Genomic DNA, 82,115 nt, shown 5'->3' with positions numbered 1-82,115 from the left:
TTGTGGTAGTCGACGCCGATATGGTAATCATAAGAGGCAGTCATGCTTCCAACTCCCTTGTTGAGATCTTCGAAACCCCAATAAGGTAAGCCGAAAGGCCGGAAGCGTGACTGTCCCTCGATCATCACCTGCATCTCAATGGTCCGTTCTCTCCTGGGACGCGGCTGCTTTCATGCCACCTCCTTGGTGTTGAGATGTTTGTCTGGTGGCAACGATCGGGGCTCACGGCCGATGGGTAGAGTTTCGCCGTCCGGAGAGCAGCCGCAGCCACGGCCCGGAATGGAAGGCGCTCATCAGCCCGTACATCGCCACCATTCCCGTCAGCGGGGACGCGGCTGAGGTCGTGCAGAGCATGTCCGGCTCGCCGATGCTCAGAACGCCGGTCAAAAGCGCCATGAACGCAAAGGTCGGACTGGCGAGGAGAGGGAGCCGATCGGCCGCGCCACGAGCTATCGCCCTTCGCGACCCTTCAATCGTTCCGGTTCTGTGCGTCGACATTTTCGGCTATCCATTTGTTCGGCGGTTGCGCAGGTCGTTGCGGGTCTGCGAATACAGTTAGCGTCCGAAGCTGAGAGTGCGGGAGTTACAAGTTTGACGGGATTGCGATGGACTCGCTGATCACGGCTGCGGCGCGGGCGCTGGCGGCGGGCGATCCGCTCGGCGCGCTGAAACGGCGTCGCACTGCGCGACGACGCGCCGGCGCGGCGCTGCGCGGGATCGCGAGGCGCAGCTCGGCGACTTCCCACGCGCAAAAGCCCTGCTGAAAAGTGCCGCGCGTGCATTCGGCCCAAGGGAAGCGGTGGCACGGGCGCGATGTGTCGTGGCTGACGCCGAGATTGCGCTGGTTTCACGCGACCTTGGCTGGCCGGAGAAGGCGCTTGAGACGGCGCGGGCTGTGCTCGAGGCCCATGGCGACCGCGTCAACGCCGCCCATGCGCGCAATCTCCAGGTCCGACGTCTCGTCCTGATCGGCCGCCTCGATGAAGCCGAGCAGGCGCTTGACGGCTTCGACCCGATGCCGCTGCCGCCCGCATCACGCGCCGCCAACGCTCTCATCGTCGCCGGCATCGCCGTCAGGCGCCTGCAGACGAAGACGGCGCGCGCTCAGCTGGGCGCTGGCGCGCGAGGCGGCGCGTGAAGCCGGTATCCCGGCATTGACCGCCGAAGTCGACGGCGCCTTTTTAGCGCTCTCCAAGCCGGCTGCGCGCCTGATCGCCCGTGGCGAGGAGAGGGCGTTGCTGCTCGAAGAGGTCGCGGCGCTGCTGGCATCCGGCGCGCTGGTCATCGATGCATGCCGGCATGTCGTGCGGGCAGGTGATAGGTTAGCATCACTCTCGACGCGCCCGGTTCTCTTTGCGCTTGCCAGGACGCTGGCTGAAGCCTGGCCGGGGGATGCTTCGAGGAGCGCGCTTCTCGCCCGCGCCTTCCGGGCGAGGCACGCAGACGAATCGCACCGGGCGCGACTGCGCGTCGAAATCGGACGGCTTCGCGCTGAGCTACGGGATGTGGCCGAGGTAAGCGCGACAGCGCGCGGCTTTGTGCTGGTGCCGCGGCACGCTCGCGAGGTCGCCGTGCTGGCGCCGCCCGTCGAGGGACAGCACGGCGCGGTGCTTGCCTTGCTCGCTGATGGCGAGGCGTGGGCGAGTTCGGCGCTGGCGATTGCGCTTGGGGCGAGCCCGCGCACGGTGCAGCGGGCGCTTGACGCGCTTTGCGCGGCTGGCAAGGTGCAGCCGATCGGGCGGGGACGTGCACGCCGATGGATGACGCCGCCGGTGCCGGGTTTCCCGACAGTGTTGTTACTCCCCGGGCCGCTGCCGAGCGATTAGGATGAAACCATGAAAAAAGCCTCAGCCGAAATTCTCCGCGAATATGGTCCCTTTCCCGGTGCCGAGCAGGTGCATGGCGTGACGTTCGACGGCCATCACGTCTGGTTTGCCACCGGCGACAAATTGAATGCGCTCGACCCCGAGAGCGGTGAGACGGTGCGTTCCATCGATGTCGCCGCCCATGCGGGCACGGCCTTCGACGGGGAGCACCTGTTCCAGATCGCCGAGGATTGCATCCAGAAGATCGATCCGAAGACCGGCCGCGTACTTTCGACGATCCCGGCGCCGGGCAACGGTGGCGACTCCGGCCTTGCATGGGCGGAAGGTACGCTGTGGGTGGGCCAGCATCGGGGGCGAAAAATCCATCAGATCGATCCCGAGACGGGGGCCATCCTGCGCACGATCGAGTCAAACCGTGTCGTTACCGGCGTCACCTGGGTCGATGGCGACCTGTGGCACGGCACCTGGGAAGGCGACGACAGCGATGTCAGGCGCATCGATCCGCAAACGGGCGAGGTGCTGGAGCGGCTCGACATGCCGGCCGGCATGGGCGTGTCGGGGCTTGAGGCCGATGGCGGCGACCGTTTCTTCTGCGGCGGAGGCGCAAGCGGCAAGGTCAGAGCCATCCGCCGGCCGAAGCGGGCGGAGGCCGCCGACCGCAGCGCCAGAAGCAAATAATCCACGCTCTCTCTATGTCCCGCGCATCGTGAGGAATAGCAGAGCGCCTTGTCGCCTCGTCGCGGCGTCGCGTGCCTACGCTGACGCGACAAGGACGCCGTAACGTCTTGCATCAGTTGCCGAAGTCTCTTTTCAAATCGGTGCCGGCTCAACGAATTGTCAGGCCGGCTTCAGCGATGCAACGCTCACGCGCCGAACCTCTGGTCAAAGCGTGCAGGCGTACCTACCTACAATGCAGAGACGAAAATCGGCGCCCGCAAATCCGTCTCGTGGCCGCGACGTTCGTTTGCGCCAAGTAATAGGCGGCGCTTTGGAAGAGGCAAGAATGGCTAGGACGTTCCAGTCCTTCATTCACGGTGTTTGGGTCCTTGCCATCATCAGCGCGGCGACATCTGTAGGTATTGTCTATGGGTGGCAAAGCCACGGCTGGGTCGGGGCGAGCCTGTACGGGCTGATCGGTTACGGCAGCGGCGTTTTGTTCGCCTACTCGCCCTCGATGTTTTTCGATTTCCTGGAGTTGTTGGGATCCTGAGCGCGCGCTGAACGCGCTTGCCGACATCACGATCAAGGTATGGCGAAGATGCTGATCTCGTTGGTGATGCCGCGCAGCGTGACGTTGTGTGTCATCGGGTTGAGGCCGCGCTCGCTGAGCAGGTCGGCGGCGGCCGGATTGCGCAGCACCGTGCTGGTGGCGAAGATCTCCTGGGCGGTGGCGAGGTGCTGCACGCGCGAGGCGATGTTGACCGTCTGGCCGAAATAGTCCTGCCTCTCGTTGAGGCTGACGGCGATGCAGGGGCCTTCATGGATGCCGATCTTCAACAGCAGGTCCTCGCTGCTGCGCTCGTGATTGAGCTCGCGCATGGCGTCGCGCATCCGCATGGCCGCGGCGATCGCCCGATCGGGCGTCGGGAAGGTTGCCATGACGGCGTCGCCGATCGTCTTGACCACGGCGCCGGCTTCGGCGGCAACGATCTCGTTGAGCACGGTGAAATGGGTCTTGACCAGATCGAAGGCGGCGAGATCACCGACACGCTCGTAAAGCTCGGTCGAGCCGCGAAGGTCCGTGAACAGGAATGTCATGCTGGTGATCTTCAGGCGCTGGTCTACGTCGATCGTATCGGTGCGGTAGATGTCGCGGAATGTCTGGTTGGACAGCAGCCGCTTGGCCGTCAGGAAAGGACGACGGCGCCCGAGCAGCGCATGCAGCGCTTCGCCGGCGACGCAGACCGTGGGCAGCGTGCGCACCTCCGCATGGTTCTCCACCTGGATCCGCAGCGGACCCGGCTGCATGCTGATGGTCTCGTTATGCCGATGGGTGCGATCGAACACCAGGGATAGGTTGCGCCTTTCCTTCGTCGGTTCTCCCGACACGTCGATGAACTGCGCTGCGTGTGTCACCGGCTCGAAGATGATGATGAACTCGGCCGGAAGCTGCAGCGCGATGACGGCCTTTTCGCCGGGCGGCAGTTCGAGAGTCTCGAGAATGAACTCCTCGGCCTTCGCCTCGTAATCGTCTTCAGGCAGGTCGACACCGGAGCCCCAGTAGACCTGGCGGAAATATTCGGCGGCTGGAAGCTCGTGCGGATTGTGGGCCTCGATATGGCGGACGCGCGGGCTGACGGTAAACGTCACCTCGATCATCTCGTCCAGCGTCGGCTCGTAGCCGGCTGCGCAAAGCGCGCAGGTATAGGCCTCGCTCTGCACGGTTTTCAGCGAGGTGTTGGCGTCGAGCACCCCGCCGCAGCCGGGGCAGAGCACATTCCAGGACAGTTCGAACAGACCAAGCCGCGAGGCGTGCAGGAAACCGGCGATCGTCTTTTCTTCGTCCAGCCCGTGCTCGGCGGCAAAGGCGAGCGCATTGATGCGGCCGAGCTTGCGGTCCGGCGCGTCGCGCACGTGCCGCTCGATGGCATCGGCGAAGGCGGGTGCCGCCGACTGGCGCAGGACGTCGAAGAGGGCCTGGGTTTCGCTCATGGTGGTATCTTATACTGAAATGGGCGCGCGGTCAGCGCCTTGTCTTGGCGGGCTGAGAAACTGAGCCGGCTCTTCGACCAGCCGATGGGAGCCGGCGCCGCGTCGACGCTTTTGCCAAGGTCAACTCTGCTCCAGGGTCGTCTCGTTGGCCCCATTGCGCTTGGCCTGAAGCATCTTATGCTAAGAGGGTGGTAGGCCGCGGGAGCGTTGAATGTCGGCACGGCCGTTCTCGAAGATTTCTGCGCCGCTCGGCGGGCTGCTCGCCGTGGTTGGGCTCGTGGCGGTCGCTGCACTCACGACGCCGGACATGACCGGACGAACCAGGCTCAATTTGGAGGTCCTGCTTGCTCTCATCTGGGCCATCTATGTCCTGCAACTGATCGTGACGCTGATCGCCGCGCGCGAGAGAGACTTTTGGGACAGGCTGCCGGCGATTGCTATCGATGTGCTTGCTGTCTTGGTTCCTTTCGCCGCGGTGCTGTTTGTCGGCACGCGCGATCAGACCCTCTACTGTGCCATCTGGCTGCTGAAGCCTCTGCGCGGATCGCCCTTCTTCCGGCTTATGGGCAGCGTCCTGAGCAAACAGGCACGTAACCTGATCGGCATCACCTCGATCTTCGGCATCGTTCTTTTTGGTGCGGCGCTCACGGCCTATCTCATCGAGCGCGACGTCCAGCCTAACACGTTCGGCAGCATCCCCCAGGCGATGTGGTGGGCGGTGGTGACGCTGTCGACCACCGGCTATGGAGACGAGATTCCGCAAAGCTTCGCCGGCCGCGTCCTTGCCGGGCTGGTCATGATGTGCGGCATCGGCATCTTTGCGCTCTGGGCCGGCATCCTCGCCACCGGCTTCTACGAAGAGGTCCGTCGCCGGGACTTCGTGCGCAATTGGCAGTTGGTGGCGACCGTGCCACTGTTTCAGAGGCTTGGCTCGTCGGCGCTCGTCGAGATCGTGCGGGCGCTGAGGCCTCGCGTCGTGCCGGCGGGCGCTGTCATATGCCGCAAGGGCGAGGCCGGCGACCAGATGTTCTTCATCGTCGAGGGACGCGTCAGTATCGCGACACCGAACCCGGTGGAGCTAGACGCTGGCAGCTTCTTCGGCGAGATGGCGCTGATTACGGGCGAGCCCCGCTCGGCGACCGTCAGCGCGGCGACCGAGGTCTCGCTGTTGTCGCTGTATTCGGAGGATTTCCAGATGCTGTCCAGCAGCAACCCGGAGATCGCGGACATCATCCGCAAGACTGCGCTCGAGCGGCGCGGAGCGACGCCGAAGGCTTGACGGCCCCGCAGGGCTATTGGGTCGTATGCGCAGACCTGAATGCAAGCGCGCCAAGCAGCATTTCACGGCTACCTCATTAACAGCCGGGAAAGTCTTTCTCCTCTAGCATGGCTTCGGGGACACTCTTTCTTATAGGCGATCAATGTCATTTTTCGGCGTTTCCGGAATGTACTATTCCGGTGAATCTCTTGCTGAGCACCGCATCGTGCTTGCCGAGGACTCCAATCTGTTTTCGTCGATGGTCTCGAAGCGGCTGAAAGAGCTGTTCGACATCGACGTCATCGTCTGCCGCGATTATGACGATCTGCAGTTTGCCGTCGAAAATGCGACATTCCCGGCGTCGCTGGCCATTTCCAACATCAACCTGCCCGGTGCCGAGAATGGCGAGGCGCTGAATTATCTCATCGAGATGAGCGTGCCGACCGTGGTCTTCACCGGCTCCTTCCAGGAAAGTACGCGCGAGAAGATCCTGGCCAAGGAGATCGTCGACTATGTCATCAAGGACAGCGTCTTTGCCGTCGACATGCTGGCGGAATCGGTTTGCCGGTTTCTCACCAACCACAAGCACCATGTGCTCATCGTCGACGACAGCCCGACGGCGCGCGCGCTGCTGACGACGCAGCTGAAACGCTACAATTTCCGCACCAGCACGGCAGAAAACGGTGCGACGGCGCTCGAAATCCTCAAGAACCATCCGGATATCGGCCTCGTCATCACCGACTACAACATGCCCGACATCGACGGCTTCGAGCTGACGCGGCGCATTCGCGGCACCTATGGGCCGCACCAGTTGCGCATCATCGGCGTCTCGTCCTCGACCAACCGGCTCTTGTCGGCACGCTTCCTCAAGGCCGGCGGCAACGATTTCGTCGTGCGCCCCTTCGTCAACGAAGAGTTCTATTGCCGCGTCAACCAGAACCTCGACACGCTGATCAAGATCAAGACCTTGAGCGAAAAGGTGAAAGTTCCGGCCTAAAGCATGTCGCGCAAAAGTGTGCTGCGGTTTTGCGATAACGACATGCGTAAAAACAAGAACTTGAAGCGCGGCAAGCGAATCTGAAAGATCGCGACGCGCTTTAACGCGCCTGCGAACTCCGCGAACCTGGCTGCCGGATGCGCCGTTTGTCGGCGCCTTGATCCCGCCCGCCACCTCCGTTTCGAGGCGGTGGCGCTCATCCGTCGGCTACACACGCCGGCGCATCTGCCGCTTTCCTGCGCTTGCGACCCCTAAAATTGCCGGGGTCGCGAGAAAAGCCCTCTTACGGTTGCCGCATTAACGAAATTGCAATCCGGACCGTCTTCAATCGGCCGCAACAAAAGTGGGGAGCCCGGTAACGCCTGGTCATGCCAAGACAAAATGTCTGGCGCGATCCGTGCCGGGTATAATTGTATATTGGGAGCCAGCGTCGCCCTTTTTGGGACAGCACGCCTGCGGCTCGAAATCGGGATTTGCAGGGACGTGAGATTGCGCCGCACGCCAGGTCGGATCAATTCTGTGCAGAAGCACAGCGACAAGCGCATGTTGCTGATCGAAGATTCCCGCATGTTTGCCACCGCGCTGAAATACGGCCTGGAAACGGTGCATGGTATTCGTGTCACCCATTGCGCCTCGCTGGAGGCGCTGCGCCAGGAAATGACCGCAGCGCCGGATAGCTTCTCGCTCGCCGTGCTCGACCTCAATCTTCCCGACGCGCCCAATTGTGAGGCGCTCGACTTCATCCTCGCCAACAACGTTCCGGCCGTCGTCTTCACCGCGGCCTTCAACGACAACACGCGCGACCAGATCCTCGGTCGCGGCGCGCTCGATTGTGTCATCAAGAACCAGCCGGAATCGATCAATCTCCTGATCGGCGCCGTGGACCGGGCCTTGACCAATGGCAAGACGACGGTGCTGCTTGCCGATTCCGACACGCCGTCGCGGGTCGAGCTTGCGGGCATCCTGCGCCGGCAGCGGATTTCGGTGTGCGAGGTCGCTTGCGCCGCCGATGCGCTGCTGGTGCTCGATTCCGGCGAGGCGATCGATATCGTCGTCACCGATCTTGATTTGTCCGACATGACTGGGGCAGCGCTGCTTGCCGAGGTGCGCCGGCGCCAGGGCGATGAGGCGCTGCCGGTGATCGCGCTTTCCGACAGCGGCGACCGCCGGATCGGAGCGCGGTTCCTTGAGGCCGGCGGGACGGACTTCATCCAGAAGCCATTCCTTGAGGCAGAGTTCAACGGTCGCATCGCCTATGCCGCCGGCATCCAGAAACGGTTGCAGACGCTGCAGCGACAGGCAGCGAGCGACTATCTCACCGATATCTACAATCGCCGCCATTTCTTCCTGACCGGCCCGCGCCTCGTCGAGCAGTGCCTGCGCCGCGGCGAGACCACGGCCATCGCCATTCTCGACATCGACCACTTCAAACGCCTCAACGACACCTATGGCCACGAGATCGGCGACGTCGTGTTGAAGCATGTGGCCAAGCGGTTGACGACGCTGGTCGGCGACGAACACCTGCTTGCCCGCCTCGGCGGCGAGGAGTTCGGCATCCTGTTCAACGGCTTCGACGTCCAGCGCGCCTTCACGTTCTGCGAGAAGCTGCGCATCGAGCTTGCGAGATCGCGCATCGTTGCGGATGACGAGGAACTGTCGATTACAGTGTCGATCGGTCTTGCGACCATCGAGGCGCCGGAGTCCTTCGAGAACTACCTGCATGCGGCCGACCAGTTTCTCTACATGGCCAAGCACGCCGGGCGAAACCGGGTGATTTCGGAGCTCGCACTGCTCGACGCACTGGCGTCGTAGCGAGCCGCAATCCGCGACGCTGTCCGGCCAAGGACCTGTTCCTGCATGGTGGCGAGCTAGTGCCGCTAGCCGCGATGATTGCAATGAATCGCGAAGCATTGTCGGTTTCGGCATCGGCGAAACGTCTTCCAAGCAGCCGGACATGATCCGGGCCTGCGAAGAGGAGCCGCATATGACCAAAGTTGTCTCAAATCTCTGGTTCGAAAAGGACGCCCTCAGGGCCGTCGAACTCTACGTCTCGCTCGTGCCCAATTCGGCGATCGTCCGCACGACGGTGATGCCGGCGGATTCGCCGAGCGGGCCGGCGGGCAGCGTCAAGGTGATCGAGTTCACCCTGGGAAACCAGAACTTCACCGCGCTCGAAGCCGGACCGCTGGACCCGTTCAACCATTCCTTCTCGATCATGATCCAATGCGACAGTCAGGAGGAGATCGATCGCCTGTGGAATGCGCTGCTTGAAAACGGCGGGCAGGCCGAGCAATGCGGTTGGCTGCGGGACCGCTGGGGTCTTTGCTGGCAGATCGTGCCGAGAGCGCTCGGCGACATGGTTGCCCATACCGACCGCGAGCGCGCCCGGCGTGTGACCGAGGCCATGCTGGGCATGATCAAGCTCGATATCGCCGAACTGGAGCGCGCCTTCCACGCCCGGACCTGAGCCAGATCCGGCTGAACAGGTGCGCTCATGGACAAGGGTTGACGGTGTGGCCTGCGCTATTTCCGCGCCTGCGGGTAGATCGTCTCGCCGCGCTTCAGCATCTCGACGAAGGTCTCGATCTTTTTCCGGCGGCCGGCCTCGGTCTTCATATTGTGCGTGCGGAAGGCAAGCGCGAAGCGGTTCTGCGCGCTGAGTTTTGCCAGCATTTCTCGCGCCTGCGGCTCGGCGTCGATCGCTGCCTGCAGGTCGTCGGGGATCTTCATTTCCTTGCCGCTGCCATAGGCGCGATCCCAGCGGCCGTCGGCCTTGGCCTTGTCGACCTCTTTCAGCCCATACGGGGTCATCCGGCCTTCGGCGATCAGCCGGGCCACATTGTCGACGTTGATCTGGCTCCAGATGCTTTTCTTGCCGCGCGGGGTGTAGCGCTGCATGTAACTCTGGTCGTCGTGGCTCTTGCGCACGCCATCGATCCAGCCCCAGCACAGGATCACGTCGATCGCCTCCTTCGGCGTGATCGATTTGAGGCCGGAGCTTACCTTGTGGATCTTGATCCAGACCTCGGTTTCGCCGGCATGGTTGGCGCCGAGCCAGACATAGAAACGCTCTTTGTCTTCGAACTCGTGGACCTTGCTCGGATCGATGATCACGGGTGCCATGGGGTGAAATGCTCCTGATGTTCAAGCGGCGGAGGCGTGCCAGCACGTTCCGGCTGCGGCGCGGCCACGCGTTCTCCTTTTCCGTTCAAGCGAAAAATGCGGATCGACGCAAGCGCGAACGTGGGTGGAGCGGGTTCCAGAATGGCGGGAAATGAGGGGCGACAAAGCGGGCCAGGTGGTCTGTGGTATCGCTGCGGCGGCAAGCGCAACCGCAAATTGGGCGGACGGTTCCATCTGAAATTCGGACCGATACCGTCTTCAACGAGGTTTGCACCCCGTTCTCCTCATCCTCGCCCCTGTGGCAGGGATCCAGCGACCCGACGTCTGTCGGGTTAGGGGGCATTTCAGCCCAAGGACTTGGGCTGGCTGGATTCCTGTGACAGGCACAGGAATGAGGGAAGTTTTGGCGGCTGGCGGGCTCACATCGCCGGATAGGTTAAGAAGGGACGGCCTGTTGCCAACAAAAAGGGCGGATGACCCGCACTTTTTGTGTGTTCGCACCAGTTCCTATCGCGCCATCTGCAGCGTCAGCTTGCGGTCGGCGCGCTCCTGCTGCGGCGAGCGGTTGTAGAGTTCGCGATAACACTTGGAGAAGTGCGACGCCGAGACGAAGCCGCAGGCGACGGCGACTTCGACGACCGGCATCGACGACTGGATGAGGAGGTGTCGAGCGCGGTCGAGCCGGATCTCCAGATAGTAGCGGGCAGGGGACCGCCCCATCTCCTGGCGGAATAGTCGCTCGATCTGCCGGCGCGACAGGTCGGCGCCCTCGGCGATCTCCAGGAGCGACAGCGGTTCGGCAAGATTGCCTTCCATCAGCTCGATGATCGACAGCACCTTGGCGTTCTGGACGCCGAGACGGGCGCGCAGCGGCAGCCGCTGGCGGTCGTGAGGGCCGCGCACGCGGTCGGTCAGCGCCTGTTCGCAGACGCGGTTGACGAGGTTCTCGCCAAAATCCTGGTCGATCAGGTTCAGCATCATGTCGAGCGAGGCGGTGCCGCCGGCGCAGGTGTAGATGTTGCTGTCGATCTCATAGAGGTCGGCATAGACGTCGACCTGCGGGAAGTTCTCGGAGAAGCCGGGCAGGTTTTCCCAGTGGATGGCGCAGCGCTTGCCCGTCAACAGGCCGGCCGAGGCCAGCACATGGGCGCCCGTACAGAGGCTGCCGACGGCGACGCCGCGGTTGTAGACTTCGCGCAGCCAGGCATTGACCGACTTGTTGTTGAAATCCTCGACATAGATGCCGGAACAGACCAGCACCATCGACGGACGGTTTTCCCCGCCCAGGAACTTGCGTTCGTCGGCGAGAGACGAGTTGACCTCAAGCGCGATGCCGCTTGAGGAGAGAACCTTTTCGCCGTCGGTCGATGTGAGGCGCCATGTATAGGCCTCGTAGCCGAGCATGCGGTTGGCGATGCGGAGCGTTTCGATGGCGGCCGAAAACGGCAGCATGGAAAAGTTCGGTACCAGGAAGAAGACGAGAGAACGCTTTTTGGTCAAGGGCTTGTTCATGAGGCTTCCCGTGCTTGGCGATGCCGTATATTCGTCGCTTGGAAGATACCATCCGGCTTGTCTGTTTGCGACATTGACATGGAAAGCAGCGACCGCAAAGACATTTCGCATTGCGACATGGGGCGGGAAAGCCGCTGTCGAGCCGGCTTTGCGGCTTTTGTAAGGAATGCGACAGATTTACCGGCGTCGTTGACGTAATCTGACAAGAAACGCCAGAGATGCGCAATTTTCAGAAAGAACGCCTTTGGGTTGTGTTTGCCGATTGCGACGCGCCGGCGGTGAAAGGGCCAGGTGTCGGTATCGGACAAGTTCGCGCAAGGGCCGGTTTGGGGCGTTTCGACGCCCGACGGCATCTGGCGAAACCACAAAAGAAGAAGGGCATCGCCTTCTCGACGATGCCCTTCAGCGGTTCGCGCTCGGGGTCTTGGGTCCCCGAGAACAGGTCAGGCGGTCATTCATTGTTCGGTCTTGTGCACCGCGTCGTCGACGGATGGGAAGCCGATGTCCTTCATCGTGTCGTAGGACAGGTTTTCAAGTGCGCGCTCGTTGGCATAGCGCTTCCAGGCAGCCCAGGCGCGTGCACGCAGATTGAAGAGACCCGGGATGGACGAGAGGGAGGGTGCCCGCTCCGAGGTCTGTGATAGATGGATAGTAGACATTTCATGGCTCCTTCTGAGTGCCTCAGAGGTCGCGACCACGATCTATATATGTCGCAACCCTAATCATCATTCAAACGAATATGTTTGATGTTTTCCATCAAACATGGTGATCAATCAGCGTCTCGGCGAAGATGAGGTCGTTGCGGACCCGCTTGGGTAGTTTCGCCAATTCGCGGTGGGCTTCCACCCGATTCCGGGCGATGCGTTTTGCCTGTCGTTTTCGTGCAATGCCGTCGATCAGCGTTTGCACGCGGGAGAGGAACGACAGGACGAGATCGCCGTCGGCATTGACCTGTCTCACAGGCAGGGCCTTTGCCATTTGCACGGCATGATCCGGAGTGCGGTTCATCTTGGGCTTCACCTTGCTCACGTGCCGGATGTCCTGCGGGGCAGAGAAGGCCATTGTTGTCGCGGACATGACTGGTTTCCTTCCTTTGGCGTCCTTGCAACTTGACTATCGGTCTTTGCTGATGTTCAATCAAACGAAATGAAGTGAACCATTCTGTCAGTTTTATTGAACAAGGATGCCGCCATGAACATGATGCTGCGCCATGCGCTTCCGCTCCTGGAAATGGATGTGTTGAAAACCTTCGTCGCCATCGCCGAAACGGGCAACTTCACCACCGCGGCCGAAACGGTCTATCGCACGCCGTCGGCGGTCTCGATGCAGATCAAGAAGCTGGAAGAGCAGCTCGGCTGCACGCTGTTCCTGCGCGATGCGCGTTCGGTGTCGCTGACGCCCAAGGGCGAGATGCTCTTGGGCTTTGCCCGCCGCCTGCTGGCGCTCAACAACGAGACGGTGTCTCGCTTCCTGCTGCCCGACATGAACGGCGTCGTGCGTGTCGGCGCGCCCGAGGATGTCGGCGAGCGCATTCTGCCGGAAGTGTTGAAGCGCTTTGCCGAATCCTATCCGAACGTCACGGTCGACGTCTCGATCGGCATGAGCGGCGCCATGCGCAAGCGCGTCGACGAGCACCGTCTCGACATCGCGATCTTCAACAGCCTGACCGACGTCGCGCCGAAGAACGGCGAGATCCTGATGCAGGAGAAGCTGGTCTGGGCCGGCGTCAAATGCGGCAATGCGCATCTTAAGGATCCGCTGCCGGTGTCGATGTGGGAGGACGGTTGCGTCTGGCGGGCCGATGCGGTGGAAAAGCTGTCGCGCGCCGGCCGCCGGTTCCGCATTGCCTTTCTCAGCGCCTATACCACGGGCCAGCGTGCCGCCGTGCTCGCGGGCCTCGCGATTGCCCCGCTGCCGCGCTACCTCGTCCAGGGTGAGATGGTGCAGCTCGGCGAGCGTGACGGCCTACCGGATCTCGGCCATTACGACATCGGCTTGCAGGTGATCGACGATGCGCCGGCGCCGGTGCTGGCTGTCGCAGATCATGTTCGCGACGCATTCGCGGAACTGAGGATCCAGTCGGGAGAGGCGCGGCTTGCAACAGCGGTTGCCTGACAAACCGGCCGAAAGCGACCCGATCGTCATGCGTTGATCTCGGCGCAAGGGGAAGGCGTGCCATGGCGCGAGATGACCAGTCGCGACGCATTTTGGATCCGATCGATCGCCTCTCGGAGATCATTTTCGGGCTGCTGATGGCGCTGTCCTTCACCGGTACGATGAGTGCGGCCGTCGGTGGCGGCGAGAAAGTGAATGCGGTGCTTGTCGCCGCTTTCGGCTGCAATCTGGCCTGGGGCATCGTCGATGGCGTCATGCATGTGGTAACGACCGCGGTCGAGCGGGTGCGACGTCGCGGCCTGGTCGACGCTCTGCAGCGCGAACCTCTCGATCGCGCCCGCCAGATCTTTCTCGACAACCTCCCTGATGATATCAGGTTGGTGTCAGCGCAAAGCGAAATCGAGGCGCTGCTTCTGCGCGTACGGGCCTTGCCGTCCAACGGTCAGCATTCCGTGGTCACAGGCGGAGACCTCAAGGCCGCGCTTGCCATCTTCGCGCTCGTCGTCATCTCGACGCTGCCGCCGAGCATTCCCTTCCTGTTCATCGAGCAGATCGACGTCGCCATGCGCGTTTCGAACGCCATCGCGCTCATCATGCTTTTTATCGTCGGAGCACGGCTCGGCAGCTATATGGGGCGAAGCCCCTGGCCGATGGCCTTCGCCATGGCAGCGATCGGTGCCGTACTTGTCGCAGTGACGATCGCGCTTGGTGGGTAGAGGGCGCAGCACGTTCGGTCCGATGGTGAAGCGCGCCGACCCGCTGCTGATATTTTGAATCACGTTCGCAGCTTATCGCCATGAAACAGCATGACTTTGTGCCGTTCCATTGTGCCAATCCCGCTGTCTTGCCGCCGGGCTCAAGCGGTGCTTGCCCTTCCATAAGCGTAGGCTTATAATAAGTAATGACTTATGAAGGCAGAGTGCTTGCGGCGTTGGCAGACCCGACGCGGCGCCAGATTTTCGAGAGGCTGGGTACCGGTCGTTGCTCGGTTGCCGATCTCGCACGGTCGTTGCCGGTGTCGCAGCCGGCAATATCGCAGCACCTGAAAGTGTTGAAAGAGGCGGGCCTTGTTCACGACACGCCTTCAGGCGCGCGCCGTATCTATTCGATCGACCCCGCTGGCCTTGGTCCGCTGCGGCAATGGCTCGATCGCTTCTGGGGTGATCAACTCGCCGCCTTCAAGGCAGTGGCGGACCGCGACGAAGCCATCTGACATATCGGCATGGTTTGTGGTGCGGTCCATGAGGCAAACGGGAGTTTGTGAAATGCATCACATCGAGCCTGCCCCTGTGCGCAAAACCGTGACAGTCCGCGCGACGCCGGAGCGCGCCTTCGACATCTTCGTCGCCGGCATGGGCGAATGGTGGCTGAAGAGCCATAGCCTGACGGCAAGCGGACAGAGGACCGTCGTGGTCGAGCCGTTTGCGGGCGGCCGCTGGTACGAAATCGGCAATGGCGGCGAGGAGAAGGAATGGGGGCGGGTGCTTGCCTGCGAGCGGCCGAGGCGCATCCTCCTTGCATGGCAACTGAATGCCGACTGGGTGTTCGATCCGGAGTTTGAGACCGCGGTGGAGGTCATCTTCGAGCCCGCAGTCGATGGCGGCACCACCGTACTGCTCGAACATCGCGATCTCGCCAATTATGGTGCGAAGGCGAATGAAGCCCGCGTGGCGCTTGATTCAGAAGATGGATGGACGGGACTGCTGGGGGCATTTGCGGCGAGGGCCGCGTGAGATTCTAAGCGTCACCGCCTTTCTCGAACGCGCTCCCTGGTGCGTTGTTGCAGCCCTCATCCGCTTGCCGGCACCTTCCCCCGCAGGCGGGGGGAGGGATGCTTGGCACTGTCACCGCCCTCACTTGCCGTTGGGCCAAAACATTTGACTATGCAGTGACTTGAACGCAAGCATGCCATGACGTTCAACCGAAGCAACGCGCGATCAATTATGCAGGTATCAACGCCATTGGAGGCTTTTCCCGAATTGGGATCAGTCGCAAACCCCGTAGTGTTCTATGACGGCATTGACGCCCTGGTTTGCTACGAGACCTCGCCCCCGGTTGGCGGTGGCAACGTGGTCCTGAGGTTCGGTGACGTTATCGATTTCCGAGTCACGCCGATGAATGTCGATGGCCTGCCAGGATGCAGATACCCGGTCCTTCCGTGGGCGTTCAATGAAGTCTCTGGTGGCGAGGAAACAGCCCGGTGGGAAGTCCTCAGTCCACGATTTTGGATCATATCCTTCCACGACGTCACGATCGACGTTCTGTTCGAGACGGTCTCCCTCGTGGTTCATGACGAACGCGGCGGGCCGCTGCGCAGGACGCTGATGGACGTCATACGTTGATGCGCTGAAGACCATTCTAAAGGGCGCAGTGTGTCCGCTTGCTTCTTTTCGGCCCTACTCCCGGCTACGCCTCCGCCGTCTGCCGCCGCCCTCGCCATCATCTGCCGCCACCTTGCGCTCCGGCAGGGTGACGACTGCAGACAGTTTCGGGAAGGCGTCGACCTTGTTCGGCATTGCCATCGCGTTGATGAAATGCTCCTGAAATTTTGATTCAAGAGCGGTCTCTATCTTCTCGATTTTGCTGACGGTTTGCTCGATCTCGCGACGGTGGCCGCGGTTCAGGAGCGCCATCAGCGCGCCGGTGCCGGCGGCGTTGCCGACGGCCTTCACCTCGTCGAGGTCGCAGTCCGGGATCAGGCCCAGCACCATGGCGTATTTCGGATCGATGAAGGAACCGAAGGCCCCGGCAAAGCGGATGGTGTCGACATGGTCGATATCCAGCTTTTCCATCAGCAGCTTGATGCCGGCATAGAGCGCCGCCTTGGCGAGCTGGATGGCGCGGATATCGTTCTGCGTCACGGTGATGCGCTGCTGGCCCTCGTGCAGCAGGTAGGAGAAGGTGCGGCCGTTCGGGATGATGCGCGGGCTTTTCGCCGCCATCGCGCCATCGACGACGCCATCCTGCGAGATGATGCCTGAGAGATACATCTCCGCGACGATTTCGATGATCGCCGAGCCGCAGATGCCGGTGACGCCAACGGCGGCGGCCGCCTCGGCAAAGCCGTCCTCATCAGACCATTTGTCGACGCCGATGACGCGGAACCGCGGCTCGAGCGTCTCGGGATCAATGCGCACGCGCTCGATCGCGCCCGGTGCGGCACGCTGGCCGGAGGAGATTTCAGCCCCTTCGAAGGCCGGGCCGGTGGGCGAGGAGGCGGCAACGACGCGATCCTTGTTGCCGAGCACGATCTCGGCATTGGTGCCGACATCGACGAGCAGCATCATCTTGTCCTGCCGGTAAGGGCCTTCCGACAGCGTGGCGCCGGCGGCATCGGCGCCGACATGGCCGGCGATGCAGGGCAGCATGTAGAGCCGGGCGCCGCGGTTGACGTCGATGTCGATCTCGTGCGCCCAATATTGCAGCGCGCCGGAGACAGCGAGCGCAAACGGCGCCTGGCCGAGCTCGGTCGGGTCGATGCCAAGGAACAGGTGGTGCATGATCGGGTTGCCGACGAAGACCATGTCGAGGATGTCGTGGCGGTCGACCTCACCTTCGGCGCAGACCTTGCCGATCAGGCCGTTGACCGCCTCGCGCACCGCCTTGGTCATCGCCTCGCGGCCATCGGGATTCATCATCACATAGGAGACGCGGCTCATCAGATCCTCGCCGAAGCGGATCTGCGGGTTCGAGGTGCCCGAGGAGCCGACGATACGGCCGGAGAGCAGCGAGACGAGATGCATGGCGATCGTCGTCGAGCCGATGTCGCAGGCAACGCCATAGGCCTCGTTCTTGAGGCCCGGCCACAGGCCGACGATGAAGGGGCGTGAACTGTCCATGTCGCGGTGGATGGCGGCGGTCACGGCCCAATTGCCCTTGCGCAGGATGCCCTGGACCTGCGGAATCAGGTGCGGCGCGATCAGCAGGTCCTTCCAGCCCCAGTCCTTCTCCAGCATCACCTTCAGCCGGTCGAGATCGCCGAGCGGCTTGTGCATGTCGGGCTCATCGACCTCGACATAGCAAAGCTGGATGGCGGCGTTGCGCTCGATCACCCGGTCGCTTGCGGCCTTGCGCACCACCTGGGCGTTGATGACGGTATCCTGCGGCACGTCGATGACGAGATCGCCGAGAATCTGGGCGGAACAGGAAAGCCGGCGACCGTCAGGCAGTTCGCGCACGGAGGCGTAGCGCTGTTCCTTCGGGCCAACAGGCGAAATATGGTCGTTGGAGGAGACGATCTTGTGCTTGGCGAAGTTGCCTTCCTGCACCTCGATCTGACAGCGCCCGCAGGTGGCGCGGCCGCCGCAAACACTTTCGACATAGACCCCGAGCGAGCGGGCGGCATCGAGAACCGGCGTGCCGACCGGGAAGCGGCCGCGCTTGCCCGATGGCATGAACAGAACGAGGGGATCCTTGTGCGCGGCTTCGGTCATGTTGGTCTCGATTTCGGAAGTGCCTTCGATGCGCATTCTGTTCTGTCTTTCCTAAAGCCTGCTTCTGCCCGATGGACCGAGGCATGGGTAAACGTCTTCAGACTGCACCGGAATGCTGCCTGATAGTTGTCAGATCCCGACATGGAAAGATCTGCGAGCATCATTTCGTCAGGGTTGCGCTCGCGGGGCGTATCCGTTCATGACGTCTTGCGCGACAGGCGCCGGGCATTGACGCGCACGCGCTTGCCGTAGGGTTTAAGGGCGGCGGCAGCGATCGCCGTTCCACCCAGGCCAAGCGATGCGCCGCCGCCGGTCATCAGCCGCACCGCATTATCGAAACCGGTGCGCCACAGCGCCATGTTCACGGCCATGGCACTTTCCGCGGTGGCCGCGATCTTCTCGGAGACCATGCGGCTAAGCTCGGTCGGATCCTGCGTTTTCCCGGTCAGTGCCGCCAGTTGCATTTCGTGCAGCCGCAGCGCCATGACGAAAGGGGCTTCGAACCAGAGCGTGAAAGTGTCGAGGTGAAGTCGGCGCGTTGTCATCGATGATCCCTACTCTTGTGCTGCGACAGCGACGGTCGGATGCTTGACTATGGAGCCGTGGTCAGTTTCCCAGCTGCTATTGCCCAGACAAACGCCGCCGCCAGTGTCGTCGAGCTACCCCAGAAACAGACGTTCATGACCCGTTCCTGGGAACCAAAGTTGATCCTCCTCGTGACAACCGCAACGAAAGTGACGGCAAGCACTGCGAGGTTTGCGAACAGGACCGGCAGGACTTAAAGCGCGTCGCGATCTCCAGGATTCGCTTGCTGCGCTTTAAGTTCTTGTTTTTGCCCATGTCGTTATCGCAAAACCGCTGCGCACTTTTGCGCGACATGCCTTAGGTCCTGAGCGCACCGTAGAGCCTTTTGAACTCGCCCGCATCCTCAAAGAGCGCATATCTGACAAGGAGAGCCAAAGGACAACCAGGGCAACTCATGACCTGGTTGTCCTTTCGATGTGCAGTACGGCGCCGAGCAAAAGCCTATTCGCTCGCCGCAGCTCCGCCGGTGCGCGCGGCGCGCCCGCCGCGACGACCGCCGGAGGCTGCCGGTGCTGCGGCCGCCGCCACGGCATGGCCGCCTTCTGCCGGCTTGTGGTCGCGGTAGGTCCTGATCCAGTTGGTGCAGTTGGCGTCGGTGCCGTTCAGAACGTTTGCAGCGCGAACGGCCTCCATCTCCTGCGGACGGCAGGGGTTCATGATCGCGGACGTCATACCGGCGCCGATGACCATGGGGATGAAGCCGGCATTGATGCCGTGGCGATGCGGCAGGCCGAAGGAGATGTTGGAGAGGCCGCAGGTGGTGTTGACCTTCAGCTCTTCGCGCAGACGGCGCAGAAGCGCAAACACCTGCCGGCCGGCGTCGCCCAGGGCGCCGATCGGCATGACCAGCGGATCGACGACGATGTCGTGTGGCTTGATGCCATGATCCATGGCGCGCTCGACGATCTTCTTGGCAACGGCGAAGCGCACGTCCGGATCCATCGAAATGCCGGTTTCGTCGTTGGAGATGGCGACAACCGGCACGTCGTATTTCTTGCAGAGCGGCAGGATCGCTTCCAGCTTTTCCTCTTCGCCGGTGACGGAATTGACGAGCGGCCGGCCCTTGGCGACCTTCAACGCCGCCTCGATTGCCGCCGACACGGAGCTGTCAATCGACAGCGGCACGTCGACAAGGCCCTGGACGATTTCCAGCGTCTTGACCAGCAACGGCGGTTCGGTCTCGTTCGGGTTGACGGCGGTGACGCCGGCGTTGACGTCGAGCATCGTCGCACCGGCGGCGACCTGCTCCAGCGCGTCCTTGATGACGGTGTCGAAATTGCCTTCGATCATTTCCGCGGCCAGCTTCTTGCGGCCGGTCGGATTGATGCGCTCGCCGATGACGCAGAAGGGCTGGTCGAAGCCGATGATGATTTCGCGGGTGGCGGAAGCGACGATGGTACGGGTCATGTAAGATCCTTTGATCCTGTGGCGTCGGGTTTCGTTATCTCACCCGTTAAGCGATGGAGGCGGCCGGACGGGCGGCGCCGGTTTTGTCTGCGATTGCCTCAGTGGGGATGGTGGGCCGCGGCCTCGGCCATCTCCTGCTGGTTTTCTTCCTTGCCTTCGCGAATGTGCTCCATGCGGGAGGCGACAAGCGCATCGGTCGGCAGCGTTTCGTGTTTCCAGGGCTTGCGACCCTTCAACACGCCCGATTCATGCACGATCTCTGCGACATATTCTTCCTGGCGATAGGCCATGACGTGGACGCCGGAGACGCCTTCGATCTCCTTGACCTCGTTGATGATGTCGATGCAGAGCTGCTTACCTTCCTTTTTCTGATCCTGCGCACCTTCCAGCCGCGTGATGATGCTGTCGGGAATGTGGATGCCCGGCACGTTGGAGCGGATCCAGCGGGCGGTTTTCGCCGACGCCATCGGTCCGACGCCGACGAGGATGAAGCATTTTTCGTGCAGGCCGAGATCGCGCACCTTCTTCATGTATTCGCGGAACATCGGCACGTCGAAGCAGTACTGGCTCTGGACGAACTGCGCGCCGGCCTCGATCTTCTTGGCCAGCCGATAGGGGCGGAAGTCGTAGGGAGGCGCAAAGGGGTTGATGGCGGCGCCGAGAAACACCTGTGGCGGCGTCGTCAGCTTGCGGCCGGAGAGGAACTTGGAATTGTCGCGCATGATGCGCACGGTCTCGAGCAGCGACATGCAGTCGAGGTCGAACACCGGCTTGGCGCCCGGCTGGTCGCCGGCCTGCACGCCGTCGCCGGTCAGGCACATGACGTTCTGCACGCCCATGGCGGACGCGCCGAGCACGTCGCCCTGGATGGCGATGCGGTTCTTGTCGCGGCAGGCGATCTGCATGATCGGGGCATAGCCCATGCGCGTCAGCAGTGCGCAGATGCCGACAGATGACATGTGGCAGTTGGCGCCGGAGGCATCGACCGCATTGATGCCGTCGACCCAGCCATCGAAGATTGCGGCGCGCTCGTAGACGTCCTGCGGGTTGGCGCTGTCGGGCGGGTTGAGTTCGGCGGTGACGGCAAATTCGCCGCGACGCAAAACGCGCTCGAGCCGTCCGCGCGAGGAGTGGCCGGGCAGAGGATCGAGCGGCGCGCCGGGGTCGTATGGATTGTAATCGGGGCTCATGCCTGGTTCTCTTTTGCCTGGGCTTCGCGGCGGGCGGCGGCTTCCGCCGTCACCCGCAGCCACGACGAGGTCTCGCGCAGCGACTGGTTGACCGGCTTCTGCACGTTCATGATCGCATCGCCCTTCGTCATGTTCTGCGAACCTTTCCACGCCTGCACCCAGACGCAGGGCATATCCGGCTCGACCTCGCAATTGCCGTTGGCCCTGACGCCGCCGCAGGGGCCGTTGCGCAGCTGCTTCGGACAGTTCATCGGGCAGGACATGCCGGTCGACGACAGCGCGCACTGGCCGCACATGCGACAGTCGAAAAGAAAGCCTTTGACGTGGCGTTCGACGAAGGTCACCGGCCGCTCGACGCGGCCGTAGCCAATTGCGTTCCACAGCGGGTGCAACAGCAGGAAGAGATCGGCAAAGCGGTTGTAGAACCATTCGAGGAAGCGCGAATGGCGCACGGCCCAGAGGCGGACGGTATATTTGTGGCGCGAGCGGCGGCTCGGCGAAACGCCGGCGGGGGTATAGGCGCCGGTCGCGGCCTTGGCGGCAGGCGCGGCATTGCCCTTGACGATCTTCGCCTCCGCTGCACCTGCGAGCTTCGGCTCAGCCATTGTCGCGGCCTCCTGCTTTGACGAGGGCAACCAGGCGCTCGCGGTCATAGGCGGCTTCGAGCTCGGCGGCCGCACGGTCTGCTTCCGCTTCCAGTTCGTCGGAGACGGGTTCTGGCTCGGCCTTGCGCCATTCGGCGAGATAATCGTCGGTTTCGGCAGCGCCGGTGCGCATGGCGCACATGTCGATCGCCTCGGTGAAGCGCAGCGAAAGCTCGCGCTTGGCGGTCGTGCGGCCCTTCTTGATGATGACCTGGGCCGGGATGTCGCGCCAGTAGACGATTATGCGATCTGCCATCGGGTGTCGTTCTCCTCTTCCTGCGACAATGCTTATGTCCGGGCGCTGTGGCTCACCTCGCCACGACGTTGGATGTGTCCAAAAACGACGCCGGCGCAGAACGTCGAAGACCCCCGGCACTCTACGCGTTGCCGCAATGCGGGCAAGTCCACACTTCGGGATATCCATCGGTTGAGGAGTGTCAGAAATTTCAGGGCCTTAGGGCCTTCTGACGGCCACAGGCGGCGTGTCCTCATCGGCGAATCTGCGCCCGGTTTTCCTACCAGATGCCGCGCCGAATTCCATTCCAGAGCCATGTCCAGATCGGCGGGTGGTACCACTGTTGCGACGGGCCTGCGACATCGAGCGGTTGCAGCTTGCCCTTGAGGGCATCGTCGACGGCGGCAATGGCGATGCCGGTGGAGGCCGCCGTCTGCAGCAGCGGATAGGTATGCATCGTATCGCGGCGGTCGGGCGTCTGGCGCGACTGGTAGAGAATGCCGCCGGTATCGACGCCTTCGTCGACGAGATGCACGGTCGCGCCGAAATTGATGACATCGTCGTTGACCTGCGCCCAGTAGCCGCCCATCAGCCCGCGATAGCCCGGATTGATGCCGGCATGGAAGTTGACGACCGGGCAGGGGATCTGCGCCAGGGTATGGGCCTTCAACAGGCGGCAACTGATGAGAAAGACGACTTTTGGCGCGAGCTGCCGGATCTGCGACACAGCCTCAGCGTCGTTCACGGACGTGATCTGGCAAACCGGTACGCTCGGATCCGGCGCGCCCGATACACCGTAGTGCCTAAGGATGCCTTCCGCTCTCTTCCGGGTAAAGCGCTTGCCGAAGCGCGAGGCGATCATTGTCGCCAATTGCCCGATCGCTGTCGGCCACCCGAGCTTTCGCGCCCGCCGGCGCAGGAAGAGGCTCTTGGATTCCGGCTGCTCCTGGAGAACGACGATATCGTCAAAGCGTGCGGCGAGCGCATTGATCATGATCCAGGGATTTTCTCCGCCCGCCGTCACCACGACGACGCGGCTCGGCTGCCTGGCCGCGGTGTTGGTCTCATTGTCTGCGTCCGCCATGCCGGCCCCTGAAGCGTTGGTCGCAACAGATATGGCGGCTGGCGCGTTACCGGCGACTTAATGGCGGGTATTTGGGAAGCAGATGCCAGAAGTGGCATCGGGAGACGGTTTGGCCGAGGCTGGGGCATCGGACCCCGAGCGCGTCGCGACGAGCGTGTTCGTTCGATGGTGGCAGATAAGGCGCCGGCTTGTCCGGTCTAACGGAAGTCCGCGGCGGTCAGGACATAGATCGTCTTGCGACCGTGGGCATATGCTGCCTTTGCGACTTCGTAGATCTTGTTGCGTGCAGCGTCGAATGCCAGAAGGCAGGCCGCTTCTGTCGTCCGGGTCGGCGCGCCACGCGAGAGCGCCTCCGCCTCGACATAGAAGGGCACTTCGAACATGCCATCGTGGCCAAGGAAGCGAACAGCGTTCCTGGTATCGTCGAAGCTTCGGCTTTGGTTGGGGAAGCTTAGTGGCATCGTGTGATCCTTTTTAGCGATAAGCCAGCTCGGCCAGCGGTCGGCCGGGCGGACGAGTGAGGATGGGCGTTTGGCTCCGTGCCGCGCCATCACAAGATCCGGCCGAAGAGGATCGTGGTGATGACCACAAAGACCGCGACCGAAAGAGCAATCCAGGCAAACAGACCGCGATAGTCGAAGAGATAGATCTGAGCCGGTATGTGGTATTTCATGTTCGCCTCCCGTGGCTGATCTGTTTGGCCGGTTTGGCATGGTCGTTATAGGATATGTGCCGTTCTGAAGGCTCGCTCGGCCAATGCCATCCCATCCTTGCCGGCACTGACAATCAATTCGAGATTGCCTTCATCCGTTACACGCTCATGGGTTTCGCGGCTGCTGCGGATGCGATACTGGAGCGCATTGTCGCGGATCGGCAGCGTCGCAACGATGCGATACGTTTCTCCAGATATTGACTCTCTCGTCAGCGCCCCCTTGGAGCGGACAAGTTGGCCAACATGGAAGCGGTGGATCGGTAACGTGTCGCGCGGGCCGCGGATGATGCGTTTCGTGAAAGATAGAGCGTTCATAGTGGTCTCAGTCCTCCTCAAGCGTTGGTAAGAGTAATTCGGCTGCAACAGCCGCTCCGCATTTCGCGCTGGCGTAGACGGATCAAATGCTCGTTGCGATGGGCCGGACAGACGGCTCGAGATCTGTTTCGAGACGCGTTGGCCGCAAGCACTGACGCCGAGCCTGCCTGTCTGTCGAGAATTTAGGGGATTGGGGCGGTTCGAAGTTCTGATACCGCGAAAGCCACATCGGCCAAATCAACTTGCCACAGCATAGCGCGTCGATTGAGTTTCAATTGAGGCGGGTTGTGTATGCTGCCAGATCCGAGCTCATCCTGTTGGCGAACTGAGCTTTCCCTCGGTCTTTTCTACCTGAGCTGGGCGCCACATACCTTCTGCGGGATCAGGCGCTCAGCAGTGATTTCGTCAGGTCGCCATAGCCGGTGAAGCGGTATTCGTATTCGAGGCCGAGGTAATCGGCGGCTTCTTTGGCCTTTGCCTGCAGCGCTTCGTCTTCCTGCTGCGAGAGGTAGACGAGCTTGCGGTAATGGCCAAAATACATATCCCGGAGTTCCGGATGGCGCTTGAGGCCGAGCGGCTCGATGACGAAGGACTCGAACTGGCGGGCGAGGAAGTCGGTGAGGAAAAAGGCGGTCAGATCGTCGTCCCAGCGGCTGGCAAAGGCATCGTTGCCGGCGAAGAAGGAATAGCAGTGCGGGCCGGGAATGCGCTCGACGCATTCTTCTTCGCAGAGCCGGTCGAGGTGGCCCCCGGTGCCGCAATCGGCATAGGCGACGAAGATGCGCTCGAAGCCGGCTGCACGTGCCTTGGCAATCGCCTCCTTGACCCCCGGCGTGATCTTTTCCGGCGTGTTGTGCCAGATGGCGGGCAGACAGGAGAGGTCGACATGGTCGAGCCTGTTGGCCTGGCAGATGGCCAGAATTTCGCGCGCGATTGCGCCGCAACCGATGACGTGAACTTTTTCCGGTTGTGCGCGTTCTATTGTGCGCGATACGTTTTCCATCTCGATTCCACCCAGTGATCAACGTGAAGGAAGCTGGCCATGAAAACACAAACTGTTGCGACCGTCGGAGCCGTGCTCATCGCGCTTATGACGTTGAGCGCCTGCGGCAACACAATCCGCGGCATCGGTCAGGATACCGCAAACACCGTCAACGCGACACAGTCGGCCGGCAAGAAGGTGGCCAACGCCGCCAACTGAGCCGTGACCTGAAGCGCCGCGCGTCGAATTCGGCTGTGCCAGAGACGCTTTGATCCCCTGGTGTCCAGCCTGGTGTTCCGCGGCGGTCGCGACGTGGAACATCAGCAGACGCCGCGGTTGCGCAGCCCTCCGTTTTCATGCCAGCAAATGAAAAGCCGGCCGCAAGCGTCATTGCTGCGGCCGGCTTTCGTGTTCGTGAAGCGGGCTCAGCCGGCAGCGAGCAGGTTGTGCTTGCGCTTCATGAAGTCCTTGGCGGTTTCGACCGCGACTGCCGCGTCGCGGCAATAGGCGTCGGCGCCGACGGCCTTGCCGAATTCCTCGTTGAGCGGCGCGCGCCGACGAGCACGACATAGTCGTCACGCAGTCCCTTTTCCTTCAGCGTGTCGATGACGACCTTCATGTAGGGCATGGTGGTGGTCAAAAGCGCCGACATGCCGAGGATGTCGGGCTGCTCGCGCTCGATCGCTTCCAGGTAGTTTTCGACCGGGTTGTTGATGCCGAGGTCGACGACATCGAAGCCGGCGCCTTCCATCATCATGCCGACGAGGTTCTTGCCGATGTCGTGAATGTCGCCCTTGACGGTGCCGATCACCATCTTGCCGAGCTTCGGCGCGCCGGTTTCGACGAGCAGCGGCCGCAGGATGAACATGCCTGCCTTCATCGCATTGGCCGACAGCAGAACTTCCGGCACGAACAGGATGCCGTCGCGGAAATCGACGCCGACGATCCGCATGCCTTCGACCAGTGCCTGGGTCAGGACGTCGTAGGGCGTCCAGCCACGCTTGAGCAGGATGTTGGTTCCGTCCTCGATCTCCTCCTTGAGGCCGTCATAGAGGTCGTCATGCATCTGCTGCACAAGTTCCTCGTCGGAAAGGTCCTCGAGAATGATTTCATCGTCTGCCATAGTAGGGTTCCTCGGTTCCTGGCACGGCCGGGCTAAAATCCGGACACGTTCAACAATCAATAGCGGTCGACGCGTAAAAATCTGTTTTCGAAAGCGACGTCGCATATGACAAAAAGCGACGGCAGGGCACCTTCTTTCGAGGCCTGTATATTCTTAACAAAAACAATATATTCGCGCCATGCGGTTTTTGGCCGGCGATGACGCAGGTCGCAGTGTTCGAGTTGCGCCACTTGTTGGCGCATTGAGACCCGTACAGTCCCTGCGGCTTGGTAGCATTAGGGCCAAATGGTGCTTGAAGGCGCACGAAATGCGCGGGAGAGGAATGAGTAAATGAGCGACGTGACAGAACAGGACGCGGTTGAGGGTGGCGGTCGCCGCTCGCGTGGCGAGGGACGGGGAGCAGCGGCGCGGCGTGCCTCGCGCACCGGCGGCGGCCCGGGGCCGTCTCTGCCCTATATCCAGCGCAAGATTCGCGAATACGAGGTTCTCGACGAGGAGGGTCTTGAGCTCATCGAGCGCAATGCCGATACGATCCTCGAGGAAATCGGCATCGAATTCCGCGACGACGCCGAAGCACTCGAACTGTGGAAACAGGCTGGTGCCGACGTGCGCGGCCAGCGCGTTCACTTTCCCAAGGGTCTTTGCCGCGAGCTTCTGAAAACGGCGCCGTCCGAATTTACCTGGCACGCCCGCAATCCCGCGCGCAGCGCCCAGGTCGGCGGCAAGGCGACGATCTTCGCACCGGTCTATGGCCCGCCCTTCGTGCGCGATCTCGAGGGTAACCGCCGTTACGCGACCATCGAGGATTTCCGCAACTTCGTGAAGCTCGCCTATATGGCGCCGTCGATGCATTCGTCCGGCGGCACGGTCTGCGAGCCGGTGGACATTCCGGTGAACAAGCGTCACCTCGACATGGTCTACAGCCACATCAAATATTCCGACAAGCCGTTCATGGGCTCGGTCACGGCACCCGAGCGCGCCGAAGACACGATCGCCATGGCGAAACTCGTTTTCGGCGACGAGTTCGTCGAGAACAATTGCGTCACGCTCAACCTGATCAACGCCAACTCGCCGATGGTCTTCGACGAGACCATGGTGGGCGCACTCAAGGTTTATGCCCGCCACAACCAGGCCTGTGTGCTTTCGCCGTTCATCCTGTCGGGCGCCATGAGCCCGGTCACTGTTGCCGGCACGCTGACGCAGATTCTCGCCGAAGTGCTGGCCGGTGCCTCGTTCACCCAGCTGATCCGCAAGGGCGCGCCGGTGCTGTTCGGCACCTTTGCCGCCTCGATCTCGATGCAGTCGGGCGCGCCGACCTTCGGCACGCCGGAGCCGTCGCTGGTTTCCTATGGCGCGGCACAGCTTGCCCGCCGCTTGAAGCTGCCGTTCCGCACCGGCGGTTCACTCTGCGGCTCGAAGGTTCCGGACGCTCAAGCCGCGCATGAATCGGCCAATACGCTGAACATGACGCTGCTTGCCGGCACCAACTTCGTGCTGCATGCGGCCGGCTGGCTCGAGGGGGGGTCTCGTCTCGTCCTACGAGAAGTTCATGATCGACCAGGACCAGCTCGGCATGATGCAGAAGATGGCCGAAGGCATCGACCTCTCGGAAGACGCGCAGGCGCTCGACGCCATCCGCGAAGTCGGTCCGGGCAGTCACTACCTCGGCTGCGCCCACACCCAGGCCAATTTCCAGACCGCCTTCTACCGTTCGCCGCTCGCCGACAACAATTCCTACGAACAGTGGGAAGTGGAAGGCGAAAAGCGCATCGAGCAGCGCGCCAATGCGCTGGCCCGCAGCTGGCTGGAGCACTACGAGGCGCCTTACCTCGATCCTGATATTGACGAGGCGCTCAAGGCCTTTATCGCCGAGCGCAAGGACTCGATGCCCGACGCTTTCACCTGAAAGGGTCCCGAGCGAGCCAGGGAGCAAGGCGGCGCGGCGCAGGTGGCTGACATGATCCAGAAGGAAGTCTGGCGCCCGCATTACGATCTACAGGGGCCGAAACCGAAATGACGGCGCCTTCCGCATCTGCGGAAACTCGACTTGAAACCGTCCGTGCGGCTCTTGAGCCGCACGGACTTTTTTTTGCGCGGCACGCTGAACTTTGCTTCCGGCGATGCCGCGCCGTTGCTTTCGGATGGTCGGCCGGCTGCAAGCGTCGCGCTGATCGGCAATGTCGGCGGCTCGCTGTGGCAGCCCTTCGTGCGCTGGCGCGAAAGTGCGCCGGACCATGGCGGCAACGATCCGCTCGATACGTGGTCGAAGTCGGTGATTGGGGAAATCGCTCGAGGCAGTGGGGCGACGGCCTACTTCCCGTCGGATCCACCCTGGCAGCCATTCCAGCAATGGGCGATGCGGGCGGAGGGGCTGAAGACTTCGCCGCTCGGCATTCTCATTCATCCGCGCTACGGGCTCTGGCACGGCTATCGTGGCGCGCTCGCCTTCGACGAACCCTTGGCTGCCGATAGCGAGCGGTTGGCCAGCCATCCCTGCGACACTTGCGTGGATAAACCATGCATTTCCGCCTGTCCGGCCGGCGCGCTCGAGCGCCTGCAATTCGATGTCGGCCGTTGTCGCAGCTATCTGAGGACGGAGGCGGGCAGGAGTGGCTGTCTCGAGCACGGATGCCTGGCCCGCGACGCCTGTCCCGTCGGGCAGGACTATCGCTATCCGCCGGCGCAGCTTCGCTTCCACATGTCCGCACTGGACCTTTGATCTGTCGCCGCTGCCGAAACTATGGCCTGATGGGCGGAGCCAGGGCTCAGCCTGGACCACGCGGTTCAAAGACTGGAAGAAGCGCAGATCGTAGGGAATGGTCGAATCGTAGACAACGTCGATGGCATCGACAAAAGTCGTCGGCGGATTTACGGCCTGCGACAATGGATAGAGCCTGATCCGTTTGGCGTAATCGACGCCTTGGCAACGTCGGCTTCGCTGCCGCTGTTCAGAATGGAGCGCAGCAGGGCGTAACCCTGATAGGTCGATGACGGCAGCACGATGTATCCGTCCGGGATCGCGCCGGAGTGGTCAGGTGGCAGGATGAGGTATTTTCCGCCCTTGCCCTTGTCGACCCCGGCCGGGCCGACATCCTCCAGGGGGAACTGCCATGCATGACGTCCGGATTGGGGGTGAGTGTCTGGTTCTTTCAGTCCGGCAGGCGAGACCAGTAGACGTTCTGATTGGGCTTGCCTTTGGCGCCCGTGATCATCGCCTGCAGCATCAGGTCGAAGTTGACGACAGGCATGCCCCAGTTGACGGCCTCGATCGCTCGGCTCTCGATTGTCCTTGCGTCAAGGTCTTTGACCAGCTTGTCGTCGGCGCTGGCCGGGGCCGCCGCGATCAACAGGCTCAGAATCGCCATGGCGAACCTGCGCATTTGAAGCCTCCGTCACATGCCGCCGTTGCGGGAAACATGCGGTTGAATTGCCCCGATTGTAACCTAGTGTGTGTAGGCTAATGCAGGGGGTCGCATGATTCGAAAGATGTGCGCCGGTTCGCTGGTGTTCGTGGTTGCGTTTGCCGCGTCACAGGCCAGCGCGGATGAATTTGGCGTCAGTTTCTGGCTGCCTGGCCTATACGGCAGTTTTGCTGCGGTGCCGGGTAAACCCGGCTGGTCCTTCGCTTCGATCTACTACCACTCCTCCATCAGCGCGGGTGCGAGCGAGGCTTTTCCACGCGGCGGGGCCGGGCAAGTCGATGTCGGCATGAGCGGGCGCGGCGACCTGGTTGCCTTCGGACCGACCTACACCTTCGATCAGCCCGTATGGGGTGGGCAGCTCGCCCTCAGCCTGTTGGGCGTTGCGGGACGAAGCCACGCCTGCGTAGACGCCACCTTGACTGGGCCGCTCGGCGGTTCGGTCTCCGGCGAAAGATGCGATTCTCTAACCGCGTTTGGCGATGTCCTTCCCCATGCGGCACTTAAATGGAACGACGACGTCGACAACTATCTCGTCTATATGACCGGCGGCATTCCCGTTGGTTCCTACGATCCTGATCGCCTGGCGAACCTGGGGCTCGGCCACGGTGCCATGGATGGCGGGGTCGGATACACCTATCTCAATCCGGACACGGGTCGCGAGTTTTCGATTGTCGGCGGCCTGACCTACAACTTCAAAAACCCCGATACGGACTATCGGAACGGCATTGATGGGCACGTCGACTGGGCCGCATCGCAATTCCTGAACGAGCATGTCCATGTCGGCGTCGTTGGATACGCCTATCAGCAGCTTACGGGGGACAGCGGCGAAGGCGCGACCCTTGGTGATTTCAAGTCCCGCGTGTTCGGGGTCGGTCCCCAGCTCGGTTGCAAGTTCGACGCCGGCGATGAAACGGCGGGCTATGTGAACCTCAAGGGATACTACGAGTTCGGGGCCAAAAACCGCCCGGAAGGCTGGAATGTGTGGCTGACGCTGGCGTTTTCACCTGCGCCGAAGCCTCCAATGAAATAGAGGACGGTAAAGCGTCGGCCGGGGCCGTGAATGACACGGCAAGGTCCAGCCTGCCCATCCACCGATGGCCGCTCGGGCATACTTTCCACAGCCGCATACACAGCAGGAAGTGACGTGCGTAACGCACAATCCCAAGGCACCGCCGGCACAGGCATCCACACGACCTGCGCCGTCACCTTCCGGCGCTGATTGACTGGTGCTGTCCCCGCAGCTGGGTGCGCATGGAAAACCGAGCGCCTGTTTCGCTGTTCCGCTCCGGCACGCAAAGATGGTGTAAATCTCCAAAATGACTAAAATTGCAGGTGTTCTGGAAACGTAAAATTTCCGAATTTATACCGATTTGGACGGTGTGGCATTGGAGACCATCTCATGACGCGCAGCCCAGTGGTATCCGTGAGCAACTTTCCCCCGCGCTTGTCGCGGGAGGAAGTCGACGCGCAGGTATCGCGTCTGGACAGTATTCATGCCGCCAATTCGCAGCTTCTCGACGAGGCGTACAAGCGCCTGCTGGCGATTGCCGCCGCCCATGCCGCGGTGGTTGCGGCCTGCATCGCCGGCTTCGACGGTCTGTTCGACAGCTCCATATTGGGCGCGAGCTTGCTGCCGGAGGCGATCGATTTTCTACGCAAGGCCGCCCTGGTCGTCGGCTGCATTGGCCTGCTGCTCACTTTCTTTGCCATCGCCAACAATTACGGCGAGGTGCAGCGGGTGGCGCGCCAGCACGCCAGCAACCTGCGCTTCACGCTGCAGGAAAAGCGATTGCTGACCAGGCTGTCGAGCGAGATCCTCACCGGTAATCCCAACTCTTACCTGCGCAGCGGCGTTGCCGGCCTTGCCTGTCTGGCGGCGATCTTCGGCCTTGCGGCGGCGGCCGGCTGTTTTGTGCTGGCCGGCATTGCCGGGATTATGGCTGGCGGCTGAGCGGAACTGTCGCGGCCGTAAGGCCCTGTACTTTCCTTACCTCATCCCTGTGCGCACAGAATTGCGACGGCGACCTACCTACACCGCGACGATGCCATGTTTGGCTGCGGCTACGGATGCCGATTTCTCCTCTCCCTCATCTCTGTGCTTGTCACAGAGATCCAGCCGCCCGCGTCGGCGGCGCGCAAAGACCGCGTCATGCAGCAGACAGCGAGGTTTTGGTTCCTTCACGGCGCAGACGCGCTGTGGCTGGACCCCTGTGACGAGCACAGGGGTGAGGGGGAGAGCACGGTTGGCCTGTCCGTCTACGGCGAGGCCGGGCCTGCCATCAGCATTTTCCTCGCTCCTGCGCCAGAACCGCCGCAATCTCGATGATGCTGGGCGACTGATTCCATTGGATGTTTTTCATGCCGCTTTTTCCAAAACCATTTCTCGTCGGTGCCGTTCTCTCGGCCGGCCTTGCCGGCCCGGCGCTCGGCGCCTGCCGTGACGTCAGCCATCTCGGGCAGGACTATATCGCCTGCACCGTCGACCCCGCCGATAACGACATCCGTCTTTACAACAAAGATCAGGCCGGCGTTCCCTTCCGCTCGTTCCGGGCGCTGTCGCTGGAACTGCGCCATCGCGACGAATACATGCTCTTTGCCATGAACGGCGGCATGTATCACGACGACCTGTCGCCGGTCGGCCTGCATATCGAGGAGGGGCGCGAGCAGGCGCCGCTCAACACCAATACCGGCTGGGGCAATTTCCACCTTCTTCCTAACGGCGTCTTCTATGTCGATGGCGGCAAGGCGGGGGTGATGTCGGCGGACGCCTATCGCGCCGCCAATATCCGGCCCCGGTTTGCCACGCAGTCCGGCCCGATGCTGGTGATCGATGGCGAGCTGCATCCGCGCTTCCTGCCCGACAGCACCAGCCTCAAGACCCGCAACGGCGTCGGCGTGACGGCTGCGGGCGAGGTGGTGTTCGTCGTCTCGAAAAGGCCGGTGCGGTTTCACGACTTCGCGACGCTTTTCCGCGACGAGCTCGATTGCCCCAACGCGCTTTTCCTCGACGGCACGATCTCCAGCCTCTATGCGCCTGATATCAACCGGCACGACCGGCTGTTCCCGATGGGGCCGATGATCGCCGTCGTCGGAAAATTCCCGCGCTAGTTTTTTCTTTGGGGCCGATGCGATTTTTTTTCGTCGCGGCCCCAAGGAATTGTCGTCGTGCAACGTCTAAGGTTCAAAACAGCTAGGAGCGGGCACGCCATTGGACGCTGAACTCGTCGAGAAAGCGGTGTCTGGAGACAGACGGGCGTTCGGCCAATTGGTCGAGCGGCACTATGATTTTGTCCATGCCGTCGCCTGGCGCTGGTCGGGCAATGCCGCGGATGCGGAAGACATCGCCCAGGACGTCTGCGTACGGCTGGGTACCGCCGTTCGCGGCTTTCGCGGCACCAGCCGGTTTCGCACCTGGCTCTACACCCTAACGCTCAACGCGGCGCGCGACCACAAGCGCCGACAGATGCGCGACACCAGCAGGATACAGGCCTATGCCAACGAGCAGGCCGTTCTTGGCGGCGGCGAGACGGCTGAAGACGATCGCCAGGAGGCGCTCTGGACGGCCGTCAGGGCGCTGCCGGAAAAACAATGCGACGCAGTGCTGCTCGTCTATGCCGAGGGGATGAGCCATGCCGCGGCCGCCGATGTGCTTGGATGTTCCGAGGCGACCGTGTCCTGGCACGTGCACGAGGCGCGCAAGCGGCTGAAGACATTGCTTGGCAAGGAGGCCGTGTGATCATGACCGACGATTTCGACAAGCTCTCCGGGCTGAACCCGCCAAAGGCTTCGAACGAGGCACGCGCGCGTGCGCTCGCGGCCGCCATGCAGGCTTTCGACATGGCAGAAGAAAATTCGACCATCACCCAAGGATCAATGCTGCCGGTTCGTCAAAGCTCCATCTTCAACCGGATATGGAGCCCCATCATGAACAGGAAACTGCTTGCCGGATCGGCACTCGCCACGCTGCTGGTCATCCCCGCCGCCACGTTCCTGACGCTGGAACTGACGCGCAACTCCGTGCTGCCCGGCGACACCGGGGCAGAGATCGCGGTGAAGGGAGAGCCGAAACAGAAGGCAGCGCCACGGCCGAAGTCAGCTCCGACTGCGTCGGCGGTGGACGAAAACCTAGCTGCTGCGAAGAGGCAGGAGACCTCCGGCTTTGCAGTCGGCGGGTCGGTTGCCGTTGATGCTGAGGGTCGGCCACCGGCCGATAAGCCAGCCGCCGAGGCGCTTGCCCGCGCCCGCGAACAGAAGACCGTCGAGGTTCAATCTGCGGCGCGAGCCGAGAACCCGGCGCCCACTGCCGAGGCCGAGGCGGATGCTTTGGGCAACCAGATGATGAGCGATAGCGCAGCACCGCTTTCTGCAGCTCCGGGCGCTGAGACACGGATGACCTTTATGCCGGCGCCCGTTGTTGCCGAGGAGATGGCTCCGGCTCCTCAGGAAAACCGCGAGCGCTTCAACAAGGCCGACAGCAATCCGGTCAAGAGCGTCGCCACCGACCCGGTCTCCACCTTCTCGGTCGATGTCGATACGGCTTCCTACGCCTTCGTGCGCCGCTCGCTAATGGAGGGTCAGATGCCGGAGCGCGATGCGGTGCGGGTCGAGGAGATGGTCAACTATTTTCCTTATGATTGGCCGCGCCCGGCGAGCGCCACTGAGCCGTTCAAGGCGACGGTGACGGTGACGCCGACGCCGTGGAATGGCGGCACACGGCTGATGCACGTGGCGATCAAGGGCTATGACGTCGTGCCGGCGCAGGCACCGAAGGCGAACCTGGTGTTCCTGATCGACGTTTCCGGCTCCATGGACGAGCCGGACAAGCTGCCGCTCTTGAAAGGCGCCTTCCGGCTGCTGGTCGAGAAACTGAAGCCCGAGGATACGGTTTCGATCGTCACCTATGCCGGCAATGCCGGCACGGTGCTGGAACCGACCGCGGTCAAGGACAAGGCGAAGATCCTGTCGGCGATCGACACGTTGCAGCCCGGCGGCTCGACCGCCGGTGCCGAGGGCATCGACGCTGCCTACCGGCTGGCGGAGAAGGCCTTCGTCAAGGGTGGCGTCAACCGCATCATGCTGGCGACCGACGGTGACTTCAATGTCGGTCCCGCCAGCGACGACGAGCTCAAGCAGATGATCGAGGCCAAGCGCAGGAGCGGCATCTTCCTGTCGGTGCTCGGCTTCGGCCGCGGCAACTACAACGATGCGCTGATGCAGACGATTGCCCAGAACGGCAACGGTACGGCCGCCTATATCGATACGCTGGCCGAGGCGCAGAAGACGCTGGTGGAAGAGGCGGGCTCATCGCTGTTCCCGATCGCCAAGGACGTCAAGCTGCAGGTGGAATTCAACCCGGATGCAATCGCCGAATACCGCCTGATCGGCTACGAGACCCGGGCCCTGAAGCGCGAGGACTTCAACAACGACAAGGTCGATGCCGGCGACATCGGCTCCGGCCACAGCGTCACGGCGATCTACGAGGTGACGCCGAAGGGCAGTCCGGCGGTGCTGAACGACGACCTGCGCTACGCGGCGGCGGAGAAGCCGGCAGCCGATGCGACGACGAAAACCGGCGAACTCGCTTTCCTCAAAATCCGCTACAAGAAACCGGATGGCGACCAAAGCGAACTGATCACAACGCCGGTTACCGAGGCGAACGCCGTGCCATCGCTCGCAGAGGCGCCCAATGACGTGCGCTTCTCGGTCGCCGTGGCCGCCTTCGGGCAGAAGCTTTCGGGTGTGACGGCGCTGTCGGACTATTCCTATGATGCCGTCGTCGATCTGGCGGCAGCGGCCAAGGGGGCGGACCCGTTCGGTTATCGCGGCGAATTCGTCAATCTGGTGCGGCTCGCCAAGGGGCTTTCGGGCGGCGGCTCGGCCAATTGAGGGTCGGGCGGGAGGATGAGGCTGCGCCGTTACCGCGGCGTGGCCCATCATCCGGCTGCCGCCACCTTCTCCCCGCTTGCGGGGAGAAGGGATATACGGCGCTGCCTTCGTCTGACGTAACCTGTTCTGCGCGTGGTCCGTTTGGTAGGCGTCGGGGAGTTCAAGGACCCCGTTGCCGAAAGGGATAGTCCGATGCCCGGCAACCATCGTCCTGACTAAAGGTGCCGTCTCCTTGTCCTCGGACGGTACCACTTCCCTCATTCCTGTGCTTGTCACAGGAATCCAGTAACGGCGCGTCTGCGCAGTTAAGGATCCTTCCAGTGGCCCTTCTTCCTCAAGCTCTTCCGCGCCGTAGACACGGCGCTGCTGGATTCCTGTGACAAGCACAGGAATGAGGGCGAGAAATCCCACTCGGGCAGCAAGGTGCAGCGGACCAACCAGCTAGGTCAAAGATTCATTGTGATCGCGCCGAGCCCCATGGCGCTCTTTAAACGCCTAACCTCAACCCTTCGGAAACGCGCGCTCCAGGCCGCCTGATTTCGTCAAACCCGTTCTGAACGCCTGGTAGGCCGGGTGCTGGCTGGAGCGGGCGGCTTCCATCAGGCGCATCTGCAGCCGCGCCGGGGCCTCGCTGCCGAGCCAATGGCCAAGCTTTTCGAGCTTCAACGTGTTGAGGAAGCGGGCTTCGGAGGCGATGTCGAGGCAGCGATGGAGGCCTTCCATCAGTTGCTCGTCCTGCTCGGGGTTTTCCGCCAGCAGGCGGATAAAGGCCTGATCCGCTTCGCCAAAAGCCGAAAGCTTGTCGGCAACGGTGTCCCTGTCGGGGAAGGAAGCGGGTCCGGCATTCATGTCAGTGTCTCCAGGCGAATCTCGTTTTCTTCGGGATAGGACAGGCCGGCAGGGCGCGCAAGCATCGGTGAATGATGCACTTAAACGAAACGTCTAGAATTGACAAAAAGTCCAGAATCGGTCATTCCAGTGACATGAACATAAAGCCCGCCATTGCCTTCGACATTGCCATGCACGCGCCAACGGCTGCGGCCATCAGCGCCTTGCTCTATCCGCATGCGGAGGTGGTGCTGCATGACCTTAAGCGCGGCACCGTCGTTGCCATCTGGAATGCCTCCTCCGGCCGGGCGGTCGGCGAGGATTCGCTGATCGAGGAAGAGTTCGGCGTGGTTTCGGGCGCGGAAAACGTGCTCGGGCCATACGAGAAGACTGGAGTCGACGGTCGGCGCATCAAGTCCATCTCGGCGGTGTTGCGCGACGCCAAGGGCGACGCGGCAGGCCTGCTCTGCATCAATCTCGATGTCTCGATGATCGACAATGCCGTGAAGCTGCTTTCCGCCTTTGCCGGTGCTGCGCAGCCGCGGCCGCAGGTGCTGTTTTCGCGTGACTGGCGCGAAGAGATCAACGCGTCGCTGCATGACTGGCTGAAGGAGCGGGGGCTCGCGCTTTCAGCGCTGAAACGGGCGGACCGGGTGGCGCTGGTGGCGGCGCTGGAGGAGCGCGGCCTGTTCAAGACCCGCAACGCCGTCGACCATCTTGCCAGCCTGATCGGCACCTCGCGCGCCTCGATCTACAACTATCTCACTGCCGCCCGCGGCGACGCTTCCTGATCACGACGAAGACAATGGTTTCGCCCGTCCGCCGGACGCAGCGATTGGAGGACCCGATATGACCACCTTGCCAGACTTCCGCCTCGAAACGCATTTCTCCCGCTGGGAGTTCAAGGCGCGCCACCACATGACCGCCAGCGACAGCGAAACCATCGGCATGGGCGAACTGCTGGCGCTGGCCGACGACGCGGACCGGGAAGCCTGGGACAAGCTGACGCTCGGCTACACCGAAACCTATGGCGCACCGGCCTTGCGCGCGGCCATTGCGTCGACCTATCAGGGGCTCTCGGCTGAAGACATTCTCTGCTTTGCCGGGGCGGAGGAGGGGCTTTACTGCGCCATGCTGGCGCTGCTCGGCCCTCAGGACCACGCCATCGTCACCGTGCCAAACTATCAGTCGATGGAAACGCTGCCGGTCACGATCGCCGCTTCGGTCACCGGCGTGCCGCTGCGCCCGGAAAACAACTGGCGCCTCGATATTGCCGACGTGCGTGCGGCGCTGAAGCCGAACACCAGGCTGATTGCAGTCAACTTCCCCAACAACCCTACCGGCTCGATCGCCGATCAGCAGACCTTCAAGGCGCTGGCCGAGCTCTGCGCCGAACGCGGCATCCATCTCTTCAGCGACGAGGTCTATCGTGGGCTCGAGCGCGACCCGGCGCTGAGGCTGTCGCAGGCGGCCGAGTTGTTCGAGCGCGGCATCTCGCTCAACGTCATGTCCAAGGCCTATGGCCTGCCGGGCTTGCGCATCGGCTGGATCGCCTGCCGCGATCATGCGCTGATCGAGCGCATGGAGAAGATGAAGCACTATCTGTCGATCTGCAATTCGCGTCCGTCCGAGGTTCTGGCAACGATCGCACTCAAGGCGCGCGAGCAACTGCTGACACGCAATCGGGCGCTTTGCGCCTCGAACCTCGAAAAGCTCGGAGCCTTCTTTGCCGAATTCCCCGCCCTCTATGAATGGCGGGAGCCGGATGGCGGCTGCGTCGGTTTTGCCCGCTATCTCGGAGCCGATGGGGTCGAGACCCATTGCCGCCGCCTGGTGGAAGAGGCGGGCGTGCTGCTGCTGCCATCCAGCCTGTTCGTGTCCGACCTGCTGCCGGTCGCTGAGGATCGCTTCCGTGTCGGCTTCGGTCGCAAGAACATCGAGATCGGGCTTGAGGCCTGGCGGCAGCATCTTCGGGCGGACAGTGCGATCAAGCGCAGCGCCTGATTTTCGGGGGCATTCCCGCTCGTTGCGAGAGCCATAGCGAACGCTACAAATGAAAACGCTCCGGGATCAGATGATGCCGGAGCGTTTCGTTATTTTGTCGATCTTGCGTGCTTTTCGCACTTCCCCTGGAAGTGCTTTTAGCCGCGGCGGCTGCGCCGTTCCCGGGCCGGGGCCGATGGAGCTTCATTGGCCGACTTGTTGCGCAGCGGGCCGATCCTTTCGATGATCACATCGAGCGTCGGGCGTTCGCGCGGCGAATGCTCGTCGAGGGCCACGCGCATGGCGGCGAGGTGCCCGCAGGTGGTGCCGCAGCAGCCGCCGATGATCTTGGCGCCGGCGTCGGCCGCGAGCCGAGCATATTCCGCCATCAGCGGCGGCGTGCCGGAGTAATGGATTTCCGAGCCGCGGAATTCCGGAATGCCGCAATTGCCCTTGACGATCACGGTCGCCTCGGGCTTTGCCGCGGTCATGTCGAGCAGCGAGGACAGGATGTCGGACGCGCCGACGCCGCAATTGGCCCCGACGGCGACCGGGCCATTGCCCAGATCCTTGGCGACATCGTGAATATCCTTGGGGTGCAGGCCCATCATGGTCTTGCCGGCGGTGTCGAAGGAGCCGGTATAGACATAGGGCATGCCGACCTTGGCGGCGGCCTCGGCGGCCGCGCGGATCTCGTCCGGCGACGACATGGTCTCGATCCAGGCGACTTCGGCGCGCGGCCTTCAGGCCTTCGATCTGTTCGACGAAGGCCGAGACCGCGTCCTCATAGGACAGCGCGCCAAGCGGGATCAGCAGTTCGCCGGTCGGGCCGACAGAACCGGCGGTGATGACCTTGCGCGGTGCCTGGTCGGCGACGGCGCGGGCGATTTCGGCCGCGCGCCTGTTGAGTTCGTGCACGCGATCCTGGGCGTGGTGCAGCTTCAGGCGGTGGCGGGTGCCGCCGAAGGAGTTGGTCAGGATGATGTCGGCGCCGGCGTCGACGAAGTCCTGGTGCAGCTTGGCGATGTTCTCGGGCCTGGTCTCGTTCCAGATTTCCGGCGCTTCGCCGGCTTCGAGGCCCATCGCGAACAGCGAGGTTCCGGTGGCGCCATCGGCAAGAAGAACGCCTTTTTCGGCGATAAGGTCGGAGAGAACGTTGGCTGCAGCGGTCATCGGCTTTTCCCGGCTAGAATGAATGCAATAAGATATAAAGATATCTTTATGTCTTTGCAAGCGTCGGCGTGGGTGGCCGGGACTATTGTTGGTGGCGCAGGCCCAAGCGCCCGGCAAGGCCGAGCCCGAAGATGGCCAGCGCCGTCAGCAGCCACATCGGGTCGGCGCGGTTGAGGAAGAAGCTTTCGAGCATGGCGTTGTAAGTCATGAAAATGACGACCATGACGCAGAAGTCGGCAAAGGCCCGACCCTCCGGCCGGCGCGAGGCGCGGATGTAGTCGAGGAGCGGTTTGACGAAGAGCAGCAGGCTTATGAGGATACCGCCGGGCAGGCCAAATGTCAGCGCCGCGTCGAGATAGCTGTTGTGGCCGGCAACGATGCCACGCACGTCCCAGTTCGCCTCGAAGTTGGCCTCAAGGCCCATGATGACGGGCGAGAGCCAGAAGCTGGAGTAACCCTGACCTAGCCATGGGTGCTCGGCGATGCTGGCGCTGGCGAACTTCCAGATGTCGTCGCGTCCGGTGAAGGTGGCATCGTCGATGATCGCCCTGGTGAACGAAAGCAGGGTGTCTGAATAGATCGTGCCGAGCGTCAGGCCGAAGACGACGACCGACATGACCAGATGCGCGACGATCATCAGGCCGGGGCTGCGAACGGCGCGACCGGCAAGCACCAGCGTTATGGCGATTGGCAGGAAGCCGATGGTGGTCTTCGAGCCGGTGTGCAGCACGAAGTTGACCGAGAGCAGGGTGATGGCCCAGCCGCGAAGCGTGGCGCCGGAGCGCAGGCAATAGATCCCGAACATGCACAGGATCGAAAACACCGGCGCCGAGACGTTCTTGTGTAGGAGATGGCCGCGCCAGAAGCCGGCATGCCAGGGCTCGCCGCCGGCGGCCGAGTGAATGGCCAGGTCCGGCGCCACGATGAGCGCGGCATAGTCGATCAGGATGAGGAGCAGTATGGCATTTGCCCCGGCATGAACGAAATCCTCCTCGCTGCGCGGCAGCACCAGCACGCCGGCCACCATGATCATCGCCACAAGGCTGAGCGTCAGACCACGGGCGGAGGCGGCCGGATCGTAGGACTGCAGGCAGGAGAAGTAGGCGATGGCGAAGATCGCCACCCAGGCCGGCGAGGCCAGCCGCGCCAGCACCCGCTTGTCGACCACGAGCAGCATCGCAAACAGATAGACCGCACCAAGCACGATGTAGCCGACCTGGTTGATGATGTTGCCATCGTTGGCGGCATTCGGGTCCGTCTCCATGGCGCCCTGAAAGGGCATCAGCGTGAAGACCATGAGGAAGAGCCCGAGGCCGGATAGCAGCGAAGCCAAATGGCGCGTCAGCTGTGCGAGCCCAACGTCGTAGCCTACCCGCGCCGGCACTGGATGCCGACGTGTGGGTAAGTCTGCCGTGGCGGGGGGTACTTGCATCAGGGCGCCGAGATTGCTGGGGCGTCGCCGACACGGCGCCACCTCCGGGTTTGCGGTTCCCGTCTGCAGTTGCCCCCAGAGGGCCGGGACCTGCCATCAAGCATGGCGCAATCGGGTTAAGGTCGAATGAAACGGCGGCTCGGTTCAATCGGGCATCTTTTGCCAAAGCGGGCAGTTTTGCCTTGCCCCGACAACAGAAGCCAAATGTCTTTGGCTCAACGCAGAATGCCCATTACCGGATTTTAAGGCTTCCCGGGCGAAGGTAGCTTCCAATCGTCCTTGCGGGACCTGTCTTCTCGAAGCAGACCGTCTAAACGACGGGCGCAACGTGACGAAATGGCGGCGCTTGCCGCCAGCGATGGAGCATTCTCCGCAATGGTGAAGAAACCCAAACTCCTGGCGCTCGAATCCTTGCGGGGTTTCGCGGCCCTTGCGGTTGTCCTGCACCATTTCCGTTACGGCAGCCTGCTGAGTGAGAATGCCTTCATCCGGCACGGCTACCTCATGGTCGACTTCTTCTTCGTGCTCAGCGGCTTCGTGATTGCTCTCAACTATGCCAACAGATTGTCGAGCCCCGCAGAGCTCGCAAGCTTCCAGCGCCGGCGGTTCTGGCGCCTCTATCCGCTTCATCTGTTCACGCTGCTGATCTTCCTCGGCATAGAGTGTCTCAAATACATCTTTGAACAGAAGACCGGCATCATCTCCAATAACCCCGCCTTTGTGGTGTCCGACGCAAAGGCGTTCCTTGCCAATCTTTTTCTGCTGCAGGGCGTGGTTCTGAGCGAACTCGGGTTCAATATTCCGAGCTGGTCCATTTCGGTCGAGTTCTGGACCTATCTGATCTTCGCTTTGACGGTGGGTCTCCTGCGGTTACCGGTGCGCTGGTGCCTTGTTCTGGCGGGTGGAGCGGCCATCATCCTGCTCGCTCTGGAGGGCGGACGGCTCGAAACCGATCCGATCTTTGCGATCATCCGCTGCGTATTCTCTTTTTTCCTGGGGGCGTGGGCCGCTTCGCTCCACGTCCGATTGCCCCGAAAGGCGGCGGCGCCGATGGCTGCAGCGGCGCTGACGCTCGTCGTTTTGGCAATCTGGGGCCTCGGCGGCGGCCGCGCGGAAATCCTTCTGCCGCCTCTTTTTGCGGTCACGGTTGTGGCCGTGGCGAACCTGCAGGAGGACACGAGTCTTCGCCGCTTTCTCGAGTGGCCGTCCTTCGTCTGGTTGGGCACCGTCAGCTACAGCGTCTACCTGACCCATTCCATTGTCGGCTGGGCGGTCACCCAGATTCTGCGCTTCGGCCTGAAGGTTCCGACCCACGTCGCTCCCGATGGGGACACGGTTCTGACGCTCGACCAGGGCTTCGCGACGCTGGTGACGCTCGCTGCGATAGGTGGGGTGCTGGTTGTCTCTACTCTGACCTTCCGTTTCATCGAAAAACCCTTTCTGTCAGGCTGGCCTTTTGGGGCGAGGGCTGTCGCGGCGCGTGAGGGTTAGGCAGGTTCGATCTGGCGCCGAAGCCAGGTTGTCCGTTGACGCCATTGTGGCGGAAGCGGGGCGATTGCTCACGACGAAAAGCCGCAGCCGATAGGCGATTGCGGCTCGCTTGTGATCGCTGTAAAAGGCGGCACTTATGTAGTTGCTAGCTTGCCCGCGGGTATCGCGCGCTGATCGATAGCCTCAAACGAGAAGAACATCATGCATTTCACTATCCGGACACTCGCGTCGGCGGCGGTTTCACTCGGTCTGTTGCTCGGCGGTGCGTCCTACGCGTTCGCCGGAAAAGCCCATCTGGTTCTGGACGCGCAGACCGGCACCGTTCTCGAAGCCGAGAATGCCGACGAGCTGAACTATCCCGCGTCCTTGACCAAGATGATGACGATCTATCTTGCGTTCGAAGCGCTTCGCGACGGCAAGCTGACGTGGGACCAGCGACTGACGATGTCGGAAAATGCCAATGGCAAGGAGCCCTTCAAGCTGGCCGTCGGCGTCGGGCGCACCGTCTCCGTCCGCGAAGCCGTGATGGGCATGATCGTGCTGTCGGCCAATGATGCTTCCGTTGCCATCGGCGAACAGCTGGCCGGCACTGAAACCGGGTTTGCCAAGGTGATGACCGAGAAGGCGCACCAGCTCGGCATGGCCAGCACCGTGTTCAAGAACGCCAACGGCCTGCCGGATCCGGAGCAGGTGACGACGGCGCGTGACATGGCGACGCTCGGCATTGCGCTGATGCGCGATTTCCCAGAAGAGTTTGCGCTGTTTTCGAACCGCAAGATCGAATTCAGGGGCATGAAGCTTCGCGGCCACAACGGCGTGATGAACCGCTATGCAGGCGCTGACGGCATCAAGACCGGCTACACCACGGCGTCTGGCTATAACGTGGTGACGTCGGCGACGCGCGACGGCAAGCGCCTCGTCGGCGTCGTCATGGGCGGCGAGACCGCCGAAAAGCGCGACACCCAGATGATGGGCCTGCTCGACAAGTATTTCCCGGCGACCAGCGATACGCTTTCGTCCGCAAGCACCGTCGAGCCGGCTGCAGCCGAAACGACGAAGACCAACTGAACAGCGCCGTAGAGCACTTGGTGCGAATGCGAGGCTGACATCGGCCTACAGCGCCGCGCGTCTTATTAGACGCGCAAAGGTCGCTGTAGCACTTTGAATTGCTGCATGAGCGCCGACAGCGTGCGTCTTCCGAGTTGCACCCCGCAGACGATACGACCCGCCTGACATGCGAAGGGCGCTGCGGCCTGTTCCCGCGATGGGAGGTGCCGAGCGCCCTTGCTGCCGATTGGCCTGTCTATGCGGCTCTCTTGTCCTCGTGACTGGTGGGCGTCACCATGGCCGAGATGATCGTCGGCAGATCGAGCGCGCCGATCGGGCGGCCGTTTTCGTCGACGACATGGGCCACGTTGAGATGAGCGCCGGTCATGGCGCGGGCCGCCGATTCCAGCACCGTGCCCATCGTCAGCGGCATGCCTTCCGGGTTGCCGGAAAGCGGCCGCATGATCGTCTCGACATTGATGACGCGTCCGCGGTTCACTTCCTTGACGAAGGCGCTGATGTAGTCGTCGGCGGGCGACAGCACGATTTCCTGGCCCGTTCCCTGCTGCACCACGCGGCCATCCCGCAGGATGGCGATCTTGTCGCCGAGCCTGAGCGCCTCGTCGAGATCGTGGGTGATGAAGACGACGGTCTTCTTCAGCTCTTTCTGTAGGTCGAGAAGCACGCTCTGCATATCGACGCGGATCAGCGGATCGAGTGCCGAATAGGCTTCGTCCATCAGCAGGATGTCGGCATCGTTGGTGAGCGCCCGGGCGAGGCCGACGCGTTGCTGCATGCCGCCGGAAAGCTGGTTGGGGTAGTGGTTCTCAAAGCCCTGGAGACCGACCCGGTCGATCCAGCCGCGCGCGCGCTTTTCGCTCTCGGCCTTGCCGACGCCCTGGATCTCCAGGCCGTAAACGGTGTTGTCGAGCACGGTCCGGTGCGGCAGCAGCGCGAATTTCTGGAACACCATCGCCGTCTTGTGGCGACGGAATTCGCGCAGGTCGTTGTCGTTCATCTTGCAGACGTCGACGCCGTCATAGAGCACTTCGCCTGCGGTCGGGTCGATCAGCCGGTTGATGTGGCGGATCAGCGTCGACTTGCCCGAGCCCGAAAGCCCCATGACCACCATGACGCCACCGGCCGGCATCGAGATGTTGATGTCCTGCAGACCGAGCACGTGGCCGTGCTTTTCGTTGAGTTCCGCCTTGCCCAGGCCCCGCTTGACGGCATCGACATAGTTGCCGCCATTGGGGCCGAAGATCTTGTAGAGGTTCTTCACCTCGATCGCGTGACTAGCCATGGATAACCTCCGAATGCTTCTGTAGCCGCCTGCCGAAGGCCTGGCTGGTACGGTCGAAAATGATGGCGATACCGACAAGGGCGAAGCCGTTGAGGAAACCGACGGTGAAGAACTGGTTGGCGATCGCCTGCAGCACGTTCTTGCCGAGGCCGCCCACGCCGATCATCGATGCGACGACGACCATCGCCAGCGACATCATGATGGTCTGGTTGATGCCGGCCATGATGGTGGGCAGCGCCAGCGGCATCTGCACGTTCTTGAGCTTCTGCCAGGCCGACGACCCGAAGGCGTCGGCGGCTTCGAGCACTTCCTTGTCGACGAGGCGGATGCCGAGATTGGTGAGCCGGATCATCGGCGGCACGGCATAGATGACGACGGCGATGAGGCCCGGAACCTTGCCGATGCCGAAGATCATCACGACCGGAATAAGATAGACGAAGCTCGGCATCGTCTGCATCACGTCGAGCGCCGGATTGACGACCGACTGCACCCGCTCGGAGCGCGCCATCAGAATGCCGATCGGAATGCCGATCAGGATCGAGATCAGCGTGCAGACGGTGACCATTGCGAGCGTGACCATCGTGTCGTTCCACAGGCCGACGAGGCCGATGGCGATCATCGACAGCGCCGTGCCGATGGTGATGTTGATGTTGCGGCTGCCGAAATAGACGATCGCCACCATGAGCGCGAGGATGACGATCCACGGCGAGCTGACGAACAGGCTTTCGAGATAGTTCAGAAACCATTGAAGCGGCTGGACGACCGTGTCGATGGCGTCGCCATAGGTGCGGACGAAACCCTTGAAACCATCGTCGATGGTCTTGCGAGCCAGGCGGATCGTTCCGTCGTCAATGGCAGGGAACTTGCAGAGCAACTCTGGCAAGACACTGCAGATGGATGCCATATTTTTCCCCTTCTTGGCCTGAAGTCTTATGACGCCGACTGCGTCTTCAGACCGGTCGTTGCCGATCCCTGCGCAGACTTTGCGGTGACCTCTTCGGGTCCCGGCGTGAGGAATGTGACAGCGGAACGTGACGCCCGCTTTACTGAATGCGACATGCGAAGCGAACTGAACCTGTTCGTCGTCGCCGGTATTGCTTGCCATGTCCGACAATTTTTTCCGGCTGGCGAAGACGCCGATGCAGGCGACCGCTTTTCACGCGGGCCGCCTGCATCGTCAGCGAAAATCAGAGTGCCGCCTTGACCTTCTCGGCCACATCAGGGCTTACCCATGTGGTCCACATGTCCGGGAACTCTTCGAGGAAGTGCTTTGCTGCATCCTCGTTGGTGCCCTGGTTCTCATCCATCCAGGCAAGGACCTTGTTGACGGTGCCATTGTCCCACTTGCGCGCCTTGACATAGTCCATGGCAACGCCGGCCTTGTCGGCAAACGACTTGGTCACGACAGTGAAGACGTCGGAGACCGGGTAGGAGTTGACCTTCGGGCTCGGGCAATCCGGAACGGCCGAGCAGGCGTCCCATTCCTTCTTGTCGTGATCAACGCCGAAGGAGAGGCGGGTCATTTCGTACTTGCCGAGGATGGCAGTCGGTGCCCAGTAGTAGCCGAGCCAGCCGGTCTTCTTGGCAAAGGCGTTGGCGATCGAGCCGTCGAGGCCGGCCGCAGAGCCGGTGTCGATCAGCTGGAAGCCGGCCTTCTCGGCATCGATCGCCTTGTAGAGATTGGCGGTCGAAACCTGGCAGTTCCAGCCAGACGGGCAATTGTGAATGGCGGCTTTGGACGGGTCTTCCGGTGCCGGGAAGAGATCGGGGTGTTTCAGCGCATCCTGCACCGTCTTGATATCGGGGTTGGCATCGGCGACGAATTTCGGGATCCACCAGCCTTCGACGCCGCCTTCGCTCAGGATCTTGGCGGCTTCGATCAGCCGGCCTTCCTTGATGGCCGCGTCGAGCGGCGTGCGAACGGCGTTGACCCAGAGTTCCGGCGCCATATCCGGCTGGGCCTTTTCGTTCATGGAGGCAAAGGTCGGCATGGTGTCGCCGGTGACCAGCGTCACGGTGCAACCGTAACCGTTTTCCAGAATGAACTTGTCCACGTGAGCGGCAACGCCCGCCGACGCCCAGTTCATCTCGGCAATGCTGACTTCACCGCATTCCGCGGCCTGCGCGGAACCCGCCAGCGCGTACAGACCCGCGGCGAGAATGGTGGAAGCGAGGAGTTTCTTCATGTTGCAAGACCTCCCAGTCTTTAACTGCAGCCTACGATCAAACGGGCGTCGTGGGGACGCCGTGCATCCCGGTCACCCGAGCCAAATGAGCAGCCTGGGGTTCGGCAAAAGACAAGCCAAGGGTAGCCCCTGCTGCGGCGGTGTGGGAGTTCGATCTGGTCCTGGCCGCGGAACCCTGTCGCCGGCCGGATCTCCTCTATACCGCTCCGCAAGCCTAAGTATTCTCGTTGGGAAATCAACCTCTTGAATCGGAAAACGGCCGCGCCGGGCTGCGGGCAGCGTCTGTCTGCGACATGATGGAAGGGGATTTTTTTGGCTTCCATCGGGCCAAATTTAAGCATTCGCGACAATTAGTGCCGTAAAATATAGCGGTCGCCGCAATGCTTGTTTTCGATCTGTTGCAATCAGGACCTTTCCTGTCGTGAATGCGCCACGCGCACATTTTGTAAATGTCGCGAAAAAAATTCAAAAAATGCCGCGATTCATCTTTCGTTAAATCCTCGATAACCATCCGGTAACGATGTCCGGCTAATTGTTGTTGCGCGGCGGGAAACGGCCGTCGACCCGGATCAAGGTATAGCGTCCCGGGTTTGAGCGAACCTCCGGTGTGTTTTTCCGGAGTGACCAGCGTTTTTTGGAAGCCGCATCCCTCGATAAGAGGTCGATGCGGTTTTCGCGTTTAAGGGCGTGTCGCACAAAAGTGCGTGGCGGTTCTGCGGCGACGACATGCGCAAACCCAGCGCCTCACATGCGCCGTATGGCCAAAAAAAACCGCCTCCACGAAGGGAGACGGCTGGAGGAGAAGGCGTCAGCTGCCGGAATGCGAAGCCGTGGCCGATAGGGGCCCGATCCTATGGGCCTGATGGGTCAGCCGACGTTGGACGTGCGGATGAAGCCGAGCGGGCCGAAGGGAGCGTCGAGAACGACGTTGCGAACGCGCGACTGGCTGACCGGTGCCTTGGAATTCCAGGCGATCTGAACGAAATTTGGTTTGCTGAATATGTACAGCATGGGCATGGACCTTGAGAGGCCGGACGTTTGTCGTCCGGTGTGTGTTTCGATGGCGCTGATATAGGCTCGCGCCTTATGGAATTGAATGCCAAACTCGTCACGGGATGTCGCATTTATGCTAGTTTCGGAGGGAAACTCGACAAGCTTGATGAGCGGCCGAAACAGTCCGTCATCGACGCGCCGCAAATGCGGCGAAAACGTGTCAATACAGCTCTTTGCGGCCGGTCAATTCGGTGTTACCGGTGGCCGCATGACACGCAAGATCATGCTTCAGGGAACCGGCTCGGATGTCGGAAAATCGGTATTGGTGGCAGGCCTCTGCCGGCTCGCCTCCAATCACGGGTTGAAGGTCAGGCCGTTCAAGCCGCAGAACATGTCGAACAACGCCGCCGTGTCGCATGACGGCGGCGAAATCGGCCGGGCGCAATGGCTGCAGGCGCTAGCCGCCCGCGTGCCGTCTTCGGTGCACATGAACCCGGTGCTCTTGAAGCCGCAGTCGGATGTCGGCAGCCAGATCGTCGTGCAGGGCAAGGTCGCAGGCCAGGCGAAGGGGCGGGAATATCAGGCACTGAAGCCGAAGCTGCTCGGGGCGGTGATGGAAAGCTTCGAGCAGATTTCGGCCGGTGCCGATCTCGTGGTCGTCGAGGGGGCGGGGTCACCTGCCGAAATCAACTTGAGAGCAGGCGACATCGCCAATATGGGTTTTGCGACCCGCGCCGATGTCCCCGTTGTGCTCGTTGGCGACATCGATCGCGGCGGCGTCATCGCCTCGTTGGTCGGCACCCATGCGATCCTGCCCGACGAGGACCGGCGCATGGTGACGGGCTATTTGATCAACAAGTTCCGTGGGGACGTCACGCTGTTCGACGACGGCATCGCCGCGGTCGGCCGCTACACCGGCTGGCCCTGTTTCGGCGTAGTGCCGTGGCTGAAGGCGGCCGGGCGGCTGCCGGCAGAGGATTCGGTCGTGCTCGAAAAGCTGGCCCGCGGCGAGGGGCGGGCGCTCAAGGTTGCCGTTCCGGTGTTGTCGAGAATTGCCAATTTCGACGACCTCGATCCGCTCGCCGCCGAGCCGGAGGTCGATCTCGTCTTCGTCAAACCGGGCAGCCCGATCCCCGCCGATGCCGCTCTCGTCGTCATCCCTGGGTCGAAATCGACCATCGGCGATCTCAAGGATTTCAGGGCGCAGGGTTGGGATGAGGACCTCAAGCGCCATGTGCGGCGCGGTGGCCGGGTGATCGGCATCTGCGGCGGCTACCAGATGCTGGGCGCGCGCGTCACCGACCCTCTCGGCATCGAGGGCAACGAGCGGGAAATCAAGGGACTTGGGCTGCTCGACGTCGAAACGGAAATGGCGCCGGAAAAGACCCTGCGCAACAGCCGTGCCTGGTCGCTGGAACACGACGTGCCGCTCGAAGGCTATGAAATCCATCTCGGCCGCACCACGGGTCCTGACTGCGACCGCCCTTCGATCCGCATCGACGATCGCGCCGATGGCGCCCTTTCGGCCGACGGACGGGTGATGGGAACCTACCTGCATGGGTTGTTTTCCAGCGATGCCTACCGTGCTGCCCTGCTCAAAAGCTTCGGCATCGAAGGCGGCATCGGCAACTACCGCCAGTCGGTCGATGCGGCGCTCGATGACGTCGCCGCGGAGCTCGAGGCGGTGCTTGACCCGACGTGGCTCCATCAACTGCTCGGCAATTGAGGCCCGCCCGCAGCATTTGCAGCACGCGCGCGGGGCGTTAAGATGCGTCGCGGACTGCGTGCCGCAGGCGCCGACACATGCAGACTTCTGACCACGGGATGACCGGCGCAACAGGCGGTTTGCAATGAGTGACGACGAGCGGCGTGCGCATTGGGATGCTGCCTATGCCTCCAAGGACGAGGCGGGCGTCAGCTGGTTCGAAGGCACGCCCGAGGTGTCGCTGCGGCTCATTCACGAGTACGGGCGGGGCTTGCCGGCATCGCTGATCGATATCGGCGGCGGTGCGTCTAGATTGGTCGATCGGCTGCTGGAGGAGGGCGGATGGTCGGTCGCGGTGCTTGACCTGTCTCCAACCGCGCTTGGCGCCGCACGAGCCCGGCTCGGCGCGCGCGGCGAAGCGGTAGAGTGGATCGCCGCCGACGTGACCGACTGGTCGCCTTCGCGGCAATACGATATCTGGCACGACCGCGCCGCGTTTCACTTCCTGACCGGTGCGGCAGAGCGCGCGGCCTATGTCGAACGTCTTTGTGCTGCCGTGAAGCCTTCCGGACACGCCATCATCGCCACCTTTGCGCCGGATGGGCCGAACCGCTGCAGCGGTTTGCCGGTGATGCGCTACGACCCGGCGGCGCTTGCCGAAGTAATCGGGCCGTCCTTCCGGCTGGTCGAAGCGATCAGGCACCAGCATAAGACGCCATGGAATTCAGTGCAGGCTTTTCAGTTCAGCGCGCTGCAGCGGGTACGGTAGCGGTAGCATGGGCGAGCGCAAGGGGCTAGCGGACCTGCGAGAACGTGAACGCCCTGTCGCCGTGGTACCATATGAATTCGTTTTCCTTGCCGCTAAGTCCTCCGGGATTTCGCAGCACCATTCCGCAGAGGTTCGTTGTCTTGAGCCACAGGAAGCAAACCTCGTCCCTGTCAAACTTGACCTCGACATCGGTCATGCGACCAGCGCCGATGGAAGCCCAGCCTCCTGTCAGAGTGGCCACGCCCCCGGTTGAAATGACAGCCTCATGTTCCTCGCCCGAGTCCAGCATGCGTCCATGCAGCCGATGCCCCAGGAATAGTGAGCGGGCTTCGTCGGCTTCCAGTCTGTTCCTGCCTACGAAGTCGGCGTTCATCAAGGTCTCAGGCACGCCGGCCAGGCGCAGTCCCCGGTAGAAGAGCTCGCTATCCGCCAGCTTTGCCAGATCCATGGGCGGGCTGGTCGAGATGGTGGCGGCAGTGCCACCGCGTGCGAGGCGAAGCGCGTTGAAACGAGTGATCGCTGCCTGCGCTTCCGTGTTCCGGCCGAGGTGCGCGTAAGCGGAGGCGAGAAGAAGGAAAGAACCGTCATCCTGAGGATTGAGTTCGATGCTGCGCTTCACCGCAGCCACCGACGCCTCGAAATCCTCCAGGCTGAACTGCGTCAGTCCAAGAACGTAAATGAAGAAGGACGGAGAGTGCGGATCGAGGCGCATGGCCGTACGGATATAGGGCAGGGCCTCCGCTGGGCGGCCGGCGGAGGTCAGCACGAAGGCCGTCAGCGCGTAGCTCCAGGAATCGCCGGGTTCGAGCGCGATCGCTTCCTTGAGTTCGGCGAGCGCATCGGCATGCTGCCAGGCCGCTTCGGACAGGAGAGCGGCCGCCTGATAGGCGAGCGCTGTTTTGTGTTTCTGCGCGGTCCTTAGAAATTGTAGCGCCTTGGCTCTAGCTTCGATCCGCGAGATATCAAGCCGATAATGCCAACGCCACAGGTAGACGCGCGCGTAGACCATGGCGGCGGCGGCATAGGCTCGTCCATAGGCAGGATCGAGCGCAATCGCCTGCTCGAAAAAAGGCACTGCCTTTGCAAAATCTTCGGGGGTCGTGCGCCGGTGATGCTCCCAGCCGCGCAGGAACGCATCGAAGGCCGCCGGGACCGTCGTTTCCTTGCGTCCGAAGGCCATCTGCTCGTCAGGATTCAACCGAAGCGCAAGCGCGTCGGCAATGCCGCGCATCACTTCGTCCTGCAGCGCAAAGACATCGGAAAGTGAACCGTCGAACTTGCCGGCCCAAACGTGGCCGCCGCTGAGAGAATCTATGAGCTGAACATTGATCCGTAGCTGTTCTCCGGCACGCTGCACACTGCCTTCGAGGACGTATCGGACACCGAGTTCCTTGGACACCTGCCTGGGTGTCACCGCCCTGCCCTTGTAGGTGAAGGTCGAGTTACGCGCGATAACGAACAAGCCGGATACCTGAGCCAGCTCGGTGACAAGGCCATCGGTCATGCCATCGGCGAAATACTCCTGCCTGGGATCGTCGCTCACGTTGGCAAACGGAAGCACCGCGATCGACGGCTTGTCCGGCGCGGTCAGATTCGGTGGTTGTATCTGGACCGTTTCCACAGGCGACTCCCAGGGCCGCCACCAGGCCACGCCGGCAGCAGCGCCGAGCACGACAGCAGACGTAACGAGTGCCGCCCAGCGCTTCGCGTGGCGCCCAGCGACCTTTACGCTGCCGGGGCGGGCTTCGTTCAGCCCCAGCCGGTAAGTCCGCACCGGCTTTTCGATATGCTTCAGGCGTTGTTCGCCGAGAAAGACGAAGCCGACATCGAGGTGCTTCTCGACCTGGTCGTAGGCGGTGCCGGAGATGATGATCCCACCCGGTTCGGCGAGGCTCTGCAGGCGCTCGGCAATGATCACTCCATCGCCGTGAATGTCGTCGCCTTCAACGATGACGTCGCCAAGATTGATGCCGATGCGGAATTCCAGTCGACCCTGATCGGAGCCGCGGCTTTCGGATTTCGCGCGCTGAACCTCCACCGCACAACGGACCGCCTCGACGACACTCTGGAACTCGACCAATAACCCGTCGCCCATGGTCTTGATCAACCGCCCGCGATGTGCGGCAATCCTTTGTTCGAACAGGCCGTGCAGATCGGCCTGAAAGCGGGCACACGTACCCTCTTCGTCGGCTTGGGTGAGCAGTCCATAGCCGGAAACGTCGGCAATCATCACGGCGGTGAGCCTGCGTTCCATCTGCCTTCCGGATAATCGAAACGACTTTCGGCTACTCTATCGCAATATCTGACGTTGCTAAAATAAAGTTCAGTTGCCGTGGAGCGTCCGCTCCGACGTCGACTACAGCGCCGCGCGTCTTACTGGACGCGCAAAGGTCGCTGTAACACTTTGAATTGCTGCATGTTTTTATCCTTAGGTCGAATACCATCTAAGGATAAAAACATGCAGGAGTGGCCTTTGCGGCCTGCTGCCGGCAAATTGTCGCGCGCCGCATCTCGACGGGTGGCGTGTCGCACGCGTCGATTGACTTTGCGGCGCCCGCTTCCTAATCATCTGACGTTGGATGGTTTCCCCGGATCGTGGCGATGCGGGGGAATAATTGGGAATGTGACGGATGGACCCAAATCGGGCATCCTTATCGCAGCCGACCCCGCGACTGTAGAACGGTCAGGGTTCGCCATCGGGCTGATAGCCGGCTTCCTTTCGATTGCATGGGGCAATCGAAGGCGGTTTGGAATTCAGCCGGAAAAGCCACTGGCGTGGCTTCGTGATCAGCCGGGTTGGACGCCTCTTCTTCTACGAATCGTCCGCCTTTCACGAAACCAGAAAACGCCGGGAAGGTGAGGCGGGCCGTTCGGGCCCAAGCATCGGTCTTCGCGTGATCACGCGGGGCGCGATGTGGTGGGCTCGTGACGCCGTGAGCCAGGAGACCTGCCGTCCGACAGGGGCATTCCGCCCGAAGGGAAGCCCGCTTCCCACGCCATCACGGAGGTTGTCTTGGCTCATCGATCGTTTCCCGAACGCGCCGTCGGCGCGGTGAAATCCTGTTGCCGCTCGAATTCGCGACCAAGCGCGTGAGGCTGCAACGCACATGAGCATTTCCCATGCCGGGCCGGTTCTGGTCCTCGGCGGTGCCCGTTCCGGCAAATCCAGCTTTTCCGAAAGGCTCGTCGAAGCCTCCGGGCTCGGCATGCACTATGTCGCGACCGGCCGTGCCTGGGACGACGAGATGCGCGAGCGCATCGACCATCACCGGGCAAGGCGCGGCGAAGGCTGGACGACGCATGAAGAGCCGCTCGACCTCGTTTCGCTGCTGACGCGCATCGATGACGAGAACCGCGTGGTGCTCGTCGACTGCCTGACGCTGTGGGTCACCAACCTGATGATGGAAGGGCGCGACATGGCGGCAGAGTTCGCGGCCCTTGCCGCTTTCCTGCCGGAGGCGCGGGCGCGCCTCATCCTTGTTTCCAACGAAGTCGGCCTCGGCATCGTGCCCGAGAACCGCATGGTCCGCGATTTCCGCGACCATGCCGGCCGGCTTCACCAGATCGTTGCGGAGAAATCCGCGGAAGTTTACTTTGTCGCGGCCGGATTGCCGCTGAAAATGAAGGGTTGATCCATGACCACTGCCAGAGCCAACCAGGGCAAGATCCCGGCGACCGTCATCACCGGCTTCCTCGGTGCCGGCAAGACGACGATGATCCGCAATCTGCTGCAGAACGCCGATGGCAAGCGCATTGCGCTCATCATCAACGAGTTCGGCGATCTCGGCGTCGACGGCGACGTGCTGAAGGGCTGCGGCGCAGAAGCCTGCTCGGAAGACGATATCATTGAGCTTACCAATGGCTGCATCTGCTGCACGGTTGCCGATGATTTCATCCCGACCATGACCAAGCTGCTCGAGCGCGAAAATCGTCCTGACCATATCATCATTGAAACCTCGGGCCTCGCTTTGCCGCAGCCGCTGATCGCCGCCTTCAACTGGCCTGATATCCGCAGCGAAGTCACCGTCGATGGCGTCGTCACCGTGGTCGACAGTGCCGCCGTTGCCGCCGGCCGTTTTGCCGACGACCATGACAAGGTCGATGCGTTGCGTGTCGAGGACGACAATCTCGACCACGAAAGCCCGATCGAGGAACTGTTCGAGGACCAGTTGACCGCCGCCGACCTGATCGTGCTCAACAAGACCGATCTGATCGACGCCTCCGGCCTCAAGGCCGTGCGCGACGAGGTCGCTTCGCGCACTAACCGCAAGCCAACAATGATCGAGGCGAAGAACGGCGAAGTTGCCGCTGCCATCCTGCTCGGCCTCGGCGTCGGCACGGAAAGCGATATCGCCAACCGCAAGTCTCACCACGAGATGGAACATGAGGCCGGCGAGGAGCACTCTCATGACGAGTTCGACAGCTTCGTCGTCGAGCTCGGCGCGATTGCCGATCCGGCAGGTTTCATCGATCGCCTCAAGGGCGTGATATCAGAGCATGACGTGCTGCGCCTCAAGGGCTTTGCCGACGTGCCCGGCAAGCCGATGCGCCTGCTGATCCAGGCCGTTGGCGCCCGCATCGACCAGTATTACGACCGTGCCTGGGCGGCTGGCGAGAAGCGCGGTACGCGCCTCGTCGTCATCGGCCTGCACGACATGGACGAAGCTGCGGTGCGCGCCGCCATCACCGCACTCGCCTAACTCCTTGAAGCAACGCAATTCCAGGAAAGCCATTTCACGCTTTTCCTGGAATTGCTCGAACGGACAGAAACATGCATCTGCTTCTCGCCCAGAAAGGAACGATCGCCGACGGCAACGAGGCGATCGACCTGGGGCAAACGCCGGCCGACGTGCTTTTCCTGTCGGCGCCGACACCGAGCTTTCGTCGATCGCGGCGGCCCATGGCCGGCGCGACGGGGAGCTGAGCCTGCGCATCGCCAGCCTGATGAACCTGATGCACCCGATGTCGGTCGACACCTATGTCGAGCGCACGGCAAGGCATGCAAAACTCATCGTGGTCAGGCCGCTCGGTGGCGCCAGCTATTTCCGTTATGTGCTGGAAGCATTGCATGCCGCCGCCGTCACCCACCGCTTCCAGATCGCGGTGCTGCCCGGCGACGACAAGCCCGATCCCGGCCTCGAGCCGTTTTCGACCGTTGAGGCCGACGACCGCCAGCGCCTCTGGGCCTATTTCACCGAGGGCGGCGCTGACAATGCCGGCCTGTTCCTCGACTACGCCGAGGCGTTGATCTCAGACGCGGAAAAGCCGCAGCCGGCAAAACCGCTGCTCAAGGCCGGCATCTGGTGGCCGGGCGCGGGCGTCATCGGCGTCAGCGAATGGAAGGCACGTGTCCAAGAGCGGATGGTCGCGGGGGAGGGATTCGAACCCCCGGCAGTCGGGATCTGCTTTTATCGCGCCCTGGTCCAGAGCGGCGAGACCCGGCCGGTCGAAGCGCTGATCGAGGCGCTTGCCGCCGAAGGCATGCGCGTGTTGCCGCTGTTTGTCTCCAGCCTCAAGGATGCCGTTTCGGTCGGCACGCTGCAATCGATTTTTTCCGAGGCGGCACCCGACGTGGTGATGAACGCCACCGGCTTTGCCGTTTCCTCGCCCGGTGCCGACAGGCAGCCGACCGTGTTGGAATCAACCGGCGCGCCGGTGCTGCAGGTGATCTTCTCCGGATCGTCGCGCGCGCAATGGCAGGCCTCGCCGCAGGGGCTGATGGCGCGCGATCTCGCCATGAACGTTGCCTTGCCGGAGGTCGATGGCCGCATTCTGGCGCGCGCCGTCTCCTTCAAGGCGGCCTCGATCTACGATCCCAAGGTCGAAGCCAACATCGTCGGGCACGAACCGCTTTCCGACCGGGTCCGCTTTGCCGCCAGGCTTGCGGTCAATTGGGCAAAACTGCGCCGCGCCCGTCCGGCCGAACGGCGGATCGCCATCATCATGGCCAATTACCCCAATCGCGATGGCCGACTCGGCAATGGCGTCGGGCTCGATACGCCGGCGGGCACGGTTGAAGTGCTGCGCGCCATGGCGAGCGAAGGTTATCCCGTCGCCGGCGTGCCTGAGGATGGCGATGCACTGATCGGCTACCTGATGGCTGGGCCGACCAACGCGGCGAGCCGCGATCGCGAGATCCGCGAAGTTCTTTCGTTCAGCGATTACAATACGTTCTTCGATTCGCTTCCGAAACAGATTCAGGATGAGGTCAGCGATCGCTGGGGTGCGCCGGAAACCGACCCGTTCTTCCTCGATGGCGCCTTCGCGCTGCCGCTTGCCCGCTTCGGCGAGATTGTCGTCGGCATCCAGCCGGCGCGCGGCTACAACATCGATCCGAAGGAAAGCTACCATTCGCCGGATCTGGTGCCGCCGCACGGATATCTCGCCTTCTACGCTTTCCTGCGCAACCAGTTCGGCGCGCAGGCCATTGTGCATATGGGCAAGCACGGCAATCTGGAATGGCTGCCCGGCAAGGCCTTAGCGCTGTCGGAGACCTGTTATCCCGAGGCGATCTTTGGGCCGCTACCGCATGTCTACCCCTTCATCGTCAACGATCCCGGCGAGGGCACGCAAGCCAAGCGCCGCACCAGCGCCGTCATCATCGACCATTTGACGCCGCCGCTGACGAGGGCGGAATCCTATGGGCCGCTGAAGGATCTCGAAGCGCTGGTCGACGAATATTACGACGCGGCCGGCGGCGATCCGCGCCGGCTCAGGCTGCTCAGCCGGCAGATCCTCGACCTCGTGCGTGACATCGGCCTCGACCACGATGCCGGTATCGACAAGGGCGACAGCGACGACAAGGCGCTGGAGAAGCTCGACGCCTATCTCTGCGACCTCAAGGAAATGCAGATCCGCGATGGCCTGCACATTTTTGGCGTTGCACCGGAGGGGCGGTTGCTGACCGACCTGACCGTGGCGCTGGCGCGGGTGCCGCGCAGCCTTGGCGAAGGCGCGACCAGAGCCTGCAGCGGGCGATGGCCGCGGATGCCGGGCTCGGCTTCGATCCGCTCGATTGCGTGATGTCCGATCCCTGGGAAGGCGCACGGCCGGACATGCTTTCCTCCATTTCCGATGCACCGTGGCGGACGGCCGGCGATACTGTCGAGCGCATCGAGCTGCTGGCGGCGGCGTTCGTTTCTGGCGAGACGCTCGCGCCCGAGGACTGGCCTGCCACCCGCACCGTGCTTGGCGAGATCGAGGCGCGACTGAAGCCATCGATCATCAACTCCGGCGCTGCCGAGATGGCCGGCTTTCTCACCGGCCTTGATGGCCGCTTCGTGGCGCCGGGGCCTTCCGGCGCGCCGACCCGCGGCCGTCCCGACGTGCTGCCGACCGGCCGCAATTTCTACTCCGTCGACAGCCGCTCGGTGCCGACGCCGGCGGCCTTTGAACTTGGCAAGAAATCCGCCGAACTGCTGATCCGCCGCTATCTGCAGGATCACGGCGAATGGCCGTCCTCATTCGGCCTGACGGCCTGGGGCACGGCGAACATGCGCACCGGCGGTGACGACATCGCCCAGGCCCTGGCGCTGATCGGCACCAAGCCCACCTGGGACATGGTCTCGCGCCGGGTGATGGGCTATGAAATCGTGCCTCTGGCGATGCTTGGCCGCCCGCGCGTCGACGTGACGCTGCGGATATCAGGCTTCTTCCGCGATGCCTTCCCGGACCAGATCGCGCTGTTCGACAAGGCGATCCGTGCCGTCGGGGCGCTTGAGGAAGACGATGCCGACAATATGATCGCCGCGCGCATGCGCGCCGAGACGCAGCGGCTGGAGGCGTCGGGCGTCGAGCCGGCGGAAGCCGCGCGCCGCGCCTCCTACCGCGTCTTCGGTGCCAAGCCCGGAGCCTACGGCGCCGGCCTGCAGGCGCTGATCGACGAGAAGGGCTGGGACAGCAAAGCCGATCTCGCCGATGCCTATCTCACCTGGGGCGCCTATGCCTATGGCGCCGGCGAGGAGGGCAAGGCGGGACGGGAGCTCTTCGAGGAGCGGCTGCGCACGATCGAAGCGGTGGTCCAGAACCAGGACAACCGCGAACACGACCTGCTCGACAGCGACGACTACTACCAGTTCGAAGGCGGCATGAGCCTTGCCGCCGAGCACCTGAGCGGCGCCCGGCCGGCGATTTACCACAATGACCACTCCCGGCCGGAAAAGCCGGCCATCCGCTCGCTGGAGGAAGAGATCGGCCGTGTGGTGCGCGCGCGCGTCGTCAACCCCAAGTGGATCGATGGCGTCATGCGCCACGGCTACAAGGGCGCCTTCGAGATCGCCGCGACGGTCGACTACATGTTTGCCTTTGCCGCAACCACGGGTGCCGTGCGCGACCATCATTTCGAGGCTGCCTACCAGGCTTTCATCGTCGACGAGCGGGTGTCAGGCTTCCTGCGCGACAAGAACCCGGCGGCACTCGCCGAGCTCTCGGAGCGGTTGCTGGAGGCGATCGACCGTAATCTCTGGATCCCGCGCTCCAACTCGGCACGCTTTGAACTGAGCGGCCGCACAACGGCTGCGGTGCGGCTTCGCGCCGGAAACGAATAGAGCAGCTCCGGGGAAAGCTTGAAACGGTTTTCCGTCCGGAGTTGCGCAATTGCAAAGAGTGAGATCGCGGGCGGTACTACGTCCGCATCCCACGATAGATTCATATGATTGAGGAGAACGTCATGAGCGAAGAAGTGGTGAGCACGGGTGAAGGTGTCGCCGAAAAGGACGATGCCCGCCATGCGATGAAGATGGCGAAGAAGAAGACCGCACGCGAAAAGATCATGGCGACGAAGACCGACGAGAAGGGTCTGATCATTGTCAACACCGGCAAGGGCAAGGGCAAGTCGACCGCCGGCTTCGGCATGATCTTCCGCCATATCGCCCATGGCATGCCCTGCGCCGTCGTGCAGTTCATCAAGGGCGCCTGGGAAACCGGAGAGCGCGACCTGATCGAGAAGCATTTCGGCGATGTCTGCCAGTTCTATACGCTCGGCGAGGGTTTTACCTGGGAAACGCAGGACCGCGCCCGCGACGTGGCGATGGCGGAAAAGGCCTGGGAGAAGGCCAAGGAACTGATCCGCGACGAGCGCAACTCGATGGTGCTGCTCGACGAAATCAACATCGCGCTGCGCTACGACTATATCGACGTGGCCGAAGTCGTGCGCTTCCTGAAGGAAGAAAAGCCGCACATGACCCATGTGGTACTGACCGGCCGCAACGCCAAGGAAGACCTTATCGAAGCCGCCGATCTGGTGACCGAGATGGAATTGATCAAGCATCCGTTCCGCTCCGGCATCAAGGCGCAGAAGGGCGTCGAGTTCTGATGAGCCAGAGCTGGCAGTTCTGGGCTCTGCTTTCGGCTGCCTTTGCGGCGCTCACGGCAGTGTTTGCCAAGGTCGGGGTTGCCCAGATCAACTCCGACTTCGCCACGCTGATCCGCACCGTCGTCATCCTCCTCGTGTTGGCCGGCATCGTCGCGGCAACGGGGCAATGGCAGAAGCCTTCGGAAATCCCGGGGCGGACATGGCTGTTTCTGGCACTTTCCGGCCTTGCCACCGGCGCCTCCTGGCTTGCCTATTTCCGCGCCCTGAAGCTCGGCGATGCGGCGCGGGTGGCGCCGATCGACAAGCTGTCGATCGTCATGGTCGCCATCTTCGGCGTGCTGTTCCTCGGCGAAAAGCTCAACCTGATGAACTGGCTCGGTGTCGTTTTCATTGCCGCCGGCGCGCTGCTGCTGGCGGTGTTTTGAGGTCGGGTGCGGGTCCAGCCGCCGCAGGTTCCATTGGCGCGCAATCCGCGTGATTTCAGATCCACCGCCGGACGCGCTTGCAATAGGCGCCATACGCCTCGCCAAAAGCGCGGGAGAGGTACGTTTCCTCCATGCGGATCTGATAGGAGATCGATATCCAGGCTGAGAGAGTGAGCGCCACCGAGGCGACGTTCGGCACGGCCAGCACGGTGCCGGTCAGCGCCGTGACCATGCCGACATAAATCGGGTTGCGGGAAAACGCGTAGAGGCCGGAGGTGACCAGCGGCGCGTCCTGCTCCTCCGGTATGCCGATCTTCCACGAGTGGCGCATCGCCCATTGCGACAGCATCGTCAACCCGCCGCCGAGCGTCATGAGCACGAGGCCAACGGCGTGAAGGAGCGGCTTGTCGAGCATCGGGATCCGGCCGAGCGTGGCGCCGACCGCATCGGGAAAGGCGGCGATCGCCAGGAGATGAACCACCAGCGCCGCCACGATCATCCGAAAGAGCTTGCCGGCAAAACCTTCCGCGTCGTTGCCATAGGTCAGCACAACGGGCGAGCGGCCAGACTGCACGCGGCGCAGGATCGCCAGCGCCAGGGTGAACAGGCCGACGACAAGCATCAGGATGGCGGGCAGGGTGGTAAACATTGGAACCTCAAGGCGAGCGAAGGACAGCACGACGCTTCGCGGGCAGGCGGCCCCATGCGGCCCCTGACTGGCGAAGCATGAGTGGCACTCTGAAATCTCTAGCGACTAGAGGCTCAAGGTGCGGCCTTGCTCGACTTTCGTCTTGGTTACGGGAATTTCACCGGCGAGCCGACGGTGAGAGGTGACACCCGCGGGGGCCTTGGGGAGGACGTCACCGCTTCCCGCCATAGCCGCATATTGCCAAAATTCAGGGCGGCCGCAGCCGCCCTTTTTGCATTAGGCTGGATCAGCGAAAGGTCCTGCCGTTCGAGTACTTGTCGGACGATGTCGTGGTTTGGCCCGAGCGGTTTTTGCCCCATGCCAGTTCAACTTGGCCTGCAGTTTTGACAGTGGGCTTCTTCTCGGTTGGCGTCGACGGCACAGCAGCAATAGCGGAAGTCGCAAACGCGAGTGATGCCACTGCGGCGATAATAATTTTCATTGTAATCTCCTAAGTTCGAACCTCCCGCCAAGGAGTGCGGGAGACTTGGCCTTCTGTAACGGGCCTTGAGTCAATCCCTTGTGAGCTTAATCCCTCGCCGAGTGCTTGCTTCTGTTCGCAGTCGACGCTGGGCCGCTGCTCTATGGGGTCTGCTGAGGACCGGCTGGCCAATCTAGGGGCGCGCAGTCACCTGAGTGCTGCGCCCAAGTCTGCGGCCTAACCCATCCATCGTCCCGGCGAAGGGACCTCGCTCGGGGGGGCTGATGGCAGTGCCCACCCGAAACCTGTGTTGTTGTCTCCTTCCGGCTCAAGCGGCCATGGCTGGCGTCACCTTGTGGGGAATGAAGTTGGTTCTGTCCATGAGCATGTGGTGCAACACCACCGCCAGCTTGCGGGCCAGTGCGACACGCGCCTTTCTGGGACCCGCACGTCAGGCGACCGCCAACGCCCAGCTCTTCAGATCCGAGCCTTTGACCGGTCGCGTGAGGATGACGTTGGCCGCCTGCGCTCGGCAGCACAGGCAAACAGCGCGTAGGTGGGTCCCGCCTCAGAGCCCCAGCCAGATGCGCAGCGGATGTGTCGGGTCGGCCAGCAACCGGGCGGCCAGCGCGATCGAGACGACGACGAGCAGCGGCTTGATGATCTTGGCGCCTTTGGCCATGGCATAGCGCGAGCCGACCTGGGCGCCGAGGAACTGGGCGACGCCCATCATCAGGCCGATCTTCCACAGGATGGCGCCGAAGAACAGGAAGACGGCGAAGGCGCCGACATTCGAGCCGAAGTTCAGGAATTTCGTATGTGCCGTCGCCTTCAAGACGCCGAATCCGGCAAGCGTGACGAAGCCGAGCATGAAGAACGAGCCGGTGCCGGGACCGAAGACGCCGTCGTAGAAGCCGATCAGCGGCACGAGCGTCAGCGTGAACACGAACGGCGTGATGCGGCGGTGCTGGTCGACGTCGCCCATGTTCGGCTTGAGGCCGAAATAGAGCGCGATGGCAATCAGCAGGAAGGGTAGGATCGCCTTCAGAACGTCGCCGGGAACGACGGTCGCGAGCAGCGCGCCCAACACGGAGCCCGCCGCCGACATCAGCGCCATCGGCAATTGCTCTTTCAGGTTCACGTGACCGCGCCGGGCATAGGAAAGGGTTGCCGAGCCCGAGCCGAACAGCCCCTGCAGCTTGTTGGTGCCCAGCGTCTGGAGCGGCGGGATGCCGGCAATCAGCATGGCGGGAATGGTAATCATGCCGCCACCGCCGGCGATCGAATCGATGAAGCCGGCAATGAAGGCGGCAACGAACAGGAACACGAGCAGGTGGAAAGCGAGATCTTGCACGGGAGAGACTCGAGGAGGGAGGAGTATGCAGGCCTTTCTCGCCTTGTGTCAGAGGCCGCGGCGAAATGCAAAGCCTTCTGTCGTGGTGCATCTGCGATGCTCGTCGCAAGATGAGAATTCTCTCAAGAAATCAGTGCCTTATTCTGAGACTATGGGTACTCGGATGGGCGTTTGCTGTCTTCCGTCGATTGCCGGTTCTGGCGGTATGCGCGCGCCGAAGGCGAGTGGTGGGTTTCGTCAAACGCGACATGGCGATGGCGCAATCCGGTTTGACCCGTGCGGTTGCCTCCGGTAAAAATGACGGATGTGCGACGGCGTCCGCTTCTGGCGGACTGAAAGAGCGTCCGATGCGGCCGACCCAGGCAGGGGGCTGGAATCGGTGCTGTCCAGACCGACCCGGGATTTGAGCCGGGCGGCGCTTCGTGTGGATTGCCGCGAAGGGGGCCGAGGTCGACCATGAAATCATCCAGCATAGCGCGGCGACCGCCGGGACCACTCGTCCTCGGTCTTGGCTGCGAGCGCGGCACGCCGATTGATGAAGTGATTGCGCTTGCCGAAAAGGCGTTGGCGCAGGCCGGCGCTGACAAAGCCGATATCGGCTTCGTCGCCTCGCTCGACGCGAGGCGCGGCGAGCCGGCGATCCACGCTGCCGCCGAGCACTTTGCCGTGGCCGCACGCTTCTTCGATGCGGCGACGCTTGAAGCCGAAGCGCCCCGGCTGCAAAATCCCTCGGCGATTGTCTTTGCCCATACCGGCTGCCACGGTGTTGCCGAGGGCGCCGCTCTTGTCGGCGCCGGCTCGGCAAGCGTGTTGCTGGTTGCCAAGCTCACGTCTTCACATGCAACGGCAGCGATTGCCGGGCCTGCCGATCACCGTCTGGCAATCATGCCGGCAACCCTGGCGGCCGCATCATGAGCTATTTCTCGGATCGCGTTTTGGTAAAGATATGCAAGATATTTCAAATAACTATGCGGAATTCCTGTGAATCTGAATCCGCTCGGTGCCAAGGCAGTTCAGCGGTAGGCTTTAAGCGCGTGGCGGGAGAAACGGCATGAACGACACGATTTTTTCCGGCCTGCCTGCGCTTGAGCCCGGTACCGTCTGGCTCGTCGGCGCTGGCCCGGGCGACCCCGGCCTGCTGACGCTTCATGCCGCCAATGCGCTGCGGCAGGCGGATGTCATCGTTCACGACGCGCTGGTCAACGAGGACTGCCTGAAGCTCGCCCGGCCGGGCGCCGTGCTGGAGTTTGCCGGCAAGCGCGGTGGCAAGCCTTCGCCGAAACAGCGCGATATTTCTCTCCGGCTCGTCGAGCTGGCGCGCGCCGGCCAGCGCGTCCTGCGTCTCAAGGGCGGCGATCCCTTCGTCTTCGGGCGGGGTGGCGAGGAGGCGCTGACGCTGGTCGAAAACCGCATCCCGTTTCGCATCGTGCCGGGCATTACTGCCGGGATTGGTGGGCTTGCCTATGCCGGCATTCCCGTCACCCACCGCGAGGTCAACCACGCCGTCACGTTCCTGACCGGTCACGACTCCTCCGGCCTAGTGCCGGACCGCATCAATTGGCAAGGCATTGCCTCGGGCTCGCCCGTGATCGTGATGTACATGGCGATGAAACATATCGGCGCCATCGCCGCCAATCTCATTGGTGCCGGGCGCTCGCCGGAAGAGCCGGTGGCCTTCGTCTGCAATGCGGCAACGCCGGAGCAGACGGTGCTCGAAACGACGCTGGCGCGCGCCGAAGCCGATGTTATCGCTTCCGGTCTGGAGCCGCCGGCGATCGTCGTCGTCGGCGAGGTCGTGCGCCTGCGGGCGTCGCTCGACTGGATCGGGGCGCTTGATGGGCGGCAGCTTGTGGCCGATCCTCTTGCAAGCCGCGGGCTCAGGGATCCCGCATGAGCGGATTGCTGATCGCCGCGCCCTGTTCGGGCTCCGGCAAGACCACGGTGACACTCGGGCTGATGCGCGCCATGCGACGGCGCGGCATGGCGATCGCGCCGGGAAAGGCAGGTCCTGATTATATCGACCCGGCATTTCATACCGCGGCGAGCGGCGAGCCCTGCCTCAACTATGACCCTTGGGCCATGCGCCCCGCGCTTCTCGCGACAAATGCGGCCTACGCCGCCGATGGGCGCACGCTCGTCGTCGAGGCGATGATGGGCCTGCATGACGGTGCCGCCGACGGCAGCGGTGCGCCGGCCGATCTTGCCGAGGCACTCGATCTCGCCGTCATCCTGGTGGTCGATTGTGCCCGCATGTCGCATTCGGTGGCGGCACTGGTGCGCGGTTATGCCGATCACCGCAAAGATATCCGCGTTGCCGGCGTCATTCTCAACAAGGTCGGCAGCGATCGGCATGAGATGATGCTGCGCGATGCGCTGACGCGCGTGGCCATGCCTGTCTTCGGCGTGCTGCGGCAGGATGGTGCCCTGAAGCTGCCCGAGCGGCACCTCGGCCTGGTGCAGGCAGGAGAACACGGCACGCTTGAAACTTTCATCGACTATGCGGCGGACCGGGTCGAGGCGACCTGCGATCTCGACGCGATCCGCGCTGCGTCAGCACTTTCACCGGAAGAGCGGGTGATGGCCGAGGTCACCCGGTTCAAACCGCTCGGCCAGCATATCGCCGTGGCACGGGATGTGGCCTTCGCCTTCTGCTACGAACACCTGCTCTTCGGCTGGCGCCGCGCCGGGGCGGAAATCTCCTTCTTTTCGCCACTTGCCGACGAAGGCCCGGACGTGGCGGCCGATGCGGTCTATCTGCCGGGCGGCTATCCCGAGCTTCATGCTGGACGCCTGCAGGCGGCGGCAGCCTTCCGATCCGGTATCGGGACGGCGGCCAGGCGTGGCGCGCGGATCTTCGGCGAGTGCGGCGGCTACATGGTGCTGGGCGAGGGGCTTGTCGCGGCCGACGGTGCGCGCTACGAAATGCTCGGCCTGCTGCCGCTCACCACAAGTTTTGCCGAGCGCAGGCGGCACCTCGGCTACCGCCGCGTCGTGCCCCTCGACAACACATTCTTCGATGGACCCATGACGGCGCACGAATTCCACTATGCGACCATCGTCTCGGAAGGGGCAGCCGATCGGCTGTTTTCCGTCAGCGATGCCGCCAGCGTAGATCTGGGGCAGGCGGGTTTGAAGCGCGATAATGTCGCCGGCTCGTTCATGCATCTCATCGATATTGCGGGCAGGCCATGAGCGCGCCGATCGTGCATGGCGGCGGCGTCACCGAAGCCGCTGCCCGTTTCGGCGGCCGCTTCGAGGACTGGCTTGACCTGTCGACCGGCATCAATCCGCGCCCGGTCGAATTGCCGCCGGTGCCGCAGCAGGCCTGGCACCGGCTGCCCGACAAACTGACGATCGATGGCGCGCGCGCTGCCGCCGCCAGCTACTACCGAACCGATGGTATCCAGCCCTTGCCGGTTCCCGGCACCCAGTCGGTGATCCAGCTGTTGCCGCGGCTGGTTCCTACCGGTCGCCGCGTCGCGGTCTTCGGCCCGACCTATGGCGAATACGCACGCGTGCTGGCCGCGGCAGGCTTTGCCGTCGATCGGGTGGAGCGTGCCGAGGATCTTGGCGTCGACCACGGCCTTGCAGTTGTGGTCAACCCCAACAACCCGACCGGCCGCGCCTTCCAGCCGGCAGGAATCCTGGCGATGGCGGCGACGATGGCGGCGAATGGCGGCGTGCTGGTCGTCGACGAGGCCTTCGGCGATCTGGAGCCGGACTTCAGTGTCGCCGGCCAAGTCGGCGCCCACGACAATCTCATCGTCTTCCGCTCCTTCGGGAAATTCTTCGGTCTGGCTGGCCTGCGCCTGGGCTTCGTCGTGGCAGCCGATACCGTGCTCGATGCATTTCGTGAGTGGCTCGGCCCCTGGGCAGTGTCCGGGCCGGCGCTGGTTATCTCCAAGGCATTGATGTCCGGCGATACGCAAGCGATCGCCGCGGGCATTCTTGAGCGTCGCGCTGGGCTCGATGCGGTTCTTGATGAGGCCGGTCTCAAGCGCATCGGTGGAACCGGGCTGTTCGTGCTGGTGGAACATGCCGATGCCCATGCCTTGCACCGTCATCTCTGCGAGGCGCAGATCCTGACGCGCAAATTCGACTACGATTCTCGCTGGCTCAGGATCGGGCTTGCGCCCGATGCGGAAGGTGACCGGCGACTGGCGGACGCCCTGCGCCGTGGGGACGCGTTGCGCCCTGGGGACGCGTTGCGCCCTGGGGACGCGTTGCGCCCAGGGGAGTGCTGAGTGTCGAGCGAGATTCTTCTCATCCTTGTGGCTGCCCTGCTGCTTGATCGTGTCGTCGGTGATCCGGACTGGCTCTGGTCACGCCTGCCGCATCCCGTGGTGTTTTTCGGCAAGGCGATCGCGGTTTTTGATGGGGCGCTGAACAGGCATGAGAGCCTCGGTGCCGGCGCCCTGAAAATACGCGGTATCCTGACGATCGGCGTGCTGCTGCTTGCCAGCGTGCTTGCCGGCAGCATCCTGCACCGCTTGTTCTCGGTGATGGCCCCCATCGGCTACCTGCTCGAGGCTGTCGTCGTTGCGGTGTTCCTGGCGCAGAAGAGCCTTGGCGATCATGTCCGGCGCGTTGCCGAAGGCTTGCGGTTGGGGGGGCTGGAAGGCGGCCGAAACGCCGTGTCGATGATCGTCGGGCGCGACCCGAAGACGCTCGATGCGCCCGCCGTCTGCCGCGCCGCGATCGAAAGCCTTGCCGAGAACTTTTCCGATGGGGTGGTGGCGCCTGCCTTCTGGTATGCGGTTGCCGGTCTTCCCGGGCTGCTCGCCTACAAGATGCTGAACACCGCCGATTCGATGATCGGCCACAAATCGCCGAAATACCTCAATTTCGGCTGGGCCTCCGCCCGGCTCGACGATGTCGCCAACCTGCCGGCAGCGAGACTATCCGTCCTGTTGATCGCTGCCGCGCCTGGCTGCATCGTGGGCGCCCCGCGGCGGCCGATGCGATCGGAGTGGCGTTTCGCGATCACGGCCTGCACCGCTCCCCCAACTCAGGTTGGCCGGAAGCGGCGATGGCCGGCGCGCTGGACCTGCAGCTAGCGGGTCCGCGCGTCTATGGCGGGGTCATGGTCAGCGAACCGATGATCAATGGGCCTGGCCGCGCCGTTGCCGAAAGCGAAGACATCGACGCCGGTATCGCTGTATTCTATGGTGCTTGTTCGGCAATGACCTTGGCTGTTCTTCTGATCGCCATGATTTGATCGGTTTCTACCGCGTATCCACGGCAAGTTGATCTTGGCATTAAGATTTTTCTTTCCATATGTATTAAACTTGCAACATTACGGGCCGGTTATTCTCTGCGGACGTTTGGTTCCACTGATTGCGGCCTTGCGGGTCAAATATGACGCGCAAAGGATGCTGCAACGCGCCTGAAGCCTGCTGCGGGATTTTCTCCGCTGATCGGAGGCATGCAGTCGAGGTTTCACACGCGGGGAGTGAAGCATGCGACACACATCCCTGATTGTGGTGATTGCCGTTCTGATGCAGTTTTCCGTTCAGCCGCTGAACGCCGCCAATCTCGTTGCCAAGATCAGCCTCTCCTCCCAGACGATGGTGGTAAAGCAGAACGGCGTCGTGATGTATCGCTGGAAGGTTTCCACCGCGCGCAAGGGCTATGTCACGCCGAAGGGGAGCTGGAAGGCCAAGTGGCTTTCGCGCAATCATCGCTCGAAAAAATATGATGATGCGCCAATGCCTTACGCCGTGTTCTTCAACGGTGGCTATGCTGTTCACGCGACCTATGATGTCAAGCGCCTGGGCCGCCCTGCCTCACACGGATGCGTGCGGTTGCATCCCAACAATGCCGCGGAGTTCTTCGCGCTTGCCCGTGAACACGGGCTGAAAAACACGCGCATCGTCATCACGCGTTAAAAGCATTTCCAGGAAAAGTGCGGAGCGGTTTTCCGTCGGAGAATGCATAAAACAAAGAGATAGAGCATTTCCCGGAGAAGTGCGCAGCGGTTTTCCGCGACTTCTTTAAAGCGGAAACGCGCTGAACCTTGGACGGCGGACTCAGTCGATGCCGGCCACCTGCATCAACCGGTCCATGCTTGGCACGGTGACGTGACGGCTGTTTTCGATGTGGATGACATTGTCCTTGCGCAGCTTGGTCACCTGCCGGCTGACGGTCTCGATCGTCAGGCCGAGATAGTCGGCGATATCGGCGCGCGACAGTGGCAGATCGAATGCTGTTGCCGTGCCGTTTTCCGGATCGATGTGAGTGGCGATGATATAGAGAAAGCTCGCCACCTTTTCCTGCGCGGTCTTGCGGCCGAGCGTCAGCATCCAGTCGCGCGCTTCGTCCAGTTCCTTCAGCGCCTGTTCGTGCAGGCGGTGTTCAAGGCCCGGCGCATCGGCAACGAGCCGCTCGATGACATTGCGCGGGAACGAACAGATGTCGGTGTCGATCGCCGCTTCGGCGGTCAGCGCGCTTTCACGCGTGAACGGCCGGCCCATGAAATCGGGAGCGAACTGCAGGCCGACGATCTGCTGGCGTCCGTCGGAGAGAACCTTGCTCAGCTTGACGACGCCGCTGATGATGTTGGCGTAGCTGTCAGTCATTTCGCCCTGGCCGACGACCTCGCGACCGGGTTCGACACGCCTGCGGGTCGAATGCCGGCTGAGGTCGAGAAGCTGGTCAGCAGTCAGCGTGCCGCAGACGCCGCCGTGGCGCGCCTCGCAGGCAGCACAGACGGCTGGAATGTCCGAATTGTGGATATCCTTGCGGCGATGTTCGGTCACGATCTGCAAATCTTTCTTCCCTGCATCGGGTTTGTTCGAGGGACCAAAGAGGATGCGGGCGGTTAAATCAAGAGTTGACAGGTGCTAATTCCGGAAGCGCGAAACAATGTCTCATGTTGAATTGAGCATTGTCAATTTTAACGTGTTAATTCGACGGCTTGATCAAAATCAACGGCGTGCTTTCCCATCCGTCCTATGCGTTTGCCATCTTGACGGAGAGACCGATGGACGACGCTCTGATCCTGAAATATGCGAGCCCCGTGCCGCGCTATACCAGTTACCCCACCGCGCCGCATTTTTCGGAGGCGGTCGGTCAGGCTGAGTACCAGTCCTGGCTAGAGGCCATCGGGCCGGGTGAGGCGCTGTCGCTTTACGCCCATGTGCCCTATTGCGACCGGCTGTGCTGGTTCTGTGCCTGTCACACCAAGCAGACGTTACGCTACGAGCCGGTGGCGAGCTACCTGAACGGACTGCACCGCGAAATCGCCACGATCGGCGGGCGGGTGAACCGCCAAGCGAAGGTCACGGCGCTGCATCTGGGCGGCGGATCGCCGACACTGGTCAGGCCGGACGATCTGATCGCGCTCAAGCGCGCCTTCAGCAGTCACTTCGAATTTTCCAGCGATTGCGAAATCAGCATCGAGATGGACCCGAACGACCTCGACGCGGCGCGCCACGACGCGCTGGCAGCGATCGGCATGACGCGGGCGAGCTTCGGCGTCCAGGATTTCGACCCCGTGGTACAGAAGGCGATCAACCGCATCCAGACCTATGAGCAGACGCGTGATGCGATCGAGGCTTCGCGAGCCCGCGGCGTGGGTTCGGTCAATTGCGACGTGCTTTACGGCTTGCCCTACCAGAGCCTGTCGTCGCTGGAGGCAACGATCGACGCCGTCGTGTCGCTGGCGCCGGATCGCGTCGCGCTCTTCGGCTATGCCCATGTGCCGTGGATGAAGAAGCACCAGTCGATGATATCAGACGAGAGCCTGCCAGGTATCGTCGAACGTTTTGCCCAGATGAGCCGGGCGGCCGACATGCTTGTTGCCGCCGGCTACGAGGCGATCGGCATCGACCATTTCGCCAGGCCCGGCGACAGTCTGGCCGTTGCCAACCGGGAAGGGCGCCTGCGCCGGAATTTCCAGGGCTATACATGTGACAGCGCCGAAACCCTGATCGGTCTTGGCGCCTCGGCGATCGGCCAGTTCCGTCAAGGTTATGTGCAGAATATGCCGGCAACCGGCGAATATCTGCGCCAGGTGGAGAACGCAGGCCTGGCCGCGGTGCGCGGCTACATGCTGACGCCTGATGATCGCCTGCGGGCGCGGGTGATCGCATCCATCATGTGCGATTTCGCCTTCTCGTTCTCGCGAATCAAGGCGGAGTTTCCTGAACTCGCCGGAGCGGTCGTCGAGGAGGCAAAGCTCTGGCGCGCAAGGGATGTGGACGGGCTGACGACGATCGAGGACGGCGTCTTCAGCCTTACCGAACGCGGCCGGCCGTTTGCCCGGTCGGTGGCGGCCATTTTCGACACTCATCTTCAGTCAGGACGGGGGCGCCATTCGGTCGCCGTTTAGCAACACCGCATTTCAAATCGCAGAGGTTGCCATCAAGGCCATTGGCTTTTGCGGCGCATTTACCTATAGGATCGCCGAGACTCGGAATAAAATAATAAAGAGGTATGCGCGTGACTGCTACATTCGACAAGGTTGCCGACATCATCGCTGAAACGAGCGAGATCGATCGCGAGACGATTACGCCGGAAAGCCACACGATCGACGATCTCGGCATCGACAGCCTGGACTTCCTGGACATCGTCTTTGCGATCGACAAGGATTTCGGTATCAAGATTCCGCTGGAACAGTGGACGCAGGAAGTCAACGAAGGCAAGGTTTCGACCGAAGAATACTTCGTGCTCAAGAACCTCTGCGCCAAGATCGACGAGCTGCGGGCTGCCAAGGCCTGATCGGGCCAAGGTTCAAGCCTTTCCACTCGATTTCCAATGCCGCCGGTCGCGCCTCGCGCTTGACAGGCGGCATTGGCGTTTTTACTTGAGCCCGAAACCAAACGGGGTGAGCCTCCATGCTCCTTGAATACTTCCAGATGATCGATCGTGTCGAAACGGTCGATCTGTCGGCTGGCCGGCTGACGGCGCGATCCGTCGTTCCCGAAAAGAGCCCGGTATTCGAGGGCCACTTTCCAGGCTATCCGCTGGTGCCGGGTGTGCTTCTGATCGAGACGATGGCGCAGGCTTCGGGATTTCTGGTGCTGGCCGCGACCAATTTCGCGGCAATGCCGTTTCTGATGTCGGTCGATGGCGCCAAGATGCGGGCCTTCGTCGAGCCGTCGGCAGAACTCGATATCGAAGCCTTCCTCGAGCACGATGGCTCCGGTTTCGCCGTCACCAAGGCGAAGATCACGTCTGCGGGCAAGAAGGTCTGTGACGCACAATTGAAACTCAGAACGATGCCGTTCGATCAGGTGCCGCTCGGCGATATCGTGCGCAGGCGCGCCGACGAGGTGGGCCTGATGACGGCACTTGCGGCGGATGCCGCTTCGGAGAAGTGAAGATGAGCAAATCCGCAAACGACGTGGTGATCACCGGCGTCGGTATCGTCACAAGCCAGGGTGTCGGCGTCGAGCCGCATGTGGCGTTTCTGAACGCGGCCGAGGCGCCGGAGCCACGCGTCGAGGCCGAAAAGTTCAAGCCCTATCCGGTGCATCCGCTGCCGCAGATCGACTGGTCGCAGCAGATCGCCAAGCGTGGCGACCAGCGCCAGATGGAAAACTGGCAGCGCCTCGGCGTGTTTGCAGCAGGCCTGGCGCTCGACGACGCCGGCCTCAAGGACAATCTCGACGCCTGCGGCAGCATGGACATGATCGTGGCCGCCGGCGGCGGCGAGCGCGACATCAATGTCGATTCGCTGATCGTCGACGAGGCGCTGAAGCGCAACGACCGCGAGCAGCTGCTGAACGAGAAGCTGACGACCGAACTGCGCCCGACGCTGTTCCTCGCCCAGCTCTCCAACCTTCTCGCCGGTAACATCTCGATCGTGCACAAGGTGACGGGATCGTCGCGCACCTTCATGGGCGAAGAGGCGGCCGGCATTTCGGCGATCGAAACGGCGTTCTTCCGCATCAAGGCGGGACAGTCGACACATACGCTGGCGGGCGGCGCATTTTCGGCCGAACGTCTCGACATCATGCTGATGACGGAGGCCATCCAGGCGCAGACGGTCGGCGACTGGCAGCCGATCTGGTCGCGCAAGCGCCAGGATGGCGGCGGAATGATCCTCGGTTCCGTCGGCGCCTTCCTGATGCTGGAATCGCGCGAATATGCCGAAGCCCGAGGCGCCCGCATCTATGCCACGATCGACGCGATCGGCAGCGACCGTGGCAGCCGCAGCGACGGCAAGCTGGAGGCGCGCCTTGCCGATCTGGCAAAACCGGCCGAAACGCTCGATCCGGCGCAGACAGTGGTCTTCTCCGGCACCTCGGGCCTGCATGATCTCGTTGCCCACGAAAAGACCTTTCTGGAAGCAAAGCTCGCCGGCGCGCCGGTGCGCGCCTATGGCGGGCTTGTCGGCCACAGCATCGAAGCGCAGTTTCCGGCGGGCCTCGCGCTTGCCGCACTGGCGCTCGGCCACGGCGCCAAGGTTCCGGCTTTCGACGCAAGCTTCGAAAAACCGATGACGGCGGGCGCCAGAACGGCGGTCGTGACGACCATTGGTCATTCACGCGGCGAAGGCGTCGCGGTCCTTTCGGCCGAATAAGAGGAACGATTGATGAGCAACGCTTACAAGGATCATCTCGGTCGTCCGATCGTCGCCGTCACCGGCATGGGCGTCATCACCTCGCTCGGCCAGGGTCTCGAAGACAACTGGGCGGCGCTGACCGGCGGCGTCTCCGGCATCCGCAAGATCACCCGTTTCCCGACGGAAGGCCTGAACACGCGCATTTCGGGCATGGTCGATTTCATCGAGGTCCCGGCGGCCAATTCGGTCGAGCGCTCCTACGCCATGGCGCGCGAAACGACGCTTGAGGCGTTGGCGCAGGCCGGTCTTTCCGGCGATTTCAACGGCCCGCTGTTTCTCGCCGCTCCGCCGATCGAGCCGGAATGGAGCGCGCGCTTTGAACTGGCCGACCGCTCGCCACCGTCGACCCAGCCGGGCGACGCCTACAATCGCTTCCTTGCCGCGATGCGCGAGAAGGCCGATCCGGTGTTTCACGAGGCCGTGCTTTTCGGCGCGATCTCCGAACGCCTGGCCGATCGCTTCGGCACCCGCGGCCTGCCGGTGACGCTGTCGACGGCCTGCGCCTCGGGCGCAACTGCAATCCAGCTCGGCGTCGAGGCCATTCGCCAGGGCCGCACCGATCGCGCGCTGACAGTCGCGACCGACGGTTCGGTCAGTGCCGAGGCGCTGATCCGCTTTGCGCTGCTCTCGGCGCTGTCGACCCAGAACGACCCGCCGGAAAAGGCCTCCAAGCCCTTCACCAAGGACCGTGACGGCTTCGTCATCGCCGAAGGCGCGGCAACCCTGGTGCTGGAATCGCTGGAAGCAGCGGTCGCTCGTGGCGCCCGTGTCTACGGCATCCTGAAGGGGTGCGGCGAGAAGGCCGATCTCTTCCACCGCACGCGCTCGTCGCCCGATGGCGGCCCGGCGATCGCGACGATCCGCGCGGCCCTTGCCGACGCCGGCATCGACGAAGGTGGCATCGGCTACATCAACGCCCATGGCACTTCGACGCCGGAAAACGACAAGATGGAATATCTGTCGATGTCGGCCGTCTTCGGCGAACATCTGCCGTCGATCCCGGTTTCGTCGAACAAGTCGATGATCGGCCACACGCTGACGGCTGCAGGCGCAGTCGAGGCAGTGTTCTCGATCCAGACGATGCTGACCGGCACCTTGCCGCCGACGATCAACTACCAGAATCCCGACCCGGCCATCGTGCTCGACGTCGTGCCGAACGTGAAGCGCAGCCAGCAGGTCTCTGCCGTGCTGTCGAACTCCTTCGGCTTCGGCGGACAGAACGCCAGCCTTGTCATGACCGCCGAGCCGGCCTAAGTCGGCGGTCACAGCGCCGCGCGTCGAACATGACGCGCAAGCGACGCTGTAACGCTTTAAGCCTGCTGCACGCTTCCTTGAACCGGATCCGATCTAAGGAAGCACGCCGCAGAAACTTCAGACGAAATGATGCCGCTCAAGGCAGAGGAAAGATCATGCGCGCCCTGCAACTGCTCGATGACCGCAAGCTCGAAATCACCGACGTTCCCGAGCCGGAAGCGCCAGGCCCGGGCGAAGTGACGCTCCGGGTCAAGGCCGTCGCACTCAACCACATCGACGTGTGGGGCTGGCGCGGCATGGCCTTTGCCAAGCGCAAGATGCCGCTCGTCATCGGCGCCGAGGCGGCCGGTGTGGTCGAAAGCATCGGCCCGGGCGTTTCAAGCGTGCTTCCGGGGCAGCTCGTTTCGATCTATGGCGCGCGCACCTGCGGCCTCTGCCGCCCGTGCCGCGAAGGTCGCGACAATCTCTGCGAACATGTGGGCGGCGTGCATGGCTTCCACCTCGACGGCTTCGCGCAGGAGAAGATCAATCTTCCCGCACGCCTGCTGGTGCCGGCACCTCCGGGCATCGATGCCGTGGCCGCAGCGCTTGCACCGGTCACCTTCGGCACGGTCGAGCACATGCTGTTCGACAACGCCAAGCTTGAGCCAGGCGAAACCATTCTCGTCCATGCCGGCGGCTCCGGCATCGGCTCGGCGGCAATCCAGCTTGCCAAGAAGATCGGCTGCACGGTTATCACTACCGTCGATCCGACGACAAGATCGAGAAGGCCAAGGCGCTCGGCGCCGATCACGTCATCAACTACCGCACCGACCGCTTCGAAGGTGTCGTGCGCAAGCTCACCAAGAAGAAGGGCGTCGACGTCGTGTTCGAACACGTCGGCAAGGACACCTGGGCCGGCTCAATGCTCTGCATGAAGCGGGGAGGCCGCCTGGTCACCTGCGGCTCGACCTCCGGTGTGTCGACCGACATGAACCTGATGATGCTGTTCCAGCAGCAGCTGAAGCTGCTCGGCTCCTTCGGCTGCCGCATGGAAAACATGGCCAACGCCATGCAGAAGATGGCGCGCGGCCTGGTGCATCCGGTCATCGATACGCAGGTCGGTTTCGACGAGATCGACCGGGCACTGGAGCGGATGGAATCGCGCCAGATCTTCGGCAAGATCATCCTGAAGATGGATTGATCCACGTGCGCATGCTGATCACACGGCTGGTTCTGACGGCGGATCATTTCCGGCAGTGGCTGATTGCGCAACTCGTCTTTCTGCTTCTGACGATCCTGAAGCTGTTTCCGGCTGACGGCGCGATCCGCTTCATGGATCGCGCCGCACGCTTCATCGGCCCGAAGACCAGCCGGCACAAGCTGACGCTGACCAATCTGCGCAACGCCTTTCCCGAGAAGCGGGAGGCCGAGATCGAAGCGATCGCCATGGAGAGCTGGGGCAATATGGGCCGCATGGCGGCGGAATATGTCTTCCTCGACCGGCTGTTCGATTTCGATCCCGAGGCGACCAAGCCCGGCCGCGTCGAAGTCTCCGGCGTTCCGCTCTTTCTCGAGCTGCGCGACAACCCGCGACCCTTTATCGTCTTTACCGCCCACAGCGGCAATTTCGAGATGCTGCCGGTCGCTGGCTCCGCCTTCGGGCTGGAGGTGACGGTGCTCTTCCGTCCGCCGAACAACCCTTACGTCGCCGAGAAGGTCTTCGAGTTCCGCAAGGAGCGCATGGGCAATCTCGTGCCGTCGCATGCGGGTTCGTCCTTCGCACTCGCCCGCCAGCTAGAGCGCGGCAACGGCGTCGGCGTTCTGGTCGACCAGAAATTCCGCAAGGGCCTGAAGACCAAATTCTTCGGCCAGGACGTGCAGACCAACCCGCTGCTCGCCAAGCTCGTGCGGCAGTTCAATTGCGAGGTCTATCCCGCCCGCTGCATCCGGCTGCCCGGCAACCGTTTTCGGCTGGAGCTGGAGCCGGCGATCGACATTCCGCGCAAGCCCGATGGCGCTGTCGACGTCAACGCCACGGCACAGGTTCTCAACGACAAGGTGGAGAGCTGGGTGAGGGAGTATCCCGGGCAATGGTTGTGGTACCACGACCGCTGGCACATCAAGCGCTACCTGTAAGACTGATTCTCTTCGAACCGCAAAAGGCGTTGCCGCCGCAGGCATTAACGCCCTTTTTGTCTATGCCTAAGGCATTTGCTGGAGAAAATCGCCGTCTTTGCGCCGTTGAAGTCGTTTCGAAACCGCAAGCTTCCCTTTCTGATGTTGAACGGGGCGGTAATGAGTGTAAACTCACCGTTGTATTGCGAGGGGCAGACTGCAAGCGCTTTGGGTGGCCAAGTCTTTGTGGTTTTCGCTGAGGATGTGGGGGAAACGTCAACGCCTGCATGTTTCCTTAAATCCTATTCGATTTAGGAATAAAAACATGCAGTAATTCGAAGTGCTACAGCGACCTTTGCGCGTCTAATAAGACGCGCGGCGCTGTAGATCAGCATCTACATCATCAAAGCCTGTCATATAAGTGCATCGGCGCGGCCTCGGCCGTGGGGGATTGGGGTTTCGAATTGAACGCACTGATTGAGCTGTTCTGGTTCAAGTATTCACAACTGCAGTATGCAGTACGTACAGCAGACGAACATCTGATCGGACTTCTGGATCGCGAGCTCGATCCCATCTTGAAGTCGGTCTATGATGAGAAGGCCGTGAGCGTCGAAGATGCCCGCCTTCAGTTCCAGTTTCTGATCGATATTCTGCGCGTCGAGGCCGACGATATTTCCTGCGTGCTGCGCCATTCGCAGCTTTTGCAGTCGCTGATCAATCGCTATTTCGCAGCCACGGGCGCGGTCAACGCTGCCGACTTGCGACTGGAGCGCACGCCGGCTGCACCACACAAGGGGCGGGCGGACGAGGGGCTTCTCAACGAGGCGATTCTCGACAGCTTCCCTGACCGCATCGCCGTGATCACGCCGGATTATCGGTATCTCTATACCAATCCGCTCAACGCGAACCATCTCGAAAGCCGCCCGATGGATCTCATCGGTCGGCATATCGTCGAATTCATTGGCATCCAGCGCTTCGAGCTGCGCGTGAAGAGCTATCTCGATCGCTGTTTTGCGGGCGAGGTGGTCGACTATACCTTCGCCAAGACCGTCGACGCGCGAACCGTCGTGGTGCGCTGCCGGCTGACGCCGTGCATGTCGAGCAACGGCAAGCTCATCGGTGCGATCCTGGTGATCCAGGAGCATGCGGACCGACGCCGCGCCATCGCCGCCTGATCCCTGTCGCCTAGAGCGCCGCGCGTCTTATTGGACGCACAAAGGTCGCTGTAGCACTTTGAATTGCTGCATGTTTCCTTAAATCGAATAGGATTTAAGAAAACATGCAGTTGAGCCGGATACAGAAACGGCGGCCCTTTCGAGCCGCCGTTCGTTCAATTGATGTCCGGGTCGACTGGAAGCAGCGTGCGAAGACATTCCTGCTCGAAGCCGATGTGCCTTCGCAGATTGGTGAAGAAGCCGCGCAGCATGTAGCCGGCTGTCTCCGCATTGACGCTCTCGTCGGCAGCGCCGAGCTTCACCAGCATCTCCGTGAGCTCTTCGGCAAAGCACTCATCTTCGCAATGTTCGTATTTGAGCCGCGCGAGCGTTGCCGCGATCGACGGGTCGTCGCCGAAATTCTGCTCGACCCAGCGAAACACCGCGCTCTCTTCGCCCGAATGCAGTTCGCGTATGAGCGGCTCCAGCATCTTGGCGGCATAGGCGCATTTCTGCCGGTCGATTTCAGCCGGCAGGCTGTCGGCGATTTCCTCCAGGCTGTTGCAGAGCGCAAGCTGTTCCTGATGCGCACGTGCCAGCCAGGCCCGCGGTTCGCCCATCGGGGCAGGGCGCGCTCGCAAACCCGTCCACACCCGGATCATTCCACTATCATTCGTTCTCTTCATGCTGTTCTGACGCCAGCTCCTATGGCGCTCCCTCATTGTTTCCTGAGGGTGAAGCAAGTGGAGGCCCCCGGCCTTGATCTGAATCAAGGTGAGGGTGCCCCGATTCTGACACTTTCCGGCAAGCTGCGCTGGGCATGCCGCCTTTAGGCGTGTGCACGCGTCTGCATCTGGATAAAGTTGGGGACCCAACCATGAAATACACTTTCGAGACGATCCTGCTCGGGGTCGGTGCTTTCCTGGCGCTTCTAGGCGCCGGATTCGCACAGGACCGGCAGTTCGAAGCCCATATGTGGGTGCTGTTCTTCGTGCTGCTCGGCGGCACGATCGTTATGATGCGGCGCCTCGACTTCAGCACGGCGTCAGCAGGCAAGGCGGCCGCACCGCAGTCGGAATATTTCGACGAAGTCGTGAAGTATGGCGTCATCGCCACCGTCTTCTGGGGTGTCGTCGGCTTCCTCGTGGGCGTCGTGGTTGCGCTCCAACTGGGCTTTCCGGATCTCAACATCGAGCCGTGGTTCAACTTCGGTCGCATGCGGCCGCTGCACACCTCGGCGGTGATCTTCGCCTTCGGCGGCAACGCGCTGATCGCGACCTCGTTCTACATCGTCCAGCGCACCAGCCGTGCGCGCCTGTTCGGCGGCAATCTCGCCTGGTTCGTGTTCTGGGGCTACCAGCTCTTCATCGTCCTGGCCGCCACCGGCTATCTGCTGGGGATCACCCAGTCGAAGGAATATGCGGAGCCGGAATGGTATGTCGACCTGTGGCTGACGATCGTCTGGGTCGCCTATCTCGCCGTGTTCCTCGGCACGCTGCTGGTGCGCAAGGAGCCGCATATCTATGTGGCGAACTGGTTCTATCTCGCCTTCATCGTCACCATCGCGATGCTGCACATCGTCAACAACCTGGCGGTTCCGGTGTCGTTCCTGGGCTCCAAGAGCTATTCGGCCTTTGCCGGCGTGCAGGACGCGCTGACGCAATGGTGGTACGGCCACAACGCCGTCGGCTTCTTCCTGACGGCCGGCTTCCTCGGCATGATGTATTACTTCATTCCGAAACAGGCCAACCGCCCCGTCTATTCCTACCGCCTGTCGATCATTCACTTCTGGTCGCTGATCTTCATGTACATCTGGGCCGGTCCGCACCACCTGCACTATACGGCTCTGCCGGACTGGGCGCAGACGCTCGGCATGGTCTTCTCCATCATGCTGTGGATGCCGTCCTGGGGCGGCATGATCAACGGCCTGATGACGCTCTCGGGCGCCTGGGACAAGATCCGCACCGACCCGATCATCCGCATGATGGTCATGGCCGTCGCCTTCTACGGCATGGCGACCTTCGAGGGTCCGATGATGTCGATCAAGACGGTCAACTCGCTCAGTCACTATACCGACTGGACGATCGGCCACGTGCATTCGGGTGCGCTCGGCTGGAACGGACTGATCACCTTCGGCGCCATCTACTACCTCACGCCGAAGCTGTGGAACCGCGAGCGGCTCTATAGCGTGCGCATGGTCAACTGGCACTTCTGGCTCGCCACGCTCGGCATCGTCGTCTACGCCGCTGTCATGTGGGTTGCCGGTATCCAGCAGGGCCTGATGTGGCGCGAATACGACGACCAGGGTTTCCTCGTCTATTCCTTCGCGGAATCGGTCGCGGCCATGCTGCCCTACTACGTGCTGCGTGCGCTGGGCGGTGCCCTGTTCCTCGCCGGCGCTCTGCTCATGGCCTTCAACGTAACAATGACCATCCTCGGCCGCGTGCGTGACGAAGCCCCGATCTTCGGTTCGACGCCCGTGCTCAAGGCTGCGGAATAGGAGGGCAGTACCCATGTCCATTCTCGACAAACACGCCACCCTGGAACGCAACGCAACGCTGCTGCTCGTCGGCTCGCTTCTCGTCGTCTCGATCGGCGGCATCGTTGAAATCGCGCCGCTGTTCTATCTCGAAAACACCATCGAGAAGGTCGAAGGCATGCGGCCCTATTCGCCGCTGGAACTCGCGGGCCGCGACATCTACGTTCGCGAAGGCTGCTACGTCTGTCACAGCCAGATGATCCGGCCGTTCCGCGACGAGGTGGAGCGCTACGGGCACTACTCGCTGGCGGCAGAATCCATGTACGACCATCCGTTCCAGTGGGGATCGAAGCGCACCGGGCCGGATCTCGCCCGCGTCGGCGACCGCTATTCGAACGAGTGGCACGTGCAGCATATGACCGAGCCGCGCTCGGTGGTGCCGGAATCGGTGATGCCGAGCTATGCGTTCCTGAAGTCGACGCCGCTCGACGTGAGGAACGTCGCCGGACAGCTGAAGGCCAACAGGGCCGTCGGCGTGCCCTATTCGGACGAGATGATCGAGAACGCCGCCGCCGACATCAAGGCGCAGGCCGACCCGAATGCGGACACGTCGGGTGTCGAGGCGCGCTATCCCAAGGCCAAGCTCGGCGATTTCGACGGCGATCCGCAGAAGCTGACGGAGATGGACGCGCTCGTCGCCTATCTCCAGATGCTCGGCACGCTGGTCGACTTCTCCACCTACGACGACACCACGGGCTATCGCTAAGGGAGGGCACGGACATGGAAACCTACACGGCCATGCGCCAGTTCGCCGACAGCTGGGCGCTGCTTGCCATGACGCTCTTCTTCCTCGGCGTCGTCGCCTTCATCTTTAGGCCCGGCGCCAAGAAGGCCGCCGATCGGGCCGCAGCCATCCCCTTCGATCACGATGTGATCGAGACTCAGAAATCAGAGCGGAATGCGGGCGGAAAACCGCAAAACACTTTTCCTCATTCCGCTCGTAAGGAGGATTGATCCATGTCGGACAAACATGTCGACGAGATCAGCGGCGTCGAGACAACCGGCCACGAATGGGACGGGATCCGCGAGCTCAACAACCCGATGCCGCGCTGGTGGGTCTATACCTTCTACGCCACCATCGTCTGGGCGATCGGTTACATGATCGTCTATCCGGCCGTGCCGCTGCTAACCGATGCGACCAAGGGCGTGCTCGGCTACTCCAGCCGTGCGGAACTCAGCGTCGAGCTTGCCGATGCCAAGGCGGCGCAGGCCGGCAATCTGGAAAAGATCGCCGCGAGCTCACTCGACCAGATCATCGCCGATCCGCAGCTTCACCAGTTCGCAGTTGCGGCCGGCGCCTCGGCCTTCAAGGTCAACTGCGCCCAGTGCCACGGTTCGGGTGCCGCCGGTTCGGCCGGCTTCCCCAACCTCAACGACGACGACTGGCTGTGGGGCGGCAAACCTGAGGAGATCTACCAGACGGTGGCGCACGGCATCCGCTATACCGGCGACGACGAGACGCGCGTCTCCGAAATGCCGTCCTTTGCCGAGATCCTCAAGCCGGAAGAGATCAAGCAGACCGCCGCCTATGTCGTCAGCCTCACCGGCACGCCTTCGGATGCGGCGCTGGTCGAACCGGGCAAGGCGCTGTTCGAGGCCAATTGCGCCTCGTGCCACGGCGCCGACGCCAAGGGCAATCGCGAGTTCGGCGCGCCGGATCTTGCCGATGCGCTCTGGCTCAATGGCTCAAGCGAGCAGGCAATCGTCGCGCAGATGAAGGCGCCCAAGCACGGCGTCATGCCGGCCTGGCTGCCACGCCTCGGCGACACCACAGTCAAGCAGCTTGCCGTGTTCGTGCATTCGCTCGGCGGCGGCGAGTAGGGGAACGCTCGCGCCCCGAGCTAAGGTTTGCCCCTCACTGTCCTGCCGGACATCTCTCCCCGCAGCGG

73 protein-coding genes, 9 pseudogenes and 1 riboswitch are annotated in these 82,115 nt (G+C 62.5%); of the genes and pseudogenes, 49 read left to right on the top strand and 33 right to left on the bottom strand.

The window, feature by feature from the left end:
• Positions 1–222: 222 nt before the first annotated feature.
• On the bottom strand, positions 223–498 hold the full coding sequence (locus tag BKP54_RS28670) for a hypothetical protein (RefSeq protein ID WP_025427432.1): 276 nt from the start codon (positions 496–498) through the stop codon (positions 223–225).
• Between the two features lie 107 nt (positions 499–605).
• Between BKP54_RS28670 and BKP54_RS28665 the strand changes: the two are divergent.
• From BKP54_RS28665 to BKP54_RS28655, 3 genes and pseudogenes are all read left to right on the top strand, one after another.
• Positions 606–1,826 (top strand): annotated as a pseudogene (locus tag BKP54_RS28665) (helix-turn-helix domain-containing protein).
• A gap of 9 nt (positions 1,827–1,835) precedes the next feature.
• Positions 1,836–2,504, top strand: coding sequence for a PQQ-binding-like beta-propeller repeat protein (locus BKP54_RS28660; RefSeq protein ID WP_025427430.1), 669 nt, complete (start codon positions 1,836–1,838; stop codon positions 2,502–2,504).
• Between the two features lie 325 nt (positions 2,505–2,829).
• Entirely contained in the window at positions 2,830–3,036 is a 207-nt protein-coding gene (locus tag BKP54_RS28655) for a hypothetical protein (protein WP_025427429.1), read from the top strand.
• 32 nt (positions 3,037–3,068) lie between these two features.
• Here BKP54_RS28655 and BKP54_RS28650 read toward each other — a convergent pair whose 3' ends face one another.
• Positions 3,069–4,478, bottom strand: coding sequence for an adenylate/guanylate cyclase domain-containing protein (locus BKP54_RS28650; RefSeq protein WP_025427428.1), 1,410 nt, complete (start codon positions 4,476–4,478; stop codon positions 3,069–3,071).
• Positions 4,479–4,689: 211 nt separating this feature from the next.
• Here BKP54_RS28650 and BKP54_RS28645 point away from each other — a divergent pair, with 211 nt between their 5' ends.
• The 4 genes from BKP54_RS28645 to BKP54_RS28625 all read left to right on the top strand — a co-directional run bounded on the left by BKP54_RS28645 (position 4,690) and on the right by BKP54_RS28625 (position 9,200).
• Positions 4,690–5,757, top strand: a complete 1,068-nt coding sequence (locus tag BKP54_RS28645; RefSeq protein WP_057210912.1) for a cyclic nucleotide-gated ion channel — start codon at positions 4,690–4,692, stop codon at positions 5,755–5,757.
• A gap of 142 nt (positions 5,758–5,899) precedes the next feature.
• On the top strand, positions 5,900–6,733 hold the full coding sequence (locus BKP54_RS28640) for a response regulator (protein ID WP_025427426.1): 834 nt from the start codon (positions 5,900–5,902) through the stop codon (positions 6,731–6,733).
• A gap of 519 nt (positions 6,734–7,252) precedes the next feature.
• Positions 7,253–8,545 carry a diguanylate cyclase gene (locus BKP54_RS28630; protein ID WP_244445410.1) on the top strand — a complete coding sequence of 431 codons (1,293 nt, stop codon included), beginning with the start codon at positions 7,253–7,255 and terminating at the stop codon, positions 8,543–8,545.
• A gap of 172 nt (positions 8,546–8,717) precedes the next feature.
• Positions 8,718–9,200, top strand: coding sequence for a VOC family protein (locus tag BKP54_RS28625; protein WP_025427423.1), 483 nt, complete (start codon positions 8,718–8,720; stop codon positions 9,198–9,200).
• A 56-nt stretch (positions 9,201–9,256) separates the two neighbouring features.
• Here BKP54_RS28625 and BKP54_RS28620 read toward each other — a convergent pair whose 3' ends face one another.
• From BKP54_RS28620 to BKP54_RS28595, 4 genes are all read right to left on the bottom strand, one after another.
• Positions 9,257–9,856, bottom strand: a complete 600-nt coding sequence (locus tag BKP54_RS28620; RefSeq protein WP_025427422.1) for a YdeI/OmpD-associated family protein — start codon at positions 9,854–9,856, stop codon at positions 9,257–9,259.
• A 507-nt stretch (positions 9,857–10,363) separates the two neighbouring features.
• Positions 10,364–11,368 carry a GlxA family transcriptional regulator gene (locus tag BKP54_RS28610; RefSeq protein WP_057210910.1) on the bottom strand — a complete coding sequence of 335 codons (1,005 nt, stop codon included), beginning with the start codon at positions 11,366–11,368 and terminating at the stop codon, positions 10,364–10,366.
• A gap of 455 nt (positions 11,369–11,823) precedes the next feature.
• Positions 11,824–12,027: a hypothetical protein gene (locus BKP54_RS28600; RefSeq protein ID WP_025427418.1), complete on the bottom strand. Its 204-nt coding sequence runs from the start codon at positions 12,025–12,027 to the stop codon at positions 11,824–11,826.
• Positions 12,028–12,124: 97 nt separating this feature from the next.
• Entirely contained in the window at positions 12,125–12,397 is a 273-nt protein-coding gene (locus BKP54_RS28595; RefSeq protein ID WP_244445409.1) for a hypothetical protein, read from the bottom strand.
• Positions 12,398–12,559: 162 nt separating this feature from the next.
• Here BKP54_RS28595 and BKP54_RS28590 point away from each other — a divergent pair, with 162 nt between their 5' ends.
• The 5 genes from BKP54_RS28590 (at position 12,560) to BKP54_RS28570 (ending at position 15,825) form a co-directional block, all read left to right on the top strand.
• Positions 12,560–13,483 (top strand): LysR family transcriptional regulator, encoded by a 924-nt coding sequence (locus BKP54_RS28590; protein WP_025427416.1) that lies wholly within the window; start codon positions 12,560–12,562, stop codon positions 13,481–13,483.
• A gap of 62 nt (positions 13,484–13,545) precedes the next feature.
• Complete coding sequence (locus BKP54_RS28585; protein WP_025427415.1) at positions 13,546–14,199, top strand: VIT1/CCC1 transporter family protein; 654 nt, start codon at positions 13,546–13,548, stop codon at positions 14,197–14,199.
• A gap of 185 nt (positions 14,200–14,384) precedes the next feature.
• Positions 14,385–14,696, top strand: a complete 312-nt coding sequence (locus BKP54_RS28580) for a metalloregulator ArsR/SmtB family transcription factor (RefSeq protein WP_084815268.1) — start codon at positions 14,385–14,387, stop codon at positions 14,694–14,696.
• Positions 14,697–14,748: 52 nt separating this feature from the next.
• The gene (locus tag BKP54_RS28575; protein ID WP_025427413.1) at positions 14,749–15,216 is read left to right on the top strand and encodes an SRPBCC family protein; all 468 of its coding nucleotides are present in this window, start codon (positions 14,749–14,751) and stop codon (positions 15,214–15,216) included.
• Between the two features lie 177 nt (positions 15,217–15,393).
• Positions 15,394–15,825, top strand: a complete 432-nt coding sequence (locus tag BKP54_RS28570) for a hypothetical protein (RefSeq protein ID WP_225906564.1) — start codon at positions 15,394–15,396, stop codon at positions 15,823–15,825.
• Positions 15,826–15,879: 54 nt separating this feature from the next.
• Here BKP54_RS28570 and BKP54_RS28565 read toward each other — a convergent pair whose 3' ends face one another.
• The 11 genes from BKP54_RS28565 to BKP54_RS28515 all read right to left on the bottom strand — a co-directional run bounded on the left by BKP54_RS28565 (position 15,880) and on the right by BKP54_RS28515 (position 25,091).
• The gene (locus BKP54_RS28565; RefSeq protein ID WP_025427411.1) at positions 15,880–17,952 is read right to left on the bottom strand and encodes an ASKHA domain-containing protein; all 2,073 of its coding nucleotides are present in this window, start codon (positions 17,950–17,952) and stop codon (positions 15,880–15,882) included.
• A 161-nt stretch (positions 17,953–18,113) separates the two neighbouring features.
• Positions 18,114–18,461 carry a hypothetical protein gene (locus BKP54_RS28560; protein ID WP_025427410.1) on the bottom strand — a complete coding sequence of 116 codons (348 nt, stop codon included), beginning with the start codon at positions 18,459–18,461 and terminating at the stop codon, positions 18,114–18,116.
• 481 nt (positions 18,462–18,942) lie between these two features.
• On the bottom strand, positions 18,943–19,908 hold the full coding sequence (locus BKP54_RS28550; RefSeq protein WP_025427408.1) for a methyltetrahydrofolate cobalamin methyltransferase: 966 nt from the start codon (positions 19,906–19,908) through the stop codon (positions 18,943–18,945).
• Between the two features lie 98 nt (positions 19,909–20,006).
• On the bottom strand, positions 20,007–21,098 hold the full coding sequence (locus BKP54_RS28545; protein WP_025427407.1) for a methylenetetrahydrofolate reductase: 1,092 nt from the start codon (positions 21,096–21,098) through the stop codon (positions 20,007–20,009).
• Positions 21,095–21,703: a methylenetetrahydrofolate reductase C-terminal domain-containing protein gene (locus tag BKP54_RS28540; RefSeq protein WP_057210906.1), complete on the bottom strand. Its 609-nt coding sequence runs from the start codon at positions 21,701–21,703 to the stop codon at positions 21,095–21,097. Before BKP54_RS28540 ends, BKP54_RS28545 begins: the two co-directional genes overlap by 4 nt.
• Entirely contained in the window at positions 21,696–21,998 is a 303-nt protein-coding gene (locus BKP54_RS28535; RefSeq protein WP_025427405.1) for a virulence factor, read from the bottom strand. The genes BKP54_RS28540 and BKP54_RS28535 overlap by 8 nt, the downstream gene beginning before the upstream one ends.
• Before the next feature lie 259 nt (positions 21,999–22,257).
• Complete coding sequence (locus BKP54_RS28530; protein ID WP_025427404.1) at positions 22,258–23,061, bottom strand: formyl transferase; 804 nt, start codon at positions 23,059–23,061, stop codon at positions 22,258–22,260.
• Positions 23,062–23,258: 197 nt separating this feature from the next.
• Positions 23,259–23,522: a DUF1488 domain-containing protein gene (locus tag BKP54_RS28525; RefSeq protein ID WP_025427403.1), complete on the bottom strand. Its 264-nt coding sequence runs from the start codon at positions 23,520–23,522 to the stop codon at positions 23,259–23,261.
• 89 nt (positions 23,523–23,611) lie between these two features.
• Complete coding sequence (locus BKP54_RS37200; RefSeq protein WP_255753466.1) at positions 23,612–23,734, bottom strand: hypothetical protein; 123 nt, start codon at positions 23,732–23,734, stop codon at positions 23,612–23,614.
• A gap of 45 nt (positions 23,735–23,779) precedes the next feature.
• Positions 23,780–24,136: a hypothetical protein gene (locus tag BKP54_RS28520; protein ID WP_244445408.1), complete on the bottom strand. Its 357-nt coding sequence runs from the start codon at positions 24,134–24,136 to the stop codon at positions 23,780–23,782.
• Between the two features lie 334 nt (positions 24,137–24,470).
• The gene (locus BKP54_RS28515) at positions 24,471–25,091 is read right to left on the bottom strand and encodes a DUF1638 domain-containing protein (protein ID WP_084815266.1); all 621 of its coding nucleotides are present in this window, start codon (positions 25,089–25,091) and stop codon (positions 24,471–24,473) included.
• Positions 25,092–25,130: 39 nt separating this feature from the next.
• Here BKP54_RS28515 and BKP54_RS28510 point away from each other — a divergent pair, with 39 nt between their 5' ends.
• Positions 25,131–25,289: a hypothetical protein gene (locus BKP54_RS28510; RefSeq protein ID WP_025427400.1), complete on the top strand. Its 159-nt coding sequence runs from the start codon at positions 25,131–25,133 to the stop codon at positions 25,287–25,289.
• Between the two features lie 206 nt (positions 25,290–25,495).
• Here BKP54_RS28510 and BKP54_RS28505 read toward each other — a convergent pair.
• Positions 25,496–26,193: pseudogene (locus BKP54_RS28505) on the bottom strand (B12-binding domain-containing protein).
• 330 nt (positions 26,194–26,523) lie between these two features.
• On the opposite strand from BKP54_RS28505, the pseudogene BKP54_RS28500 reads away from it, so the two are divergent.
• Together BKP54_RS28500 and BKP54_RS28495 are read left to right on the top strand one after the other, a co-directional pair.
• A pseudogene (locus BKP54_RS28500) lies at positions 26,524–28,099 on the top strand (trimethylamine methyltransferase family protein).
• Positions 28,100–28,206: 107 nt separating this feature from the next.
• Positions 28,207–28,912: pseudogene (locus tag BKP54_RS28495) on the top strand (4Fe-4S dicluster domain-containing protein).
• Between the two features lie 149 nt (positions 28,913–29,061).
• On the opposite strand, the gene BKP54_RS37405 reads toward BKP54_RS28495, so the two are convergent.
• Positions 29,062–29,292 carry a DUF1254 domain-containing protein gene (locus tag BKP54_RS37405; RefSeq protein ID WP_309239172.1) on the bottom strand — a complete coding sequence of 77 codons (231 nt, stop codon included), beginning with the start codon at positions 29,290–29,292 and terminating at the stop codon, positions 29,062–29,064.
• 50 nt (positions 29,293–29,342) lie between these two features.
• On the bottom strand, positions 29,343–29,573 hold the full coding sequence (locus BKP54_RS37400; RefSeq protein ID WP_348626770.1) for a hypothetical protein: 231 nt from the start codon (positions 29,571–29,573) through the stop codon (positions 29,343–29,345).
• Between the two features lie 94 nt (positions 29,574–29,667).
• On the opposite strand from BKP54_RS37400, the gene BKP54_RS28485 reads away from it, so the two are divergent.
• From BKP54_RS28485 to BKP54_RS28460, 5 genes are all read left to right on the top strand, one after another.
• Positions 29,668–30,645, top strand: coding sequence for a transporter (locus tag BKP54_RS28485; protein ID WP_057208746.1), 978 nt, complete (start codon positions 29,668–29,670; stop codon positions 30,643–30,645).
• Positions 30,646–31,014: 369 nt separating this feature from the next.
• The gene (locus BKP54_RS28480; RefSeq protein WP_025427394.1) at positions 31,015–31,566 is read left to right on the top strand and encodes a hypothetical protein; all 552 of its coding nucleotides are present in this window, start codon (positions 31,015–31,017) and stop codon (positions 31,564–31,566) included.
• 407 nt (positions 31,567–31,973) lie between these two features.
• Entirely contained in the window at positions 31,974–32,723 is a 750-nt protein-coding gene (locus BKP54_RS28470; RefSeq protein WP_025427392.1) for a phosphodiester glycosidase family protein, read from the top strand.
• Between the two features lie 100 nt (positions 32,724–32,823).
• Complete coding sequence (locus BKP54_RS28465) at positions 32,824–33,351, top strand: RNA polymerase sigma factor (RefSeq protein WP_025427391.1); 528 nt, start codon at positions 32,824–32,826, stop codon at positions 33,349–33,351.
• A gap of 2 nt (positions 33,352–33,353) precedes the next feature.
• On the top strand, positions 33,354–35,501 hold the full coding sequence (locus tag BKP54_RS28460; RefSeq protein ID WP_107027605.1) for a VWA domain-containing protein: 2,148 nt from the start codon (positions 33,354–33,356) through the stop codon (positions 35,499–35,501).
• Positions 35,502–36,002: 501 nt separating this feature from the next.
• Here BKP54_RS28460 and BKP54_RS28455 read toward each other — a convergent pair.
• Positions 36,003–36,350 carry a hypothetical protein gene (locus BKP54_RS28455; RefSeq protein WP_025427389.1) on the bottom strand — a complete coding sequence of 116 codons (348 nt, stop codon included), beginning with the start codon at positions 36,348–36,350 and terminating at the stop codon, positions 36,003–36,005.
• Positions 36,351–36,484: 134 nt separating this feature from the next.
• Between BKP54_RS28455 and BKP54_RS28450 the strand changes: the two genes are divergently transcribed.
• Together BKP54_RS28450 and BKP54_RS28445 are read left to right on the top strand one after the other, a co-directional pair.
• On the top strand, positions 36,485–37,120 hold the full coding sequence (locus BKP54_RS28450) for a PAS domain-containing protein (protein ID WP_025427388.1): 636 nt from the start codon (positions 36,485–36,487) through the stop codon (positions 37,118–37,120).
• 58 nt (positions 37,121–37,178) lie between these two features.
• On the top strand, positions 37,179–38,333 hold the full coding sequence (locus BKP54_RS28445; protein WP_025427387.1) for a pyridoxal phosphate-dependent aminotransferase: 1,155 nt from the start codon (positions 37,179–37,181) through the stop codon (positions 38,331–38,333).
• 137 nt (positions 38,334–38,470) lie between these two features.
• On the opposite strand, the pseudogene bmt reads toward BKP54_RS28445, so the two are convergent.
• Both bmt and BKP54_RS28435 read right to left on the bottom strand, forming a co-directional pair.
• Positions 38,471–39,485: pseudogene (gene bmt, locus BKP54_RS28440) on the bottom strand (betaine--homocysteine S-methyltransferase).
• Between the two features lie 82 nt (positions 39,486–39,567).
• Positions 39,568–40,818, bottom strand: coding sequence for an O-antigen ligase (locus BKP54_RS28435; protein ID WP_192433324.1), 1,251 nt, complete (start codon positions 40,816–40,818; stop codon positions 39,568–39,570).
• A gap of 474 nt (positions 40,819–41,292) precedes the next feature.
• Between BKP54_RS28435 and BKP54_RS28430 the strand changes: the two genes are divergently transcribed.
• Together BKP54_RS28430 and BKP54_RS28425 are read left to right on the top strand one after the other, a co-directional pair.
• Positions 41,293–42,408, top strand: coding sequence for an acyltransferase (locus BKP54_RS28430; RefSeq protein WP_158071734.1), 1,116 nt, complete (start codon positions 41,293–41,295; stop codon positions 42,406–42,408).
• A 201-nt stretch (positions 42,409–42,609) separates the two neighbouring features.
• Entirely contained in the window at positions 42,610–43,476 is an 867-nt protein-coding gene (locus BKP54_RS28425) for a D-alanyl-D-alanine carboxypeptidase family protein (protein ID WP_025427383.1), read from the top strand.
• A 235-nt stretch (positions 43,477–43,711) separates the two neighbouring features.
• Here BKP54_RS28425 and BKP54_RS28420 read toward each other — a convergent pair whose 3' ends face one another.
• From BKP54_RS28420 to BKP54_RS35490, 4 genes are all read right to left on the bottom strand, one after another.
• The gene (locus tag BKP54_RS28420) at positions 43,712–44,758 is read right to left on the bottom strand and encodes a glycine betaine/L-proline ABC transporter ATP-binding protein (RefSeq protein ID WP_025427382.1); all 1,047 of its coding nucleotides are present in this window, start codon (positions 44,756–44,758) and stop codon (positions 43,712–43,714) included.
• The gene (locus BKP54_RS28415) at positions 44,751–45,662 is read right to left on the bottom strand and encodes a proline/glycine betaine ABC transporter permease (RefSeq protein ID WP_025427381.1); all 912 of its coding nucleotides are present in this window, start codon (positions 45,660–45,662) and stop codon (positions 44,751–44,753) included. Before BKP54_RS28415 ends, BKP54_RS28420 begins: the two co-directional genes overlap by 8 nt.
• A 283-nt stretch (positions 45,663–45,945) precedes the next feature.
• The gene (locus BKP54_RS28410; RefSeq protein WP_025427380.1) at positions 45,946–46,944 is read right to left on the bottom strand and encodes an ABC transporter substrate-binding protein; all 999 of its coding nucleotides are present in this window, start codon (positions 46,942–46,944) and stop codon (positions 45,946–45,948) included.
• An 867-nt stretch (positions 46,945–47,811) separates the two neighbouring features.
• Positions 47,812–47,955, bottom strand: a complete 144-nt coding sequence (locus tag BKP54_RS35490) for a hypothetical protein (protein ID WP_107027614.1) — start codon at positions 47,953–47,955, stop codon at positions 47,812–47,814.
• A 250-nt stretch (positions 47,956–48,205) separates the two neighbouring features.
• Here BKP54_RS35490 and BKP54_RS28400 point away from each other — a divergent pair, with 250 nt between their 5' ends.
• Both BKP54_RS28400 and BKP54_RS28395 read left to right on the top strand, forming a co-directional pair.
• Positions 48,206–49,663 carry a cobyric acid synthase gene (locus tag BKP54_RS28400; RefSeq protein WP_025427379.1) on the top strand — a complete coding sequence of 486 codons (1,458 nt, stop codon included), beginning with the start codon at positions 48,206–48,208 and terminating at the stop codon, positions 49,661–49,663.
• A 124-nt stretch (positions 49,664–49,787) separates the two neighbouring features.
• Positions 49,788–50,411 (top strand): class I SAM-dependent methyltransferase, encoded by a 624-nt coding sequence (locus BKP54_RS28395; RefSeq protein WP_025427378.1) that lies wholly within the window; start codon positions 49,788–49,790, stop codon positions 50,409–50,411.
• A gap of 25 nt (positions 50,412–50,436) precedes the next feature.
• On the opposite strand, the gene BKP54_RS28390 is transcribed toward BKP54_RS28395, so the two are convergent.
• Positions 50,437–52,665, bottom strand: coding sequence for an adenylate/guanylate cyclase domain-containing protein (locus tag BKP54_RS28390; protein ID WP_084815264.1), 2,229 nt, complete (start codon positions 52,663–52,665; stop codon positions 50,437–50,439).
• A gap of 309 nt (positions 52,666–52,974) precedes the next feature.
• Positions 52,975–53,381: riboswitch (cobalamin riboswitch) on the top strand.
• 137 nt (positions 53,382–53,518) lie between these two features.
• Between BKP54_RS28390 and cobU the strand changes: the two genes are divergently transcribed.
• The 5 genes and pseudogenes from cobU to BKP54_RS28365 all read left to right on the top strand — a co-directional run bounded on the left by cobU (position 53,519) and on the right by BKP54_RS28365 (position 60,149).
• Complete coding sequence (gene cobU, locus BKP54_RS28385; protein ID WP_025427376.1) at positions 53,519–54,043, top strand: bifunctional adenosylcobinamide kinase/adenosylcobinamide-phosphate guanylyltransferase; 525 nt, start codon at positions 53,519–53,521, stop codon at positions 54,041–54,043.
• A 3-nt stretch (positions 54,044–54,046) separates the two neighbouring features.
• Entirely contained in the window at positions 54,047–55,111 is a 1,065-nt protein-coding gene (cobW, locus tag BKP54_RS28380; RefSeq protein WP_025427375.1) for a cobalamin biosynthesis protein CobW, read from the top strand.
• A 71-nt stretch (positions 55,112–55,182) separates the two neighbouring features.
• Positions 55,183–58,957 (top strand): annotated as a pseudogene (gene cobN, locus BKP54_RS28375) (cobaltochelatase subunit CobN).
• A 122-nt stretch (positions 58,958–59,079) separates the two neighbouring features.
• On the top strand, positions 59,080–59,724 hold the full coding sequence (gene cobO, locus BKP54_RS28370; protein WP_025427373.1) for a cob(I)yrinic acid a,c-diamide adenosyltransferase: 645 nt from the start codon (positions 59,080–59,082) through the stop codon (positions 59,722–59,724).
• Positions 59,724–60,149, top strand: a complete 426-nt coding sequence (locus BKP54_RS28365) for an EamA family transporter (RefSeq protein ID WP_025427372.1) — start codon at positions 59,724–59,726, stop codon at positions 60,147–60,149. The genes cobO and BKP54_RS28365 overlap by 1 nt, the downstream gene beginning before the upstream one ends.
• Positions 60,150–60,204: 55 nt before the next feature.
• Here the strand turns inward: BKP54_RS28365 and BKP54_RS28360 are convergent, their stop codons facing one another.
• The 3 genes from BKP54_RS28360 to BKP54_RS28345 form a co-directional block, all read right to left on the bottom strand.
• Positions 60,205–60,798, bottom strand: coding sequence for an isoprenylcysteine carboxylmethyltransferase family protein (locus BKP54_RS28360; RefSeq protein ID WP_025427371.1), 594 nt, complete (start codon positions 60,796–60,798; stop codon positions 60,205–60,207).
• Positions 60,799–61,084: 286 nt separating this feature from the next.
• Positions 61,085–61,279 carry a hypothetical protein gene (locus BKP54_RS28355; protein ID WP_025427370.1) on the bottom strand — a complete coding sequence of 65 codons (195 nt, stop codon included), beginning with the start codon at positions 61,277–61,279 and terminating at the stop codon, positions 61,085–61,087.
• A gap of 547 nt (positions 61,280–61,826) precedes the next feature.
• Positions 61,827–62,612 (bottom strand): TSUP family transporter, encoded by a 786-nt coding sequence (locus BKP54_RS28345; protein WP_025427369.1) that lies wholly within the window; start codon positions 62,610–62,612, stop codon positions 61,827–61,829.
• A gap of 456 nt (positions 62,613–63,068) precedes the next feature.
• Between BKP54_RS28345 and BKP54_RS28340 the strand changes: the two genes are divergently transcribed.
• The 6 genes and pseudogenes from BKP54_RS28340 to BKP54_RS28315 all read left to right on the top strand — a co-directional run bounded on the left by BKP54_RS28340 (position 63,069) and on the right by BKP54_RS28315 (position 68,500).
• Positions 63,069–63,527: a cobalamin biosynthesis protein gene (locus BKP54_RS28340; protein ID WP_025427368.1), complete on the top strand. Its 459-nt coding sequence runs from the start codon at positions 63,069–63,071 to the stop codon at positions 63,525–63,527.
• Positions 63,528–63,663: 136 nt separating this feature from the next.
• A complete protein-coding gene (gene cobA / locus BKP54_RS28335) occupies positions 63,664–64,506 on the top strand; it encodes a uroporphyrinogen-III C-methyltransferase (RefSeq protein ID WP_025427367.1) in 843 nt (280 codons plus the stop codon).
• A complete protein-coding gene (locus BKP54_RS28330; RefSeq protein ID WP_084815263.1) occupies positions 64,503–65,804 on the top strand; it encodes a cobyrinate a,c-diamide synthase in 1,302 nt (433 codons plus the stop codon). Before cobA ends, BKP54_RS28330 begins: the two co-directional genes overlap by 4 nt.
• Positions 65,801–66,856 (top strand): threonine-phosphate decarboxylase CobD, encoded by a 1,056-nt coding sequence (gene cobD / locus BKP54_RS28325; RefSeq protein ID WP_084815262.1) that lies wholly within the window; start codon positions 65,801–65,803, stop codon positions 66,854–66,856. The genes BKP54_RS28330 and cobD overlap by 4 nt, the downstream gene beginning before the upstream one ends.
• Positions 66,857–67,830: pseudogene (cbiB, locus tag BKP54_RS28320) on the top strand (adenosylcobinamide-phosphate synthase CbiB). It begins immediately after the preceding gene.
• 241 nt (positions 67,831–68,071) lie between these two features.
• Positions 68,072–68,500 carry a L,D-transpeptidase gene (locus BKP54_RS28315; protein WP_025427363.1) on the top strand — a complete coding sequence of 143 codons (429 nt, stop codon included), beginning with the start codon at positions 68,072–68,074 and terminating at the stop codon, positions 68,498–68,500.
• Positions 68,501–68,641: 141 nt separating this feature from the next.
• On the opposite strand, the gene BKP54_RS28310 is transcribed toward BKP54_RS28315, so the two are convergent.
• Complete coding sequence (locus tag BKP54_RS28310) at positions 68,642–69,379, bottom strand: Crp/Fnr family transcriptional regulator (protein WP_051509171.1); 738 nt, start codon at positions 69,377–69,379, stop codon at positions 68,642–68,644.
• Positions 69,380–69,594: 215 nt separating this feature from the next.
• On the opposite strand from BKP54_RS28310, the gene hemN reads away from it, so the two are divergent.
• The 8 genes and pseudogenes from hemN (at position 69,595) to BKP54_RS28270 (ending at position 77,708) form a co-directional block, all read left to right on the top strand.
• Positions 69,595–70,944 carry an oxygen-independent coproporphyrinogen III oxidase gene (gene hemN / locus BKP54_RS28305; protein ID WP_025427361.1) on the top strand — a complete coding sequence of 450 codons (1,350 nt, stop codon included), beginning with the start codon at positions 69,595–69,597 and terminating at the stop codon, positions 70,942–70,944.
• A 104-nt stretch (positions 70,945–71,048) separates the two neighbouring features.
• Positions 71,049–71,333: an acyl carrier protein gene (locus tag BKP54_RS28300; protein ID WP_107027602.1), complete on the top strand. Its 285-nt coding sequence runs from the start codon at positions 71,049–71,051 to the stop codon at positions 71,331–71,333.
• 116 nt (positions 71,334–71,449) lie between these two features.
• A complete protein-coding gene (locus BKP54_RS28295; RefSeq protein ID WP_057208732.1) occupies positions 71,450–71,935 on the top strand; it encodes a 3-hydroxyacyl-ACP dehydratase FabZ family protein in 486 nt (161 codons plus the stop codon).
• 2 nt (positions 71,936–71,937) lie between these two features.
• Entirely contained in the window at positions 71,938–73,140 is a 1,203-nt protein-coding gene (locus BKP54_RS28290) for a beta-ketoacyl-ACP synthase (protein ID WP_025427358.1), read from the top strand.
• A gap of 12 nt (positions 73,141–73,152) precedes the next feature.
• A complete protein-coding gene (locus tag BKP54_RS28285; protein WP_025427357.1) occupies positions 73,153–74,436 on the top strand; it encodes a beta-ketoacyl-ACP synthase in 1,284 nt (427 codons plus the stop codon).
• A 155-nt stretch (positions 74,437–74,591) separates the two neighbouring features.
• Positions 74,592–75,619, top strand: a pseudogene (locus BKP54_RS28280) (zinc-binding dehydrogenase).
• Positions 75,620–75,630: 11 nt separating this feature from the next.
• On the top strand, positions 75,631–76,554 hold the full coding sequence (locus BKP54_RS28275) for a lipid A biosynthesis lauroyl acyltransferase (protein WP_038577074.1): 924 nt from the start codon (positions 75,631–75,633) through the stop codon (positions 76,552–76,554).
• A gap of 443 nt (positions 76,555–76,997) precedes the next feature.
• Entirely contained in the window at positions 76,998–77,708 is a 711-nt protein-coding gene (locus BKP54_RS28270; protein ID WP_025427354.1) for a PAS domain-containing protein, read from the top strand.
• 155 nt (positions 77,709–77,863) lie between these two features.
• Here BKP54_RS28270 and BKP54_RS28265 read toward each other — a convergent pair whose 3' ends face one another.
• Positions 77,864–78,349 (bottom strand): hemerythrin domain-containing protein, encoded by a 486-nt coding sequence (locus BKP54_RS28265; protein WP_025427353.1) that lies wholly within the window; start codon positions 78,347–78,349, stop codon positions 77,864–77,866.
• Positions 78,350–78,564: 215 nt separating this feature from the next.
• On the opposite strand from BKP54_RS28265, the gene ccoN reads away from it, so the two are divergent.
• The 4 genes and pseudogenes from ccoN (at position 78,565) to ccoP (ending at position 82,047) form a co-directional block, all read left to right on the top strand.
• The gene (gene ccoN / locus BKP54_RS28260; protein WP_025427352.1) at positions 78,565–80,187 is read left to right on the top strand and encodes a cytochrome-c oxidase, cbb3-type subunit I; all 1,623 of its coding nucleotides are present in this window, start codon (positions 78,565–78,567) and stop codon (positions 80,185–80,187) included.
• A gap of 13 nt (positions 80,188–80,200) precedes the next feature.
• Positions 80,201–80,932: a cytochrome-c oxidase, cbb3-type subunit II gene (gene ccoO, locus BKP54_RS28255; protein ID WP_025427351.1), complete on the top strand. Its 732-nt coding sequence runs from the start codon at positions 80,201–80,203 to the stop codon at positions 80,930–80,932.
• Positions 80,933–80,946: 14 nt separating this feature from the next.
• Positions 80,947–81,096: pseudogene (locus tag BKP54_RS36835) on the top strand (cbb3-type cytochrome c oxidase subunit 3); the annotation flags it as partial.
• 87 nt (positions 81,097–81,183) lie between these two features.
• Entirely contained in the window at positions 81,184–82,047 is an 864-nt protein-coding gene (ccoP, locus tag BKP54_RS28245) for a cytochrome-c oxidase, cbb3-type subunit III (RefSeq protein WP_025427349.1), read from the top strand.
• Positions 82,048–82,115 lie beyond the last annotated feature (68 nt).

The sequence above is a fragment of the Ensifer sp. 1H6 genome, assembly GCF_001976035.1.
GTDB lineage: Bacteria > Pseudomonadota > Alphaproteobacteria > Rhizobiales > Rhizobiaceae > Ensifer > Ensifer canadensis.
Note: the sequence above shows the minus strand (reverse complement) of the source record. Positions and strands in the feature narration are given on the sequence as shown.

What these genes read in the sequence shown, in the direction of transcription:
- BKP54_RS28670 (WP_025427432.1), bottom strand. Translation starts at nt 498, where the DNA reads ATGTCGACGCACAGAACCGGAACGATTGAAGGGTCGCGAAGGGCGATA.
- BKP54_RS28660 (WP_025427430.1), top strand. Translation starts at nt 1,836, where the DNA reads ATGAAAAAAGCCTCAGCCGAAATTCTCCGCGAATATGGTCCCTTTCCC.
- BKP54_RS28655 (WP_025427429.1), top strand. Translation starts at nt 2,830, where the DNA reads ATGGCTAGGACGTTCCAGTCCTTCATTCACGGTGTTTGGGTCCTTGCC.
- BKP54_RS28650 (WP_025427428.1), bottom strand. Translation starts at nt 4,478, where the DNA reads ATGAGCGAAACCCAGGCCCTCTTCGACGTCCTGCGCCAGTCGGCGGCA.
- BKP54_RS28645 (WP_057210912.1), top strand. Translation starts at nt 4,690, where the DNA reads ATGTCGGCACGGCCGTTCTCGAAGATTTCTGCGCCGCTCGGCGGGCTG.
- BKP54_RS28640 (WP_025427426.1), top strand. Translation starts at nt 5,900, where the DNA reads ATGTCATTTTTCGGCGTTTCCGGAATGTACTATTCCGGTGAATCTCTT.
- BKP54_RS28625 (WP_025427423.1), top strand. Translation starts at nt 8,718, where the DNA reads ATGACCAAAGTTGTCTCAAATCTCTGGTTCGAAAAGGACGCCCTCAGG.
- BKP54_RS28620 (WP_025427422.1), bottom strand. Translation starts at nt 9,856, where the DNA reads ATGGCACCCGTGATCATCGATCCGAGCAAGGTCCACGAGTTCGAAGAC.
- BKP54_RS28610 (WP_057210910.1), bottom strand. Translation starts at nt 11,368, where the DNA reads ATGAACAAGCCCTTGACCAAAAAGCGTTCTCTCGTCTTCTTCCTGGTA.
- BKP54_RS28600 (WP_025427418.1), bottom strand. Translation starts at nt 12,027, where the DNA reads ATGTCTACTATCCATCTATCACAGACCTCGGAGCGGGCACCCTCCCTC.
- BKP54_RS28590 (WP_025427416.1), top strand. Translation starts at nt 12,560, where the DNA reads ATGAACATGATGCTGCGCCATGCGCTTCCGCTCCTGGAAATGGATGTG.
- BKP54_RS28585 (WP_025427415.1), top strand. Translation starts at nt 13,546, where the DNA reads ATGGCGCGAGATGACCAGTCGCGACGCATTTTGGATCCGATCGATCGC.
- BKP54_RS28580 (WP_084815268.1), top strand. Translation starts at nt 14,385, where the DNA reads ATGACTTATGAAGGCAGAGTGCTTGCGGCGTTGGCAGACCCGACGCGG.
- BKP54_RS28575 (WP_025427413.1), top strand. Translation starts at nt 14,749, where the DNA reads ATGCATCACATCGAGCCTGCCCCTGTGCGCAAAACCGTGACAGTCCGC.
- BKP54_RS28570 (WP_225906564.1), top strand. Translation starts at nt 15,394, where the DNA reads ATGACGTTCAACCGAAGCAACGCGCGATCAATTATGCAGGTATCAACG.
- BKP54_RS28565 (WP_025427411.1), bottom strand. Translation starts at nt 17,952, where the DNA reads ATGCGCATCGAAGGCACTTCCGAAATCGAGACCAACATGACCGAAGCC.
- BKP54_RS28560 (WP_025427410.1), bottom strand. Translation starts at nt 18,461, where the DNA reads ATGACAACGCGCCGACTTCACCTCGACACTTTCACGCTCTGGTTCGAA.
- BKP54_RS28550 (WP_025427408.1), bottom strand. Translation starts at nt 19,908, where the DNA reads ATGACCCGTACCATCGTCGCTTCCGCCACCCGCGAAATCATCATCGGC.
- BKP54_RS28545 (WP_025427407.1), bottom strand. Translation starts at nt 21,098, where the DNA reads ATGAGCCCCGATTACAATCCATACGACCCCGGCGCGCCGCTCGATCCT.
- BKP54_RS28540 (WP_057210906.1), bottom strand. Translation starts at nt 21,703, where the DNA reads ATGGCTGAGCCGAAGCTCGCAGGTGCAGCGGAGGCGAAGATCGTCAAG.
- BKP54_RS28535 (WP_025427405.1), bottom strand. Translation starts at nt 21,998, where the DNA reads ATGGCAGATCGCATAATCGTCTACTGGCGCGACATCCCGGCCCAGGTC.
- BKP54_RS28530 (WP_025427404.1), bottom strand. Translation starts at nt 23,061, where the DNA reads ATGGCGGACGCAGACAATGAGACCAACACCGCGGCCAGGCAGCCGAGC.
- BKP54_RS28525 (WP_025427403.1), bottom strand. Translation starts at nt 23,522, where the DNA reads ATGCCACTAAGCTTCCCCAACCAAAGCCGAAGCTTCGACGATACCAGG.
- BKP54_RS37200 (WP_255753466.1), bottom strand. Translation starts at nt 23,734, where the DNA reads ATGAAATACCACATACCGGCTCAGATCTATCTCTTCGACTATCGCGGT.
- BKP54_RS28515 (WP_084815266.1), bottom strand. Translation starts at nt 25,091, where the DNA reads ATGGAAAACGTATCGCGCACAATAGAACGCGCACAACCGGAAAAAGTT.
- BKP54_RS28510 (WP_025427400.1), top strand. Translation starts at nt 25,131, where the DNA reads ATGAAAACACAAACTGTTGCGACCGTCGGAGCCGTGCTCATCGCGCTT.
- BKP54_RS37400 (WP_348626770.1), bottom strand. Translation starts at nt 29,573, where the DNA reads ATGCGCAGGTTCGCCATGGCGATTCTGAGCCTGTTGATCGCGGCGGCC.
- BKP54_RS28485 (WP_057208746.1), top strand. Translation starts at nt 29,668, where the DNA reads ATGATTCGAAAGATGTGCGCCGGTTCGCTGGTGTTCGTGGTTGCGTTT.
- BKP54_RS28480 (WP_025427394.1), top strand. Translation starts at nt 31,015, where the DNA reads ATGACGCGCAGCCCAGTGGTATCCGTGAGCAACTTTCCCCCGCGCTTG.
- BKP54_RS28470 (WP_025427392.1), top strand. Translation starts at nt 31,974, where the DNA reads ATGCCGCTTTTTCCAAAACCATTTCTCGTCGGTGCCGTTCTCTCGGCC.
- BKP54_RS28460 (WP_107027605.1), top strand. Translation starts at nt 33,354, where the DNA reads ATGACCGACGATTTCGACAAGCTCTCCGGGCTGAACCCGCCAAAGGCT.
- BKP54_RS28455 (WP_025427389.1), bottom strand. Translation starts at nt 36,350, where the DNA reads ATGAATGCCGGACCCGCTTCCTTCCCCGACAGGGACACCGTTGCCGAC.
- BKP54_RS28450 (WP_025427388.1), top strand. Translation starts at nt 36,485, where the DNA reads ATGAACATAAAGCCCGCCATTGCCTTCGACATTGCCATGCACGCGCCA.
- BKP54_RS28445 (WP_025427387.1), top strand. Translation starts at nt 37,179, where the DNA reads ATGACCACCTTGCCAGACTTCCGCCTCGAAACGCATTTCTCCCGCTGG.
- BKP54_RS28430 (WP_158071734.1), top strand. Translation starts at nt 41,293, where the DNA reads ATGGTGAAGAAACCCAAACTCCTGGCGCTCGAATCCTTGCGGGGTTTC.
- BKP54_RS28425 (WP_025427383.1), top strand. Translation starts at nt 42,610, where the DNA reads ATGCATTTCACTATCCGGACACTCGCGTCGGCGGCGGTTTCACTCGGT.
- BKP54_RS28420 (WP_025427382.1), bottom strand. Translation starts at nt 44,758, where the DNA reads ATGGCTAGTCACGCGATCGAGGTGAAGAACCTCTACAAGATCTTCGGC.
- BKP54_RS28415 (WP_025427381.1), bottom strand. Translation starts at nt 45,662, where the DNA reads ATGGCATCCATCTGCAGTGTCTTGCCAGAGTTGCTCTGCAAGTTCCCT.
- BKP54_RS28410 (WP_025427380.1), bottom strand. Translation starts at nt 46,944, where the DNA reads ATGAAGAAACTCCTCGCTTCCACCATTCTCGCCGCGGGTCTGTACGCG.
- BKP54_RS35490 (WP_107027614.1), bottom strand. Translation starts at nt 47,955, where the DNA reads ATGCTGTACATATTCAGCAAACCAAATTTCGTTCAGATCGCCTGGAAT.
- BKP54_RS28400 (WP_025427379.1), top strand. Translation starts at nt 48,206, where the DNA reads ATGACACGCAAGATCATGCTTCAGGGAACCGGCTCGGATGTCGGAAAA.
- BKP54_RS28395 (WP_025427378.1), top strand. Translation starts at nt 49,788, where the DNA reads ATGAGTGACGACGAGCGGCGTGCGCATTGGGATGCTGCCTATGCCTCC.
- BKP54_RS28390 (WP_084815264.1), bottom strand. Translation starts at nt 52,665, where the DNA reads ATGGAACGCAGGCTCACCGCCGTGATGATTGCCGACGTTTCCGGCTAT.
- cobU (WP_025427376.1), top strand. Translation starts at nt 53,519, where the DNA reads ATGAGCATTTCCCATGCCGGGCCGGTTCTGGTCCTCGGCGGTGCCCGT.
- cobW (WP_025427375.1), top strand. Translation starts at nt 54,047, where the DNA reads ATGACCACTGCCAGAGCCAACCAGGGCAAGATCCCGGCGACCGTCATC.
- cobO (WP_025427373.1), top strand. Translation starts at nt 59,080, where the DNA reads ATGAGCGAAGAAGTGGTGAGCACGGGTGAAGGTGTCGCCGAAAAGGAC.
- BKP54_RS28365 (WP_025427372.1), top strand. Translation starts at nt 59,724, where the DNA reads ATGAGCCAGAGCTGGCAGTTCTGGGCTCTGCTTTCGGCTGCCTTTGCG.
- BKP54_RS28360 (WP_025427371.1), bottom strand. Translation starts at nt 60,798, where the DNA reads ATGTTTACCACCCTGCCCGCCATCCTGATGCTTGTCGTCGGCCTGTTC.
- BKP54_RS28355 (WP_025427370.1), bottom strand. Translation starts at nt 61,279, where the DNA reads ATGAAAATTATTATCGCCGCAGTGGCATCACTCGCGTTTGCGACTTCC.
- BKP54_RS28340 (WP_025427368.1), top strand. Translation starts at nt 63,069, where the DNA reads ATGAAATCATCCAGCATAGCGCGGCGACCGCCGGGACCACTCGTCCTC.
- cobA (WP_025427367.1), top strand. Translation starts at nt 63,664, where the DNA reads ATGAACGACACGATTTTTTCCGGCCTGCCTGCGCTTGAGCCCGGTACC.
- BKP54_RS28330 (WP_084815263.1), top strand. Translation starts at nt 64,503, where the DNA reads ATGAGCGGATTGCTGATCGCCGCGCCCTGTTCGGGCTCCGGCAAGACC.
- cobD (WP_084815262.1), top strand. Translation starts at nt 65,801, where the DNA reads ATGAGCGCGCCGATCGTGCATGGCGGCGGCGTCACCGAAGCCGCTGCC.
- BKP54_RS28315 (WP_025427363.1), top strand. Translation starts at nt 68,072, where the DNA reads ATGCGACACACATCCCTGATTGTGGTGATTGCCGTTCTGATGCAGTTT.
- hemN (WP_025427361.1), top strand. Translation starts at nt 69,595, where the DNA reads ATGGACGACGCTCTGATCCTGAAATATGCGAGCCCCGTGCCGCGCTAT.
- BKP54_RS28300 (WP_107027602.1), top strand. Translation starts at nt 71,049, where the DNA reads ATGCGCGTGACTGCTACATTCGACAAGGTTGCCGACATCATCGCTGAA.
- BKP54_RS28295 (WP_057208732.1), top strand. Translation starts at nt 71,450, where the DNA reads ATGCTCCTTGAATACTTCCAGATGATCGATCGTGTCGAAACGGTCGAT.
- BKP54_RS28290 (WP_025427358.1), top strand. Translation starts at nt 71,938, where the DNA reads ATGAGCAAATCCGCAAACGACGTGGTGATCACCGGCGTCGGTATCGTC.
- BKP54_RS28285 (WP_025427357.1), top strand. Translation starts at nt 73,153, where the DNA reads ATGAGCAACGCTTACAAGGATCATCTCGGTCGTCCGATCGTCGCCGTC.
- BKP54_RS28275 (WP_038577074.1), top strand. Translation starts at nt 75,631, where the DNA reads ATGCTGATCACACGGCTGGTTCTGACGGCGGATCATTTCCGGCAGTGG.
- BKP54_RS28265 (WP_025427353.1), bottom strand. Translation starts at nt 78,349, where the DNA reads ATGATCCGGGTGTGGACGGGTTTGCGAGCGCGCCCTGCCCCGATGGGC.
- ccoN (WP_025427352.1), top strand. Translation starts at nt 78,565, where the DNA reads ATGAAATACACTTTCGAGACGATCCTGCTCGGGGTCGGTGCTTTCCTG.
- ccoO (WP_025427351.1), top strand. Translation starts at nt 80,201, where the DNA reads ATGTCCATTCTCGACAAACACGCCACCCTGGAACGCAACGCAACGCTG.
- ccoP (WP_025427349.1), top strand. Translation starts at nt 81,184, where the DNA reads ATGTCGGACAAACATGTCGACGAGATCAGCGGCGTCGAGACAACCGGC.